The 115,343-nt window shown below is 38.0% G+C and carries 121 protein-coding genes, 5 pseudogenes and 2 riboswitches (1 of these 128 cut by a window edge); of the genes and pseudogenes, 84 read left to right on the top strand and 42 right to left on the bottom strand.

Annotated features, from left to right (window positions below; genetic code table 11):
- The first annotated feature begins 39 nt into the window (after positions 1-39).
- Positions 40-357: a YuzD family protein gene (locus MKX65_RS20080; protein WP_340905265.1), complete on the top strand. Its 318-nt coding sequence runs from the start codon at positions 40-42 to the stop codon at positions 355-357.
- Positions 358-373: 16 nt separating this feature from the next.
- Positions 374-2,146 (top strand): annotated as a pseudogene (recQ, locus tag MKX65_RS20075) (DNA helicase RecQ); the annotation flags it as partial.
- A 49-nt stretch (positions 2,147-2,195) separates the two neighbouring features.
- Here the strand turns inward: recQ and MKX65_RS20070 are convergent.
- Entirely contained in the window at positions 2,196-3,260 is a 1,065-nt protein-coding gene (locus tag MKX65_RS20070; protein ID WP_160546248.1) for an FAD-dependent oxidoreductase, read from the bottom strand.
- Between the two features lie 260 nt (positions 3,261-3,520).
- Here MKX65_RS20070 and MKX65_RS20065 point away from each other — a divergent pair, with 260 nt between their 5' ends.
- Positions 3,521-3,760, top strand: coding sequence for a YuzB family protein (locus tag MKX65_RS20065; RefSeq protein ID WP_160546247.1), 240 nt, complete (start codon positions 3,521-3,523; stop codon positions 3,758-3,760).
- Positions 3,761-3,990: 230 nt separating this feature from the next.
- On the opposite strand, the gene MKX65_RS20060 is transcribed toward MKX65_RS20065, so the two are convergent.
- Positions 3,991-4,683, bottom strand: coding sequence for a DUF2225 domain-containing protein (locus MKX65_RS20060; protein WP_160546246.1), 693 nt, complete (start codon positions 4,681-4,683; stop codon positions 3,991-3,993).
- A 226-nt stretch (positions 4,684-4,909) separates the two neighbouring features.
- Here MKX65_RS20060 and MKX65_RS20055 point away from each other — a divergent pair, with 226 nt between their 5' ends.
- A complete protein-coding gene (locus tag MKX65_RS20055; protein ID WP_160546245.1) occupies positions 4,910-5,272 on the top strand; it encodes an iron-sulfur cluster assembly accessory protein in 363 nt (120 codons plus the stop codon).
- Positions 5,273-5,425: 153 nt separating this feature from the next.
- Here MKX65_RS20055 and MKX65_RS20050 read toward each other — a convergent pair whose 3' ends face one another.
- Entirely contained in the window at positions 5,426-6,424 is a 999-nt protein-coding gene (locus MKX65_RS20050; RefSeq protein WP_160546244.1) for an FAD-dependent oxidoreductase, read from the bottom strand.
- Positions 6,425-6,799: 375 nt separating this feature from the next.
- Here MKX65_RS20050 and MKX65_RS20045 point away from each other — a divergent pair, with 375 nt between their 5' ends.
- The 5 genes from MKX65_RS20045 to MKX65_RS20025 all read left to right on the top strand — a co-directional run bounded on the left by MKX65_RS20045 (position 6,800) and on the right by MKX65_RS20025 (position 10,172).
- Entirely contained in the window at positions 6,800-8,017 is a 1,218-nt protein-coding gene (locus MKX65_RS20045) for an NAD(P)/FAD-dependent oxidoreductase (RefSeq protein WP_160546243.1), read from the top strand.
- Between the two features lie 89 nt (positions 8,018-8,106).
- Positions 8,107-8,598, top strand: coding sequence for an NUDIX hydrolase (locus MKX65_RS20040; protein ID WP_340905264.1), 492 nt, complete (start codon positions 8,107-8,109; stop codon positions 8,596-8,598).
- A 152-nt stretch (positions 8,599-8,750) separates the two neighbouring features.
- Positions 8,751-8,882 carry a YuiA family protein gene (locus MKX65_RS20035; protein ID WP_160546242.1) on the top strand — a complete coding sequence of 44 codons (132 nt, stop codon included), beginning with the start codon at positions 8,751-8,753 and terminating at the stop codon, positions 8,880-8,882.
- A 124-nt stretch (positions 8,883-9,006) separates the two neighbouring features.
- On the top strand, positions 9,007-9,330 hold the full coding sequence (locus MKX65_RS20030; RefSeq protein WP_160546241.1) for a YuiB family protein: 324 nt from the start codon (positions 9,007-9,009) through the stop codon (positions 9,328-9,330).
- 134 nt (positions 9,331-9,464) lie between these two features.
- Positions 9,465-10,172 (top strand): 3D domain-containing protein, encoded by a 708-nt coding sequence (locus MKX65_RS20025; RefSeq protein ID WP_340905263.1) that lies wholly within the window; start codon positions 9,465-9,467, stop codon positions 10,170-10,172.
- Positions 10,173-10,255: 83 nt separating this feature from the next.
- Here MKX65_RS20025 and MKX65_RS20020 read toward each other — a convergent pair whose 3' ends face one another.
- Positions 10,256-10,732 (bottom strand): divergent PAP2 family protein, encoded by a 477-nt coding sequence (locus MKX65_RS20020; RefSeq protein ID WP_160546239.1) that lies wholly within the window; start codon positions 10,730-10,732, stop codon positions 10,256-10,258.
- Positions 10,733-10,856: 124 nt separating this feature from the next.
- Between MKX65_RS20020 and MKX65_RS20015 the strand changes: the two genes are divergently transcribed.
- The 6 genes from MKX65_RS20015 to MKX65_RS19990 all read left to right on the top strand — a co-directional run bounded on the left by MKX65_RS20015 (position 10,857) and on the right by MKX65_RS19990 (position 16,822).
- On the top strand, positions 10,857-11,240 hold the full coding sequence (locus MKX65_RS20015) for a DUF309 domain-containing protein (RefSeq protein ID WP_340905262.1): 384 nt from the start codon (positions 10,857-10,859) through the stop codon (positions 11,238-11,240).
- A 53-nt stretch (positions 11,241-11,293) separates the two neighbouring features.
- A complete protein-coding gene (locus MKX65_RS20010; protein ID WP_340905261.1) occupies positions 11,294-12,799 on the top strand; it encodes a leucyl aminopeptidase in 1,506 nt (501 codons plus the stop codon).
- Between the two features lie 418 nt (positions 12,800-13,217).
- On the top strand, positions 13,218-14,531 hold the full coding sequence (locus tag MKX65_RS20005; protein WP_160546236.1) for a Na+/H+ antiporter NhaC family protein: 1,314 nt from the start codon (positions 13,218-13,220) through the stop codon (positions 14,529-14,531).
- 79 nt (positions 14,532-14,610) lie between these two features.
- Positions 14,611-15,204: a molybdopterin-dependent oxidoreductase gene (locus tag MKX65_RS20000; RefSeq protein ID WP_160546235.1), complete on the top strand. Its 594-nt coding sequence runs from the start codon at positions 14,611-14,613 to the stop codon at positions 15,202-15,204.
- A 123-nt stretch (positions 15,205-15,327) separates the two neighbouring features.
- Positions 15,328-15,939 carry a VTT domain-containing protein gene (locus MKX65_RS19995; RefSeq protein WP_160546234.1) on the top strand — a complete coding sequence of 204 codons (612 nt, stop codon included), beginning with the start codon at positions 15,328-15,330 and terminating at the stop codon, positions 15,937-15,939.
- A gap of 46 nt (positions 15,940-15,985) precedes the next feature.
- Positions 15,986-16,822, top strand: a complete 837-nt coding sequence (locus MKX65_RS19990) for an undecaprenyl-diphosphate phosphatase (RefSeq protein WP_160546322.1) — start codon at positions 15,986-15,988, stop codon at positions 16,820-16,822.
- A 149-nt stretch (positions 16,823-16,971) separates the two neighbouring features.
- Here the strand turns inward: MKX65_RS19990 and MKX65_RS19985 are convergent, their stop codons facing one another.
- Together MKX65_RS19985 and MKX65_RS19980 are read right to left on the bottom strand one after the other, a co-directional pair.
- Positions 16,972-18,033: an alpha/beta fold hydrolase gene (locus MKX65_RS19985; RefSeq protein WP_160546233.1), complete on the bottom strand. Its 1,062-nt coding sequence runs from the start codon at positions 18,031-18,033 to the stop codon at positions 16,972-16,974.
- Between the two features lies 1 nt (position 18,034).
- A complete protein-coding gene (locus tag MKX65_RS19980) occupies positions 18,035-18,508 on the bottom strand; it encodes a hypothetical protein (protein ID WP_160546232.1) in 474 nt (157 codons plus the stop codon).
- Between the two features lie 203 nt (positions 18,509-18,711).
- Between MKX65_RS19980 and MKX65_RS19975 the strand changes: the two genes are divergently transcribed.
- Both MKX65_RS19975 and MKX65_RS19970 read left to right on the top strand, forming a co-directional pair.
- Complete coding sequence (locus MKX65_RS19975; RefSeq protein WP_119709779.1) at positions 18,712-18,903, top strand: hypothetical protein; 192 nt, start codon at positions 18,712-18,714, stop codon at positions 18,901-18,903.
- 165 nt (positions 18,904-19,068) lie between these two features.
- Entirely contained in the window at positions 19,069-19,275 is a 207-nt protein-coding gene (locus MKX65_RS19970) for a hypothetical protein (protein WP_160546231.1), read from the top strand.
- A gap of 87 nt (positions 19,276-19,362) precedes the next feature.
- On the opposite strand, the gene MKX65_RS19965 is transcribed toward MKX65_RS19970, so the two are convergent.
- On the bottom strand, positions 19,363-19,629 hold the full coding sequence (locus MKX65_RS19965; protein WP_160546230.1) for a hypothetical protein: 267 nt from the start codon (positions 19,627-19,629) through the stop codon (positions 19,363-19,365).
- 336 nt (positions 19,630-19,965) lie between these two features.
- On the opposite strand from MKX65_RS19965, the gene MKX65_RS19960 reads away from it, so the two are divergent.
- Both MKX65_RS19960 and MKX65_RS19955 read left to right on the top strand, forming a co-directional pair.
- Positions 19,966-20,580, top strand: coding sequence for a DedA family protein (locus tag MKX65_RS19960; RefSeq protein ID WP_340905260.1), 615 nt, complete (start codon positions 19,966-19,968; stop codon positions 20,578-20,580).
- On the top strand, positions 20,580-20,957 hold the full coding sequence (locus MKX65_RS19955; protein WP_160546321.1) for a hotdog fold thioesterase: 378 nt from the start codon (positions 20,580-20,582) through the stop codon (positions 20,955-20,957). The genes MKX65_RS19960 and MKX65_RS19955 overlap by 1 nt, the downstream gene beginning before the upstream one ends.
- Before the next feature lie 37 nt (positions 20,958-20,994).
- Here MKX65_RS19955 and mnhG read toward each other — a convergent pair whose 3' ends face one another.
- The 7 genes from mnhG to MKX65_RS19920 are packed head-to-tail and all read right to left on the bottom strand — an operon-like array spanning position 20,995 to position 26,740.
- Positions 20,995-21,351, bottom strand: a complete 357-nt coding sequence (mnhG, locus tag MKX65_RS19950) for a monovalent cation/H(+) antiporter subunit G (RefSeq protein WP_340906335.1) — start codon at positions 21,349-21,351, stop codon at positions 20,995-20,997.
- The gene (locus MKX65_RS19945; RefSeq protein ID WP_160546320.1) at positions 21,335-21,571 is read right to left on the bottom strand and encodes a Na(+)/H(+) antiporter subunit F1; all 237 of its coding nucleotides are present in this window, start codon (positions 21,569-21,571) and stop codon (positions 21,335-21,337) included. Before MKX65_RS19945 ends, mnhG begins: the two co-directional genes overlap by 17 nt.
- 47 nt (positions 21,572-21,618) lie before the next feature.
- On the bottom strand, positions 21,619-22,095 hold the full coding sequence (locus MKX65_RS19940; RefSeq protein ID WP_160546227.1) for a Na+/H+ antiporter subunit E: 477 nt from the start codon (positions 22,093-22,095) through the stop codon (positions 21,619-21,621).
- 5 nt (positions 22,096-22,100) lie between these two features.
- A complete protein-coding gene (locus tag MKX65_RS19935; RefSeq protein WP_160546226.1) occupies positions 22,101-23,582 on the bottom strand; it encodes a Na+/H+ antiporter subunit D in 1,482 nt (493 codons plus the stop codon).
- Positions 23,575-23,916, bottom strand: coding sequence for a Na(+)/H(+) antiporter subunit C (locus MKX65_RS19930; protein ID WP_160546225.1), 342 nt, complete (start codon positions 23,914-23,916; stop codon positions 23,575-23,577). Before MKX65_RS19930 ends, MKX65_RS19935 begins: the two co-directional genes overlap by 8 nt.
- Positions 23,916-24,338 carry a Na(+)/H(+) antiporter subunit B gene (locus MKX65_RS19925; RefSeq protein WP_160546224.1) on the bottom strand — a complete coding sequence of 141 codons (423 nt, stop codon included), beginning with the start codon at positions 24,336-24,338 and terminating at the stop codon, positions 23,916-23,918. Before MKX65_RS19925 ends, MKX65_RS19930 begins: the two co-directional genes overlap by 1 nt.
- Positions 24,335-26,740: a Na+/H+ antiporter subunit A gene (locus tag MKX65_RS19920; protein ID WP_160546223.1), complete on the bottom strand. Its 2,406-nt coding sequence runs from the start codon at positions 26,738-26,740 to the stop codon at positions 24,335-24,337. Before MKX65_RS19920 ends, MKX65_RS19925 begins: the two co-directional genes overlap by 4 nt.
- Before the next feature lie 294 nt (positions 26,741-27,034).
- Here MKX65_RS19920 and MKX65_RS19915 point away from each other — a divergent pair, with 294 nt between their 5' ends.
- A complete protein-coding gene (locus MKX65_RS19915) occupies positions 27,035-27,247 on the top strand; it encodes a hypothetical protein (RefSeq protein ID WP_340905259.1) in 213 nt (70 codons plus the stop codon).
- Between the two features lie 65 nt (positions 27,248-27,312).
- On the top strand, positions 27,313-27,870 hold the full coding sequence (locus tag MKX65_RS19910; RefSeq protein ID WP_340905257.1) for a DUF5366 family protein: 558 nt from the start codon (positions 27,313-27,315) through the stop codon (positions 27,868-27,870).
- 301 nt (positions 27,871-28,171) lie between these two features.
- Here MKX65_RS19910 and MKX65_RS19905 read toward each other — a convergent pair whose 3' ends face one another.
- On the bottom strand, positions 28,172-29,989 hold the full coding sequence (locus MKX65_RS19905; RefSeq protein WP_340905256.1) for a transglycosylase domain-containing protein: 1,818 nt from the start codon (positions 29,987-29,989) through the stop codon (positions 28,172-28,174).
- Positions 29,990-30,018: 29 nt separating this feature from the next.
- On the bottom strand, positions 30,019-30,363 hold the full coding sequence (locus tag MKX65_RS19900; protein ID WP_340906334.1) for an MFS transporter: 345 nt from the start codon (positions 30,361-30,363) through the stop codon (positions 30,019-30,021).
- 215 nt (positions 30,364-30,578) lie between these two features.
- Between MKX65_RS19900 and kapD the strand changes: the two genes are divergently transcribed.
- Positions 30,579-31,202 (top strand): 3'-5' exonuclease KapD, encoded by a 624-nt coding sequence (gene kapD, locus MKX65_RS19895; protein ID WP_160546219.1) that lies wholly within the window; start codon positions 30,579-30,581, stop codon positions 31,200-31,202.
- A gap of 84 nt (positions 31,203-31,286) precedes the next feature.
- Here kapD and MKX65_RS19890 read toward each other — a convergent pair whose 3' ends face one another.
- Entirely contained in the window at positions 31,287-31,664 is a 378-nt protein-coding gene (locus tag MKX65_RS19890; protein ID WP_340905255.1) for a kinase-associated lipoprotein B, read from the bottom strand.
- A 95-nt stretch (positions 31,665-31,759) separates the two neighbouring features.
- On the opposite strand from MKX65_RS19890, the gene MKX65_RS19885 reads away from it, so the two are divergent.
- A complete protein-coding gene (locus tag MKX65_RS19885) occupies positions 31,760-32,476 on the top strand; it encodes a peptidylprolyl isomerase (protein WP_160546217.1) in 717 nt (238 codons plus the stop codon).
- A gap of 76 nt (positions 32,477-32,552) precedes the next feature.
- Positions 32,553-32,756 (top strand): hypothetical protein, encoded by a 204-nt coding sequence (locus MKX65_RS19880; RefSeq protein ID WP_160546216.1) that lies wholly within the window; start codon positions 32,553-32,555, stop codon positions 32,754-32,756.
- Between the two features lie 70 nt (positions 32,757-32,826).
- Here the strand turns inward: MKX65_RS19880 and MKX65_RS19875 are convergent, their stop codons facing one another.
- On the bottom strand, positions 32,827-33,993 hold the full coding sequence (locus tag MKX65_RS19875; protein ID WP_340905252.1) for a MalY/PatB family protein: 1,167 nt from the start codon (positions 33,991-33,993) through the stop codon (positions 32,827-32,829).
- A gap of 87 nt (positions 33,994-34,080) precedes the next feature.
- On the opposite strand from MKX65_RS19875, the gene MKX65_RS19870 reads away from it, so the two are divergent.
- Positions 34,081-34,341: a DUF1871 family protein gene (locus MKX65_RS19870; RefSeq protein WP_340905251.1), complete on the top strand. Its 261-nt coding sequence runs from the start codon at positions 34,081-34,083 to the stop codon at positions 34,339-34,341.
- Positions 34,342-34,375: 34 nt separating this feature from the next.
- Here MKX65_RS19870 and MKX65_RS19865 read toward each other — a convergent pair whose 3' ends face one another.
- Positions 34,376-35,200 (bottom strand): alpha/beta fold hydrolase, encoded by an 825-nt coding sequence (locus tag MKX65_RS19865; protein WP_340905250.1) that lies wholly within the window; start codon positions 35,198-35,200, stop codon positions 34,376-34,378.
- A 170-nt stretch (positions 35,201-35,370) separates the two neighbouring features.
- Between MKX65_RS19865 and MKX65_RS19860 the strand changes: the two genes are divergently transcribed.
- Both MKX65_RS19860 and MKX65_RS19855 read left to right on the top strand, forming a co-directional pair.
- Entirely contained in the window at positions 35,371-35,874 is a 504-nt protein-coding gene (locus MKX65_RS19860; protein WP_160546212.1) for an Lrp/AsnC family transcriptional regulator, read from the top strand.
- On the top strand, positions 35,874-37,037 hold the full coding sequence (locus MKX65_RS19855) for an aminotransferase (RefSeq protein ID WP_340905248.1): 1,164 nt from the start codon (positions 35,874-35,876) through the stop codon (positions 37,035-37,037). Before MKX65_RS19860 ends, MKX65_RS19855 begins: the two co-directional genes overlap by 1 nt.
- 396 nt (positions 37,038-37,433) lie before the next feature.
- On the opposite strand, the gene MKX65_RS19850 is transcribed toward MKX65_RS19855, so the two are convergent.
- The 3 genes and pseudogenes from MKX65_RS19850 to MKX65_RS19840 all read right to left on the bottom strand — a co-directional run bounded on the left by MKX65_RS19850 (position 37,434) and on the right by MKX65_RS19840 (position 40,048).
- Complete coding sequence (locus MKX65_RS19850) at positions 37,434-38,291, bottom strand: DegV family protein (RefSeq protein WP_340905246.1); 858 nt, start codon at positions 38,289-38,291, stop codon at positions 37,434-37,436.
- 122 nt (positions 38,292-38,413) lie between these two features.
- A pseudogene (locus MKX65_RS19845) lies at positions 38,414-38,605 on the bottom strand (helix-turn-helix domain-containing protein); the annotation flags it as partial.
- A 96-nt stretch (positions 38,606-38,701) separates the two neighbouring features.
- On the bottom strand, positions 38,702-40,048 hold the full coding sequence (locus MKX65_RS19840) for a sodium-dependent transporter (protein ID WP_340905245.1): 1,347 nt from the start codon (positions 40,046-40,048) through the stop codon (positions 38,702-38,704).
- A 155-nt stretch (positions 40,049-40,203) separates the two neighbouring features.
- On the opposite strand from MKX65_RS19840, the gene yugI reads away from it, so the two are divergent.
- Together yugI and MKX65_RS19830 are read left to right on the top strand one after the other, a co-directional pair.
- Complete coding sequence (yugI, locus tag MKX65_RS19835; protein WP_340905244.1) at positions 40,204-40,602, top strand: S1 domain-containing post-transcriptional regulator GSP13; 399 nt, start codon at positions 40,204-40,206, stop codon at positions 40,600-40,602.
- A 73-nt stretch (positions 40,603-40,675) separates the two neighbouring features.
- A pseudogene (locus MKX65_RS19830) lies at positions 40,676-41,344 on the top strand (aminotransferase class III-fold pyridoxal phosphate-dependent enzyme); the annotation flags it as partial.
- A 40-nt stretch (positions 41,345-41,384) separates the two neighbouring features.
- Here MKX65_RS19830 and MKX65_RS19825 read toward each other — a convergent pair.
- Entirely contained in the window at positions 41,385-41,618 is a 234-nt protein-coding gene (locus MKX65_RS19825) for a DUF378 domain-containing protein (protein WP_160546205.1), read from the bottom strand.
- Between the two features lie 177 nt (positions 41,619-41,795).
- On the opposite strand from MKX65_RS19825, the gene MKX65_RS19820 reads away from it, so the two are divergent.
- The 3 genes from MKX65_RS19820 (at position 41,796) to MKX65_RS19810 (ending at position 45,011) form a co-directional block, all read left to right on the top strand.
- The gene (locus MKX65_RS19820; protein ID WP_340905243.1) at positions 41,796-42,959 is read left to right on the top strand and encodes an iron-containing alcohol dehydrogenase; all 1,164 of its coding nucleotides are present in this window, start codon (positions 41,796-41,798) and stop codon (positions 42,957-42,959) included.
- Between the two features lie 209 nt (positions 42,960-43,168).
- Positions 43,169-44,515, top strand: a complete 1,347-nt coding sequence (locus tag MKX65_RS19815) for a glucose-6-phosphate isomerase (RefSeq protein WP_119709749.1) — start codon at positions 43,169-43,171, stop codon at positions 44,513-44,515.
- A gap of 91 nt (positions 44,516-44,606) precedes the next feature.
- Positions 44,607-45,011: a YugN family protein gene (locus tag MKX65_RS19810; RefSeq protein WP_160546202.1), complete on the top strand. Its 405-nt coding sequence runs from the start codon at positions 44,607-44,609 to the stop codon at positions 45,009-45,011.
- Here the strand turns inward: MKX65_RS19810 and MKX65_RS19805 are convergent.
- Together MKX65_RS19805 and MKX65_RS19800 are read right to left on the bottom strand one after the other, a co-directional pair.
- On the bottom strand, positions 45,001-46,032 hold the full coding sequence (locus MKX65_RS19805) for a potassium channel family protein (protein WP_340906333.1): 1,032 nt from the start codon (positions 46,030-46,032) through the stop codon (positions 45,001-45,003). The two genes, MKX65_RS19810 and MKX65_RS19805, sit on opposite strands and share 11 nt — an antisense overlap.
- 60 nt (positions 46,033-46,092) lie before the next feature.
- On the bottom strand, positions 46,093-47,451 hold the full coding sequence (locus MKX65_RS19800; RefSeq protein WP_340905241.1) for a S8 family peptidase: 1,359 nt from the start codon (positions 47,449-47,451) through the stop codon (positions 46,093-46,095).
- Positions 47,452-47,600: 149 nt separating this feature from the next.
- On the opposite strand from MKX65_RS19800, the gene MKX65_RS19795 reads away from it, so the two are divergent.
- Positions 47,601-47,852, top strand: a complete 252-nt coding sequence (locus tag MKX65_RS19795; RefSeq protein WP_340905240.1) for a sigma-G-dependent sporulation-specific acid-soluble spore protein CsgA — start codon at positions 47,601-47,603, stop codon at positions 47,850-47,852.
- A 23-nt stretch (positions 47,853-47,875) separates the two neighbouring features.
- Here the strand turns inward: MKX65_RS19795 and MKX65_RS19790 are convergent, their stop codons facing one another.
- Positions 47,876-48,649: a TraR/DksA C4-type zinc finger protein gene (locus tag MKX65_RS19790; protein WP_340905239.1), complete on the bottom strand. Its 774-nt coding sequence runs from the start codon at positions 48,647-48,649 to the stop codon at positions 47,876-47,878.
- 161 nt (positions 48,650-48,810) lie between these two features.
- Between MKX65_RS19790 and MKX65_RS19785 the strand changes: the two genes are divergently transcribed.
- The 3 genes from MKX65_RS19785 to MKX65_RS19775 all read left to right on the top strand — a co-directional run bounded on the left by MKX65_RS19785 (position 48,811) and on the right by MKX65_RS19775 (position 54,023).
- Positions 48,811-50,895 (top strand): penicillin-binding transpeptidase domain-containing protein, encoded by a 2,085-nt coding sequence (locus tag MKX65_RS19785; RefSeq protein WP_160546197.1) that lies wholly within the window; start codon positions 48,811-48,813, stop codon positions 50,893-50,895.
- A 156-nt stretch (positions 50,896-51,051) separates the two neighbouring features.
- Complete coding sequence (locus MKX65_RS19780) at positions 51,052-53,229, top strand: malate synthase G (protein WP_340905238.1); 2,178 nt, start codon at positions 51,052-51,054, stop codon at positions 53,227-53,229.
- 29 nt (positions 53,230-53,258) lie between these two features.
- Positions 53,259-54,023, top strand: a complete 765-nt coding sequence (locus MKX65_RS19775) for an IclR family transcriptional regulator (protein ID WP_340905237.1) — start codon at positions 53,259-53,261, stop codon at positions 54,021-54,023.
- 375 nt (positions 54,024-54,398) lie between these two features.
- On the opposite strand, the gene MKX65_RS19770 is transcribed toward MKX65_RS19775, so the two are convergent.
- The 5 genes from MKX65_RS19770 to MKX65_RS19750 form a co-directional block, all read right to left on the bottom strand.
- Complete coding sequence (locus MKX65_RS19770) at positions 54,399-54,932, bottom strand: YceI family protein (protein ID WP_340905236.1); 534 nt, start codon at positions 54,930-54,932, stop codon at positions 54,399-54,401.
- A gap of 134 nt (positions 54,933-55,066) precedes the next feature.
- Positions 55,067-55,906 (bottom strand): metallophosphoesterase, encoded by an 840-nt coding sequence (locus tag MKX65_RS19765; RefSeq protein WP_340905234.1) that lies wholly within the window; start codon positions 55,904-55,906, stop codon positions 55,067-55,069.
- Between the two features lie 196 nt (positions 55,907-56,102).
- On the bottom strand, positions 56,103-57,218 hold the full coding sequence (locus MKX65_RS19760) for an IS4 family transposase (protein WP_340902901.1): 1,116 nt from the start codon (positions 57,216-57,218) through the stop codon (positions 56,103-56,105).
- 354 nt (positions 57,219-57,572) lie between these two features.
- Positions 57,573-57,716: a hypothetical protein gene (locus MKX65_RS19755; RefSeq protein WP_340905233.1), complete on the bottom strand. Its 144-nt coding sequence runs from the start codon at positions 57,714-57,716 to the stop codon at positions 57,573-57,575.
- A 99-nt stretch (positions 57,717-57,815) separates the two neighbouring features.
- Positions 57,816-58,667: a TetR/AcrR family transcriptional regulator gene (locus MKX65_RS19750; protein WP_340905232.1), complete on the bottom strand. Its 852-nt coding sequence runs from the start codon at positions 58,665-58,667 to the stop codon at positions 57,816-57,818.
- A gap of 219 nt (positions 58,668-58,886) precedes the next feature.
- Here MKX65_RS19750 and MKX65_RS19745 point away from each other — a divergent pair, with 219 nt between their 5' ends.
- Positions 58,887-61,973: an efflux RND transporter permease subunit gene (locus MKX65_RS19745; RefSeq protein ID WP_340905231.1), complete on the top strand. Its 3,087-nt coding sequence runs from the start codon at positions 58,887-58,889 to the stop codon at positions 61,971-61,973.
- A 36-nt stretch (positions 61,974-62,009) separates the two neighbouring features.
- On the opposite strand, the gene MKX65_RS19740 is transcribed toward MKX65_RS19745, so the two are convergent.
- The 6 genes and pseudogenes from MKX65_RS19740 to MKX65_RS19715 form a co-directional block, all read right to left on the bottom strand.
- Positions 62,010-62,336, bottom strand: coding sequence for a hypothetical protein (locus MKX65_RS19740; RefSeq protein WP_340905230.1), 327 nt, complete (start codon positions 62,334-62,336; stop codon positions 62,010-62,012).
- 415 nt (positions 62,337-62,751) lie between these two features.
- Positions 62,752-64,089: an ISLre2 family transposase gene (locus MKX65_RS19735; protein WP_169187606.1), complete on the bottom strand. Its 1,338-nt coding sequence runs from the start codon at positions 64,087-64,089 to the stop codon at positions 62,752-62,754.
- A 202-nt stretch (positions 64,090-64,291) separates the two neighbouring features.
- On the bottom strand, positions 64,292-65,599 hold the full coding sequence (locus MKX65_RS19730; RefSeq protein ID WP_340905229.1) for a nucleobase:cation symporter-2 family protein: 1,308 nt from the start codon (positions 65,597-65,599) through the stop codon (positions 64,292-64,294).
- Complete coding sequence (locus MKX65_RS19725; protein WP_340905228.1) at positions 65,599-66,192, bottom strand: xanthine phosphoribosyltransferase; 594 nt, start codon at positions 66,190-66,192, stop codon at positions 65,599-65,601. The genes MKX65_RS19730 and MKX65_RS19725 overlap by 1 nt, the downstream gene beginning before the upstream one ends.
- Positions 66,193-66,313: 121 nt before the next feature.
- A riboswitch (purine riboswitch) is annotated at positions 66,314-66,415 on the bottom strand.
- A 184-nt stretch (positions 66,416-66,599) separates the two neighbouring features.
- Positions 66,600-67,811 carry an MFS transporter gene (locus MKX65_RS19720; RefSeq protein WP_340906330.1) on the bottom strand — a complete coding sequence of 404 codons (1,212 nt, stop codon included), beginning with the start codon at positions 67,809-67,811 and terminating at the stop codon, positions 66,600-66,602.
- A gap of 148 nt (positions 67,812-67,959) precedes the next feature.
- Positions 67,960-68,115: pseudogene (locus tag MKX65_RS19715) on the bottom strand (UTRA domain-containing protein); the annotation flags it as partial.
- A gap of 34 nt (positions 68,116-68,149) precedes the next feature.
- On the opposite strand from MKX65_RS19715, the gene MKX65_RS19710 reads away from it, so the two are divergent.
- From MKX65_RS19710 to MKX65_RS19700, 3 genes are all read left to right on the top strand, one after another.
- Positions 68,150-69,406 (top strand): 6-phospho-beta-glucosidase, encoded by a 1,257-nt coding sequence (locus MKX65_RS19710; RefSeq protein WP_340906327.1) that lies wholly within the window; start codon positions 68,150-68,152, stop codon positions 69,404-69,406.
- Positions 69,407-69,417: 11 nt separating this feature from the next.
- Positions 69,418-70,128, top strand: a complete 711-nt coding sequence (gene chbG, locus MKX65_RS19705) for a chitin disaccharide deacetylase (protein ID WP_340905227.1) — start codon at positions 69,418-69,420, stop codon at positions 70,126-70,128.
- A gap of 121 nt (positions 70,129-70,249) precedes the next feature.
- A riboswitch (yybP-ykoY riboswitch) is annotated at positions 70,250-70,407 on the top strand.
- A 30-nt stretch (positions 70,408-70,437) separates the two neighbouring features.
- A complete protein-coding gene (locus MKX65_RS19700; protein WP_160546184.1) occupies positions 70,438-71,142 on the top strand; it encodes a TerC family protein in 705 nt (234 codons plus the stop codon).
- A 41-nt stretch (positions 71,143-71,183) separates the two neighbouring features.
- Here MKX65_RS19700 and MKX65_RS19695 read toward each other — a convergent pair whose 3' ends face one another.
- Complete coding sequence (locus MKX65_RS19695; RefSeq protein ID WP_340905225.1) at positions 71,184-72,140, bottom strand: cation diffusion facilitator family transporter; 957 nt, start codon at positions 72,138-72,140, stop codon at positions 71,184-71,186.
- Positions 72,141-72,151: 11 nt separating this feature from the next.
- Positions 72,152-72,460: an ArsR/SmtB family transcription factor gene (locus MKX65_RS19690; RefSeq protein WP_119709725.1), complete on the bottom strand. Its 309-nt coding sequence runs from the start codon at positions 72,458-72,460 to the stop codon at positions 72,152-72,154.
- Between the two features lie 195 nt (positions 72,461-72,655).
- Here MKX65_RS19690 and MKX65_RS19685 point away from each other — a divergent pair, with 195 nt between their 5' ends.
- On the top strand, positions 72,656-73,216 hold the full coding sequence (locus MKX65_RS19685; protein WP_340906326.1) for a shikimate kinase: 561 nt from the start codon (positions 72,656-72,658) through the stop codon (positions 73,214-73,216).
- A 34-nt stretch (positions 73,217-73,250) separates the two neighbouring features.
- On the opposite strand, the gene MKX65_RS19680 is transcribed toward MKX65_RS19685, so the two are convergent.
- Entirely contained in the window at positions 73,251-73,535 is a 285-nt protein-coding gene (locus MKX65_RS19680) for a hypothetical protein (protein WP_340905224.1), read from the bottom strand.
- Between the two features lie 534 nt (positions 73,536-74,069).
- Positions 74,070-75,716 (bottom strand): catalase, encoded by a 1,647-nt coding sequence (locus MKX65_RS19675; protein WP_340905223.1) that lies wholly within the window; start codon positions 75,714-75,716, stop codon positions 74,070-74,072.
- Positions 75,717-75,923: 207 nt separating this feature from the next.
- Here MKX65_RS19675 and asnA point away from each other — a divergent pair, with 207 nt between their 5' ends.
- Entirely contained in the window at positions 75,924-76,928 is a 1,005-nt protein-coding gene (gene asnA / locus MKX65_RS19670) for an aspartate--ammonia ligase (RefSeq protein WP_340906325.1), read from the top strand.
- Between the two features lie 171 nt (positions 76,929-77,099).
- Positions 77,100-77,582 (top strand): IS200/IS605 family transposase, encoded by a 483-nt coding sequence (tnpA, locus tag MKX65_RS19665; protein WP_160549971.1) that lies wholly within the window; start codon positions 77,100-77,102, stop codon positions 77,580-77,582.
- Between the two features lie 136 nt (positions 77,583-77,718).
- Here tnpA and MKX65_RS19660 read toward each other — a convergent pair.
- Positions 77,719-79,087, bottom strand: a pseudogene (locus MKX65_RS19660) (amino acid permease).
- Between the two features lie 176 nt (positions 79,088-79,263).
- On the opposite strand from MKX65_RS19660, the gene MKX65_RS19655 reads away from it, so the two are divergent.
- From MKX65_RS19655 to MKX65_RS19455, 41 genes are all read left to right on the top strand, one after another.
- Positions 79,264-79,416: a hypothetical protein gene (locus MKX65_RS19655; protein WP_340905222.1), complete on the top strand. Its 153-nt coding sequence runs from the start codon at positions 79,264-79,266 to the stop codon at positions 79,414-79,416.
- A 10-nt stretch (positions 79,417-79,426) separates the two neighbouring features.
- On the top strand, positions 79,427-79,699 hold the full coding sequence (locus MKX65_RS19650; RefSeq protein ID WP_340905221.1) for a spore coat protein: 273 nt from the start codon (positions 79,427-79,429) through the stop codon (positions 79,697-79,699).
- A 14-nt stretch (positions 79,700-79,713) separates the two neighbouring features.
- A complete protein-coding gene (locus MKX65_RS19645; protein ID WP_340905220.1) occupies positions 79,714-79,902 on the top strand; it encodes a hypothetical protein in 189 nt (62 codons plus the stop codon).
- A gap of 11 nt (positions 79,903-79,913) precedes the next feature.
- Positions 79,914-80,213 (top strand): spore coat protein, encoded by a 300-nt coding sequence (locus tag MKX65_RS19640; RefSeq protein WP_340905219.1) that lies wholly within the window; start codon positions 79,914-79,916, stop codon positions 80,211-80,213.
- A 108-nt stretch (positions 80,214-80,321) separates the two neighbouring features.
- Positions 80,322-80,723 (top strand): hypothetical protein, encoded by a 402-nt coding sequence (locus MKX65_RS19635; protein WP_340905218.1) that lies wholly within the window; start codon positions 80,322-80,324, stop codon positions 80,721-80,723.
- 177 nt (positions 80,724-80,900) lie between these two features.
- Positions 80,901-81,521 carry a GGDEF domain-containing protein gene (locus tag MKX65_RS19630; protein ID WP_340905216.1) on the top strand — a complete coding sequence of 207 codons (621 nt, stop codon included), beginning with the start codon at positions 80,901-80,903 and terminating at the stop codon, positions 81,519-81,521.
- Between the two features lie 187 nt (positions 81,522-81,708).
- The gene (locus tag MKX65_RS19625; protein ID WP_340905215.1) at positions 81,709-82,755 is read left to right on the top strand and encodes a glycosyltransferase family 2 protein; all 1,047 of its coding nucleotides are present in this window, start codon (positions 81,709-81,711) and stop codon (positions 82,753-82,755) included.
- A gap of 216 nt (positions 82,756-82,971) precedes the next feature.
- Positions 82,972-83,832: an EamA family transporter gene (locus MKX65_RS19620; RefSeq protein WP_340905214.1), complete on the top strand. Its 861-nt coding sequence runs from the start codon at positions 82,972-82,974 to the stop codon at positions 83,830-83,832.
- Between the two features lie 226 nt (positions 83,833-84,058).
- Positions 84,059-85,990 (top strand): asparagine synthase-related protein, encoded by a 1,932-nt coding sequence (locus tag MKX65_RS19615; RefSeq protein ID WP_340905213.1) that lies wholly within the window; start codon positions 84,059-84,061, stop codon positions 85,988-85,990.
- 5 nt (positions 85,991-85,995) lie between these two features.
- Positions 85,996-86,151 carry a paeninodin family lasso peptide gene (locus MKX65_RS19610; protein WP_340905212.1) on the top strand — a complete coding sequence of 52 codons (156 nt, stop codon included), beginning with the start codon at positions 85,996-85,998 and terminating at the stop codon, positions 86,149-86,151.
- 92 nt (positions 86,152-86,243) lie between these two features.
- Positions 86,244-87,158, top strand: a complete 915-nt coding sequence (locus MKX65_RS19605) for an aldolase (protein ID WP_340905210.1) — start codon at positions 86,244-86,246, stop codon at positions 87,156-87,158.
- Position 87,159: 1 nt separating this feature from the next.
- Positions 87,160-87,456, top strand: coding sequence for a lasso peptide biosynthesis PqqD family chaperone (locus MKX65_RS19600; protein ID WP_340905207.1), 297 nt, complete (start codon positions 87,160-87,162; stop codon positions 87,454-87,456).
- Between the two features lie 3 nt (positions 87,457-87,459).
- Complete coding sequence (locus MKX65_RS19595; protein ID WP_340905205.1) at positions 87,460-87,933, top strand: lasso peptide biosynthesis B2 protein; 474 nt, start codon at positions 87,460-87,462, stop codon at positions 87,931-87,933.
- On the top strand, positions 87,923-89,098 hold the full coding sequence (locus MKX65_RS19590; protein ID WP_340905203.1) for a nucleotidyltransferase domain-containing protein: 1,176 nt from the start codon (positions 87,923-87,925) through the stop codon (positions 89,096-89,098). The genes MKX65_RS19595 and MKX65_RS19590 overlap by 11 nt, the downstream gene beginning before the upstream one ends.
- Positions 89,099-89,111: 13 nt before the next feature.
- Complete coding sequence (locus MKX65_RS19585) at positions 89,112-90,908, top strand: ABC transporter ATP-binding protein (RefSeq protein ID WP_340905201.1); 1,797 nt, start codon at positions 89,112-89,114, stop codon at positions 90,906-90,908.
- Positions 90,909-91,095: 187 nt separating this feature from the next.
- Positions 91,096-91,815 carry a YveK family protein gene (locus MKX65_RS19580; protein WP_340905199.1) on the top strand — a complete coding sequence of 240 codons (720 nt, stop codon included), beginning with the start codon at positions 91,096-91,098 and terminating at the stop codon, positions 91,813-91,815.
- On the top strand, positions 91,805-92,470 hold the full coding sequence (locus MKX65_RS19575; RefSeq protein WP_340905197.1) for a CpsD/CapB family tyrosine-protein kinase: 666 nt from the start codon (positions 91,805-91,807) through the stop codon (positions 92,468-92,470). The genes MKX65_RS19580 and MKX65_RS19575 overlap by 11 nt, the downstream gene beginning before the upstream one ends.
- A 261-nt stretch (positions 92,471-92,731) precedes the next feature.
- Positions 92,732-92,875 carry a hypothetical protein gene (locus MKX65_RS19570; RefSeq protein ID WP_157077395.1) on the top strand — a complete coding sequence of 48 codons (144 nt, stop codon included), beginning with the start codon at positions 92,732-92,734 and terminating at the stop codon, positions 92,873-92,875.
- Positions 92,876-92,902: 27 nt separating this feature from the next.
- On the top strand, positions 92,903-94,735 hold the full coding sequence (locus MKX65_RS19565) for a polysaccharide biosynthesis protein (protein ID WP_340905195.1): 1,833 nt from the start codon (positions 92,903-92,905) through the stop codon (positions 94,733-94,735).
- A gap of 14 nt (positions 94,736-94,749) precedes the next feature.
- Entirely contained in the window at positions 94,750-95,631 is an 882-nt protein-coding gene (gene galU / locus MKX65_RS19560; RefSeq protein WP_340905193.1) for a UTP--glucose-1-phosphate uridylyltransferase GalU, read from the top strand.
- 7 nt (positions 95,632-95,638) lie between these two features.
- On the top strand, positions 95,639-96,805 hold the full coding sequence (locus tag MKX65_RS19555) for a glycosyltransferase family 4 protein (protein WP_340905191.1): 1,167 nt from the start codon (positions 95,639-95,641) through the stop codon (positions 96,803-96,805).
- The gene (locus tag MKX65_RS19550) at positions 96,768-97,832 is read left to right on the top strand and encodes a glycosyltransferase family 2 protein (RefSeq protein ID WP_340905190.1); all 1,065 of its coding nucleotides are present in this window, start codon (positions 96,768-96,770) and stop codon (positions 97,830-97,832) included. The genes MKX65_RS19555 and MKX65_RS19550 overlap by 38 nt, the downstream gene beginning before the upstream one ends.
- Before the next feature lie 10 nt (positions 97,833-97,842).
- The gene (locus tag MKX65_RS19545) at positions 97,843-98,949 is read left to right on the top strand and encodes a glycosyltransferase family 1 protein (RefSeq protein WP_340905188.1); all 1,107 of its coding nucleotides are present in this window, start codon (positions 97,843-97,845) and stop codon (positions 98,947-98,949) included.
- Between the two features lie 14 nt (positions 98,950-98,963).
- Positions 98,964-99,860, top strand: a complete 897-nt coding sequence (locus MKX65_RS19540; protein WP_340905186.1) for a glycosyltransferase family 2 protein — start codon at positions 98,964-98,966, stop codon at positions 99,858-99,860.
- 35 nt (positions 99,861-99,895) lie between these two features.
- Positions 99,896-100,963, top strand: coding sequence for an EpsG family protein (locus MKX65_RS19535; protein ID WP_340905185.1), 1,068 nt, complete (start codon positions 99,896-99,898; stop codon positions 100,961-100,963).
- A 21-nt stretch (positions 100,964-100,984) separates the two neighbouring features.
- Positions 100,985-102,064, top strand: coding sequence for a UDP-glucose 4-epimerase GalE (galE, locus tag MKX65_RS19530; RefSeq protein ID WP_340905184.1), 1,080 nt, complete (start codon positions 100,985-100,987; stop codon positions 102,062-102,064).
- 10 nt (positions 102,065-102,074) lie between these two features.
- Positions 102,075-102,227, top strand: a complete 153-nt coding sequence (locus MKX65_RS19525) for a hypothetical protein (protein WP_340905182.1) — start codon at positions 102,075-102,077, stop codon at positions 102,225-102,227.
- Between the two features lie 12 nt (positions 102,228-102,239).
- Positions 102,240-102,851 carry a sugar transferase gene (locus tag MKX65_RS19520; RefSeq protein ID WP_340905180.1) on the top strand — a complete coding sequence of 204 codons (612 nt, stop codon included), beginning with the start codon at positions 102,240-102,242 and terminating at the stop codon, positions 102,849-102,851.
- Positions 102,848-103,492, top strand: coding sequence for an acetyltransferase (locus tag MKX65_RS19515; protein ID WP_340905179.1), 645 nt, complete (start codon positions 102,848-102,850; stop codon positions 103,490-103,492). Before MKX65_RS19520 ends, MKX65_RS19515 begins: the two co-directional genes overlap by 4 nt.
- Entirely contained in the window at positions 103,493-104,674 is a 1,182-nt protein-coding gene (locus MKX65_RS19510; RefSeq protein WP_340905178.1) for a DegT/DnrJ/EryC1/StrS family aminotransferase, read from the top strand.
- A gap of 15 nt (positions 104,675-104,689) precedes the next feature.
- Entirely contained in the window at positions 104,690-105,028 is a 339-nt protein-coding gene (locus tag MKX65_RS19505) for a helix-turn-helix domain-containing protein (RefSeq protein ID WP_340905177.1), read from the top strand.
- A 10-nt stretch (positions 105,029-105,038) separates the two neighbouring features.
- Complete coding sequence (locus MKX65_RS19500) at positions 105,039-105,779, top strand: glycosyltransferase family 32 protein (RefSeq protein WP_340905176.1); 741 nt, start codon at positions 105,039-105,041, stop codon at positions 105,777-105,779.
- A gap of 2 nt (positions 105,780-105,781) precedes the next feature.
- Positions 105,782-106,972 carry a glycosyltransferase gene (locus MKX65_RS19495; RefSeq protein ID WP_340905175.1) on the top strand — a complete coding sequence of 397 codons (1,191 nt, stop codon included), beginning with the start codon at positions 105,782-105,784 and terminating at the stop codon, positions 106,970-106,972.
- Entirely contained in the window at positions 106,973-108,037 is a 1,065-nt protein-coding gene (locus tag MKX65_RS19490) for a glycosyltransferase family 2 protein (RefSeq protein ID WP_340905174.1), read from the top strand.
- Positions 108,034-109,194 (top strand): polysaccharide pyruvyl transferase family protein, encoded by a 1,161-nt coding sequence (locus tag MKX65_RS19485; RefSeq protein WP_340905173.1) that lies wholly within the window; start codon positions 108,034-108,036, stop codon positions 109,192-109,194. Before MKX65_RS19490 ends, MKX65_RS19485 begins: the two co-directional genes overlap by 4 nt.
- 9 nt (positions 109,195-109,203) lie before the next feature.
- A complete protein-coding gene (locus tag MKX65_RS19480; protein ID WP_340905172.1) occupies positions 109,204-110,394 on the top strand; it encodes a glycosyltransferase in 1,191 nt (396 codons plus the stop codon).
- A gap of 11 nt (positions 110,395-110,405) precedes the next feature.
- The gene (locus MKX65_RS19475) at positions 110,406-111,590 is read left to right on the top strand and encodes a glycosyltransferase (RefSeq protein ID WP_340905171.1); all 1,185 of its coding nucleotides are present in this window, start codon (positions 110,406-110,408) and stop codon (positions 111,588-111,590) included.
- A gap of 16 nt (positions 111,591-111,606) precedes the next feature.
- Positions 111,607-112,806 carry a glycoside hydrolase family 88 protein gene (locus MKX65_RS19470; protein ID WP_340905170.1) on the top strand — a complete coding sequence of 400 codons (1,200 nt, stop codon included), beginning with the start codon at positions 111,607-111,609 and terminating at the stop codon, positions 112,804-112,806.
- Between the two features lie 226 nt (positions 112,807-113,032).
- On the top strand, positions 113,033-113,554 hold the full coding sequence (locus MKX65_RS19465; RefSeq protein ID WP_285852449.1) for a DUF6431 domain-containing protein: 522 nt from the start codon (positions 113,033-113,035) through the stop codon (positions 113,552-113,554).
- Between the two features lie 40 nt (positions 113,555-113,594).
- On the top strand, positions 113,595-114,950 hold the full coding sequence (locus tag MKX65_RS19460) for a DDE-type integrase/transposase/recombinase (RefSeq protein WP_340905169.1): 1,356 nt from the start codon (positions 113,595-113,597) through the stop codon (positions 114,948-114,950).
- A protein-coding gene (locus MKX65_RS19455) for an ExeA family protein (RefSeq protein WP_251524396.1) crosses the window boundary here: on the top strand, positions 114,943-115,343 show its 5' portion. It continues 400 nt past the right edge of the window; the window shows 401 of its 801 coding nt (coding positions 1-401); the start codon lies at positions 114,943-114,945; its stop codon lies off the right edge, out of view. Before MKX65_RS19460 ends, MKX65_RS19455 begins: the two co-directional genes overlap by 8 nt.

Raw genomic sequence — 115,343 nt, 5'->3', positions numbered from 1 at the left:
CATGTAAAATAGACATAGTGAATAGAAGGGGGAAGGAACATGATTGAGCTTGTAGTGTACGGGGCAGAAGTACTTTGCCCAAGCTGTGTGAATTTACCATCATCAAAAGAAACCTACGAATGGTTAGAAGCGGCAATTGGAAGAAAATATCCGAACCAACCATTTCAAATAACATATGTAGATATTTACCAACCACCAAACGATGAAAAAAAGCAAGCCTTTGCTGAACGTGTCATTGAGGAAGATATGTTTTATCCGGTTGTTGTTCTAGAAGATGAAGTGGTAGGGGAAGGAAACCCGAAGCTTAAAACGATCTATGCAGCAATGGAAAGACATGGGTATAAGACAAGTGAATAGAAAGGAGATTTGAGTTTTGATCGATCAAGCAGTACATTTGCTCCAATCTTATTTTGGATATTCTAGCTTTCGAAAGGGCCAAGAACAAATTATTCAAACCGTGCTAAACGGAAATGATGGAATTTGTATTATGCCAACAGGTGGAGGGAAATCACTTTGTTATCAGATACCGGCGCTACTGTTTGAAGGAACAACCATCGTTATTTCTCCATTGATTTCTTTAATGAAGGATCAAGTAGATACGCTTCTTCAGGCAGGAGTATCAGCGACCTATATTAACAGTTCGTTATCGAACAGAGAGATTCAAGAAAGATTGACCGGAGCAAAGGAAGGGAAATATAAACTTTTGTATCTTGCACCAGAACGACTGGAGTCAAGTGAGTTTCGACAAAGTCTTCAAATGATTACCATTCCGTTTATCGCGATTGACGAGGCACACTGTATCTCGCAATGGGGGCACGATTTCCGTCCGAGTTATTTACAAATTCAAAAGTTTATTCGAAGCTTACAAGAAAAACCAGTCGTATTAGCATTAACAGCGACTGCAACTCCACAAGTAAGAGAAGACATCTGCAAAACCTTACAGATTAACGATGCTAACAGTGTGATTACCGGATTTGAACGTGAGAATCTAACCTTTTCGGTTGTCAAAGGCCAAGATCGGAATGCTTATATAAAGAGTTATGTTAAGAAAAATAATAAAGAAAGTGGCATCATCTATGCGGCCACAAGAAAAATGGTCGATCAGTTGTATGAACGATTAAAGAAAGAAAAAATTGCCGTTACACGATACCATGCGGGCATGAGTGACGAGGAACGGAAGTCAGAACAGGAATTATTTTTAAATGACGAAAGTACGGTTATGATTGCTACCTCTGCTTTTGGAATGGGAATCGATAAATCCAATATTCGATATGTGCTGCACTTTCAGCTTCCGAAAAATATGGAAAGCTATTATCAAGAAGCAGGACGTGCGGGTAGAGATGGTCTTAAAAGTGAATGTGTCGTTTTATATTCGCCTCAAGATGTTCAGATTCAGCGCTTTTTAATTGATCAATCTGCTGATCGCAGCCGCATAAGTCAAGAGCTCGAAAAGCTTCAATCAATGATCGACTATTGCCATACAGAATCATGCCTGCACTCACATATATTAGAGTACTTTGGTGAAGAAGAGGCAACCGATTGTGGACGCTGTGGCAACTGTAAAGATACGAGAACGAGCGTGGATGTTACAAAGGAAGCTCAAATGATTTTATCGTGTATCATTCGTATGGGGCAGAAATATGGAAAAAACCTTGTAGCTCAAGTTCTAACCGGTTCAAAAAATAAAAAGGTTTTTGACTTTCGTTTTAATCAGCTCAGCACGTACGGAATATTAAAGACCAAAAGTGCGAAAGAGGTTAGCGAAGAAATTGAGTTCCTCATTACCCGTGAATTGATTGGTGTCGAGCATGGATCTTATCCAACGATATATGTCACACCTGCTGGAAGAGAAGTATTAGTTGGGAATGAGATAGTACTGAGAAAAGAAGCCGTAAAGACGAGTAGTATTACGGAGGTGGACAACCCTCTTTTCGAAGAGCTTCGTGCCAAAAGAAGAAGCCTGGCCGAGAAAGAAAAAGTTCCACCGTTTGTTGTTTTCTCGGATGCTACCTTAAAGGACATGTGTGCAAAAATGCCGCAAACACCGGATGAATTTCTAAACGTTAACGGTGTTGGTCAAAATAAACTGAACAAGTATGGAGAAGAGTTTATAGAGGTAATTCGTAGCTTTTCTAGTAAAGTACCTGTTCAATAATAGAAAGCTCTCCTACTAAGGTAGGAGAGCTACTTTATTATTAGCCATTATGATATTTATACATCCATAGAATACCTGATTTTAATAGTCTTGCCACTCGTCCTGTGATCGGGCGTTCTGCTACTAGCCCAAAGCCATGCTTTTTACCTAGAGAGCCTAGGACTCCCTTTAATTTAATAACTGGCATAGTTTCAGGCAGCGGTTCATTTGCCCATCTTTTTAAAAGAATTTGAACAATCTGTTCCGCTTGTCCTTCAGCTAATTGAGCGCTAGGTGCGTGCGGTAGACTTGCACAGTCACCCACGACATACACATGTTCATCATCAGGTAAATTGTGATGAACCGTTAGGACCACTCGACCTTGATGGTCCTTTTCGACATCAAGGTTTCGTATAATTTCTACGGGCTGTATCCCTGCAGTCCAAACAATCGCATCCGAGTGTAATGGCTCATCGTGATTGTATAGAGTATTTTCTTCTACCTTTGTGATATGTGAATTGTTAACAATTTCTACTCCGTGATTATCAAACCAATTTTCCACATACGTTCCTAAACGAACAGGGAAGGCAGATAAGATATGATTTCCACGGTCGAATAACTTTACCTTTAAATCCGGTCTGCTTTCATTTAATTCACTTGCTAGTTCTACACCGCTCAAACCAGCCCCAACAATGCTGACAACAGAGCCAGGGGCTAGATTATTCAATGCTTGATACGTTGTTCTGGACTTTTCAATCGATTGAATGCTATACGTATAACGGTCTGCACCTGGGACATTGTGGTATTTGTCTTCACAACCTAGTCCAATAATTAAATCATCGTAAGTGACTACATCATTATTAACGAGAACGGTTTTCTCTTGAAGATTAATATCTTTAACCTCTCCGTATTTGATGGTAAGCCTAGGGTGCTCAGGGAAAGCTACCCTTACATGCTGATCGGAAATGGTACCAGCTGCAAGAGCGTAATATTCTGTTTTTAAACAGTGGTAAGGAATTTTATCAACTAGCGTGATGGTCACATCGTCTGGAAGTTGAGAGGGTAATAAGCGTGCGAGTATTCTCATTCCCCCGTAGCCTCCGCCGAGAATAACGAGATTCTTCATAATCAATTTCCCCTTTTTCTCTACTGTTGAGTTGCTATTCTCTCTTATAAAAACGTTTTCAATATGATGACATATTATAATGATAAATCAATAGATAAACATGATATATGTTTCAAAACACCATAAAAAGTATAACGAAATTGTGACAAAATCACAACACATTCAGTACAATTTCTTGACAATGAAAATTTTTGGAAGGAAACTCCCTACTTGAACTTTTTGGTTGGACAAGGTACATTTACTTAGTAGAGGTGGGAGAAATGATAAAACCAATTATAGAGTTTTGTATAAGCAATTTAGCAAGCGGGGCTCAAAAAGCATTTGAACAGCTAGAAAAGGATTATGACTTAGATATCATTGAATATGGGTGCCTTGGCTATTGTGGCAAATGCGCATCAACACTGTATGCACTAGTAAATGGAGAAGTTGTTACTGGGGATACACCTGATGAACTAGTAGAAAATATTTATCAGTATTTAGAAGAAAATCCGATGTTTTAACAGGGCTCTTTTCTAAAACATTGTTGCTATATACACACTTTATAGGAAATAAAGAATATGTTTCAAAAGCCATCAGCATACATCCTTAGAAAAGAGCTGCTCTTCAAATAGATCAATAAACCCAGCGTTATGCGGGGAAAAATCCGGCATTTGGGATTTTTCAAAACAACAAACTTTACGAAAACAGCCTTTACCATACAAAAAAAGGGTCACCATACAGGTAGACCCTTTTATATTTTAGTTTTTTGCTTTTCACGAATTTCCTGCCAACGATCTCTTGCCATTTCAACGATCTTTGCCTCATTAAAGCTTCCTTGTTTTTCGATGACTTTTGAAAAATATTTTACTGATTGGTCAATCTGACCTGTTCGTTTAGAAAGTTCCGCAATCATATAGAGAAGTCGAAGCTCGGTCATTTGTGTTCCTCGATAATCATCGGTAATATACGCTTCCATATACTCGTCCACAGCAAGCTTCATAAATCGTTGTTCCTGCTCGTGATCTAGCAATACTCTGTAAATCCAAGCCAGTCTCAAATACAAACCCGCAATGGATACATGCTTTTCCTTTTTCAATGTGCCACAGTAGGCGGCAAGTTTAATGGTTTTTGCAGCCTCTAGATACGTCCTTACTTCACCAAAACTGCGGGGCAACCACTGTTGGGCTATTTTAGAATCGATGATTTCCTTGCTGCCTGGTGGAAAATAGGGAGCAAAGTCATCTGTAAAAGAAAACCCACATTTCGGACATACTGCAACAAAATAAAGATTAGGATCATTCTCTATATTTTCATATGTAGGGGCAAAGTCAGTGTCATAGGACTTTACTACCACAAAACGGGAGCGAAGTTTCTTAGTCGTAAACTTAGTTTTACACATCATACACTCACATTTTTTATCATAAAGTGGCTGTAGTTCAATCATACTCTCACACCCCTTTTATTTTTCGTGACGGTTTATATAATACTATTGTACCTTATTGTTTGTGATAAAAGAACTATAAAAACATAATATTTAAAAAGAAGTAGGTTTAGTTTCAAGTGAGATGAGGGAACTAAAACAATTCCATTTTTATAAGTCCGTTCAGTTGAGTATAAAGACATTGCTGTATATACTAAAAGTAAGATGTTCGAGGGAGGAATGAATGATCATGAAAGATATTATTATTGTGACAGAATCAGCTGCACTTCAAATAAAAGATATGATGAAAGAAAACGAAGAGGAAAATGCGTACTTACGCGTATCGATTAAAGGTGGCGGCTGCAGTGGCCTATCATATGGTCTTGGATTTGCTCATGAAGTAGAAGAAGGGGACACGGAGCTTGTTCAACATGGAATTACGTTCTTAGTTGATAAGGAAAGTGCTCCTGCGTTAGTAGGAACCGTTATCGACTATAAGCACTCCCTGATGGGTGGCGGCTTCACCATCGAGAACCCTAATGCCATCGCTTCATGTGGATGTGGATCCTCTTTCCGTACAGCAACGAACCAAGGTACACCAGAAGAATGCTAAAAAGTGCAAGGATCACCCTTGCACTTTTTTCTTTTCTCTGTCCAGCTTCAGCAGCTAGGGGCTCGGGTCATAAGCTAAATCGCTCCAGAAGGCAGGCCTTCCTGCACGATTCATCTTATGCCTGTCGCCCCTGACCAAGCTGCTTCCGCTTTTCTATTTAAACATGGAAGAGCTATGAAGCGGCTGTGCCTTTGCCTTTGGATCAATAAATGTTTTGGCGTTGTTCACGGCTGTTGGTGCTTCACCAAAGCCGCAGGCAATCAGCTTTACTTTTCCTTCATACGTACAGATATCGCCCGCTGCATAAATGCCTGGAATATTGGTTTCCATCTTTGAATTCACAACGATGGAGTTTTTTGAAATCTCAAGTCCCCATTCTTTGATAGGGCCAAGGGAGGATACGAATCCGTAGTTACAAATGACAGCATCTACTTTAACGGTCTCTTCTGTTTTATCATTCACATTCTTTAATACGACTTGAGCAATGTCTCCTTTGCTGTTCGAAAGCAGATCAGCTGGGATGTAGGGAGTTTTTATCTCCACCTTGGAACGTTGAAGGTTTTGTACACTGTGCTCGTGAGCCCTGAACTTATCACGACGATGAACAATTGTTACTTTTTCGGCAATTGGTTCGAGCATTAACGCCCAATCAACCGCTGAATCTCCTCCTCCGAATATAACCACCTTTTGACCAGCAAATTGGCGTAGATCATCAATAAAATAGTATAAATTTTTTCCTTCGTATTGGGAGGAGTTTTTTAACTCTAACCGTCGGGGTTGAAAGGCTCCATTGCCGGCGGTGACGATGATTGTTTTTGAAAAATGGACTTCTTTATTGGTGGTTAGTTTAAAGATACCGTTCGTTTGTTTCTCAATTTTTTCAACGGATTGCTCCAAGCAAATGTTTTGGTTAAAGGTAGCCATTTGGTCCTTTAAATTATTGACTAACTGCTGTGCTCGGACCTTTGGAAATCCAGCAACATCATAAATATATTTTTCAGGGTATAAAGCAGACAACTGTCCACCTAACTGGGGCAAGCTTTCAATTAATTTAACAGTAGCGTGCCTCATTCCCCCATAGAAGGCAGTAAATAGTCCAGTAGGTCCTCCGCCAATAATGGTAATGTCGTAAACTGTCTGGTCCTCTTTCATTCTATGTCCTCCTAACTATATGTAGGATTTATCATGTCATACTACCAAAAGTATTAAAAATGGCTAAGAGTTATGACTAAATAATCAATCTCCCACAGGAATAAGTCTCTAATATTAAGAGGATTGTCAGAAAAAATTACTATTTATATGATCGATTTTTGTTAGATTTTCTGCTTGAAAAAGTGACTGAAAAGGAATATGATGATATGTAGACATATTGTTAACTTTTTGTGTCTTTTTTTCAACATTTTCTTGTCTTCTTTCGTGAAAAACATCACAAACTTTTCGTTGTTATTATAAAATAAATTCCTTTATAGAAGCGGAAGATAAAAAAAACACAAAAAACTATATATAAAAAAGGTGGGTTTGAACGTCTTGAGAAAACCAAAAATCGTAGTATTAGGTGCCGGATACGGTGGATTAATGACAGTAACAAGATTACAAAAGCAAGTCGGAGTAAATGAAGCGGATATCGTTCTTATTAATAAAAATGATTACCACTATGAAACAACATGGTTACATGAAGCATCAGCTGGTACACTGCACCATGACCGTGTACGTTACAATGTGACGGATGTTATTGACACGAACAAAGTGGAGTTTATCTTAGGTACGGTTCTTTCTATTAACTCGGAAGAAAAGAAAGTGGTACTTGAAAAAGGTGAGGTAGAGTACGATTACCTTGTTGTGTCACTAGGTGCAGAGCCAGAAACGTTCGGAATTAAAGGGTTGAAAGAGCATGCATTTGCGATTGCTAATATCAATGCTGCACGTCAACTTCGTGAACATATTGAATACCAATTCGCTACGTACAACATGGAAGAAGAAAAGAAAGATGAAAGATTAACCATCGTTGTTGGTGGTGCAGGATTTACAGGAATTGAGTTCTTGGGTGAATTAACAAACCGTGTTCCTGAACTTTGCCGTGAGTACGATATTGATTTCGGTAAAGTAAAGTTAATTTGTGTTGAGGCAGCTCCAATGGTACTTCCTGGATTTGATCCAGAGCTAGTGAGCTACGCAACTGCTCAATTAGAGCGTAAAGGTGTAACATTCATGATCGGTACGGCTATTAAAGAAGCAACTGAAAATGGAATTGTTGTTGGTAAAGGCGAAGACGAAGTAGAAGAAATTAAGGCTGCAACAGTGGTTTGGGCTGCGGGAGTTCGCGGTAGTTCAATCATTGAAAACTCTGGTTTTGAAGCAATGAGAGGTCGTGTAAAGGTTCAACCTGACCTACGTGTTCCAGGACACGACAACGTATTTATTATCGGTGATTGCTCACTAATCATCGATGAGAAGGTAAATCGTCCATATCCTCCAACTGCTCAAATTGCGATGCAACAAGGGGAACTTTGTGCAAGCAATCTTGTCGCTCTTATTCGTGACAAAGGTGAGTTAGGTCACTTTACTTTCGATAATAAAGGAACAGTGTGCTCACTTGGACATGACGATGCAATCGGAGTAGCCTTTGGTAAAAAGATGACTGGTGGAACAGCTTCATTCATGAAGAAGATGGTTGATAACCGTGCATTATATATGATCGGCGGACCTTCACTAGTCCTGAAAAAAGGTAAATTCAACGTTCTATAATAGACGAGAAAGAACAAGCTGCTTAAAACAGCTTGTTCTTTTTTTGTTGTTATCGGTGATATAATTATTGTATAAGTGGGGTGTGGAATGTGAAGAAAACGGAAAGAGGAAAGGTCTGGCTAGCAGTGGCTGGTTTGGTTATAAATGAACATGGTGAATGGCTTGTGGTAAAAAAGAAGTATGGGGGATTGAAGGGGAAGTGGTCCTTACCCGCAGGATTTGTAGATGAAGGGGAAACAGCAGACGAGGCTGTTATTCGGGAGGTAAAAGAGGAAACAGGCTTAACCTGCCGTGTGGACCAGTTGCTTGGAGTACGAACAGGGGTCATCAAGCATGAAATTAGTGACAATATGATTATGTTTCTTTTGCAGCAAACAGTCCTTGAGGAAAGTATTGTCATTCAAGAAAATGAGCTGTATGAGGCTGCTTTTATCCTTCCAGACCAGTTACTCGATGAGAATACAGCTTCCATCATGCTCGCATATATGGTTGAAGCGATGAGATCTCAAGAGAGGATGAATGTAGATAGCATTGATCCAGGACAACAGTTCGGATACACATCATACAAATTGTTTTTGTAATATTAAAATATTTAGAAATAGCATGAAAAACAGAGAAAAGAACACTTGTATGCGTTTCCACCATTTGTTTTTGGTAGATTTTCTTACTTTCCCTTTTTGTTTTTTTATGATATATTATCTGAAAATTCAGTCGTTTGGAAAGGTTGAGGAAAATGAGTGCAGTGAAGGTTGAAACAAAGGAATGTCTTTATTGCTCAGGTAAGGGCTACTTCCAGCTATTACTTGGTGGTTCAGAAACATGCCCAAGCTGTGGGGGAACTGGAAAACAAAAAGAATCAAAATAACCAAACTTCCTCCGTGTATGATGCGGAGTATTTTTTTGTCCATCTTTCCTCCGGTCATTTTATTGACGAAAAACGTTTGGTTTTAGTACACTAAAAGTTGATGTGTGAAGGGGGAAACAACCAAATGCCAATGACGATATTTGTTCTACCAATATCCATGCTTTTGTTCTTTGTTTTATTTTTTGGAATCGGATTCATCTTAAATATGCTACTAAGAATGTCGTGGATTATGGCCATCATTTATCCAATCGTTTCAATCCTCATTGTGGATGTAGTTAGCTTCAGTGAGTATTTTACAAATAGCGCTGCTGCATTTCAAGACTTGGGAAACCGATTTATGAATCTAGCACTTGCAGACATTCTCATTTTAAGCAGTGGAATGGCAGGAGCCATACTTGCAGGAATAACGATAAAAATGTTAAGAAACAGGGGATATCGCATGTTTTAGCCTTCACATTAGTGGAGGTTTTTTTATTTTATATGCCTACTTGTTAAAATATACCAAACTCTACTAATTCACTAAAATATGAATACTTCTCTCGGAAATGGGAAATGACTATTTTTGGGAGGAGTGAACAAAAGATGAAAATAGTGAAATTGTTTATAAGGCGTGTCATGTTGATGGTGTTATTTTTGGGAGCTATAGGTTCAACATTTCAAAGTATCTCAGGTGTAAAAGCTGAATCTCTACTGGCAAATACAAATTATGGTGACGAAGTGGACGATGAGGATTCTGTCATTGATCACACCGTAAAAAAGATCGGATTGGCATTTAAATTTTTAAATAATATAGCTAGTGAAAAAACATTAATCTCATCAAGTGAAGAAGTAATCGGTGCTCCGCCAAAGCTTGAAGAAGCATTTGATTGGGGACAATACCCGAAAGCGACGGTAACAGCTACTGGCTACACTGCAGGTGTTGAATCAACTGGGAAGAATCCTGGGCATCCAGAGTTTGGAATTACATATTCAGGTGTGAAGGTAACAAGAGACTTATTTTCAACAGTAGCTGCGGATTTAAATGTTTTTCCAATCGGAACCATTCTCTTTATTCCTGGTTACGGATACGGAGTTGTAGCCGATAAAGGTGGAGCGATCAAAGGCAATAAAGTAGACCTTTACTATGAAACAGTTGAAGATGTGTACAACAACTGGGGTAAGAAAACAATAGAAGTGTATGTGATTGAAAAAGGCGATGGTAAGCTGACAGAAGAAGACCTTCGTGCCTTAAATGAGGACAAGGCATTACAAGTGTTTCGTCAGCAATATACGAGTTCAGAAAGTAAGTAAGTAAAAAGGCGAGTTTCTCATAGGAGGAACTTGCCTTTTTAGTTTTCCAATCAATCTTAAAAAGTTAAGTGGAAATATTTTGTTTATGAAGTGATGAACCGAAGGAAGAACGCAACGAGCACACCGGTGATTCCTCCAAAGAATACTTCAATTGGTTTGTGCCCAAGAAGCTCCTTTAACTCTTTTCGTTTCTCTTGTTCAGGTTTATTTGGCCACCCTTTTGCTTCATCTAAAAATTTGTGAAAATCATGTACAAGCTGATTTAGTACAATAGCCTGTTCTCCCGCTTGCCTGCGCACACCTGTCGCATCAAACATGGTTATGATTGCAAACACAGCTGATACAGCGAATATAGGGGAGTCAATTCCAGTTTCGAAAGCGACACCGGTAGACAATGCGGTTACAGCAGCAGAATGGGAGCTGGGCATTCCTCCTGTACTTGTAAGCAGGGACCAATCAATCTTCCGTGTAGCGAGATACTGAATAGGAACCTTCACAAATTGAGCAAAAAAGATGGCAATCAAGGAAGCGATAAATGGGAAGTTAAATAAAAAGTCCATATAGTATATACCTCTTTTCTCCATCATGAATCCATACCACAAAAATTTCTAGTTTATCACATGATTTTCCCACTTTCCTTTGCTAAGATAGTGGTAAATGAAGCACCGTTTAGGGGGGAAGTCATTGTCACACTATCCAGCTGAATATTATGAGTTTTTTATTTCTTTTAATGAAGGTGATTATTATACATGTCACGATTTACTGGAAGAAATGTGGATGACTGATAAAGGAAATTATTTTTTAAAAGGCTTATTACAAATGAGTGTAGCGATTTATCATTATGAATACGGTAATGTTGTTGGTGCAAGATTGATGATGAAGGTGGCTTATGAGTATTTAGACTCGTATCGTCCCAAACACTGGGGTTTAGACGTGGAAAAGCTCCATGCATTTATTTACCAGTGTCTTACTATTATACCACAACATATCGATCGAATTCCGTTTGAAAAAGTAGGGACACTCCCACGCCTACCCCAGTACTATTTATTTTTAGAAGAAGATAATTAGATATTCGAAATATTTTTTTATATAATAGTTTTATAAATGTTGGAGGTGACGGTATGTTTTCCGTACATAATAAAATTGATTTATCCGCGAAGTTGGACGCACTAGTCGTAGGCTTATTTGATAAGCCAGTAAAGTTTGACGGTGAATTAAAAGAGCTAGATAATCAATTCGAATGCTATTTAACTGAATTAGTAAAAAGCGGTGATTTATCCGCGAAAAAGAAGAGCATAACGAAAATACATACATTTGGAAAAATTGGTGCAAGAAATTTATATATCGTTGGTCTTGGAAAAGAGAATCATGCTACTTTTGCTACTATACGTGAAGCATTTGGAGCAGCGTGTAAACAAATTCAATCTGCAAAGCTTGTTGAGATAGCTGTTCACTTAGATTCTTTCATTGGGAAAGAACTAGACGCGTTGGATGTGGCTCATGCAGCCGGAGAAGCACTTGCTTTAGCTACGTATGAGTTTAAAGGCTATAAGCAAAAATCGAATGAGCCGGAAAAAAGGATTGAACATGTCCATGTGTACAGTGAGCAGTTAGAAAAAGAAGACAATCAGGCAGCGTTAACCGTAGGATATGTATACGGAAAAGGAACAAATTCTGCTCGTACACTAGTAAACTTACCTGGAAATATGCTGACGGCTACCGATATGGCTAAATACGCAATGGAGTTAGGTGAAAAATACGAATTTGAAATAGAAATTCTTGAAAAGGAAGATATGCTAAAGCTTGGTATGGGTGCGATGTTAGCCGTTAACCAAGGTTCAATCGAGCCGCCAAAAATGATTGTTCTGAAGTATCAGGGGAAAGAGGAATGGACAGATGTAATCGGTTTAGTTGGAAAGGGGATTACCTTTGATACGGGCGGATACTCGATCAAGCCAAAGGATGGCATTGTTGGGATGAAAACCGATATGGGTGGTGCCGCGGCGGTCCTTGGAGCAATGGAAATCATCGGTGAATTACGTCCTGAGCAAAATGTCGTTGCTGTCATTCCTTCGACAGATAACATGATTAGTGGTACTGCCTTTAAGCCAGACGATGTGATTACGTCTATGAGTGGAAAAACGATTGAAGTATTAAATACGGATGCTGAAGGCAGATTAGTATTGGCAGATGCTGTCACCTATGCCAAGTTCCATGGAGCACAGTATTTGGTTGACGTAGCAACTCTTACTGGTGGAGTGATCATCGCGCTTGGTACAGATACAACTGGTGCAATAACAAATCATGAAGGATTATTTGAGCAAGTACTTGAAGCCTCTTCCGAAGCGGGTGAACCTATGTGGCGACTTCCTCTTTTTGAAAAGGATAAAGAACGAGTAAGAAATAGTAAAATTGCTGATCTGAACAATTCACCTGGCCGAGAAGGTCATGCGATCATGGGCGGAGCCTTTGTCGGTGAGTTTGCCGAAAATACTCCATGGGTACATTTAGATATTGCAGGAACAGCTACCACTTCTAAAGCATCCGACTTAGGCCCAGACGGAGCAACCGGTGTCATGACAAGAACACTCGCCCTTTTTGTCGAGCGATTTGAAGCAATTAAATAGTGGGTAGCAGTCCAATTCACAACTGAATTGGACTGCATTTTTTTGTTGAAAATCAAGGCTTTATAGGCGGAGAAATTCCGGTTAATGTGCATAGTAGGGGCTCAAGAAGCAGATATAAGCGGAAATTTTCCGATTAACTTCTTTATTTATACCTAAATCTAAAGAATTGGTTCATATAAGCGGAAAAACTCCGCTTGTTTTCCGGGAAATGTCGGTATTTCCCGGAATAAACGGAATTTCTCCTTTTATTTTTCAAACTTAGTGAAACAAGGTTAGTTCTAATTCAAGTAAACGTCCATAGAGTTTTTTATTTCCTTGACAGGCTATAAAATTCTATGCTATTTTAATTCTTGTGTTTTATCACTCTACCAATTTACCAAACTAAAGTATTGAATATAGAAAGGAGCACATAAACAACATGAATGCAGTCATCCTTGCCGTGCTTGTTATGCTACTATTAAGCTTATTTCGCGTAAATGTCGTGTTATCCCTCATTATCGGAGCGATTGTCGGTGGACTAACCGGAGGATTATCGATCGAAGAAACAATTGAAATTTTCTCTGGAGGATTAGGAGGAAGTGCGGAGGTTGCCTTAAGTTACGCTTTATTAGGTGGCTTTGCGATTGCCATCTCAAAGACTGGTCTACCGAATGTATTGGTCGATGCCGTCTTAAAAATGGTTCAAAAGAATGGGGATTCCAAAGCTAAGATTTATTCAAAAGCGTTGATCGTATTTGCTATTTTATTAATGGCCTGCTTCTCGCAAAATCTAATTCCCATCCATATTGCGTTTATTCCCATTCTAATTCCACCTCTATTAAACGTGATGAATGAGTTGAAAATAGATAGAAGATTAATAGCGTCTGTATTAACATTTGGGTTAACAGCCCCTTATATCCTTTTACCAGCAGGTTTTGGTAAAATTTTTCACGATATACTAGCTACTAATATGTCTGATAGTGGATTAACCATTGACCCTACTGATATTCCGACAGCCATGCTCATTCCGACAGCGGGTCTTTTAGTAGGATTATTAATTGCTATTTTCTTTTCTTACCGTAAAGGAAGAAACTATGAAACACATGATTTAATTAAAGTTGAAAAGCAGGAACAAAGTAAGTTTGCCATTATTTTTGCCGTTCTAGCTATCATTGGTGCATTGATCGTGCAAATTCTCCTCGATTCTATGATTATTGGTGCTCTTACAGGAATCATCATTATCTACTTGAGCGGTTCCGTGAAATGGCGTGAGGCGGACGAGCTTTTAACAGATGGAATGAAAATGATGGCCTTTATCGGATTTGTGATGTTATCGGCCTTTGGATTTGCCGAAGTATTAAAAGCCACGGGAGCTGTGGATGAACTTGTTCAACAGTCTGCGAATGTGATTGGTGGAAACCAGGGGCTGGCTGCTTTATTGATGCTAGTAGTAGGTTTGCTAGTTACTATGGGAATTGGTTCTTCATTTTCTACCATCCCTATCATTGCTACCATTTTCGTGCCACTTTGTATGGAACTAGGCTTTAGTCCGATGGCTACGATCGCATTAGTAGGGACAGCCGCAGCGCTAGGGGATGCTGGCTCTCCAGCTTCTGATAGTACACTCGGTCCTACAGCAGGATTGAATGCAGATGGTCAGCATAATCATATTTGGGATACATGTGTGCCAACCTTTGTTCATTACAATATCCCACTTGTCATTTTCGGTTGGATTGCCGCTATGGTATTATAATAGATGAAAGTGCAGCTTTCTTTATGAAGGCTGCATTTTTTGATAGGCTCTTACATATTAACAATAGGGGAGTGCTTGTATGTATTTTGGAAAAATAAGCAAGAAGACGAATGATCGTGTTCCTCCTAATCAAAATGTAACCACCACTTTTCCTGTGTTGCATCACGGGAATGTTCCATATTATAAAAACTTAAATGAATGGACTCTCCGTCTTTTTGGTGAAGTAAAAAACGAAGCAATTTTCACTTTTTCTGAACTCATGACCCTGCCACAAACCGAATATCAAAACGATATTCACTGTGTGACAGGGTGGTCGAAGCTTGATACTACTTGGAGTGGAATAAGTACGCGTGCTGTGCTGAATACCGTCGAATTGTTAGAGGGTGTGGAACATGTCATTTTTCATGCGGAAGAAGGCTGGTCAGCTAATATTCCTTTTGAAGACTTTGCAAAAGAGACAAGTCTGCTCGCACACAGCTTTAATGGAGTGCCTCTGACAGCTGAGCATGGATATCCGCTTCGCGCGGTGATCCCACATTTGTATTTTTGGAAAAGTGCCAAATGGCTTCGGGCCATCGAGTTTTCCAAAAATGATAAACCGGGTTTTTGGGAGAAAAATGGCTATCACAACTATGGGAACCCATGGAAGGAAGAACGTTTTACTTGGGATTAGAAGAGGGAAATTCAACCATATTTTAAAAAGAAGGTAGACAGGGCATTGCACAAATGATTACAATTATGAAGTTGAAGACAGAACTGATTGATTTGAAAAGGGCTGTTTGGCAAGGAGGATATTATGGAAGAATGGATTTTTAATATTATTGAGAACTATGGGTATCTTGGTGTATTTTTAATTATTGTCATAGAAAATGTGTTCCCACCCATTCCATCTGAACTTGTTTTACCGTTTAGCGGATTTATGACAACCAAAACTGAATTGTCGGTAGCGATGATGATTGTTGCGTCAACGGCCGGATCAGTGGTTGGTGGAACGATTTTATACTATATTGGTACGATTTTGGATGTTGAACGTTTGGAAAAAATTGTGGATCGTTGGGGTAAATATCTTCAACTAAAAAGAGCAGATGTATACAAAGCGGATGCGTGGTTTGACCGTTACGGAATTTGGACAGTATTCTTCTGCCGAATGGTTCCGTTATTAAGAAGTCTTATTTCTGTTCCTGCCGGGATGTCTAATATGAAAATGCCATTGTTCCTACTGTTCACACTGTTAGGAACAGCGATTTGGAACACACTTCTAATTGTTATTGGTGCAAAGCTCGGAGAAAATTGGACGCAGATTTTAAGTTACACTGAAGTGTACTCCGATATTATATATGCAGTAGGTGCGATTGCGATTTTAGCGGTACTTATCTTTTTCGGAAGAAGAATTTTTTATAAAAAGTAAGAGTTTATACATGGAACACATTAATAGAAACAGAGGTATGTAATTGATGAATGTATGGGATATATTTGTTGCGATTATTTTAGGCCTTGTAGAAGGGTTAACGGAATTTGCTCCAGTTTCCTCAACCGGTCATATGATTATTGTGGATGATATGCTTTTTAAATCAAAAGAATTGTTTGGTAGTGAAGTGGCAAACACGTTCAAGGTTGTTATTCAGCTTGGTTCCATTTTGGCAGTTGTCATTGTGTTCAAAGACCGTTTTATTCAGTTATTGGGGCTTTCATCAAGAAAAGCTAAACAAGAGTATGGTGGGAAAAAGCTAAGACTTTCTCAAGTTATCGTCGGTCTTCTTCCAGCAGGTATTCTAGGTGTGTTATTTGATGACTATATTGATGAGCATCTTTTTACAACCGAAACGGTATTAATCGGACTTGTTGCTGGTGCGGTTCTCATGATTATTGCCGATCTAATGCCAAAGGATAAAAAGCCAAAGGTGGAAACGGTCGATCAGATTACGTACAAGCAAGCCATTATTATTGGTTTATTCCAATGTATCGCACTATGGCCAGGATTTTCTCGCTCAGGCTCGACGATGTCTGGTGGAGTCATTTTAGGATTAAGTCACCGTGCAGCAGCTGATTTTACATTCATTATGGCTGTTCCGATCATGGCTGGTGCAAGTATGATTTCTCTATTAAATAGCTGGGAATACTTCACTATGGATGCACTGCCATTCTTTATTGCAGGCTTTATTAGTGCGTTTGTGTTTGCGCTTATCAGCATTCGTTTTTTCCTGGCGTTAATCAATAAAGTTCAATTAATTCCATTTGCCATTTATCGAATTGTTTTGGCAACGATTATTTTTGTTGTATTTATTCTATAAAAGTGAAAGGCCTCCATTTGGGGGCCTTTTCCTATTAGTCGAAAAAGTCGAAATAAAATACATCGTATCCTCTTTCAAAAAACAATTGGAATACAATATAAGCAAATCCTAAATATTCATAAACTCCTTCATACATTCCAATTTCCAATTTAAATTAACTCCTCGCTTTCTATGTGTACTGGATGAGAACGGCTAGATAGCCAATGAAAAAGATTGGTGGGTAAACCTGCTCCGGATGCTATACCGGTATGTCCATTTGGCAATTGAATGAGCTCCTTATCTTTGCTGCCTGATAATGTGATCATAGGCAAAGCTTGCTCTAGTGGTACAAGTTCATCATTTGTTGATGCAATGACTAAAAGGTTAGCAGATATTTGTTGCAATCGAGCTGGTTCTCCTCCAATTTTAAACTTTCCTGTCATTAACTTATTGTGAATGATTAAGTCATTCACGATTTGCTTAAGAGCGGCACCTGGAAAGGCGATATGCTCCTTTGTCCATTTATTGAATAGTGACCATTTATGTGCATATTCCTGGTTATGACCTTTTTCTAATAACGATAAATACGGAGAAATATAAACAGGGGAAGTGATCAGGCGAACTCCGTAATTGATAAAGGCTGCTGGAATTATTCCTAGCGCATCAGTAAGAGGTGATAGGTCGATTCTTTCATCCTTGATCGCTTGGTGCAGCAGATCAAACTTTGGAAAATACGAAAAGTCGACAGGAGTAACAAAGAGAATAAGATTCTCGATTGGTTCCTTGGCCATAGCTGCGTAAATAGCAGCGAGTGTTCCTCCAAGGCAAAATCCCATGACACTAATGCTATTGCTATTAGAGTGTTTCAATGCGTGTCTTGCACCTGGTTGAATATACTTGAGAACATAATCATCAATGGTCATGTCGCGATCCTCGTATCTTGGAATACCGAAGTCGATTAAATACACCTCATAGCCAGCCTTTGTAAGAGCACCGATTAAACTTGTATTTGGCATTAAATCTAATATCGTGGGCTGATTCACTAAGGAGTAGACTAAATATAGAGGTGTATGATATTTTTTTACTGGGGCAGGGTAGTACCATAATGTGGCTTTGTTTCTTTTCCAGAGTGCTTGTCTATGTGTGGATGCTGTGATGGAAGCTCCGTCGGTAAACGCACGGAACAGTGAACTCCATCGAGTTTTCTCTAGGGAAAATCGTTCTGCTTCCATATTACTCACCAAGCTTTGACTGATTTAATAAAGCATCTGAGAGCCTAGCAAGGTTTTCTTGAACAAGCTTTGCTCGTTCTTTGCGGTCAAGAGGTCTTCTGCTTGCTTTTTGTAAGGGCGCTTTTTTAGAAGATGAAGGGGTTGTGCCTATTGCAGCTTCTAAACGCTGTAGAGTTGTTTCTATTTGTGTTAATCTTTGCTGAATATCCTCGAGCCGATCTTCGTTTTGAATCGTCAGTTTTGCCACACTTGCCACATCTCTTTTGGTAGGAATGTTCAATGGAACCGAGGCCGTTTCCACAGCGTCTTGAATTTCTTTAATCAGTTTCCCATACCATTGAGTTCTTCTGCCTAGTAGTCCGACGATGTCCTCTTTATTTACTCGGTTTTTTATCCATTCGTTTACTAAAGTCTCCGCTTTTGATCCAGTCAATTTAATTTGGCTATATAAATCATCAAGCTGTTCGCTGCGCAATGATCTCAGCTCCCTTTTTTAAAAGTACAAAAAATATCACTATATATTATAGACAGGCATTAAGGGAAGGTGCCAAAAAATAGATATTTGCCTTTGCCTTATTTTTCAACGGTCAAGAAAATGTCAATACTTTGAGGGTTGGAAAAGCATATTCTACTGCAAACGGTAAATAATATCTCCGTACCATATTTAAGGAGGTTTTTTTGCAGAAAAATGCTAGAGGATATGTTCAAGATTCAGTAAGTGCTTTATCAGAAGCAAAGGATTGCTTACAAAATGCATTAAATACAGTGGAAAAAGGATCGAACCGTGACCGCATCGAGCAAACTTTGCAACAAGTAAACTCAGCCCTACAATCATGTGACCAAACAGCTGGAGTATTAGGTCAGGAGTAAAAGGGTACAGGCGTGAATTCTTATGGAATTCACGTTTTTTTTGTATAAAGTAGCTTATGTTTTTAGGATATATTTCCATATGATGGACATTTGCCTATCCCAACTAGGTGTTTGTTGCATATGAAGTAGTGTAGGGAAGTACAGACACGAAAAGGAGGTATACGAATGCAACATCATTACGTTGGACCGTATCATCGTGGAGATAATAGATTCTTCTTTGGCGCACCGTTTGCGGCTAGTTTATTAGGTGGTTTTGCTGGGGGGTTGCTAGGTACCGCGTTTTTTCGGCCAAGGCCATTCTACCCATATCCATGCCCATACTATCCACCAGTATATGGCTATGGATACGGATACGGATACCCATACTACTAAAAATAAATTATGTTAGAAAACTAAAATCACGACGAAAAGGTTGAAATCACAATGAATGATTTCAACCTTTTTATGGTGCAAACACCCTTACATCCACCTGACTGTAAGAGTCAAGTTGCAACAATTCATTGTATCTATATCTCTGCTGAAGACTAGTTTTAACCCATCAGGTGTATAGCTCACAACGGGGATGTTCTGAATTCCCGTATGCTTGATTTGATCCTCGACAAGCTTCTGCTTTGATTCTTGTGCGTTACTCATAAGCTGTTTGGCAAACTCCTTTGAATCGGCCATTCTTTCAAGAAGCATACTTGCATCTTTCATCAGTGATTGCATATATTTAGCTGAAGTCATAAATACCTGTGGATTTACCTCTTGAAAAGGCCTGAGGTAATAAGGTTGGTAATAGAAAGGTGACTGACGTGTACCTACGGAGTAATAGAGCGAATAGTGTGGATAGGCTTGAAAGGGTAAGGCATAGTATGGAAAGCTTCTAGGATCGTAGCAGTACAACCATTTCACATCCTTTATAAGAAAATAGGGTAGATTTCCAACATAATATATGCGTCCGAAAGAATGTCTAATGATAACATTACAAAAATGTTAAAATAACCTAGTTGGTTCTATATTTTGCTATAATGAATTTACTTAGTTACTAATGTTGTTAAAGTGGTTTTGGGAGGTGAAAGAATGGAGTTAGATTTTATTCTTGATTTAATTGAGGAAAATGGATATATAGGGCTGTTCCTTTGGCTTTGGTTTGGAGTTGTAGGCATGCCAGTACCTAATGAAATCATAGCCATGACGGTGGGGTTAGCGGCATCCCTAGGTACCTTAAATCCAGTATGCATCTTTCTTTCTACGTATCTAGGAATAGTCGCTGCACTAACGACAAGCTACCTCGCAGGAAAGTACATAGGTGTTAGACTCCTTCCATTCTTTCAAAAAAGCAAACGGATCGCTCGAACCATTGACCGTTCCTTCCAATCCATTGAGAAGTACCATGCTTTTTCCCTTCTGTTTAGTTACTTTATCCCTGGATTACGAAACTTTGTCCCATTTATTTATGGACTAAGCAAACTGTCCTATAAAGTTTTTGCTCTGTTTGCCTATAGTGGGGCTTTTATTTGGCTGAGTATCGTTTTTTCAATAGGATATTGGTTTGGTGATCAGAAGGAGATTCTCGTCGAGTATGAAACCGAATTACTCTTCATGGGAAGTATCGTTTTTGTATGTGTGTTTCTTTTATTAAAAGTAATCAATCGAAAAAAAATAAAAAAGCTTAGGAGGTCTTCCACTCTATGATGGGAAACTCATTAATTCAAACGCTAGGAATTGAATTTAAACAGATTGAAAAAGGAAGAGTCGTCGCTACGATGCCTGTAGATGACCGCACACGCCAACCGTTCGGCCTTCTCCACGGCGGTGCTTCTGTTGCACTGGCAGAAAGTGTTGCTTCAATCGGTGCGTACGAATTGGTTAATAAGGAAAAGGAAGTTGTTGTTGGCTTAGAGATTAATGCCAATCATATCAAAGGTAAGAGAGAAGGTATCGTTACCGCTACTGGAACGGTACTTCATCAAGGTCGAACAACCATGGTGTGGGATATTAAAATAACAGACGAACAAGACCAGCTTATAAGTGTCTCACGCTGTACAATAGCTGTTATCGAAAAAAGATAAAAAAATCCATGTGTGAAGTTCACACATGGATTTTTTACTATTCCCTAGCACGTTCTTTTTTTACTGTAGCTAAATCGTCCTGAACACTGTTTTCCCAAAGCTTCCCATTTGTATTGTACGCAGCTCTAGCGATCAGATGGCCCGCCACTGGCGAGGTCATAAAAATAAACACAATTCCAAGAATCAGTCGAGAATTCATATGGCCCTCTAATAGATAGAAGTAGAGAAAGGTACCTGCTAAAACAAACATAACTCCTAATGTAGCGGCTTTAGACGCAGCATGTGTGCGTGTATACACATCTGGCAATCGGATAAGACCGACAGCTGTAACAACGGTTAGGAGTGCTCCAAGTGCGATGAATATCCCGATAATAACCTTAACTATTTCGATCACGTTCAAGGATGACCCCCTTTTCTAAATACTTGGAGAAAGCAACTGTCCCAATAAAGGCTAATATTCCGATCAACAAGATAACCTCTAGGAAAGCATTCGATTTTAACATGATGGAAACAAGTGCAATGATGGCAACTAAGCAGATTCCTAGAGCATCAAGTGCAACCACCCGGTCTGGTGTTGTAGGACCTTTAATGACCCGGTACACCATAGCAAGCATGGATAGGGTAATACAAACTAAAGAAATGGTTATGACCCACTGTAACACTACCTGCTCACCTCCATGATGGCTTTTTCAAATGTATTTTTGATACTAGAAATGGCAGCCTCCACATCTGAAGCGTCCATTGCATGGATATAAAGAGTTCGATTATCATCTGAAATATCCACCACTAATGTCCCGGGTGTTAATGTAATCAGATTGGCTAACAAAGTGATTTCCCAATCATTTTTTAATTCCGTAGGAAGAGCGAAAATTCCTGGCTGAATATCAAGCTTGGGTTTAATGATTACCTTTAAAACAGCAATATTTGAAAGAAGAAGCTCTTTTATAAAAATGGCAATCAGATTGACCACCGCTACTACTCTTAATAAGTAAAAGCGGGAAGGGAAAAAACGTCGAAACGTAAAGACGAGCAATAACCCGAAAAAGTAGCCAACAAAGAAATCGATCGGTTCATTTGAGACCTTTAAAAACATCCAGACAAGAGCTAGAAAAACATTTAATAAAATTTGAAATGCCATGGTTATCACTCCTTCATGACGGCATTGATGTAGGTGGAAGGATTAGCCAATGTTTCCGCAGCTTCTAAAATATACGGGTAAACAAGCTCCGCTCCAACTCCATACAACACAGAAATAATCACTAAAATAGCGGGAGAGATAAGCAACCAGCTAACAGGAGCTTTTTCTTCCTTTTCGTAAGTGCGATGAATGCCCCAAAATCCATTAATGAAAATTTTCATAACAGAAAATAGAACAAGGAGACTCGACATTAACACAATTCCAGCACCCCAATAGGCTTCTGCGCCAAAACCACTCTTAATGATCAACAGCTTACCGACAAAGCCACTGAGCGGGGGAATTCCAGCTAAAGCAAGGGCAGATAGTAAGAACATCCATCCTAGTAATGGATAATTTTTAATCAATCCACTGATTTTCTTTAAGTTGCTTGTTCCTGTGATCGCAATAACGACTCCAACAAGCAGGAATAATGCGGCTTTTATCAGCATGTCATGAATTAAATAAAAAATCGCACCTGTCAAAGATTCGGTTGTATTTACCGAAACCCCAAACAAAATTACACCAACGGCAACGATAATGTTATATATAATAATCTTTTTAATATCCCAGTACGCTAAGGCTCCTATAATGCCGACAATTATCGTAATGACGGCAAGTACCCCTAACAGCTCATGAGTATAGCCAGGGTCATGAGGGAAAAAGAGTGTATACGTCCTCATGATAGAGTAGACCCCAACCTTGGTTAAAAGGGCACCGAACAACGCCAAAACAGGTGCAGGAGGAGCGTAATACGAACCAGGTAGCCAGAAATAAAGAGGGAAAATGGCTCCTTTTAAGCCGAAAACGATTAAAAATAACACGGCAATGACTGTTAAAATACCAGGCTGTCCCACTTCTGCAATTCTTGTGGAGATATGTGCCATATTTAGCGTTCCAACCACTGAATATAGGTAAGCAACGGTAATAACAAACAACGAAGAAGAGATAATATTCACTAATATATATTTCACCGATTCGCGAAGCTGCGCCTTTGTTCCCCCCAAGACCAATAGCACATAGGAGCTCATTAGCATCACTTCAAAGAAGACGAAAAGGTTGAAAATATCTCCTGTTGTAAATGCACCATTAATCCCGACAATTAGGAATTGCAAAATAGAATAATAGTAGAACTTTTCTCTTTCCTCTCCAATTGCTCGGAAGGAATAGAGACAACAAGCGAATGCAATCACACTTGTTGTCAAAACAAGAAGGGCAGATAGCATATCAGATACTAACGTAATCCCAAAAGGTGCTTCCCAGTTTCCTAAGTTCAATGTTTGAATTCCATCTGCTCGTACCTTTTGAAAAAGGAGAACCGACACAAATACGGTGGATAATAGTGATAGAGCCGACACCCACCTAGAGGCGATCGTAAAGCGATTCAGAAAGATTAGTATAACCGCTGTTAAAAGCGGAATCAGTATAGGTAATAAAAGCAAATTATTCATTGATCTTCGTCCCTCTCAAGCGATCCATGTTGTCCGTTCCTAGCTCCTGGTACGCACGATAAGCTAATACTAGAAAAAAGGAAGTAACACCAAAGGCAATAACGATAGCCGTTAATATTAATGCCTGAGGCAATGGATCATTGTACTGGGCAGCATGTTCTCCAAGTAAGGGAGCAGCACCATTCTTTAGGCCTCCCATCGTTAAAACCAATAAATGTGTGCCATGACTTAATAGTCCCGTTCCGATAATAATTCGAAGTAAACTTTTAGAAAGCATTAAATAAGTGGCTGCCATAAAAATAATACCAACTACAAACGCCATAACGATTTCCATTATTCGTCCTCCCCTATTGTTTGAATAATGGTCATTGTGACACCGATAACGACAAGATACACACCGATATCAAACAACACTGCTGTATGCAAAGATGTTTTGCCAAGGAGAGGCAAGTAGACATCACTAAATGCATGAGTTAAAAATGGAACATTAAACAGCAATGCACCAGCTCCAGTTCCAATGGAAAAAAGAAGCCCAATTGCTGTCATAATACGGTAGTTGACGGGTAATATATTAGCTACCGTCTTCATATCAAACGCTAGGAGCAAGAGTACTAGAGCCCCTGCGGTCATCAATCCTCCAATGAATCCTCCACCCGGATAATAATGTCCAGCAAAGAAAAGATGAATAGAGAAGAGGAGAATGATGAACAAAATCACTTTTGTTACGGTTTGTAGAATGAGGTCATTCGTTCTCATCCTTCTTTCCCCCTTGTTAGACGTAGTTTAATCATTGCAAAAATACCAAGTGAGGCAATCGCAAGTACACAAATTTCAAATAGTGTATCAAAGCCACGGAAGTCAACGAGAATGACGTTAACCATATTTTTTCCTGCAGCTCGGATATACGTATTGTCTACGTAAAATTGAGAGATAGAGTCAAAAAGCTTTGTACTATTGGCGGAAAGGGCGATGGCTGTGACAATCGCACCCACTCCGATAGAAATAATAGCATTTGTAAGTTTAAAAGGAATTTTTGATTCTTCCTTTTTGAATTTCGGTAAATGATAGAAACAAAGTAGAAACAGTGCGACTGACACCGTTTCAATCACCAGCTGAGTAAGTGCTAAATCAGGCGCACGGAAAACGACAAAGAAAAGGGCAACCGTATACCCAACTGCTCCAAGTAAAATAATAGAGGTGAGTCTTGATTTAGCAAACAAAATGGTAATGGTGGCTACGACGATAAGCAAGGAAAGAACCAGCTCATAAAAGCCAATGCTAGATACATTTGCGGTATCGATCACAAACGCGTCTTTCTTATAAAGTGTGTAGCCTAAAATCAGAATGAAAAAGGCGAAAATATAAACCAAGTACGTCCGGATATAGCCATTCATATAAAATCTGGTCAGCTTAAACGACCCAGACTGAATCGCTTCTAGTCCCTTGTCATACAGCTTGTTTAAGGTTAATTTTTCAGGAAGTAAGTCATAGGTTCTTTCCCATTTCGGTAACGTCAAATACAGAATGATCCCCAGAACCACAACCCCAATGGTCATAAATAATTCGATGGTTGGTCCATGCCAGAAATAGATATGAACGTCAAAAATATCTCCTGGAGAAAGCAGGCTAGGTAAGATAGAAGCCATCGCCGGTGAAATTAAATTATGCGAAAGGATATTCGGAAATAATCCAAAAATGATGACTAAAGAGCCGAGTACAACTGGTGAAATGAGCATCCCAAGTGGTGCCTCATGCGGCTTCTTCTTTAATCCTTCCGGTTTGTATTTGCCAGTAAACGTTCTAAAGACGAGCTTCATGCTATATATGAACGTAAATACACTGGCGATCCAAGCGAGGACAGGAAATAATAATCCCCAAGTGCTTAAAGAGAAAAGGTCCAATTTTAAAATATTCACCATGCCGGTAAAGAACATTTCTTTACTTAAAAATCCGTTAAATGGTGGCAAGCCAGCCATAGAAAACGCACCGATAATTGCCAGCGTAAAGGTAATTGGCATCAAATGCATCAATCCGCCAAGCTTCCGAATATCACGTGTTCCCGTTTCATGATCAACAATTCCTACAACCATGAACAAGCTTCCTTTGAAGGTAGCATGATTAATTAAGTGGAAAACAGCGGCTGTTGTTGCCACGGTAAACACATTATCGTCTATTCCATCATAGTGTAGAGCAGCAGCACCAACACCTAATAAAGACATAATCAAACCTAATTGGCTTACGGTAGAGAAGGCAAGTATGCTCTTTAAATCTGTCTGTTTGACAGCTGAAAAAGAACCCCAGAACAATGTGACAATACCGAACCCTGCAACAAGCCAGAGCCAAACAGGTGATTCAGCAAACACAGGACTCATTCTAGCAACAAGATAAATACCCGCCTTAACCATGGTAGCCGAATGAAGATAGGCACTAACAGGCGTTGGTGCTTCCATTGCATCAGGTAGCCAAATATGGAATGGAAACTGAGCTGATTTAGTAAAAGCACCAAGTAAAAAGCAGAGTATGGCTGGAATAAGCAAGTTGTGATCTAACACAACGTCCGATTGCGCAACAATTTCTGAAATGCTAAAGGTTCCTGTCATGAGGTATAGGAGGATGATGCCTCCTAGCATGGCAAGTCCACCGAAAACGGTGATTAACATAGACTTTTGTGCACCATATCTCGACTTTTCACGGTGATACCAGTAACCGATAAGTAAAAAGGAAGAAATACTAGTGAGCTCCCAAAAACCGTACATAACGATTAAATTATCGGATAAGACCACACCAAGCATAGCTCCCATAAATAAAAGAAGATACACATAGAAGCTGCCGAGCTGTTCCTTATCCTTTGCTAAATAATAGATCGAATAAAGAACAACTAAAGCCCCAATTCCTGAAATAAGCAAGGCAAAGAGCAGTCCAAGTCCATCTACTTTAGCAGCAAAATTAATGCCAAGAGAAGGAATCCACTCGAAGCTTTCATATACCGTACCTTGGTGCGAAGTGGTACCGATAAACGAAAGAAAATAGATAAATAATACAACTGGTAAGGGTAGTACAAACCACCCCGTATGAATCTGTCTAATGCTTTTGGAAAAGGTAGGTATGATGACCGCAAGCAATAGAGGTGAAACAATGGCCAAGTGTAGCAAAGACAAAACAAAACCCCCTCTTTATATGTAAGTAATAACTGTTTTATGAAAGTAATACTGCCTATTACTATTTCCATAATTTTCTCCGAACATGCTTCCTCTTTCTTTTACGGAAACAGCCATATAAAAAAGTATAACGTAAAAAAACAGACCTTGCATGCCTCAAGCGCACAACATCCCTTACTTGAAGCAAAACTAATAAATAGGTAGAAACGCAGATCAAATGGTGAAAATTTTTTTATTTTTTTTGAATAAAATCAGACTTTTATCCTCAAAATAATTTTAAAGTGAGGTGTGAGGATGAAAAAGAAAATACTAGCATCTTTGTCCATTTTTCTCCTCTTAGTGTCCTTAGCATGGGCATTAGATAAAAAAGATAAGCGTGAATTTTATAGTCCTGATGAGGAGGGTGAAGTGGTGCAAATCTATACCACTGACCCAGGACTAGATATTCAGAAAAAGAAGTATCGTATGTTTAAGGCAAGAGAGTATGTAAGAATTGAAAGGCCATAAAGACTTGTAATCTGTTCTCCTATCTTTCATAATAATGGAAGACAAAATCATATGTGGAGAATTCAATGAAAAATACGTATTTAACTAGTTACTTTCCTTTGGTATCAATTTTATTATTTAGCTTGTCCTTTGCGATGCTAGTTGAGGTGCATCTTTTTAAATTTTTAAATGCTACCGGCATTTATGTAGGAATGCTAGAATTCTTTTCTAGAAGTGGAATTAAGCTGGCGTTACTTATCTTATTGATGGTTGTCTTTTTTATGGTTTTTGCGGCATTAAAGTTAATTGCAGATACCATCAATCAGCTTTCTTTGCTTTTCTTCTCGAAGGATTTTAATGGGGAAAGCTTAAAGGATGTCCGTGCGGGGGCGATTATTTATTTTTCTGGCTCAGTACTATCTCTTTTAGGCTCTGCCCATGTAACGATACTGGCTTTCGTTTTTGTTGTAACAACGATAAGCTATTTTGTGTTTTTTGTGTATAAGGTAAGCTCGAAGCTTTCGCTGTCTGGTATTATTGGGCTGATTTTCTTTCAGGTGCTAACCTGGTCAACGCTCGTGTTAGGTGTCGTATTTATTGCGTTAAAAGTTTACAACAGCATTGTTGCTAGTTTACCAGTATAAAGAACCCCGGATGAAGAAAGTCATCCGGGGTTTCTTGTGAGATGCATGCTGCTAAAGCGGGTTTTAAAAAATAAGAGGAGAATTTCCACTTAAATAGAAAATTACACTGAAAATAGTCAAAATAGACGGAAGGATTCCGTCTATTAACTCGAAAAACGTTAAAATGGGCTATTTTGGTTTGCTTAACCGGAAAACCTCCCCTTATTTCCTCTGAATCAGCTCTAATCTGGAGTTTAACCGAAAAATCTCCGCTTATTTTTGTCATGTAAACCCATTTGAAGGAGCTTATCCGGGATTTTTGTTACTGCGACATAATCGCTTTCCATATATAAAGATGTGGAGAGTATTGCTCAATATTTTCAATGCTGGATGGCATGTCTCTTCCGACCCAAACCCCAACCGTTAGCGTATCTGTTAAACCAACAAACCAGTAGTCTTGGTAATTATTTGTTGTTCCTGTTTTTCCGCCTTGGTATGTTGCTCGTGATATGTGGGCTTTACGGGCGGTTCCAGAGGAAATCGTTTCAGATAACAGACTGCGCATGCGGTTGACGGTTTCAGCTGACCAGACTTGTTTTTTCTCTTCCTTCCACTCGTAAAGAACGTTTCCTTGTAAGTCGGTTACCTTACGAATCGCACGAGGCTGTTGGTACCCTCCATCATAAAAGGAAGTGTAAGCTCCTGTTAGCTCTAATGGTGACATTCCGTACGTAAAACCACCAACGGCAGCTGGTAATACATGATCCTCTGCTACTAATTTCTTAAAAGGGAAGGATGTAAGATATCGAAAGCCCGTTTCTACACCAATTTCGTTTAACAGTCTTACAGCAGGTGTATTGTATGAGTTGGCAAACGCACGTTCAAGCGTTACATTTCCATATACTTTTCCACCGTAGTTTTCAGGGCAATAGTTACCAATGCAAAGCTCTCCTGCATTTACTGTTTTAGATAAAGAGGATTGTGTCTCTTGTAAATAAGGAGCGTAAACGAGTAATGGTTTAATTGATGAACCAGGCTGACGATAAGCTTGGAATGATCGATTGAATTCACCCTTTTGATAGTTTTTTCCTCCAACAAGTGCGAGGATCTGTGCATTCGTATGGTCAATGACGGCGACAGATCCTTCCACGTCAATAAATGGTAGGTTATCACTAACCGCTGTTTTTGCTCGATTTTGTAGACTTTGGTCTAATGACGTTTCAATACTAATTCCGGAAGCTAGCACTTCTTTTACCCGATTGTTAATTTGTTCCTCGTCAGTTAATCCTTCGGAAAGGGCAATTAACTGTGATAATTCATTTTGAACATAGTTCATGTAATCTGGTGCTTGATCAACTCGTTCATGCACAGTTAGATTGATAGGTGAATTTTTAATTTCTGTTGCTTCTGAAGCGGTCAGCTTGTCTTTTTTCACTAATAAATCGATGAGACGTTCTTGACGCGCTTTTGTACGATCGAAATGTGTTAATGGATCATAATAAGTCGGATTGTTCGGAACAGCAGCGAGAAAAAGCAACTCTGCTTTTGTGAGTTCTAGTGTTCCACGGCTAAAGTAATGCGTAGCCGCCGCTTCAATTCCGTAGGCCCCATTTTGAAAATAAATAGAATTAATATATAAATCTATGATTTCCTTTTTTGAGTAAGTTTTCTCTAGCTTGTAGGCGTAAAGAATTTCACTAAGCTTTCGATTGTAGGATTGCTCATGAGTTAAATATAAATTTCGAGCGAGTTGCTGTGTAATCGTACTTGCTCCCTGCTCAATCCCGTTTGACTGAATATTGATCGTAAGGGCACGGCCCATGGCTGTTAAGTCAAAGCCAATATGCTCATAAAAATGCTGATCCTCTGATAGAACAAACACCTCACGCAATAGCTCCGGAATGTCCTCAGATGGTAAGATGCTCCGATTTACCGTGCTATACCATTCTAAAACGATTTCCCCATTGCGATCTTTGACCAAGCTTGTTTGTGATAGATTGGTTTTATCTAACTGAATCTGGTTTTCTATCACATGATCGAAAGTATCAAAAGAGCGTACCTCTTTACTAGAAAAATAGGCAAGCAGGAAAAAGACGGGGAGAAGCAGGATAATAAACAAATAACCAGTTGCTGCTTTCATGTTTGGCCGATTCCCTTTCTATGAAAAAATTATGATGAAGATAGCAGTGTTCCTGTTTTTCTTACACTCCACCATAATAAGACAAAAGCTGCAAGGAATAAAGCACTAGTGACAAAAAAGACAGTTGAGATATTATACCACCCCGAAATAAGTCCACCCATTACAGGTCCAATGACGTTTCCTAAAAATCGAAAGCTTACGTTATAGCCTAATACCTCCCCTTGGATGGAGAGGGGAGCGACTTGTCGGATATAAGCAGTCATACAAGGAATGATTCCCCCAACCACCATTCCAAACATAAAACGGAACAACACAAGCTGCCATAACTGGGTAGCAAATTTCTTTTTTGATACAAAGCAAAAACACCTTCTTATGGTTATTATTTCGTTTTACTAAATATTAGCTTATGGAAATTATAGCATATTTTTGGGCTGATATTCCTTTTCGTACTTTATTTGAATGAATTAACAGAAAAATGAAAAAATTATCAAAAAACATGATATAATAAAAAAACATTCATGTTCATTTTTTGGAATGGTTATTTCATATAATGGTAGTGATAGTCAAAGGAGGAAAGAGGGTACGTAAGATGAGGAAGGAGCATCAGTATTTATTTATTGATTTTGAGTTTACGATGCCTGAGAGATCTGAGAGGTTTAAAGGTTTTTACCCAGAAATCATTGAGGCTGGCATTGTGTCGGTTGTAAATGACCAAATCTGCGAGAAATTTTCTTCGTATGTCACTCCTAACCGTTTCCCTATGCTATCGGACCGCTGTAAATCATTTTTGAAAATTTCACAGGAGCAAGTCAATTCTGGCATTAGTTTTACAGATCTTGTGAAAAAGTTTGAGCAGTTAAGTTCCCCATCATTAGACCTTACCATCGTTACGTGGGGGAATATGGACATGAGGGTTCTTCGCAATAACTGTGAACAAGCCGGTCTACCTTTTCCTTTAAAAGGCGAAGAACTCGATTTATCGATGGAGTACAAGCGATTCTTCGGAGACCAAAATCAAACGGGCTTATGGAAAGCGGTGCAAGAGTATGGCAAAGAAGGAACGGGCAAGCACCACAAAGCACTGGATGATGCATTAACCACATACAATATTTTTCGTCTAGTTGAGAAGGATAAAAAGTACCTTCAAGGACATGCACCAACCACGATTGGTGACCGCATTGATTTCTCCCAAGTACTTAATAAGTTCGCATAAAAAGCCAAATCCCTCATATTGGATTTGGCTTTTATGTGTTAAGGCTGTTTTCGTAAAGTTTGTTGTTTTGGAAAAGAGCCTTTGTTAAAAATATTCTTTCTCAAGTGTTGAAATATTTTCAAGGCTCTTTTTAGCCCACAGGGAGTCATCGCCAGATAACTTTTCTCTTAATTTTTGAATCGCCCCTTTTAGTGACTCTTTGTAGTCAGGAATTTCGTCTGAATAGGGCTTGACCATTTTGGCAGGGATATTGGCTTGTTCTCGGTAAGCAAGTGCTCGTCTTTCATGAAAAAGAGGAACATCTGCATCCTTATGGCTATGTAAATCTCCTTGTGTCGGATGAGTTACAACAGCGAGGACCCGGACAAGAATAGTCTCTGGGCGGAGGTTGGTTACTTCACCAATATACTTTCCGGTTTTATAGATAGCTGTGACCTTGTCACCGATTTGAATGTCGGACATTTTATGTTTCTCCTTTCAAATTGGGCTAGAACTGTATATGATAATAATTATGACGTAAGCATTATGAAAAACAAAGTATTTTGGAGGGTGATGACATGAAGAAATTCTTAGCGAGTTTACTATTCGTTGTTTTCCTAGTTGCTGGATGTGGGACAAGCGATGAAGAAGGTACGGAAAATTCGAACGACAATGCAGGCAATAATGAAACCGCTAACCAAGAAAATATTGAGCTTCCACAGGCAACTACAGAGGTTGGCGAAAAGGAAAGACTAGTTGAAATGGAAACATCCATGGGGAATATCAAAATCAAGCTCTTCCCAGAACAAGCTCCAAAGGCTGTAGAAAACTTTATTACACATAGTGAAGAAGGATATTACGAAGGAGTGATTTTCCACCGCGTGATCAATGACTTTATGATTCAAGGTGGAGATCCTGATGGAACAGGGATGGGTGGAGAAAGCATTTATGGAGATCCATTTGAAGATGAGTTCTCTAATCAGCTTTATAATTTTAGAGGCGCCTTATCGATGGCTAACTCAGGTGCGGACACGAATGGAAGTCAGTTTTTTATCGTTCAAAATAAAACCCTCGATCCTGGCTTAGTAGACCAAATGAAGCAGGCTGGTTACAACGATAAAGTGATCAAGCAGTATGAAGATGGTGGTACTCCATGGCTGGATCAAGCACATACTGTGTTTGGTCAGGTGATTGAAGGAATGGATGTGGTGGATAAAATAGCGACCACTCCAGTTGGTGAAGGGGATAAGCCAGAAGAAGAGGTTGTCATCAAGAAGATTACAGTGTTGAAGTAATCGTCCTTGGACGATCGGTAAGAACCTTGATATAATAGGCATGAATGACTGCTTGTTTGCAGAAAGGAAGATCGTTATGATCGATGGGTTTATTTTATCATTGTTTCTATATTTCCCTGAAGATAAGTCTGAATATATTCCAGCGGCTATTTCTTTTACCATCTTCTTAATCCTTTGTATTTTCACGATGCGATTTATCGTGAGAATTTCACGAAAAGAAGAAGCGAAAGCAAAAGAACTAGAGAACCAAATAATGAGTGAGCAGCAAAACAAAGGATGACGTACACTTTTTTCGAAAAGTGTGCGTTTTTTAATAAAAAGACGGAAGAGCTCACTCTTCCGTCACACTTTTAAGATAATGCTGCTTTCAGTCGCTTCAACCCTTCTGTCACATGTTCCTTTGAACACGCAATATTCATGCGGACAAAGCCTTCTCCACCAGTACCGTACTTTGGTCCAGGCTCGAGTCCTATTTTTCCTTTTTCAATTAGCGCTTTCTTTAACTCATCATCGGAAAGTCCAAGCTCCCGACAATCCATCCAGATTAAGTACGTCCCTTCTGGCTGCATCATCTTTATTTGTGGAAGCTCAGCTTCTAGGTACTCCTGAACATAGCGAATATTTTCTGCCATATAGGCAAGTGCTTCGGTTAACCACGTTTCCCCGTGAAGATAAGCGGCCTCCATTCCGACGATGCCAAACGTATTTAAGGTGTGAAACCCTTGCTTTTGCTGTTCGGCTTGGAATAAGTCTCGAAGTTCCTGATTGCTCGTAATAACTGCTGAAGCCTGTAACCCTGCTAAATTAAAGGTTTTACTAGGAGCGATACAAGTGACAACCAAATCAGCAAAGTCCGCTAAGCTTGCAATCGGGACATGTGTATTTCCCTCAAATACAAGATCGGAATGAATTTCATCTGATAAAATTAAGCAATGGTACTTTTTGCAAAGTTCACCGATTTGAAGGAGCTCTTCTTTTTTCCACACTCTTCCGCTTGGATTGTGAGGATTACATAATAAAAACAGTTTTACTCCTTCTTTCAGCTTTGCTTCAAAATCCTCAAAGTCGATTTCGTAACGGTTATTTACATTTTTTAATGGGGAGTTCACGACCACACGCTCATTTTTTTCAACCATGGAAAAGAACGGAGTGTACACAGGAGATTGAAGCATCACCTTGTCTCCAACAGATGTAAACGCTCGAACGGCCGTACTGATCGTTGGGACGACTCCTGAACTGTATGTAATCCATGCCTGACGAATATCCCAATGATGCCTTGTTTTCACCCAAGCCTGAATGGCTTTTCCAACTGATGGGGGAACAAAGGTATAGCCGAAAATTTCATGCTCCAATCGTTTTCGAATGGCAGTTGTTACTTCAGCAGGTGGGGGGAAGTCCATATCTGCCACCCACATCGGATGGAGATCACTGCTTCCGAACACATCGTGGAGGAGCCCCCATTTGACAGATCCAGTATTATTTCGGTCAATCACTTTATCAAAATCATACGTAGTCATAAAGCACCTCGCCTTTTTCCATTTTATTTGATCTATGTAATATGATAAGATATGTGAACGAAAAGATAAAATAAAAGGTGATTTTACATGGAAATGCTCGAAATGAATTTAAGTTTGTTACAGCGTCTAATGAAGTGGGATCCACTCGGATATGGGGAAGACAGCTATGATCCAGAAATTGCAGATACGATTCAAGCGGTACATGTTTTAACATCAGCAAAAGAGCTAGCACGAAAAATCCAAAGCATATATGAGTTTTCTTTTGAAGAAAGCATTCCTTTAACTGAATGTACAATCATGGCAGAAGAATTGTTAGCCATTAAAAACGAGAGCTCTTGCTCGTTGTAAAAAGCTTCAAGCGGAGATTCCCTTGAAGCTTTATTTATACAAGAAACTCTTTAATATACTTGTGAACCATTTCAGGTCGTTCTTCAGGTACAAGATGTCCAGTCTCCTTTAACACAATGAGCTTGGAGTTCTTTAAATCTTGCTTCAAACGTTTCCCAACCCGGAGTGGGACAACTCTGTCGTGCTCGCCCCAAATGAGCAGACACGGAGTCTCAATTTTATTGAGATCAGACTCACCCAGCTCGTCCTCTCGATGCCGTATCATTCGAGTTAAGGCTGGGAAAATATCTCCTTTTAAAAAAGGGACTAAATATCCGTTCAACATATCATCATCAATCATTGAATGGTCATGCACGACATTGACCAGATTTTTCATGACTCCTGACTTAGCTAGATGTCTTTTCACATACAAGTGGAAAAAGGGAAGATAACTAGATAAAACAAGAGGGAGTTTCATTCGCTTTAAGTAACCAGAGCTGCATAATAAAACCGTCCGTGCCACCAAATCAGGACGGAGATGGGCGATTTTTAACGCAATCTGCCCTCCCATAGAGTGTCCAATTATGGATAGATTTTTGATCTGTAAATGCTCAACAAAGGAGATAATGGAACGGGCTATGTTCTCATACGAGTATATGAATTTCTTTGATTTCCCGCTTTTACCGAATGGTGGGAAATCAATGGCGATGACGTTAAATTCCTCACGAAGAAGAGGTATCAGCCTACGGAAACTAAAGGTAGACGAGAGAAACCCATGAATAAGCAAGAGTGTATCTGTTGCTTGAGAATGTTTATAATGTTCATAATACAGGTCGTTTCCGTTAATATTGATTGTACCGGTGATGCTTGCGTCATCCATATTCGTAATCACTCCCTTATTGGCATTTTTGTTTTTTCATAGAATACCCATCTATGACAAAAACAATCATAAAAAAAGAGATGATAAAATTTGAAAATTAAATTATTTTTCACGCATTTTTGTTATAATGTAACTATTTTAAGCGATAAACCAGAAAAGGATGTTAACGCATGAAACTTTCGGAAAAAGAACTCGAAGTTGTAGAAATTCTTGAAAAGGATGCCCGAATTTCCTCTGAGGATGTAGCGAAAATGATCGGTCTAAGCTTGCAAGAAACAGACGAGCTTATTAAGAAGCTTGAAAAAGAGAAAGTTCTTGTTCATTACACAACTGTAGTAGATTGGTCAAAAATTGATGGTCATGAAGGCGTTACGGCTATGATCGATGTGAAGGTCACACCGAAGCGAGGAGTAGGCTTTGATGAAGTAGCTGAGCGCATATACCGATTCAAGGAAGTAAAGTCCGTCTATCTTATGTCAGGAGCTTATGATCTTAGCGTGATTATTGAAGGGAAATCGATGAATGAAGTAGCTAGATTTGTCTCCAATAAGCTATCAACTCTCGATTCTGTCTTATCAACAACTACCCATTTTATTCTGAAGAAATATAAGCATGATGGGACCATATTTGAACCATTAGCAGACGATGATAAGAGAATTGTGGTGTCACCATAATGAAACAGACAAAATCTTATTTGGCAAAAACGGTAGAAGACCTTAAGCCATCTGGTATTCGAAAGTTTTTTGATCTTGCCGCTGGAATGGAAGGGGTTATTTCCTTAGGGGTCGGTGAGCCTGACTTTGTCACCTCTTGGTCAGCAAGAGAAGCAGCCATTCTTTCCCTTGAACAAGGTTATACCTCTTATACAGCCAATGCTGGATTATTAGAGCTTCGTAACGAAGTGTCCTCGTATATGAAAAAACAATTTCATGTGGATTACAATCCGAAAAGCGAGATCATCATTACGGTTGGAGCGAGTCAAGCATTAGACATTGCTTTACGTGCGATTCTCGATCCAGGTGATGAGGTTATTGTCATCGAACCAAGCTTCGTCTCCTATGCACCACTAGTTTCACTTGCAGGTGGAAAGCCGGTAGCGGTTCAGGCAACAGAAGAGTACGATTTTAAAATTCAAACTCATCAGTTAGAAAAAGCGGTTACTGACCGAACGAAGGCAATTATGCTTTGTTCTCCGAATAATCCAACCGGCACGATGTTGGGTGAAAATGAATTAATTGAGCTTGCTACATTCATTGAGAAACATGACCTTCTCGTGTTATCGGATGAAATTTACGCAGAGCTTGCTTATGATGAACCATACGTTAGTTTTGCTGCGATTGAAGGCATGAGGCATAGAACACTTCTGATTAATGGTTTCTCAAAAGGTTTTGCGATGACAGGTTGGAGACTTGGTTTTGTTTGTGCGAACGAAGAACTAACGGCAGCGATGTTAAAAATTCATCAGTATGCCATGATGTGTGCTCCGACGATGGCGCAGTACGCGGCTCTTGAGGCACTAAAAGGCGGCAGAGAAGATGTAGAGGATATGAAAAAAAGCTATCGTAGACGAAGAAACTATTTTGTTCAGTCACTTAACGATATCGGGCTTTCCTGCCATATCCCTGGTGGTGCTTTCTATGCATTCCCATCCATTGTAAGTACAGGTCTATCATCAGAGCAATTTGCTGAACAATTATTGATTGAAGAAAAGGTAGCTGTGGTTCCAGGGAATGTGTTTGGAATTAGCGGGGAAGGGCATATTCGCTGCTCGTACGCTTCATCCATGGAACATTTACAAGAAGCGGTGAAACGAATCAAACGGTTTGTTGAGAAGTAATACCCCATTAGAAAGGACAACGGGCTTATTTTCTGCTTTCGGGTGCTTTCTGATTAAAAGACGTATGTCCATGTGGACATACGTCTTTTCTAGCTTCAAGAGATTCTGCACTTATCGGTTGGTGGATAAGGTTAGGCACCCTAGCTGATAGACGGAGAAATTCCGCTTAATTAGTAATTCTTATTAAAAAAGGCTTAAATAGGCGGAGAGATTCCGCCTATTGGCTCGAAAAATTCGAAAATGAGAGATTTTTCTTTGCTTAAGCGGAAAACCTCCCCTTATATACCCCCAAATGAGGCTTCACTTTGCATCTAACCGGAAAATCTCCGCTTATTTGGCTTTTGCTCGTTACAAAAAAGCGACTTCAAAACGAAACCCTTTACTTATTTAAACTATTTAATCCTTCATAATGTATGACAAAGCAATAGTTCCCACTCCTGTATGAACACCAGCAACAGGAATTAAGGGGAGAACTTCAATCTTTAATGACTCAAATTCGGTCGTAATTTTTGCGAGTACCCCTTCCGCGATCTCCTTTTCACCTGCATGCATAATGCCAATTCGATCGTATATACCTTGATTGTAGGCATCACGCAAGCGGTCAATGAGAGCCTGCTCTGCTTTTCTCATCGTTCGAATTTTTTCAACGATATTTACTTTCCCTTCCTTAAAAGCCAGTAATGGTTTTATTTGTAGAAGATTTCCTAAGATAGAACCAAAATTGGAGACTCGTCCACTTTTTCTTAATTGATCTAAGTTTGCAGGGATTAAGATCAAGCGGCATTTCTCTCTTAACGAAAGAAGTTCTTTCACAATCTCAGAAGGCTTGCGACCCTCATGATACAAGGTGATTCCTTCTTCTATTAAAAATTTTAACGGAAAAGAACCAATCCACGAGTCAACTGGGTGAACAGGGAAACCGACGATCTCTGCTGCTTGTGTGGATGTGGAGTACGTTCCAGAAAGTTCACTAGAAACATGGATGATGATCGCTTCATCGTAATTTTCTTTTAATTGGGTATAAAGGTCAATAAAGTCCCCTAGTGCAGGCTGTGAGCTAGTAGGCGGAATGTCCGAGTTACTCATCATTTCATAAAATTCCTCGGTGGTTATGTCTACTCCCTCTTTAAAGGTTGCGTTTCCAAACGTAAACGAAAGGGGAACCACGTATATATGATTGTCTTGTAACCAAGTTTGATCTTTTTCTGAGAAACTGGCTGTCGAATCGGTTACCCAAGCAATTTTCTTTGCCATAATGACCTCCATAAGATGTTATATAAGTATTATGCTAATAAGGAATAATCTCCAAAATAAAACAAACGAATAGCGAGGAACAACTCCCTCGCTTAACTCACCATTTATATATGACTTTCTTCTTGCATCAATTCTGAGACCGGAATATCAAGTACAGTAGATATTTTTAAAATGGTTTGTGTGTCAGGAGTTTGAATGCCTGACTCATATTTGTCAATCGTAGCAGCGCCAACACGGATCTTCATAGCAAGCTCCTGCTGTGACATTTCTAGTTCTTCCCGAAAGCGTTTCATGTTGTGCCCAATTGCAGTCATGGCTCATCCAACCTTTCGAAAAAGATTATAGCTTATTATTTATTTTATCACGATTAGGATTAGGATTTGATCCCAATCGTGAACGTTTCGTTACAGTTACAACAGTCCAATTGATTTTAAAAATACAAAGATAATGGCAACGGGAACGATAAATCGGATGGTGAAATACCAGATCGTAAACAGCTTATTCATATTCCCGAAGGTTCCTAATGTTAATTCACTTTTCAATAGCTTATACGGAAGCCGGTGCCCAACAAAAATCGAGATTAAAAAGGCTCCTAACGGCATCCCGATATTACTTGCGATAAAATCAGCGAAATCAAAGATGGTTTTCCCAAAAATAAGTACATCAGACCACACCCCGAAAGATAAGGCGCTAGGAATGCCAAAAATAAAGATTACAAAACCTGTTTTCCAAGCCCATTGTTTGCGCTGTTCTGTTTTTTCTTTAACAATAGCCGCTACAACAATTTCTAAAATGGAGAAAGCGGAGGTTAATGTGGCAAACAAAAGCAGCACAAGGAAAATCGTTAAAAAGAATGCCCCAAATGCCATTTCGTTAAACACAGCAGGGAGGACCACAAACACTAAACCAGGTCCTGCCCCAGGTTCAAATCCAAGTGCAAATACCGCTGGAAAAATAACGATCCCAGCAAGTAGAGAGATAAATATATTTAGACCAACAACTGAAAAAGCCGACTTGGTAATGTTTTCCTTTTTGGAAAGATAAGATGCATACGTAACCATGACGGAAATACCAACGCTTAAAGCAAAAAAGGATTGTCCTAGCGCTAGCAAGATGGTGTCAGGAGTTAGACTGCTCCAATTCGGCTTAAGTAGAAACTCTACCCCTTTTGATGCTCCATCAAGAGTTAAGGAACGAATGGCAAGTATGATAAAAAGAATAAATAAAGCTGGCATCATGTACTTACTAGCTTTCTCAATTCCTTGCTGAACCCCACCTTGGATAACAAAAATGGTTAATATCATAAAGACTGCTTGTGCAATAATGGCTTCAATAGGATTACTAATAATCGTACCGAACAATGAACCATACTGGTCTTGAGAAAGTCCAGATAAACTGCCAGTAACACTACGGATGAGATAAGATAAGATCCAACCGCCTACCACACTATAAAAAGACAAGATAAGTCCAGAAATGATGACTCCTAAATATCCGATAACCTTCCAGTTTGAGTTAGGAGCAAGAATTTTATAAGAGGTGATTGCATCCTTTTGTGTATTTCTACCAATAATAAACTCAGCAATAAGGATCGGTGCACCGATGAATATAGTTAACAATAAAAAAAGAAGGAAAAAGAGTCCTCCGCCATTTGTTCCTGCCATATATGGGAATTTCCAAATGGCTCCGAGACCAATTGCAGAACCAGCTGCTGCAAGAATAAAGCCAATCTTTGATGTCCATTGCTCATGTGTTTTCATTACTGTTTTTCCACCTACTATTAAAAGATATTTTCCCATAATACTATATTTTCGGACTATTGTGTAGTAAATTATTTTGAATAAGATGTGACATTGTGATATAATCTTATATTGCGTATAAAAAAGATAAATAAACTATATTTAGGAGTGTTTCTATGTCAGAGAAATTTGAAGTTGGAAGTGTTGTTACAGGTAAAGTTACAGGAATTCAAGCATACGGTGCGTTCGTTGCACTTGATGAAAATACTCAAGGGTTAGTTCATATTTCAGAAGTTACACACGGATTTGTTAAAGATATTAACGAGCATCTTAAAGTAGGAGATGAAGTTCAAGTAAAAGTTCTTTCTATCGATGAGAATGCTGGGAAAATCGGTCTTTCTATCCGTGCGACTGTAGAAGCACCTGAAGCACCAGTAGCTGCACAAAAGGCAGCAGCAAAGAAACCAAGAAAGCGTACAGCTGCAGCTGCTATCAAGCAAGATACAGAAGCACCACAAGGCTTTAACACACTAAAAGATAAGCTACAAGAGTGGATTGAGCAATCACAAAGATAATAAGGGAACTAAACTGTGGGAGAAATTCTCCCTCTTTTTTTATGTTTTTTCTCGAGGAAGGACATAAGTTATCATCGAAGCATTAAAAGCTGCCATCACTCCAAATACGGCTGCCTTCTTGATTGAACCTATCCAAGGTGAAGCGGGTATTGTCATTCCACCTGAAGGGTTTATGCGTGCTGCTTATAATCTTTGTAAAGAAAACAATGTCCTTTTTATTGCCGATGAAATTCAAGCTGGCCTGGCTCGTACGGGGAAAATGTTTGCTTGTGAATGGGAAGGCATCGAACCAGACATGTATATTTTAGGAAAGGCGCTGGGTGGGGGCGTTTTCCCAATTTCTTGTGTCGTCGCAAACAAAGAAGTACTCGGTGTTTTTAATCCAGGGTCACACGGATCCACATTCGGTGGCAACCCAATGGCCTGTGTGGTTTCCATTGCTGCTTTACAAGTACTGACGGAAGAGAAGTTAGCCGAACGTTCTCAGGAGCTTGGGAGCTATTTTCTTTCCAAATTACAAGAAATCAAGAACCCAATCATTAAAGAAGTTCGCGGTCGTGGTCTGTTTATTGGTGTAGAACTAACCGTCCCGGCTAGAAAATACTGTGAGCAGCTAAAAGAAGAAGGACTGTTATGTAAAGAAACACATGACACTGTGATTCGTTTTGCTCCGCCACTAGTAATTAGCAACGAAGACCTTGACTGGGCGATTGAACGAATTAAGAAGGTATTAAGCTCATAAAAAAATCCTTGCACTTTTTGGGTGCAAGGATTTTTTAAAATTAGCGAGTTGGTCTTGGTTCTGGGTCTCTCACTGTTTGTTCATTTGGTTTAAAGAGGAGGCCAAGATTTAATAATCCGGCGATACCAACTAAGCCGTAGATAATTCTAGAAAGAGCAGAACCTTGTCCGCCAAAGATAGCTGCTACTAGGTCAAATTGGAAGAATCCAATTAGTCCCCAGTTGATAGCTCCGATAATGGTAAGTACTAGTGCAATACGTTGAATGGTACTCATGCTGTTTTCCTCCTTAGGATGGTTTGTTTATATAGTTTAACTATATAAAGTTACACAATCTTATCGTTTGATTGTTGCTGCCCTTTTATGCATTTTCATAGTAAGAATTTTGGAGTCTATTTTTTTGCATTACCTCTCTTTTTGGAACATAATAAAGATTGAATAGGAGGATGAAGTATGGATAATTTTACATTTTTTAATCCGACGAAATTGATTTTTGGTAAAGACACTGTCGAACAATTGAAGGCTGAAGTACCTCGATATGGCAAGAAAGTGTTACTTGTGTATGGAGGGGGAAGCATTAAACGAAATGGCCTATATGATCAGGTCTTGTCATTGTTAAAAGAAATAGATATTGAGGTATTTGAGTTACCAGGTGTAGAACCTAACCCTCGTATCTCTACCGTGAAAAAGGGAGTAGAAATCTGCAGAAATGAAGGCATTGATTTTCTATTAGCCGTTGGCGGTGGAAGTGTGATCGACTGTACAAAAGCGATTGCTGCAGGTGCGAAGTATGAAGGTGACACATGGGATCTTATGACTCGAAAAGCCGTTGCCAAGGAAGCGCTTCCGTTTGGTACGGTACTAACTTTAGCTGCTACAGGCTCCGAGATGAATTCAGGATCTGTTATAACCAACTGGGAAACAAAAGAAAAATATGGATGGGGCAGTCCAGTCACTTTCCCGCAATTTTCTATCCTTGATCCTGTCAATACATATACGGTTCCAAGAGATCAAACAGTTTACGGTATTGTGGATATGATGGCACATGTGTTGGAGCATTATTTCCATTTAACTGAAAGCACAGAACTTCAGGATCGTATGTGTGAAGGATTACTACTTACCGTCATGGAGGCAGCACCTAAGCTTCTTGAAGATCTTGAAAGCTATGAACATCGAGCAACTATTCTTTATAGTGGAACGATGGCACTAAACGGAATGCTTTCTATGGGATACCGTGGAGACTGGGCAACTCATAATATCGAGCACGCAGTTTCGGCTGTATACGATATCCCACACGGTGGAGGTCTTGCAATTCTATTCCCTAACTGGATGAAGCATAACTTGAAAGTGAAACCAGAACGCTTCAAGAAGCTTGCTGTTCGCGTATTTGGAGTAAATGCAGAAGGCAAAACAGACGAGGAAGTAGGTTTAGAAGGAATTGATCACCTTCGTAAGTTCTGGAACTCCATCGGTGCACCATCACGCTTGGCGGACTACGAGATTGACGATAGCCAAGTCGAAGTGATGGCTGACAAAGCAATGGTATACGGCGAATTCGGAAACTTTACAAAGTTAAACAAAGAAGATGTCATGGCGATTTACCGCGCTTCTTTATAAAAATAAAACACGTGCAATTTTCGTAATTGCACGTGTTTCATTTTTTATCGGGTGGAAATACTACGGTAAGAAGGTGGTTTTTGAGCATTTCTTAACAATTAACACATTTGTTCAAAATGTTTACGCTTACATAAGTAGACAGTTCTTGATTCCTTAACCAGCTTTCGATAAAGTGATATAGTAAACAACAAATCAATGGAGGATCATTCATGACACACGTTCGTTTTGATTACTCAAAAGCACTTAGTTTTTTTGGGGAACATGAAGTTACTTATTTACGTGATTTTGTAAAAGTTGCTCATCATTCATTACATGAAGCAACAGGAGCTGGAAACGATTACTTAGGTTGGATTGACCTTCCGGTTAACTACGACAAAGAAGAATTTGCACGCATCCAAAAAGCAGCAGAAAAAATCAAGCAAGACTCTGATGTTCTATTAGTTTGTGGAATTGGTGGTTCTTACTTAGGTGCACGCGCTGCCATTGAAATGCTGCAACACAGCTTTTACAATGCATTGCCAAAGGAAAAGCGTAGCACTCCGCAAATTATCTTCATCGGAAACAACATTAGTTCTACATACATGAGAGACGTTATGGATCTTTTAGACGGAAAGGACTTCTCCCTTAACGTCATTTCTAAGTCTGGTACAACCACAGAACCAGCTATCGCTTTCCGTATTTTCCGCAAGCTTTTAGAAGAAAAGTATGGAGTAGAAGAAGCGAAGAAGCGTATTTATGCAACAACTGACAAAGCTAGAGGTGCATTGAAAACGCTAGCTACTGAAGAAGGATACGAATCATTCATCATTCCTGATGATGTTGGTGGTCGTTATTCTGTTCTAACGGCTGTAGGATTACTTCCGATTGCTGCAAGTGGCGCAGATATCGAAGCCATGATGAAAGGTGCAGCGGCTGCACGCGATGATTTCGGAAGCTCTGAGCTAGAAGAAAACTTAGCATACCAATATGCAGCAGTTCGTAACGTTCTTTACAACAAAGGAAAAACGATCGAAATGCTGATTAACTATGAGCCAGGATTGCAGTATTTTGCTGAATGGTGGAAGCAACTGTTTGGAGAAAGTGAAGGAAAAGACCAAAAAGGAATTTACCCTTCTTCTGCAAACTTCTCAACTGATCTACACTCTTTAGGTCAATACGTTCAAGAAGGTCGTCGTGACCTATTTGAAACCGTTGTCCTTGTTGAGAATCCTCGTCATGAGTTAACCATTGAAGAAGCTGACAGTGATTTAGATGGATTAAACTATCTTGCTGGACAAACAGTTGACTTTGTTAACAACAAAGCGTTTGAAGGTACATTGCTTGCACATACAGACGGCGGAGTTCCTAACTTAGTGGTGACGATTCCACAAATGGATGCTTATACATTCGGTTACCTTGCATACTTCTTTGAAAAAGCATGTGCAATGAGCGGCTACCTACTTGGTGTAAATCCATTTGACCAACCTGGTGTAGAAGCATACAAAGTGAACATGTTCGCATTATTAGGCAAACCTGGATTCGAAGAGAAGAAAGCGGAGCTTGAAAAGCGTTTATAATTTTTAAAAAAGTGTTAGTCATTAGAGATTTTCTCTCTTTTGACTAACACTCTTTTTTTTGTGAGAAACTAAAAGAAAAAGGGGGATGGCTATGATTCAAATTCCTTCACAGATTGAAGGTAAGCACTTTGATTTGTATAAGCTAGAGCAATTATTGAAGCCGCTTGGTTATACGATTGGCGGTAATTGGGACTATGATCACGGATACTTGGATTATAAAATTGACGATGAAAAAGGGTATCAATTTTTAAGGGTTCCGTTTCGAGTCGTTGATGGACAACTTGACGCAAGAAATTGTACGGTAGCGATTGAAAGACCATTCTTGCTATCGCATCTGTTTCAAGATGACCTAGACGACCATGCATATATTGGGAATGCATCTGCATCCTTTGACCAGTTTCAGGAACCGGTGGATAAAGACGCAAGCGTTCCTGAAAAATTTGTAGATATCGGTAAGGCACTCGTTCAAGAACTCGAACAAATTCTTATTGACTAAGACTGTCAATAATTAGTAACTCATCCTGTTTTTCAATAACCGTTTCTTGAGGAGGATTCACCATTGTGTTTTCTCCTCTTTTAATGCCGATTAAAAGCTTTCCATCTTTAAGTAAATTCCCATTCGCGGTATAAAATGATTGAGAAACATAGTCATTACTTGGATGGAAGTGAACTCTACTACCGTGAAGTTCATCGAGTACCTCAACAAAACTCGATACAACTCTATCGGTGGAAATGCAATTGGTCATAATATAACTCATCATCCGGTTGGATTGAATGATCTCGTCAGCTCCAGCTCTTTTCGCATTTTCCATCTGTTCACGGGTAAGAACTTCTACAATGGCAGTAATGTTGGGATTTAGACCTTTGATGGTAAGTAACGCAAGAATCGTATTCATGTCCGCATCAAGCTCATCCTTGTGTTGGTCGGCTGTAATAAGGACCTTTTCGGCTGTAGCAATATTTGCTTTTATTAAGACATGATCTTGAGAAGCTCTTCCTCTAATAAAGTGCACCTTTGCATCCATAACTGGATTGGATTCTAAGGTTTCATCGATTAAAATAATATCTGTAAATTGGTCGAGTGTACGTATCGTTTGAATAATTTCTTTTGACCGTTCATTCCATCCAATGATAATCAAATGTTTATCTCCTCTAAAATGAACTTTTCCTTCTAAATAATTGTTTTGCCTAGATACGGCCGTTGTTGCAAGGGTAATGAAATAGGTGGATAAAAAACCAGCGCCTATAAATATAAGGAAGATTCCTACGATTCTTCCCAAAAAGGTTTCTGGAGAATAGTCTCCATATCCAACGGTAGATGTAGTAATGATGGCCCACCAGATTCCCTCGAAGACAGTAGGAAAACTGTCTGGCTCAATGATATGGATCATTATTCCAAAAAATAGAACGAGTAATATGGCCATGGTTAATATTCGGACAAGCGTTGGCAATCGTAAAAAACTAGTATAAATTCGGTGGTGCATACCCTCACCCCTTGGAAGTCTCTCTAAAAGTATAGACCATATCGATTTGTATTAAACTCGAAGAAAGACCCTCAGGGATTGAGGGTCTTAATCTTATTTTTGTTTAGCCGCAGCCAATGCCCTATTCACATCAATTAATCCTTCTCCAAAGTATTCATCTTTCCCAACTTCTCCAATGTCATAGCTGGAAGAACGAATAATGTCCATAACTTCCTTATTGGATAAAGTCGGATTGGTTGATAAAATTAACCCAGCTAATCCTGTCACATGAGGAGACGCCATGGATGTCCCGGAAAGGGCAGCATATTGGTTTTGGAAATAGGTGCTTGGAATATCAACACCTGGTGCGGCTACATCGATATAATTTCCATAGTTTGAGAAAGAGGCGCGTTCTCCTGAATAACCAATCGCAGATACGCTTAGTACTTGATCAAAGGCTGCAGGGTAACTTGGTTGGTTCGTATTGTCATTACCTGAGGCTGCAATAAGAACGACCCCTTTATCGTATGCATATTGAATGGCTTCTTTTAATACGGTAGCCGGTTGATAATTGCCTAAGCTTAAATTAATTACATCGGCTCCATGGTCTGTGGCCCAGACAATGCCTTTTGCAATATCGAACGTATAACCATAACCGTCCTTCGCTAATGTTTTTACGGGCATAATTTGATTGTACCATGTGATTCCAGCCACTCCTTCGTGATTATTTGTCTCAGAAGCGATGATGCCTGCAACATGTGTCCCATGACCATTATCGTCATCTGGGGTAGCCTTTTCATCGATCGCGTTGTAGCCTTCTACCAACTTATGTTTTAAATCCGGATGATCCAAATCGACCCCCGTATCCACAACTGCAATGACGACATTTTTATCTCCCTTTGAAATATCCCACCCTTTTTCTGTTTCGATAACGGGAAGATTCCATTGGTACTGCTCTTGATAATAAGTGTCATTTGGGGCAACGGTTTCATTTTGTAAAAGAATGAAGTTAGGTTCGGCATACTCCACTTCCTCTAACCCACGGAAGTATAGGAGCATTTGGTGTGTCGTTTTTGAATTAGAACGGAACATGTAAAGGTTGGCTAATTTTTCACTTCTATTTGCGTCAATCTCTTTGTTAATTTGCGCAAGCCGTTCATCGCTAATTTCAGTTTTAAATTTAACGGTTGCTTCGTGCTCGTAGTAGTGACTTTGATCGTCTTCATTATGGTTAATAATTTGAACTTCTGAATGATGATTAAGTTTTGAAACTAAGCGGTTGTTGGATGGATCGTTATTTAGATGCAAGAGTCTAGAAGTTGGTTCTTGAGAAGGTTCAACATTCACTTTTCGCATATCTATCGTATTTCGATCGAGCGTTCTTATTTCTCGATCGGGCATCATTCGAGCAACCCCTATAATCAACAACAAGGCTAATCCAATAAGCATAAGCGGTCTTGTTCTTCGAAACATCCTTCTCACCTCATCGTTTATTTCCTACTATTAGGATGTTCAGTCACCCGCCTAGTATTGATGGTAATTTTAAGGAAACAAGAATCATACATAAATCTCGAGGAAAACAGCAAAAATGTACGTATGTGCCAGATAAAGGAGGGAAACGAATGAACAAACCATTAGCGTATTTAAGAGAAATTTTATCGAATTATACGGATCGATCTGACACAGCTGAATTCATATTCAACAAGATAGAGCAAGGGCATTTTTCAAGTGAAGAAAGCTTTGCTCGAAGCTTATCTGATGAAGAAAATAATTTTTTAAACAGTATTTTACCGGAAGAAATTCAGCATGCGAACAATGAAGATGATGATACTCGTGCTAAGCAATTAAACGAAGTGTTTGAACAACTCTTTTAACAAGGGGAAAAAGGACAATGAAATCATTGTCCTTTTTTATCTCTCTCTAGAGCTTCTTCCGTATAAGGGTCATGCTCAACGGCCGGAAGATCACCAAAGGTTGTCATAATGCCTTCTTCGTCGAGTTCCTCTTCATACTTTTCATGTTGCTTATTTGGGTAGACAGTTACATGCTTTCCGGTAATATCAACACCGACAAAGTTTTCGTAATCTTCCACATAGCCAACATTTTCTTTAGGTTCAATATACATGTCATTATAATGATCCACTTGCTCCACGATATCGGAAGGGCTCTCAGACGTCCCGTAGCTTGCCACGTCCTGCCAAGAATCTTCCGCATCATACGAGACATTTTCATCGGTCTCATCCATATCAAATTTTCCGAAAGGAGGCATTAATACACCCTCTTCAATCGGTCTTTCGTGAGAAGTCACTTTATCTGGAGTATGCTCTATACAATAAAGTGTATTGGGAAGAGCTTCTAAACGTTCCACTGGGATCTCTTTATGACATACCACACATGTACCATATGTTCCGTTTTTGATGGCTTCTATAGCTTCAAGAGTATTACGATATTCCAATCGAAAATGTTCGTTAAGGGCGAGATCTTTTTCTCGTTCATATAATTCGGTTCCAGCATCACCAGGGTGGTTGTCGTAAACAGAAAGTTCACTTACCGAATCGGAAAGACTTCGCTGCAAATTGAAATGATCATTGTTTTCAAATTCCTCTTCTATCTGTGCTTTACGGTCTTCTAACGTTTGCTTAAATTGCTGTAGTTGTTGACTTGATAGCATCTCAACCAATCCTTTCGCTGGTCTGGTACAAGTTTTAGTATTTACTGATACATGTAGGAACATAAAAGGTAAAATGTGCTTAGAAAAAAATGTCGAATCGTCTCCTAGTTCTCCCGAAAAGTTTGATATAATTAGTTGGGTATGGAAGGGAGAATTGAAAATTGGGAAATAGGGAATTACTAAAAAAGAATTTAAAAAGTAGATCATTTCGGTTAAACCTACTGTTCTTTGTTATATTTTGTCTATTTACACTTCTCATTATCCGTTTAGGATTAGTACAAATCGTATTCGGGGAATCATATAGTAAAGAAGTTTCAAGACTTGATGCAACGGTTGTGAGTTTGCCAGCACCACGGGGCAAAATGTATGATCGACATGGACAAGTAATTGTCGATAATGAAGGAATGGATGCTGTCGCCTTTTCAGAAGAACCAGGCATGACAACTGAAGATAAAATCGAAGTAACACGAAAACTTGCAAAACTATTAAGCTTAGAAAAAGAGAGTTATAAAGAAAGAGATTTAAAAGATTACTGGTTAGCGGCTTATCCAGATGATGCGGAAAAGCTTTTAAAAGAAAAAGAACTTTCGCTTACAGGGAAAGAACAATATGCCCTGCAAATTGAACGTGTTCCTGAAAAAGCTGTGAAAGAAATAGAAGAAAAAGAGCTTGAGGAAGCCATTATTTACAAGCGCATGACAAGTGGCTATATGTATGAAATCCAAACGATTAAATCTGAGGGTCTCACTCTTGAAGAGATGGCAACCGTCTCAGAAAATCTCAGCTATCTTCCGGGTGTAGAAATTATTACAGATTGGAATCGTATTTACCCATATGGTGAAATGTTAAAGCCGGTTTTAGGCAGCGTAACAACAGCCAAACAGGGAATATTAGAAGAAAGAAGCAATTATTACTTGTCTAGAGGCTACTCGCGTAATGATCGGGTGGGGAAAAGCTATCTAGAGTACCAATACGAAGAATTGCTACATCCGAATAAAGGTCAAAAGAAATACGTAACCGACCGAAGTGGAAATGTGGTTGATGAAGTAATCGTTTCTGAAGGATCAAGAGGAATGGATTTACGCTTAAGCATTAATGCAGACTTACAAAAGGAAGTCGAAAAGATTCTAGAAGAAGAAATTCGAGATGCAAAAGCAGGAAAAGGGAATCACCTCCTTGACCGAGCGTTCGTCGTTATGATGCACCCGTATACTGGTGAAGTGTATAGCATTGCTGGAAAAATGGTGAATCAGGAAAATAAGAGTGAGCTACTCGATTACTCTGTTGGAGCTTTTGCGAGTCAGTATGAAATGGGATCGACAGTCAAAGGAGCAACCGTTCTCGCTGGATATCAAACAGGAGCCATTAAGCATGGTTCATACTTCTACGATTCACCGATCCTTCTAAAAGGGGCAAAACCAAAGTCGTCATGGAAAAACTTTGGAAGCTTGAATGACTTAAAAGCGCTAGAAGTATCCAGTAACGTGTACATGTTCCACACCGTTATGAAAATGGCAGGCGTAAATTATGTGGCGAATTCTCCTATATCCGTTCAACAAGAGGATTACACAAGATTAAGAAACATTTATAAGCAATTCGGTCTCGGTGTGTCAACAGGAGTGGACCTTCCAAACGAAGCAACAGGATTCCAAGGAGTTCCGGATAACCCAGGATTGCTACTCGACATGGCCATCGGTCAGTACGATACGTATACACCGCTTCAAATGGCGCAATACGTCTCAGCGATTGCAAATGGCGGTATGCGTGTGAAGCCTCATCTTGTGGCGAGTGTCCATGAACCTATTAGTGAACAAGGATTAGGGCCAGTCGTTCAGAACATCAAGACGGAAGTATTAAATCGTGTATTAAACACGGATGAAGATTTGGCTCGTGTTCGTGAAGGGTTTTACCGTGTGGTTAATGGGTCGAATGGTACGGCGAAAGGCTCATTCACGATGGACGTATCAGGGAAAACAGGAACGGCACAAACCTATTATTATGGACCGGACCGTTCGAAGTGGGGACAAGCAACCTATAACCTGACATTTGTTGGTTACTATCCATCTGAGAATCCTAAAGTAGCGTTCTCCGTCGTTGTTCCATGGGCGTCGAATGACAAACACCCAGTAAACAAACACATTGCTAACCGTGTGGTTGAAGCGTTCATTAAATATGAAGAACAACGAGCGATAGAAATTCCTACAGATGTTGAGGGTGAAGAAGCCTTGTTAACGGAAGCGCAATAAAATGGTGAGAAACCTAGATTCGGTTGGATCTAGGTTTTTTGTCTTTGAAAAAAATGTTTGAATAATCTTGCAATGGTGTGTTAGGATAAAATTATACAAAATAACAAACAGCGTTGCGTAATAAGAAACAGTCTATTTTCAAAGGGAGGAAAGAGAATGTCTATTTATGTAACAAAGGGGAAGTTAAAGATTGCAGCAGGGCTTTATCATTTCATCCAAAAGGAAGCGTTGCCACAAACACAGGTCGATGAAGAATCCTTTTGGGAGGGGCTTTCAGAACTGGTCCATGATTTAACACCGAAGAATGAAGCGCTTTTAAGAAAAAGAGATGAACTTCAACAGCAAATCAATACATTCCATAAACAACAAGCATCCTTCACACCTGAGTCCTACAAAAACTTCTTAACGGAGATCGGTTATTTAGAACAAGAAGTACCTGATTTTGAAGTAACAACAGAAAATGTGGATGAAGAAATTAGCCTTCAAGCAGGTCCTCAGCTTGTTGTTCCAGTTGATAATGCCCGATATGCACTAAATGCGGCCAATGCAAGATGGGGAAGTTTGTATGACGCCCTTTATGGAACGGATGTTATTAGTGAGGAAGGTGGAGCATCAAAAGCAGGAGCTTATAATTCTATCCGTGGAGAAAAAGTAATCTCTTTTGCAAAGCAATTTTTAGATCAAACGGCTCCTCTTCAGGAAGGTTCCCATTCAGTCGTAACCAATTATCATATTCAAGAAGGCCAGTTAATCATGACCTTAACAAATGGAACCAAGACACAGCTAAAGAACCAACAGCAATTCGTCGGATACCAAGGTGGAACCGAAAATCCATCAGCAATCTTGTTGAAAAATAACGACCTCCACTTTGAAATCCAGATGGATCGACAGTCACACATAGGAGCGTCAGATGTGGCTGGTGTAAAAGATATTGTCATGGAATCGGCCTTAACCACCATTATGGACTGCGAAGATTCCGTTGCCGCAGTAGATGCAGAGGATAAAGTACGTGTGTACCGAAATTGGCTAGGATTAATGAGAGGGGACTTAACCGCCACCTTCCAAAAAGGATCGACTACAATCACGCGGAGCCTACAATCTGACCGAGAGTACATGAATCCAACAGGAAATTCATTCACATTAAAAGGTCGTTCCCTTATGTTTGTTAGAAATGTCGGTCATTTAATGACGACCAACGCCCTATTAGATCAAGCAGGAAATGAAGTGCCAGAAGGGATCATGGATGCCGTGATCACCAGCTTAATTGCGAAGCACTCTCTTTTAGGAAATGGCTCCTACCAAAATTCCTCTAAGGGCTCTATCTATATTGTAAAACCAAAAATGCATGGGTCTGAGGAAGTCGCTTTTGCCAATGAATTATTCAATCGAGTGGAGGACTTAATCGATGTTCCGAGGAACACGATAAAGATTGGGGTAATGGATGAAGAAAGACGTACGAGTCTCAATTTGAAGAATTGCATACATGAAGTAAAGGAACGAATTGTGTTTATCAATACCGGCTTCCTTGACCGTACGGGAGATGAAATTCATACCTCCATGGAAGCTGGACCGATGATACGAAAAAATGAGATGAAAACATCCACCTGGCTTCAAGCCTATGAAAAGTCCAATGTGGCAACAGGACTATCTGCGGGTCTTCAAGGAAAAGCGCAAATTGGAAAAGGAATGTGGGCAATGCCGGACTTGATGGCTGAGATGATGAAACAAAAAATCGGGCATTTGAATGCAGGTGCAAACACAGCATGGGTGCCGTCACCGACGGCCGCCACTCTGCATGCTCTTCATTATCATCAAGTCCATGTAGGTTCAGTTCAAGATGAGCTGAAGCAAAAACTAGAAAGCTATAAAGATGATATTTTAAGCATTCCAGTGGCAACAGATAGAAGCTGGAGTAAAGAAGAGATTCAAGCAGAGCTAGACAATAATGCACAAGGGATACTAGGATATGTAGTGCGTTGGGTCGAGCAAGGGGTCGGCTGTTCTAAAGTGCCAGATATCCATCATATTGGTCTAATGGAAGACCGAGCAACCTTGCGCATTTCAAGTCAACATATGGCCAACTGGCTACATCATGGAATTTGTACAGAGGAACAGGTAGTAGAAACCATGAAGCGGATGGCAAAAGTAGTGGACGAACAAAATGGCGGAGATGGAAATTACCGGCCAATGTCTGAAAGATACGAAGACTCCGTTGCCTTCCAAGCAGCATGTGAGTTAGTGTTTAAAGGATACGACCAGCCGAGCGGGTACACTGAACCCATTTTACATCGTCGAAGAATCGAAGCAAAAAGAAAATTTGCCCATCAAAAATAATCAACCGATCAGGGCGTGAGGTGAAGAAAATGGAAAGAGAAAATATGGTCAAATCGGTGAGTCGCGCCCTTGATATTATTACGCTTGTTTCTATGAAAAAAGAAGGTCTTGGCGTAACAGAAATCGCCAATCAGATGGATATTAATAAAAGTTCCGTCTACCGTATTCTAACGACGTTGGCGCAATACGGGTATATTGAGCAAGATGCTGATAGTGGTCGTTACCGGCTGGGTTATACCTTTTTGGATATTAGCTCCAAGCTTTTAGATTCCATCGATATCCGAACAGAAGCAAAGCCATACTTACAAGAGCTAGGAAAGGTGACTCATGAGGTGATCCACTTAGTGGTTTATGATCATGATGAAGTCGTTTATATTGAAAAATTTGAAGGTACAGAAACACTTCGTATGCACTCAAAGGTGGGAAGACGAGCACCTATGCACTGTACAGGAGTAGGGAAAGCCATTTTAGCCTACTTACCGACTAGCACCACTGAGGAGATTATTGAACGAAAAGGCTTACCTGTTCATACAAAATATACGATTACCGATCGTGCCAATTTTCTATCTGAATTAGAAGCAGTTAACCAAAGAGGGTATGCTTTAGATTTACAGGAAAATGAAGTGGGCATCACGTGCATTGCCGTTCCCATCTTTGACCATGTGGGGAATGCAGTGGCAGCGTTAAGTGTATCGGGTCCAACGATTCGAATGACGGACGAACGTATGGAAGAATTGAAACCACATGTTCTTGAAACAGGATTAAACATTTCAAGACGGTTAGGATATCGATAAAGTTGAGCTCCAGGAAACGTTACAATCGAGTAACTAGCAAAAGCCAAATAAGCGGAGATTTTCCGGTTAGATGCAAAGTGAAGCCTCATTTGGGGGTATATAAGGGGAGGTTTTCCGCTTAAGCAAAGAAAAATCTCTCATTTTCGAATTTTTCGAGCCAATAGGCGGAATCTCTCCGCCTATTTCAGCTTTTTTACATAATAATTTCTAATTAAGCGGAATTTCTCCGTCTATTTCTCAGCTAAGCTAGGGTGCTTAACCTTATCCACCAACCGAGGATTTCGTGGAAACTCTAATAAATAAAGAAAAGACGTATGCCAATTCATACGTCTTTTCCTATGTCTTTTAATAAGAAAGTGAAAGTAACAGTAAGTATTACTCAGCTTTTGCTGCCTCTAGAGAAATAGAAAACTTCACTTTATCTCCAACAAGAACTCCACCTGTTTCAAGAGCAGCGTTCCAAGTTAGACCGTAATCACTGCGGTTTACTGTACCTTCTGCACTGAAACCAACCTTTTCATTACCCCAAGGATCTTTGCCTTGACCTTCGAAAGTGACAACAAAAGTTTCAGATTTTGTTACGCCGTGAAGAGTAAGGTCTCCAGTTACGTTGTACTCATCTTTGTCTTTTCTTTCGATTGAAGTAGATTTGAAAGTCATAGTTGGATAGTTTTCCACATCAAAGAAATCAGCAGAACGAAGGTGGTTGTCACGATCTTCGTTACGAGTATCAATGCTTGCTACATCTACGTTAAACACGATGTTAGCAGTTGTTAAGTCAGTTGGATCTGCTTCAATTTCTGCGTCGAACTTATGGAATGCACCATTTGTTTTAGCGATCATCATATGTTTGATTGAAAAATCTACGTTGCTGTGTGCTGTGTCAACTGCCCATTTTGCTTTTGTCATTTTAATATACCTCCAATAGTTTTCTTTCAGTTCATATATCTTGAATTAAATATATTTTATTTCGAAGTAATTATATGATAGGGATCAAACCTTTGTCAATAAATAAATTTTCAAAAAAATAAAAACAGTTTGCGCTACGAACGCAAACTGTTTTTAGTAAAAGTAATATCAATCAAAAGGATCTCTGAACGGCTCCCAATCCGGAGCGGAGGACCCCAAAAGCCAAAGCCTGAGGAGACAAATGTATGAAGTTGACTTTTCTTCAAATAGCCCCAATCAAGCTCGAAAATTCTTTTAGTAATCAAGTGGTTCGGTGCCATCTGTCTACGATGAGTATGTCCAGACAACATTAAATAATCGGCTCCGTTCTCTGCTGCTTGAACGAGTTCTAGTGGCTGGTGATCCATAATAAAGATGGGTTTTGTATCATCTAAATTATCAAGCAGGTTTTCAATGTGTTTACGGTTACGATCGGTCTTATCTTTTCTCCCCACAAGCTGTATGCCGCCTTCAAGAACAACTGTTTCGTCCATTAAGATAGGAATTCCAATCCGCTGCATTTCTTCTACATACAGGGGAATTCCGCCACCATAATATTCATGATTTCCTAACACCCCGTATACACCATATGTAGCTGAAAGGTTTTCCATAATGGAACCTGGTAAAAGAATCAGATCGGGCTGTAGTGAATTTACTTCTTGAACCAATCGATTCGCGTGAGTTTTACCGGATAAATGGCCAAAGTGCATATCGGAGGCCATGACGACACGAATAGAAGAAAATGACGCTTCTTTATCTATTTCAATAGAATGCTTCCGTATCACAGGATTATAGGCGTTAAATGTACCAAGGCCCAAAATACCGGTCATCACCAAAAGGACAACGGTACCAATCCAAAAAATAACTTTGTCAGGTGAAAAACCAGCAAAAATAAAGAGCCAACCGATAAAATCAGCAATCGGAAGAAGCAACAAAGTGTATTGAATAATTCCGAACCAATAAGAACCTATATATTTGAGAACACTAGTGTTGCATAAATAGTGTCATAATTTTCAGTTTACTCACCTTCCCTGTTTAGAGGCAAAAAAGTAAATACCCAATCAAAGGTGGCCCTATCCATTTGGAAATTTATTTACAATTAGACTTTTGCAACGACGACAATTTGCATATTTAAGGGATGGCTTTTCCTTCAATCTTTCGAAGCCAAACATTCGCTGGTTTCCACAATGCAGCCCTTAGATAACGGCTAATCTGTAAGGTTTTTCGCTTGCTTCTGGTCTCGATTTGTACGAGAACATGTAGGCAAAAAACAATTAGTGCGATAAATACTTGATTTTGAATCGCCCATTCGCTTTGACCGTAGAACTTTTTGATGCTGAGATGTTGTTTGATCCATTTAAAAAACAGCTCAATGGCCCACCGTGATTTATACATTTCTGAAATTTCTTCGGCGCTTAAATCAAAACGATTTGTAATTAAATGAAGTTCATTTCCTTTTGAGTCAATCACTTTTAGAAGCCGAAAGTAATTTTCAGCACGGTTTTGAGTCGTACCTATCAACACCATTTGGTCTGATAAAACAGCTGTATCCTTGGGTAGCTTAAAATCGTATACGTTCCGTATGACTGCATTTTTGCGTAGCCGTGAAAGAAAGAAGTAGCTATCATCAGTCATGCGATCAAAGCGCTCGTAGTCTAGATAACCACGGTCAAACACATACATGCATTCCTTGTCATCCACCATGATTTCAAGCTGACCACGGTCATGTTCTTTTGCCGTTGTCATAACGGCCTTTTCAGGATAGGATATACCCTTTTCCATAAACACAAGGCGCAAATGTAACTTTACACCTGCTTTTGTTTTGCGGAATTTAGCCCATTTATGATTGGTCAAATTAAGTGGCAATGTGCTTGAATCAATGATTTTTAACGGCATCACGAGTTTCGTGTAATGCGTTTTGGCATGAATTTGTGACACTAAATCAAGGAAAAGCCTTTGAAATAGATCAGGGTTTATGCCGTTTAACCGCCGTGACAACTGAGAAATACTAATAGAATCAAGGTCTATCCCTTTTTGAAGCTGGTCATCGAAAAGACAATCACCCAGCGCATGCAGACTTTCAATTTCTTGTAGCTGCGCAAAAAGTAGTAATTTTAGAAATGACTCTGTCGTTAATTTTTTCGTATAGTAATCTAATTTCATCGTTTTCACGTTTTCTTCAAATAATTGAAGATTTATAGGTGAAAACCATTGTCCAAATGAAGTTTTTCGTGTAATCTGGTCCATGTGATGGTCCTTTTTTAGTGGATTTGGACGGGTTACCACCTGACTAATCCATTATAAAGGACTTTTTCTTTGCACAAAATAATAATATTGAACATTTTGAGTATTTTTAATAGTGAATTTAAATTAATGCAACACTAGTGATTTGAGAACTAATAATTTTTTAAAAAATCTCGCTAGAACATAGCTGTAGGATAATAGAAAAATAACAGCAACAACGATTCCGAAAATTTCTATAGAAAAAGTGGACTGTAACCACAGATGTACATTCCAACTGATATAAAAGGTGAAGACGCTATATAAAATAATCGTTAGGACAAGCCTACTGTACATGGCTGTTTTCAAAGTATTCTACTCCTATTCAAGTGTGACAAGGCGCTTACAAAGTGAAGCCTGGATTCCTTGTTTTTGCAGCTTTTCAACAATTTGCGCACTCGTTAATCGTTTACTTATTATCATCGTTTCACGAACTGCCTGTTTTACTACCTCATTTAGCTTCATCTTTACCCCTCATTTCATATGACTATATGGTCAGTATAAGTATATCTTTTAAATGACTAACTGGTCAAACTGGGTAAAAAATGTTCAATCTCTGAACGTTTATTTTCTTGAATAATATTCTGAAATGAGATTTTTATAGTGATCTAGGCTAGGATAACCACTGAAGTTTGATAGCATTCCTTGAATGACAGGAGCTCGTGGCTTTTCTTTTTCAAGTTCCTCTTTTAATACTTGAAAAGTGACTAGCAGTTCGTCTTCTCCTATTTTATCTATCTCTTCTTCTAAGTTTTTTAATACATTTGATAACGATGGCTGATCAGACGAAAGGAAGAAATGGATGATTTCTTCGACTTTGTCGTTTGTTAAGAAGGGACTGTCCTCATAAATATCCTTCACTATACTATCTGTTCTTTTAAGAATAAACTCAGTAACCTGTTTGATATTAAAATCAGGGGAAGAAAATAATAAAACCCCCATATACGATTTAATCATGCCTTCAAGGATGATCGTTATGTCCCATGAGTACGGTTCAATGTCCGGACCGTAAATATCAATAATGCTTTGGCGATAGTGTTGATGAGAGTCCATTTGCTTCCCTAGTAACAAATGTTTAATGGTTTCATTTCTCGGAATCGCTTGCTCTTTTGTGAGCATAATAAGAAAGTCTCTATGCGTAAGAAAATGTGAATATAATGCCATCTGTTGAGAAATAAACTTTTCTCTAGGACTTTGTGAGCTTGTTATTACTTCTGAGAAAGCTTGCTCTATCATCTCAAAATGGTATTGTAAAATAGCTAATAGTAAGTCATCTTTTGATTTAAAGTGTAAATAAAAGGCTCCTTTTGATATTCCACTTTCTGTTGCGATTTCTTGGATAGATGTGGTTGAAAATCCTTTACTAGCAAAAAGCCTCATGCTCACTTCGATAATTTGCCTGTCTTTTTCGTTCATAGTAAACCCCCGTTAAAACAAGTTCCGATATTAATTGTCATTTTTTATTAGAAAATTTGAATCTTTATTTATAGTAGTCCGTATTAACACATTGTGAGTACAAACAAGTTGACGACTGACCGATCAGTCAGTTATATTGTTATAGTGATGACTATCTGGTCATTCATTAGTTTAATTATAACAAATACCTTGAAATTAATCAAAAGGGGAGAAAAATGTTTGAAAAGTTTAGTTAATTTCGTCCTGAAAAATAAACTTGCTGTGTGGTTATTAACCATTATTGTTACAGCTGCTGGCATATACTCTGGCACAAAGATGAAGATGGAAAGTATTCCAGATGTGTCGATTCCATATTTGATTGTCATGGATGTGTATCCAGGTGCAACAGCTGAACAAGTAATGGATGAAGTATCCATACCGATGGAGCAAACGATTGAGGGGCTTGAAGATGTGAAGGCGGTCTTTTCAAACTCATCTGCAAACGTAGCTCAATTGCAAATTGAGTACGACTATGGCGTTGATATGGATGAGAAAAAACGTGAACTTGAATCAGCACTAGATAATATCACGTTACCGGAAGCTGCTGAAGAGCCAACAATTATGGCGCTTAGTATGAATATGATGCCTGTGTTGGCTTTATCCATATCCAGCACAGAGGAAGATATTGTTGAATTATCAACAACGGTTGAAGAAACCATCTTACCGGAAATAAACAATATTGATGGTGTTGGATCCACAACCATTACAGGTCAACATATCGAAGAAGTGCAATTCACGTATGACCAAGAGAAGATGGAAGCGCTTGGTTTAACGGAAGATACCGTGAAACAAATGGTTCAAGCCAGCGATATGGCGCTATCACTAGGTCTCCAACAGTATGAAGAAGGAGAAGAAGCGGTAGCCATTGATGGAGATATAAAAACGGTTGATGAACTAAAAGAGATGCTCATTCCTGTAACTCCTACGGCAGAAAATCCAACTCCGTTTGTTACATTAGGAGATATCGCTACGATAGAAACAGTTGGAAAAGTACAATCCATTTCCCGTACAAATGGAGAAGAGGCTATTTCTATTCAAATCACAAAAGGCCAACAGGCAAATACAGTTGAAGTAGTTAATCAAATTAAAGACTTAATTGAGGATGAAAAAGAGGCCATTGATGGATTAGTCATTGATGTAACGTTAGACCAAGGAAAACCAATCGAAGACTCTGTTTTCACAATGGTCGAAAAAGCACTATTTGGTGGCTTGTTTGCGGTCATCATCATTCTTTTATTCCTGCGTGATGTAAAATCAACACTTATATCCATCGTATCGATTCCAGTGTCAATCTTTATGGCATTCTTGCTATTAAACTGGCTTGATATTACCTTAAACATTATGACTTTAGGTGCTATTACGGTAGCGATTGGTCGTGTGATTGATGACTCAATCGTTGTTGTAGAAAACATCTATAGACGAATGAATTTGGAAAATGAAAAGCTTAGAGGTCGTGCATTAATTCGTGAAGCAACGATTGAAATGTTTAAACCAATCCTGTCATCTACTCTCGTAACAGTGGCGGTATTCGCTCCACTTATGTTCGTAGGTGGGATGGTTGGCGAACTCTTTAGACCGTTTGCGTTAACGATGGCATTTGCCTTAGGTGCGTCACTAATTGTTGCGATTACGATTGTTCCAGCATTATCACATTTCTTATTCCGAAAAAATTTATACGGAGAAAAGAAAGTTAAACAGCACAACGAGGTTGGAAGATTAGCAACATGGTACAAAGGTGTGCTAGCTAAAGCGTTAAATCATAAGATCATTACCTCTCTAATTGCAGTAGTATTACTTGGAGGATCTCTTGCATTAACTCCAATCATTGGTTTTAGTTTTATGGGTTCTGAAGAAGAGAAAACCATTTACCTAACGTACACACCAGCTGCTGGTGAACTTGAGGCAGAATCGCTAGAAAATATTGAAGAAGTTGAACAAGAACTGATGAAACGTGACGATATAGACATTGTTCAAATTTCTTACAACAATAGTGCGTCTACAGACATGTCGGCTATCATGACGGGTGGGGCAAAAGGTGCGTTAATGTACCTGATTTTTGATCCTGACATGAAGGATTTTCCTGAAGTGAAAAAAGAAGTAGAAGATTATGTATTTAATATTGATCATTCTGGTGAATGGAAATCGCAAAATATGGCGATGGGTAGCATGAGTTCAAATGAAGTCAGCTACACATTGTACAGTGAAGATTTAGAAGACTTAAATAAAGCAGTGAACCAAGTGGAAGAGGCACTAAACGATGTTAAAAACTTGGAAGACGTTACATCTGATATGGAAAATCCATATGTGGAGCATGTGTTAAATGTGGATCAACAGGATGTGTTACAATACGGTCTAACCACCGCACAAATTGTTGGAGCACTAGCAAATACAGGTTCTGAAGACGTCTTAACAACCGTAGAAAATGACGGTGAAAAAATTGATGTCATCGTTCAACGTGAAGCAAAAACAGACGCAAAATCAATCGATGAATTGTTGGAAACTCAAATACCAACTGCATTGGGTACGACCATGCCGTTGTCTGAACTTGTAACCGTAGAAGAGGGAACAACCTATAACACATTAGCTCGTAGTGAAGGGGAATACTACTCTACCGTTTCTGGAACAGTAACAACAGATGATGTTTCTGCGGCAACCTCTGCAGCAGACAAAAAGATCGATGAACTTGATTTGCCTAAAGGAGTAACACTTGGAGTTTCTGGGGTAGCGGCGGATATGCAAGAAACGTTCACGCAACTTGGGGTAGCGATGTTGGCAGCTGTACTGATTGTGTACTTCATCTTAGTGGTCACATTCGGTGAAGGGTTAGCGCCATTTGCGATCCTATTCTCTCTACCATTTGCGGTGATTGGTTCCTTCGTAGGATTATGGATAGCTGGTGAGACAATCTCAGTATCCGTAATGATGGGACTATTGATGTTGATTGGTATCGTTGTTACGAACGCAATTGTACTCGTCGACCGTATTATTCATATGGAACGTGAAGGAATGTCGATCCGTGATGCAATCATTGAAGCGGGAGCAACAAGATTACGTCCAATTCTAATGACCGCCATCGCAACAATTGGTGCAATGGTACCGATGGTATTTGGCGCTGGTGGATCTGGCTTAATCTCAAAAGGATTAGCCATCACGGTCATTGGTGGTTTAACATCATCCACACTTCTCACACTAGTGATTGTACCGATTGTATATGAAGTACTTTCAAAGATGTTGAAGAAAAATCGTAAAGAAATTGAAGAGAACTAATGAAATAGACCGTTGGATATGAATCCAACGGTCTTTCTATTTACTCATAATTAGCGTGAATTCATCTTTCACCTTTTCTTCACCATTCACGAGGATACAAATTCCATGCAAACCTTCATAATGCTTACGTGTACTCAAATTCTTAAATACATGTTCTCGGGTCAAGTGGGTCGTTCCACTTGGATAGGTCTTCTGTGATAAATGAAAAATCTTTCGGGCTTGTTTTCCATTCGCTTTCATAAAATCAATCCCGTATTCAATCCGAAGATTTTGTGATTCAATGGATTCGTTAATAACGTCAAATGAAAACGTTAATGTCTCACAAAGTGGGAGCCCAAGGGAGACGCGGACGGCAGCCCTCACTCGCTAATCTTCGTATATGCTCATCCTCGTCTAATGCCCACTACTGCATTTGAATCATCATTTTTGATTGATCTTTCAAAATAAACGGTCGTCATTATAAATAAAGGTTAAAAACTGGTTTTCATCAAAATCCGGATAAGCTGACTTCAATATTTTGATAAATTGGTTAAAAAATGAAGGGCTATATCTATCTTTTATTAACTCTGCCATATAAATCCTCATTTCCATTTTCGTTTCTTACATAATAACAAAAAAACCACCCCACATCAGTGGGATGGCCGAATGGATTGAGTCAAGTTTTTGTGGGAGTTTTTTTTGGATAGAAAAACTCCCCTCTTATTTAGTTATATTTCCCACCTAAATGAAAGCGTTATCTAAACAATTTAGTTTTGTTTTTGTTCATTTCCTTCATTTTTTAAAAACCTCGTAAGGCTTGTAAAGCATGGTATATCGGCTTTCCTTTTTGCCGATTTAAATATGATAAATTATTTCTTGTTAGCTCTCCGACTGAACTCTTTAACTTTTCCACATAATATTTTGGCTGAGAAACAGAAGCGGTTTGATCGTTAGGGTTAATTCGTCCTAAAATCGTCTTGATTTCTAATTCATCCTTCATACCAACCATAAAGTCAATAAATGCTTGTATTCCTTTATCGCACCAGCTGCGGCCGTTTTTAAGCCGTTTAGCGAATACACTCATCGTTCCTTCCGCACTTCCCATTGGACGATAGTGGCTGGTGTCTATGTCTTTTTCCTTCAACCATTCGCGATAATCTCCAAGGGCCTGAGGATATTTTGACAGCTGTTGTATGAACTCTTCTAACCGTTCTTCTTTCTTTTCGTTTTCAAGAGTACCAACTGCACTATTAAGTTCCACTAGGAATCCTTTCGCATCATATTGAGCCAGTTTCTTACGAATGACTCTATATCTCTTATGGCCTTTGAAAAGCGTTTTAACCTCACGAGCTACATGGAATCGGTCGATGACAAAGAATGCATTCTTATAGTGATCCTGACAAGCCGTAATCCACTGGGCTCCATCCCCATTAATTACGAGGTGATGTTCACTCGGATTGTAGTTGTAATTATCTATTAAGAACTGCTCAAATCCTTCCCAGAACGCTTCTTTACCTTTGTGGACATAGTGACGTTTTGCGATTAAGGATGTTCGTTTCCCGTTGACTATCCAGCCCTCATGTACGGAAGCAATCTTTTCTTCCCGCCCACGTCGTTTTCCACGTTGCCTTTTCACATATAGTCCGTCTACTTCTACAAAGAGCACTTTCCTCAATTGGTCGGTCGGCTTGACGAAAGTAACTTCTGTTTGTAGAAGGTGTTGACGAATAGTCTCATGGCTGATTACTTTGTAACCTAGTAGTTTCTCAATCATGGAGGAAGCATGACGATAGGATGTACCTTGAACTGCCATTTCCATTGCCATCGTTTCAACTAGGGGACTGAAACCTTTTGACCCCTCAAACTCTAAATAGTGATCAAGGAGATAAACGTATCCACCCTTTTCCCTGTCCCTATAGTAATTCCGATTGATGATAATAGAACCGAATGAAGTATCCATCTCTACGGCTCGCTTATCCTGAAGGTAAAATCTCTTTTTATCTCTATTTTCTGCAATCTGTTGATCCATTTCTTCGAGTTGCTTCGTGAGAACTTCACCAAATGTCTTTTGAAGCATAACAAATAAATCTTTTTCCAGTTCTTTTAATGTGGGTAATTGTATGGTATCTTTTTTCATAGGACTCCTCTTCCTTGTATTTGTGGTTTTCGCAGACTTTACTATACAAGAAGAGAGTCCTTTTTTCATTTGATTTTATTTTCCATCTACCGCACTTCCGTTTGGTGACCTGTTTCTCAATGGATGGGTCTACGCCCCATCCATTGAGAAACAGGGTACAACATCTCCCACAAACATTTTACTCATACGCCGAATGTCTAAATTAAGATGCTTTCTGCTCATTCAAAACCGGTTGAACGCGTTCTGCTTTCGGAGCAACATTAAATACAATATTTAATAAAATGGCTGTAATACTACCAGCCACAATTCCATTGTCAGTCAAAATACGAATGCTTGATGGCATTTGAGCAAAAAGGTCAGGAACAGCTGTGACACCAAGACCAATTCCAACCGAACAAGCAATAATTAATAAGTTTTCTTGTGACGCAAAGTTCACTTTGCTTAACATTTTAATACCATACGCGATAACCATTCCGAACATCGCAATCATGGCTCCGCCTAGAACAGATGTAGGAATGATCGTTGTTAAGGCGCCGATTTTAGGAATAAATCCTAATAGAATTAACATAGCTCCCGTTGTATAAATCACATTTTTGCTTTTTACTCCCGTAATTTGTAAAAGACCAACGTTTTGAGAATAAGTAGTGTAAGGGAAAGCGTTAAATAATCCACCAAGAAGAATCGCTAAACCTTCCGCACGATAGCCATTGGCTAGATCCTTTTCCGTAACTTCCTCTTCACAAATATCACTTAAAGCAAAATATACTCCAGTTGACTCAACCAAACTTACCATTGCAACAAGAATCATCGTTAAAATCGCGGTGATTTCAAATGTTGGCATTCCGAAATAGAAAGGAGTGACCATATGGAACCAGCTAGCTTCAGCTACAGCCGAAAAATTAACCATTCCCATAAAGGCAGCAACTACTGTACCTGCTAATAAACCTAAAAGAATCGAAACCGAACGAACAAAACCTGTGAAAAAGCGGTATAAAACAATAATAAAAAGAAGAGTTCCAAAAGCTAAAGAAATGTTCGTCATCGAACCAAAATCAGGGCTTCCTTGACCACCAGCCATGTTGTTAATAGCAACAGGAATTAAGGTAATACCGATAATCGTTACAACTGAACCTGTTACAACAGGTGGGAAAAATCGAACGAGCTTTCCAAAAAACTTTGCAATCAAAACTACGAATAAACCAGAAACTAAGATGGATCCATAGATAGCTGAAATCCCGTATTCTCCACCAATGGCAATCATCGGACCAACAGCTGTAAATGTACAACCAAGAACAACAGGTAACCCGATTCCAAAGAATTTATTTTTCCAGACTTGTAAAAGTGTTGCCACACCGCACATTAAAATATCGATTGAAACTAAGTATGTTAATTGCTCGCCAGTTAATCCAAGTGCTCCCCCAACAATTAGTGGAACAATAACTGCCCCTGCATACATGGCAAGCACATGTTGAATTCCTAAAGAAGTAAGTTTGAACGGATTTGTTTTCATTATACCGATTCCTCCACCTTGTCTTTTACAAATTTGACCTCTCCATTTGAAAGGGACTCTACTCTTGCTAGTGGCTCAACCTTCCAGCCTTGTTCTCTTAATTTATTTCCACCAGCTTGGAACGATTTTTCAATGACGATTCCAATTCCAGCAATCGTTGCTCCTGCCTGTGTAACAAGTTCGATAAGACCTAAGGCGGCTTCCCCATTTGCTAAAAAGTCATCAATGATAAGAACGTGATCTCCTTTTTCAATAAACTTGTTAGAAATAGAGATTTCGTTCGACTCTTGTTTCGTGTATGAATAAACAGTGGCCGTTAGTAGATCATCTGTTAATGTAAGAGACTTACGCTTTCTAGCAAAAATAACAGGGATGCCAAGCTTAAGTCCTGTCATCACCGAAGGAGCAATTCCTGAAGACTCGAGTGTGAGAATCTTTGTAATACCTTCATTTGCAAAAAGCCTTGCGAATTCCTCACCAATTTCTAGCATGAGCTGAGGGTCTATTTGGTGGTTTAAAAACGAATCAACCTTTAAAACAGACTCCGAGAGTACTTTTCCCTCTTGTAAAATCTTATCCTGTAATAACTTCATATGTCCTCCCTAAGAAAGAAAAATAAAAAAGCCTAACATCATTGCATTCACATCAAATTGAGTGAAGCAATGACCTTAGGCTTTAAAGGCGTGGTTTGCATAGATAAAACAACTATCGTAGCAATTCCCATTGCTCACTCATAGTCGAATCATTTACGGTGATTCGGTAGAAACTTGCGAGCCATATTCTCGCTATTATATGAGTGAATCCTATGAAGTTAGTTATTATTATATCACCATTATATTGTAGTTCAATAGAAAAATCACGATTAATTCCGAAAATTTATGGTAAAAAGATGCATTAATATTCGTGTTAAGGGTTTCAATAGTCAGATAAATACGAAAAAATAACAAACTGTCCATAAAAAACGAACAAAGAGGTGCCCATTTCGGACACCTCAAGTCTATTATTTGGTAACGGTAACAGCTTCTACCTCTAACTCAACCGGCTGCTGTTTATGTTTACTATAGAAAATTCCTGTGGTGAGCAACGAAATGGCTCCGAAAATAAGCACCATGATTTGTAGTCCGACCACATCTAATAAAAAACCGGTACCCAGGAGTACGACCTGAAACATAATTCGATCAAGCATATTTCTGAACGAGAAGAAGCGCCCATGAAAGCTCTTTGGAACCTTTGTTTGAAAAAGCGTAGAAACCGTTGGGTAAAAGCAGCCAACCGCAAAACCAACTATGGCAAAAGAAAGAATGGCAAGTGCCTTGTTCTCAACAAAATATAGTGATATTTGACCCAAACCGATTACGGTTGAAAAAACAAAAATAATGGTAAAAGGAGACCATTTATCATTGAGCCTTTTAATCACAAACGTTCCTAACATAAAGGCGATTCCTTCTGCTGTATATATCAAGCCTTTAATCGAAGAATCATCATGAATTTCACTAATATTAATCACCATCAAATTAAACCCACTTAGAAACAACAAGGGAACAAGTGCCATAATAAGGGTCATAAAGACGACGGGCATTCCTTTGATAACAGGGAGAACGTCTTTAAATCCACTAGATCCGTTCTTGTTCAGTGCGGAGTTGGACAACTCTGGCTCTTCCATTTTTAAAAAGAAGGTGAAGACGAGTAAAATGCCGTAAGCAACAAAGGATGCAACATACAACATAGATAAAGGCATAACGACAAGCATGGCACCCGCCAAAGCCGTACCTAGTACACGTGAAATGGTCGACACATTCATATGTACTCCATTCAGTTGGAGAAGTTGATTTTCTTGAACGATTAGAGGGATAGCTGACTGTAGTGCTGGAAAATAAAAAGCAGCGGAAAGCTGAATGCCAATCATAAATACGACCATCCACCAGACGGAGCCGGTATAAAGCGCAAGAAACATAAAGATGACACTGAACATACGGGCAATACCCGAATAAATCATGATTGTTTTTTTACTATACTGATCGGTCATACGCCCAGCAAGTGGACCAACAAGAATTCCTGCTAATAAGCCAGTAGCGAGGATAAGAGACTTAAGAAAATCAGAAGGTACCTTCGCTTGCATAAATTCTAAGTTTCCGATAATTCCGGTCCATAATCCAACCCCAGCAATAAACTCGCCAATTAAAATAATCCATACATTCCGATTTTTCCACATCATTTTATAGCCTCTTTTTCATTTAATATATTCTTCGTTTAATGAAAAATTTCGTATCTCGAAGATTATTATAGAGGTTTTTCTAAAATCTGTCATGGGTAAAAATGATGGAAACTTATGTTGTCACTACAAATAAAACAACAGAGCTCTACACTCTGTTGTAATTTCTTTCAATGATAAAATGGGTTAAATCTCCCCGAAATATCGTTTTTGAGTACTCAATAATGGATCCATCCTCTAAGTACGCATGTGTGTCTAAGGAAAAGCAAGGGCTACCCACAGGAATTTGCAGCTTTTTCGCTACTTCCTCATCCGGCTGATACTAGACGCCTGAATTAATTGAAGGATTTATTAAGTATTATGACGAACTACCAATAAGAGAAATATGGCTTGTTGATATTGAGGCAGGAAAAGAAAAGCTTGATATTGTTGGAAACTTAGCCAAACGAATGGTAGAAAAATCAGGGCTTCCGATCAAGGTTCACTTAACACTCGATCGAAGAGAAGCATTAGAAGGAGCAGACTTTGTCACCACTCAGTTGCGAGTAGGATTGCTAGAGGCTCGTAAACTGGACGAAAGCATCCCGTTAAAGCATGGAGTGTTGGGACAAGAAACGAACGGACCAGGAGGCCTGTTTAAAGCATTCCGTACCATCCCGGTAATTCTTGATATCTGCCGTGAGATGGAGGAACTTTGTCCGAACGCGTGGCTCATCAATTTTACCAACCCAGCTGGTATGGTAACAGAGGCCGTACTGAAACATACGAAAATAAAAGTGGTAGGGCTTTGTAATGTTCCGATTGGAATGGAAATGGGAGTTGCTAAATTATTGGACGTTGACCACAGTCGCGTAAGAATCGATTTTGCTGGATTAAATCATCTGGTGTATGGATTGGATGTTTTTGTTGATGGAAAATCGGTGAAAAAAGAAGTTATTTCTCTTTTAACAGACCCAAACAAGGCCATTACGATGCAAAATATCCATGCGATGGGATGGGAACCAGAATTTTTACAAGCATTAAATGTTCTCCCATGTCCATACCATAATTATTATTACAAGTCTGGTAACATGCTAGAAGAGGAGCTCAACAAATTCCGTGAAGGAAATATTCGAGCGGAGGTTGTCAAAAGATTAGAGGATGATTTATTTGAGCTGTACAAGGACCCTACTCTAGACATTAAGCCACCACAGCTAGAAAAAAGAGGTGGAGCTTATTACAGTGATGCAGCCGTTCGATTGATTCACTCGATGTATACAGATAAGCGAGATATCCAAGCAGTGAATACAAGAAATAACGGGACGATCTCCAATCTGCCGGCGCAAGCCGCTGTAGAAGTAAGTTGTGTCATTACAAAGGACGGTCCGAAGCCAATTAGCGTAGGAGAGCTACCTGTAGCGGTAAGAGGACTGGTTGGGTATATGAAATCTTTTGAAGAGGTTGCCATAGAAGCAGCGGTAACAGGAAACTACAACACAGCGCTTCTAGCGATGACGATGAACCCGTTTATTCCAAGTGATCAAACAGCGAAGACGATTCTCAATGAAATGTTAGAAGCGCATAAAGAGCATTTGCCGCAATTTACTTTAAAATAAGGAGAATGTACATGATTCAATTAATTGTTAACGCAGACGATTTTGGTTTTAGTTCTGGAGTGAATTATGGAATTATTGACACACATCTGAATGGAATTGTGAACTCCGCCACAATGATGATGAATATGGAAGGAACGAAGCATGCCATTCAGCTTGCAAAAGAGCATCCAAGCCTTCAAGTCGGGATTCATCTTGTTCTTACATGTGGAAAGCCTCTTTTACAAGATGTTTCTTCACTTACGAATGAAGAGGGATTCTTTCATTCCCTGTCAGAGCTCCACTCGAAAAAAGAGACTGTACGTCTTGAAGAGGTGGAAAGAGAATGGACCGCTCAAATTGAAAAGTTTTTGAGCTCAGGTGTTCCCCTTACACATATGGATAGTCATCACCATGTTCATACGATTGGGGAGTTATTACCGGTTGTTCAACGTTTATCTAAAAAATACAACTTACCGGTTAGAACAAATGGATTAGAGCAAATTCAAGGAGTGGAGCCATTCTCAGATGTGGCGCTATTTGATTTTTATGGAGATGGATTGGAAGCAGATTATTTCAACAAGCTTGGGGAACGATTCAGCCAACCAACAAAAGTTGAAGTGATGACACACCCAGCTTATTTAGATACAGCCATTTTAAATGGTTCTTCCTATACGTACAAACGCATAGAAGAGGTGGATCTTTTAAAAGCGGTGGTCCTCCCAGAAGGCATCCAATTATTATAAAAGGGAAAATGTTACAAGTTTTATAGTTGCATATAGTAATAAATTTATGTAATATAGTCATATAATCATTTTGTTTTGACTATAGTTGTAGTATAGTACAAAAGAATATTATCGGTTTTCCTTTCTCAGTAAAGGGGAGTAGCGTCAGGATTTTTCCTGAAACAAAGTCGTCATTACATGGAGTCAAATCCATCGGCTTTGTTGGCATTTTACTTGTGCTTAGCGAGACCTTTGCCTACAATGGCAAGGTCTCTTTATTTTGTGGGCAAAAAAATCGATAAGAACTTAATTTTTAGGAGGGAATCATGTATGGAACTAGAATTTTTAACCGCACTACTTACCATTATTGCTATTGACTTAGTTCTTGCCGGTGATAATGCCATCCTTATTGGATTAGCAGCTAGAAATCTTCCAAAAGAACAGCAGAAAAAAGTAATTTTTTGGGGCTCAATCGGAGCGATTGTCATTCGTGTAGTCGCAACACTTGCTGTTGTTTGGTTACTGAAGGTCCCTGGTTTACACCTAGTAGGTGGACTATTACTTGTTTGGATCGCTTATAAGTTATTGACAGATGATGATAGCCATGGGGACGTAAAAGCTGGAGATAATTTTTGGGCAGCGATTCGTACAGTTATTATTGCGGATGCATTAATGGGATTAGATAACGTTCTTGCGATTGCTGGTGCATCTCACGGTAATATGACTCTTGTTATTATCGGATTATTGATTTCCGTACCAGTAGTAATGTGGGGTAGCACGATGATTATTAAATGGATCGAGCGTTACCCAGTTATTGTTACAATCGGTTCTGCGATCTTAGCTTGGACCGCTGCAAAAATGATCGTTGGGGAAGGATTCTTAAATGGAATTTTTGCTAACGGATTTATCAAGTATGGTTTTGAGATCCTAGTCATTGCTGCTGTTTTATTAGCAGGTCGTATGACCGTGAAAAAGAAACAGCTTGCAGCTCAGAACGAAGAAACATTTGAACTAAAAAAAGCTGGTTCTCACTAAGATATGCAAGGTGCTCCCTATTTAGAAAGGGAGCACTTTTTTTATATTTTTAGTGCTTGATGTAAATCGGTTGATGTTTCAATTTGTATCGTAGAATGGTCAATATGGAATCGACTGCTTAGTGTCCTAACCGCCTCTTGTAAAATCGTTTGTGAATGGTGTTCCTCTTTCACCAGTAAATGACAAGTAAGAGAGTGAAGTCCAGATGTGATCGTCCAAATATGGAGATCATGTACATCGATCACACCATGTATGGATTCAAGAGCTTTTTTTACATCCTCTTGATTCACAGATGATGGTGTTCCCTCCATTAGTATATGAAGAGAATGAGAAATGACACCCCATGCACTACGTAAAATTAATAAAGCGACAATGACAGAAATAATAGGATCCGCGATATACCATCCGAACAGCAGCATGACGATTCCAGCAATAATTGCTCCAACCGAGCCTAACGCATCTCCTAATACGTGTAAATAGGCACTTCTCACGTTCACATTATCTTTCACATCACCATTTCGTAATAAAGACCAAGCGCTAATTAAATTGGCTCCAAGACCAATACAAGCAATCAGGATCATCGTTCCGCTGGCAACGGTCGGAGGTTCCATAAACCGTTCAAATGCTTCCCAGACGATAAAACCAGCAATCACAAATAGAGTGACACCATTAAACAGAGCGGCTAATACTTCAAACCGGTAAAATCCAAAGGTTTTCTTTGGAGTAGCTGGACGAGAAGCAATCCAAAGAGCTACCAAACTAAGCAATAAAGAGCTCGCATCACTAAGCATATGCCCCGCATCTGATAATAGTGCAAGACTATTGGTCATTAATCCTCCAAAAAACTCAGCGAACATAATTCCCGTTGTAACTAATAAAGCAATTAGTAACCCCTTTTTGTTTCCTTCCCGCTGCGAATCAAAATGATCATGGCAATGGTCATGAGCATGATGGTGATGATGATGACCATGACCGTGATGATGATGGTGATGACCCATGTGAATTCCTCCTAATTACAATTAATATGGGAAAGGACTTGCTGAAGAATCGTGATAACATGTTCGTCATCGTATGAATAGTACAAGGTACTTCCTTCCCGGCGATATTTGACTAAACGAAGCTTTCTCAGCGTGCTTAGTTGATGGGAAACGGCCGATTGAGTCATCTCCAGTACTTCCGTAATATGACTCACAGAACATTCCTCTTGGGAGAGTAAGTATAAAATTTTTATTCTTGTTGGATCAGCTAGTGCTTTAAATATCCTTGCTGCTTCATCCGCTGTAGTTTGGTTAAGAAAAGAATGATCCGTACGTTCCATCATCTAGCTCCTTTAATCAGTAATTTAACATATGAGCATATGTTCATGTATGTATAGTATCATAAAGTTGGTCAAATGGTGATAAAAAAACATGAATTCTCAGAAATTTATTTTGGAACAAATGCGAAAAAGTGATAACATGGTAGAATATAATATACTTTCGACCGGTTAAGTATTGGAGTGAACGTTGGAGTGATGAAAGTGACTTTAAGAGAAGTTCCATTAAGAGAAAAAAGTATCGTATTTATCGGCTTTATGGGTGTGGGGAAAACAACCATTGGAAAATTAGTAGCTAAAAAGCTTTATCGTGATTTTATAGATATCGATCAAGTGATCGAAGAAGAATACGGTGCACCAACTTCAGAAATTTTTAAGCAAATTGGGGAAAAAGCCTTCCGTGAAAAAGAAAAAGAAGTGATTACTGAATTAAGCAAGAAGAAGCTTTCAGTACTTTCTTTAGGCGGCGGTGCATTTCTTCAAGAAGATATAAGGGAAGCGTGCACGAAAAATTGTATCGTGTTTTTCCTAGACCTATCGTGGGAATATTGGAAGGATCGTATTAGTTTAATTATTGATTCAAGACCCGTTCTTCAAGGTCGAAATATTGATGAAATTTTGGAGCTTTTTAATAGTAGACAAGAGATCTATCAATACCACCATTCAAGGGTAAAAACCGATACACAGGATGCAGAGGAAATTGCGGAATATATCGTCGATTCTTTAAAGGTTGCCTGGGATATTTATGAGCCAAGATAAGAAAAGAAACCATTCAAATTGAATGGTTTCTTTATTATTTTGCCTGGAATTTTCTTTGGAATAGATCAAATAGCATCATTTTGTCTCGCAACAATGCCGAACATGGCTGCTGTCCCATTGGATAGGCCCATGTATACTTATCGCAAACTGGACATTTACCATCTTCTTTAAAATGATGAATAATGTTCATAGGAAAGCCGAATTGATCTCCCCCTACTAGCATTTGATAAGTCTGTCCTTTCACTTCAAAAAGCACTTGATACCCTTTAAAAATAGATAGGTTACTAATCTTTATATTCGTAGCAGAATAATGGCTCATTTCTTTTACACATCCTAAGGTAAATTCAATAGAAGACAAGCATATAGTTTTATTATAGCTGAATATGGATGGGATTTCATGGCATTTTGTAACAAAATGGGGGAGAGAGGGGTGTGGTGAGTGGGGGATCTGCGAGATTGGGTGTTGTATCCGTGAGTTTCGGTGTTCTATCCGCGAGTTTCAGTGTTGTATCCGCGAGTTTCAGTGTTGTATCCGCGAGTTTCGGTGTTGTATCCGCGAGTTTCAGTGTTATATCGGTGAACTCCCTGGATCCATTCAGCTTTCTCTCTCATTTTTTGGCGCCATATCAAATATATGGCGACTTCCGCGATATATCGGCGCCATATCAAATATATCAGCAACTTCCGCAATATATCGGCGCCATATCAAATATATCAGCGACTTTCCACGATATATCAGCGACCTCCGAAAAACAGCGGTCCCCGATCAACAAAAAACGAGCCACACCTCGTGCAGCTCGCCTCTCTATAACTAATAAAGATCACCTTATCAACACTCATTACTCCATAATCATTAATAAGGATCAGCTTCGTGGCTTTTCTTTACCGCTTCTTCTGTTGCTTCATTCGCAGCTAATGTACCTTGTCCATATTTTGATTGACCGGATTCACGACCTGGAACATCCCCTGTTTTCATACCTTCCATTTCTTTCATTTTCATTTGAAGACCTTCTCTCACACGGCGACCATACTCTTCATCGGCTTGTGTGAAGTGTTCAATCATGGCATCTTGAATTTTTGGGTCGCATACGGCAAGTGCGTCGGATAGGTTTTTAATTAATTCATCGCGCTCCCAATCTTCCAAGCTTCGGTAGGTGTGACCTGCCTGCCCATAGTTGTTAGGTCGATCAATTGGCGCACTCATGGCTGCTGCATTGTACGTTGGATGGTGTGGTGCACGACCTTCCCTACTTGCTTCTTTAAAACCGCCGAGCATCGATGGCTCATAGTTAATATGTGGATTTTCCCCTGATTCTTTTGGATCACGTACATCCATTTGCCCGCGTTGCTGATTGGTGTGGACAGGTGCTTTGGGCGCATTAACAGGCAACTTTAAATAGTTTGCTCCAACACGGTAACGTTGCGTATCGGAGTATGAAAAGGTACGACCTTGCAACATTTTATCATCCGAAAAGTCCATTCCATCAACAAGAACTCCTGTACCGAAAGCAGCTTGCTCAATCTCCGCATGAAAATCCACTGGATTGCGATCAAGAACCATCCGACCTACCGGTAACCATGGGAACTGATCTTCTGGCCATAGTTTTGTATCATCGAGCGGATCAAAATCGAGTTCTGGATGGTAATCATCTTCCATGATCTGAACAAAAAGCTCCCATTCTGGAAACTCCCCGCGCTCAATGGCTTCATATAAATCTTGTGTCGCATGACCGACGTTCTTAGCTTGGATTTCGTTAGCCTCATCCTGTGTTAAATTTCGGATTCCTTGCTTCGGCTCCCAGTGATATTTTACCAACACAGCCTCACCCTCGGCATTCACCCATTTATAAGTGTTCACACCAGAACCCTGCATATGACGATAGGTAGCAGGAATTCCCCATGGAGAGAAGAGGAAGGTAATCATATGTGTCGCCTCAGGTGTACGGGAAACAAAATCAAACATCCGCTGTGGATTCGGAACATTGGAAGCAGGATCTGCTTTAAAAGCGTGAATCATATCAGGGAACTTCATCGCATCACGAATAAAGAAAATTTTCAGGTTGTTCCCAACAAGATCCCAGTTACCGTCTTCTGTATACATTTTCACAGCGAAGCCACGCGGGTCACGTGCAGTTTCCGGTGAATCCTTCGCTCCTGCCACTGTAGAGAAACGAACCATTAATGGTGTTTTCTTCCCAGCCCCAGAAAATACTTTGGCGCGCGTATACTTTTCTACGGGTTCATCTCCCACTTTTCCATACGTTTCAAAATACCCAAATGCTCCAGAACCACGTGCGTGAACCACACGCTCCGGTATCTCTTCGCGATCAAAGTGCGATATTTTTTCAATAAAGTGATAATTCTCAAGTGTAGCGGGTCCACGGTTTCCAATTGTACGGATATTTTGATTATCTGGCACAGGATGGCCCTGACGTGTGGTTAACGTCTCACGGTTCTCATCTTGTCCGTTTGAAGCATTTTTATCTTTGTTCTCTGCCAAAAAGATAACCTCCTAATAATTATTACTGTCATAGAATGTCCATTTTAAGGTGGGGTATGCAAAGTTTTCCATATGGTCCAAAAAGAAACAATAAACGGGACATTCACCACCCTTTATCCGGTTCATACACTGTACGTGAGTGTGTGTTCTTCAACCGTTTAAAGTGAAAGAGGCGGATATTATGGTAGAAATAGGTGATGTGAAGTGATAAGGAAAATCCCTGTAGGGTATAAATCAAAGCTTGATTTATTACAAACAGAACAAGCGATTAAGAAAGTGAAGGATTATTTTGAGAGCAATTTGGCAGAAGAGCTGAATCTAATACGCGTTTCAGCGCCAATCCTTGTAAAAGAAGGCAATGGGATTAATGACAACCTAAATGGTGTGGAACGTATTGTTTCCTTTGATGCTTTAGATATAAAAGACACCCAAATCCAAGTCGTACAATCTTTAGCCAAGTGGAAACGACTCGCTCTAGCGAAGTACGGAATTGGTTTAGGAAAGGGATTGTATACGGATATGAATGCCATACGCCGCGACGAAATCCTAAGCAATCTTCATTCCCTATATGTGGACCAATGGGACTGGGAAAAGGTCATTACAAAAGAACAACGCAATGTCCAAACATTAAAGGCAGAAGTTCGAAAAATTTATAATGTGCTTCGTTCGACTGAGATTTACCTTAATGACTTTTTCCCAGAACTAAAACCCTCACTTCCGATGAATATTCATTTTGTCACTACACAGGAACTCGAAGATCAATATCCAGAGTTAACACCGAAGCAAAGAGAAGATAAGGTTGCTAAGGAATATGGCGCTGTCTTTATCTCTCAAATTGGGGGTGAGTTGAAGTCAGGTAACAAGCATGACGGTCGTTCACCTGATTATGATGATTGGACTTTGAATGGAGATATAGTCCTTTGGAATCCTACCCTTGAAATGGCTTTTGAAGTTTCTTCTATGGGGATACGAGTAGATGAAGAAACCCTTCAAAAACAGTTAAAACTAGCGGTTGCTGAAGACCGCGTACAATTAGAATTTCACCAAGCTATTTTAAATAAAGAAGTTCCTTACACCATTGGGGGAGGAATTGGCCAATCAAGATTATGCATGTTTTTCCTGCAAAAAGCACATATTGGCGAGGTTCAAGTGTCCATATGGAATGAGGAGATTTTACAAACTTGCAGAGAGGCGAATATTCAACTACTGTAGCAGACGAAGTCCCAATAAGTTTGCCCTTATTGGGACTTTTTTTATGGAAACGAAAACCCCGGGCTAGGCCCGGGGTTCCAAAAAGCTTTCAGCGTGGTATTAAAAAAACTTCCCCATGGTGCTAAAATATTTTTGGTTCGCCAACCAAAATACCAGCACGGAGGAAGTCCCATGTCTAAAGACAATAATAGTTTAGCACACACTACCTGGAATTGTAAGTATCACATCGTCTTTGCACCAAAGTATAGAAGACAGATTATCTATGGGAAAATCAAAAAGGATATTGGAGAAATACTACGCACATTATGTGAAAGAAAAGGTGTAGAGATTATTGAAGCTACAGCATGTAAGGATCATGTACATATGTTAGTGAGCATCCCACCAAAACTAAGTGTATCTGCATTTGTAGGTTATTTAAAGGGAAAGAGTAGTTTAATGATATTTGACCGACATGCAAACCTGAAATACAAGTACGGTAATCGTAAATTTTGGTGCACAGGATATTATGTAGATACAGTTGGAAGAAATAAAAAGGTAATAGAAGAATATATACGTAATCAAATACAAGATGATATAGTCGCAGAACAATTAACAATGATGGAATACATTGATCCATTCACGGGTGAAGAAGTAAGGAAAAAGAAACGAGGTTAAAAGGGAAGAAGGCCTTTGAGGTCTGGCCAGTAGAAGTAGTACACTTGGCGAACCCTTCAGTAGCCCTTTAGGGTTTGGTCAGTAACAAAGGCTTTCAGCCGCAGAGAAAACCACCCGTTATCACGGGTGGTTTTTATTAAGCTGTTTTTGCCTTTTTCCATACTCGAGTCATAATAAACGTGACAAGAGCTATCAGAGCAACAAAGATCAAACTGATGAAGAATCCAAGTCGAATACTTTTTTCAAATATGGTTCCTGAGACTGCAGCAGCTAGTAAAATCAATCCGAGGATACATAGTGTTTTATCCCAAGCCTTGAGCTTTAGGATTTTTAAGGCAGAGAGGATAATGAAGGCCCAATTATACATTTGTAAAATTCCAGCTGCTGTCGTGATATACGCATAAATTTTTCCTGGTAAAAGCAAGGCCGCAACCACTGAGGCCGATAACCCTAGCGTAGCCAATCCTAATGAAGGAAGCGGAACTTCTTTTCCGAAAAAAAGCTTCTTTTCTTTTTCAAATATAGCTGGAGCATCTTTATCTTTGGCTAATGTTTTTAACAAGTTGGTTACCGTAAATAACGAGGCCGTCATCGTGGAAAAACCGGCCGTTATAATGGCTGCATTAAATACATGCGGAAAAAATGGCAGCTTGTAATGAGATAAGGCAGTGACAAACGGACTTTCTTTTTCATCAATGGCCTCATAAGACACCATGGTGACAACAAGGCCCATAGAAATCGCGTAGATAATCGTTAGTACGATCAGCATGATTTGTCCTGCTTTGGGAGCATCCTCTTTATTCTCGAGCTGCATCGATAATAATCCAATCGCTTCAATTCCGCCAAACGCATAAAATGCATAAAGAAGGGAAGACCAAAACGCCAGTCCACCTTTTGGAAATAGGTCATGAAGGGAGTTTGGCATTCCTGGTTGATGGGTATCTCCTCCGTGAACCCAACCAACTAAAGCAGCAATGGCAAGAACAATAAACATAAGAATAGCTGCCGTTTTTGTAACAGCTAACACATTTTCTACCTTATCGAACCCTTTTGTTCCTAAAAAAACAACAATAATAGAAAGGACGGCATAGCCTGCTGCAAATACCCAAAGTGGAACCTTAGGGAACCAAAATCGAGAAAGAATGGCTAGTGCCGTTAACTGACTTCCGATAATTAATATTTTCGAAATCCAGTAATTCCATCAAACAGCTAAATCCACCCCAGCGTCCAAAAGCTTTTCCAGCATAATAACAGAACGATCCTTCTTGTGGATCTTCCGTCGTCATCATCGCTAAAAAATGATATACCACATACGTTCCAATTGCAGCTAACAAAAAGGAAAACACGATCGCAGGGCCGGTAATTTTTACACCGATACCTGAACCGAGAAAGTAACCAGTCCCGATTGTACATCCGATTCCAATGAGGCTTAGCTGCCACCATTTTAAATCCCCTTTTGGTGCATTTTCTTTTGTTTTTCCGCTTACACAGCTTACTTTTTTCATGGAAATCCTCCTTTAGAGCGTTCTTATTTTGTTACATCATCGCTCGCTTCAAACATTGTTATTTCTGGATATGATTCTGCGTCCAAACAAAAGCTAGAAATGGAGGTGAGGTAAATGGAGAGTCATGAATTGGGAATTCATGAAATTATTGACTTGAGAGAATTAAATGCTTTAAGGTGGCGTGTTTAGCAGAGGCAAAAGTTCGACTCGAACGAGTGGAAAATCCGGATTTAAGAGAATTAGTAGAAGAGAACATTCGGCTAGGAACATCCACGGTGAGCCAATTGAGAGCTATCTTAGCAAAAGCACAAACCAAAATGGACCAGTAGGAGGGATCGTATGGAGGTTAAACCTTTAAGCTTTTCAGACCATGTGATTGCCACAGACATGCTGTTTGAAACAACAGCATCGATAAAAGACCTCTCCATAGCGATTACAGAAGCTACATCTGATGAGGTACATACATTTATACGACAAGAATTACGAAGCGCCATCGCCTATCATGAAAGAATATATGGATTCCTTCAAGACAGAGGCATTTATGATGCGTACAACATTCCAGAGCAGTTAAAAAAGGACATTGCTTACGCAACAGAAGCTCTTGAACAATAAGAGGAGGTAAGGGCATGATAGACAATATCGGAATTCACGAAAGTCTTGAATTACACGAACTGTTAACATTTAAAAGCTTGTGTTTAACCAAATCAACGGTCATGCAAGCATTGGTGACTGACCCAGCTTTAAAGGAATTAATGCAAGAGGATGTAACAGCTTCATCCAGGCATATTGAAGATTTAAAAAGACATCTTACATAACGGAGGAAACGATGAACGGATTTATTGAAAAACTTACTGGCATGGCTCCATTAACGGATCAGGTCATTGCCACCGATTTATTAATGGCATCAAAAACAGCGGTAAGAAATTATTCACTTGCCATTACAGAAACCGCAACTCCAGAAATCAGGCAAACCTTAATCAACCAACTCGAGGATGCCATTGATGCTCATCGGAAAATTTCTAAATATATGATGGAAAAAGGATATTATCATCCGCAAGATACTCAAAGACAGCTTGAGCTGGACTTAAGAACGGCGGAAATTGCGATGTCTTTATCCAACGATTAAAAGGGAAGCTTGTGGGTATGTTCCACAAGCTTTTTTAAAAAGAAAACAATATATTTCATCACCCTTATTTTGTATACTAGGTAAATAGTACCGAAATGAGGTTGTGAAATGAAAACAAAAAATCCTCTCCTTACACCAGTCATCCCTGCTGAGAAGAAAGAATTATTAGAGAAACACCTTTTTAAAGAAAATATCCAGCGCTGTAAGCTATTCGCAAAAATTGTGATCTTATTTGAAGCGATCTTACTTGTAATGAATATGGCTGAGACTTTCGCAGTGAAGCAAGTATTAATAGATGGGAATACATATTTTGTTCTATACACCACTTTAGTCATAATGGCTAGTACGATGCTTTTGTTAATACGCTGCTTTGAGAGGCAAACTTCAAACTCAGTCAGTAAATGGGCAAAACCTGTGTTATTAAGTCTTGTTAGTCTGTTTTTAGTTTGGGGGGCAATTGTACACTGGTGGATCAAAGAGAGTACGGTCATGTCATGGCATTTGTCGTGAATTTTATGTGTGTATCGATTTTGTTTCATGCGTCAAATAAAATCATGCTTACCATATATACACCAGCGATTCTCGTTATAGGAGTGGGGTTGCCAATCGTACAACCTTCGAGTACCGTTGTCATGGGTCATTTTATTAATTTAACTGTGTTCTTTCTTCTGTTGGCTTGCTTCTCGAATGCTATATAGAAGTTATGCAACCAATTATATTAGTGAGCTACTATTAAAAGAATCCAACACTTCACTTGCTGAAAAAATAAAAGAAAATGAAAAGATGAATACCAAGCTAAAAGAGCTTTCAATGTTGGACGAGCTAACGGGCATATCGAATCGAAGAGGATTTCACCAGTACATTGAAAGTACATTGGCCCAATCACGTCAGGAAAGACGACTATCTATTTTCATGATGGATATCGATGCGTTCAAACCATATTACGATCATTACGGACATTTGCAAGGCGACAAAGTCATTCAAGCCGTTGGAAAAGTCTTAACAACGGTCGTTAATGCCCCATCAAGCATAGCTGCTAGGTTCGGAGGAGAAGAGTTTATTGTGGCTGTCTTTGATTTAGACGAGAAAGCAGTTCACAGGTTGGCTGAGGAGATTCGAAATTCTGTGGAAGAACTAAGGCTTGAACACGATTTCTCGCCTGTTGCCCAGGTTGTCACCGTGAGTATTGGGTATGTAACAAACACAATAATGGAAGAAAAGACTTTAAATCAACTGATTGAACAGGCAGATTTGTCTCTTTATCGAGCGAAAGAAATGGGGCGAAATCAAGTGGAAGGAGTTAAATGAAGAAATAGTAGGATATTCTTCCAAATTACTGATTAATATTAATTAGGCAAGTTGGATGGAAAACTAGCTATACATGATATAAGCTCACAATCATTAATAAGTATTTAATTGCCCTTTTAAAGTAGTTCTATTTATTTTATAATTAATTTGTTCTTATTAAAGAACTATAACTATTAAGGGGGAGCTTATGACGTATATAAGCGTGGTTGTTCCTGTTTATAATGCTGGAATTAAACTTCACAAATGTATCAAGTCTATTTTAAATCAAACTCACAGGGATTTTGAACTAATTTTGGTAAATGATGGTTCTACAGATACAAGTTTAGACATTTGCAAAATTTATGAGGAAAAGGATTCTAGAGTTAGAGTAATAAATAAAAAAAATGAAGGAAGTATTCTTACAAGAAAGACAGGTATAGATGCAGCTTTATACGATTACATTATGTTTGTAGATGCTGATGATTGGGTATCACAAAATATTATTGAGAGGATGATTAAGGAATTAATTGAAAGTAATGCAGATATTTGTGTTTGTAATATGTATAGTGTACTGGCAGGAGTAAAGAAAAAAGTTGAGAATACTTATTTGAACTCTAGTAAGTTGTATAAAGGTGAAGAAATATTTACACACCTAATTAGGGCTTATTTATGGGGACACCCATTCCCATCTTCTTTATGTGCAAAACTATATAAAAAAGAATTACTTTATACTAATGGCAAGTATCTAGAAAAAATAAAATTTTTAGGTGATGACCTATTTTACAATCTAGAAATACTTTTACAAACGAAAAGTGTAAAAGTTATTGACAGTCCACTATATTATTATCGAAGAGGTGGATTTACAAGTAAATACATGCCTTACTTGTTTCACGATACCATCAATTGTTATCAAATCCAAAAAGATGTTATAGAAAATTATTTTCAGAGTTCTAAACATCAAGAAATGAATGGAATTAGTGTGATGTTATTAAATACATTTAAAACATGCTTATATAATCTTTTCAATGGTAAATTGACTGAAAAGGATATCAGAACAACAATAATGTATTATTTAAATAGTATAGAACTATTAGAGAGTATTAATAACGAAAATTCTATAAGATATTTTGATCCGGATTATTTAAAGGCAATTGAAAATAAAGATATAGATTATCTTTATAAAATCGGAAAGCAAATATATCGTAAAAGGATACCAAGAAATATGGTACTGAAAGCTGCGTCCATCTTAGCATAAAGTGCCTATTAGCAAATTCTCTTTTCTTAATTCATGAATTGAACTAAGAACTAGTCAAAATGATACACTTTTCTCAATGCAAATGTGTAATGGATTTGTACGGAAAACAGTTTTAAATTGTAATCCTAAAACTGAGAAAATTACTTTAGTTCAACAAAATATAAAAATGGATTTCACTTCTAACAGAGGTGAAATAAACAAAAATGAGCTGATGAAATGAGTATTATTTTAGCCTTACTAGCTGCCTTATTTGCGGCATTAACCGCTATCTTAGCCAAAATCGGTATCGAAAACGTAAACTCCAACCTGGCCACAGCTGTACGAACAGTAGTCGTACTAATTATGGCATTTGTTATGGTTGTCATCACCAAGCAAACAGACGCTTTGTTTGAGGTGTCCGGAGTAGCACTGTTTTACCTTGTTCTGTCCGGGCTAACAACAGGACTATCCTGGCTTTGCTTTTTCAAAGCGATTCAAATTGGTGATGTATCCAAGGTTGTTCCCATTGATAAAGCAAGTGTCGTGTTAACGATTATTCTTTCGTTCATTGTTCTCCAAGAGCCAGCGACTACTTTTGTCGTGGCAGGAGGAGTGATTATCTCTGTTGGGACCTTTGTGTTAATTGGCAGAAATAAAGAAAAGAAAAAAGTTCGAGTAGGTCAATCGTATATTTGGTTGGCGGTGCTTTCAGCCATCTTTGCATCTTTGACAAATATTTTAGCAAAGATCGGAATCGAGGATGTGGACTCCAACGTAGCGACCTTTATCCGAACCGTAGTTATCATTTTGTTTGCATGGGGAATTGTCTCCTTTCAAAAGACGGGTGGTCAGTTAAAAGAGATTTCAAAACGATCGTACCTATTCTTGATTTTATCTGGAGCAGCAACAGGTTTCTCCTGGCTTTGTTATTTTGCAGCACTTGCCTTCGGGAAGGTCAGTGTGGTTACTCCGATTGATAAGTTCAGTGTGGTAATCACGATGGTGCTAAGCTTTTTTATTTTAAAAGAAAAGCCTACGAAAAATACGATTGTAGGGGCGGTATTGATTACAATTGGTACGGCGTTGTTGATTATTTAGGCATTCATTTGTGAATGTCTATTTATTTTTTGTAAATATAAAAAAAGTAGATTGACTAAAGGAGTGGAAGGTGTTATTTTTAGTTTATAAAACTGGTTCTTAATAAAGAACTAATCGGAACTTACTCAAAGAAAAATCAACTAATAAATTTTTTTTGGATTAAATGTTCTCTACTGAGAACATAGTGGTATACATAAATACAGATTGGTTGGAATCAGGAGGAAATATGAGCGCGATTGCTGGAATCTTAAACCTTAACGGGGAACCCGTCTCAATTGAACAAAGCACTGGCATGATGAAAGCTCTAGAAAAATTTCCTGCCAATGACATACAAACCTGGCATAAAGATAACCTATTCCTCGGCTGCCATGCTCAATGGATCACACCAGAATCCATTGGCGAACAACTACCATTCTATGACTATGAAAGACGTCTGGCTATTACAGCAGATGCAATCATCGACAATCGAGAAGAGCTATTTCAGCTTTTGCAGATTGATAGAGAAGATCAGAAAAAGATCACTGATAGTCAGCTAATTCTACTTGCTTATCATAAGTGGGGTGAGGAGTCTCCTAAGTTTTTAGTTGGAGATTTTGCTTATGTGATATGGGATGAGAAAGAGCAGAAATTATTTGGAGCTCGAGATTTTTCTGGTAGTCGAACGCTTTATTACTTTAAAGATGGGCAGAGGTTTTTGTTTTGTACGGTTATGAAGCCGATTCTGGGATTGCAAAATGTAAAAATGGAACTTAACGAACAATGGTTAGCTGAATATCTAGCAATTATAGGGATGGTCGATGTGGCCAGCGCTTCACAAACAGTTTATCAGAACATTTATCAAATTCCTCCATCACACAGTATTACTATTAAGAATAACGCGACAAAACAAAGAAGATACACAAAATTTGACTTTAATACTATCAAACTCAAATCAACTGATGATTATATTGAGGCCTTCCGTGATGTTTTTCAGGAAGCTATTCGTTCAAGATTAAGAACCCACTTAAATGTAGGAGCTCAGCTTAGTGGTGGGCTTGACTCAGGATCGATTGTAGCCTTTGGAAGGAAGCTCCTGAGTAAGGATAAACCTTTATATGCATTTAGTTATATACCTCCAAGTGATTTTGAGGACTTTACTCCAAGGCACCTACTACCTGATGAAAGGCCGCTAATAAAAAAGACTGTTAATTATGTTGGAGGAATAAAGGAACATTATCTTGATTTTAGTGGTAGGGACTCGTATTCAGAAATTAGTAGTTTCCTAGATGTAATGGAGATGCCCTACAAGTTTTTTGAGAATTCATTTTGGCTCAAAGGGATGTATGAAAAAGCCAGTGAGGAGAATGTAGGCATTCTTTTAAATGGTGGAAGAGGAAATATATCCATTTCATGGGGGACTGCTTTAGATTATTACGCATTATTATTAAAGAAATTTAGGCTAATTAAACTTTTTCAGGAACTGAATCAATTCAGTCAAAAAGTCGGTGGAAGTAGATATCGTCGCATCCCATCTATAGCTAAAATGGCATTTCCTGCTCTCGATAAATCAAATGAGGAAGATATTATTTCTATTATTAATCCGGAATTTGCAAAGAAAACAAAGGTGTATGAAAGATTATGGGACTATGGAATTGATAAATCAGGCTGGTTGTCTTCTCAAGATATTTTTCATAATAGAAGACGTCATTTTGAGGATGTCTTTCATTGGAATGCAAGTAATACGTTAGCATGCAAACTCTCGCTACCCTACTCGGTTTGGAAGAGGGACCCAACCAATGATTCACGTGTTATTCAGTTTTGCCTTTCGGTACCGGAGGATGAATATGTGCAAAACGGGATAGATCGGGCACTAATACGTAATGCAACAGAAGGGTATTTACCAGATAGTATTCGATTAAATCAAAGTGTTCGTGGTGTTCAAGGGGCAGACTGGGTCCACCGAATGATACCCTTTTGGGATTCTCTAATAAGGGAAGTACAGGAATTTTCTAAAGATGGTACATTATTATCATTTGTAAATTCAGATGTCATTCAAAGAGGATTCAACAAAATAAAGGATAATGTAAAACCCGAAGATGCAATAGATATGGATTACAAGATTATCATGAGAATCCTAGTTGTTTACCGTTTTATGAAAAATTTTACTGAAGGGAGGTGACAAGTATGAAAAAAGCATGGAATGCTCCAGTTTTAGAAGTTTTAGATGTAAAGATGACAATGGCTTCAACTGTTTATGGGCCTTATACAGATGAGGCTTATGTTCCAGGGAAAGAAGTAGATAAGGACGATCCAGGTACATGGAAACGTTTTACTAGCTAAAAAAGATTAGTAGATTTAAGTGCCCTTATACATGTAACTATACATACGTATAAGGGCTTAAATTAAGTTCTAGTTAGTATGGAGTGAATAGTATGTTAATTACTAAACAAGAATTCTATTATTGGGCATTCGGGCTTTATATTAAGAGTAATATTCAGATGGAAGAGCTACCTCGCTTACAAGAATTAACAAATCTTGACCTCGAAATTAACATAAAAAAAGTACAAAGTTTAACGATTAGTTCATCCGAATATGAGTTTATTAACGATGGTGATACTGTGATATTCCATGTCCCAGAAGTAGTTACTTTCTATATGGATTATGGGAAAACAATAAATGCCGAGTGTCTTCAATCATCAGATATGCAACTTATTAAATTATATATCCTAGGTACTTGTATGGGAATTATTCTATTACAAAGAGAGATACTTCCACTACATGGAAGTTTAATAGAGATTAATGGTAAAGCCTATGCATTTGTAGGTCATTCAGGAGCAGGAAAATCCACTTTGGCTTCATCATTTATTAATCAGGGATATAAATTAGTTAGCGACGACCTAATAGCTGTAACATTAAAAGATGGGCAGCCTTGGGTGGTACCCTCTTATCCTCAACAAAAATTATGGCAGGAAAGCTTGAATATATTTGGAATGGAACGAAGTGGCTATGATTCAATATACGGACGTGAGGAAAAGTATTGTATACCGATAAATTCACACTTTTATTCTGAACCTCTACCTCTAGGTGGAATATTTGAATTAGTAAAAGCTGACCAAACCGCTGTAGAGATTCGATCTATTCCGAGTCTAAACAGGTTCCATTTACTTTTTACCCATACTTATAGAAATTTCCTCCTTCATAAGCTTAATATAATGGATTGGCATTTTTCTCTTTCTACTGAAATTATTCCAAATATTATTACATATCAAATACAGCGTCCAATAGTAGGAGTTACAGTGGGGGAAATAACAGAGCTTATTTTAAAAACAATTAAAAGTGGGGAATAATATGAAAATACTTAATAATATCACAATTGACAGTACTATTTCACAAGTTCCAGGAAATGTTGTAAGTAATATGAATGGTGAAGTTGTTATGCTGAATATTGACAATGGTAAATACTATAATCTGGGTGAAATTGGTGGGATTATTTGGAAGAAAATAGGAAGTTCCATTACTTTACATAAATTGGTTTCGGATCTTCTAGAAGAGTTTGACATATCAAAAAATGAATGTGAACAACATGTTCTAGAGTTTATTGGTTCACTCCAAGCAGAGAACTTAGTTACTGTAAAGCAAGGGTAAAATATGATTTCAAACAAAATTAAAATATTTTCTTCACTAAGTTTATCAAAACAACTGCTTTTGTTAGAGGCTCTTATTATGTTGGGCTGGGCAAGATGTATGAAATTAATAAGGTTTAGAAAGTTAACCAGTATATTAAATCTAGAGGTTGCTGAAACAGGTTTTCAATCAAATGATTATAATAAATTAACCATATCCAAAGTATCTGAAGCTATCGAAATTATGAGTCGGCATACTTTATGGGAAAGTATGTGTTTAGTACGTGCCTTAGCAGCGATGAAAATGCTTGAGAGAAGAAAGATTTATTCTACTTTGTATTTAGGAACAGGAAAGAGTGAGTACGGGGAACTCATTGCTCATGCATGGTTAAGAAGCGGTAGTGACATAGTAACTGGTGGGGAAGAAATGAACGATTTTACTGTAGTTGGGGCATTCTCTAAAATAAATCATGCAGTAGGGGATATTGATGGAAGTTAAAAAACTCAACCTTTCGGGGATTTCAAAGGAACTTATTTTTTTACTTAATATAATAAGTGATAACAAGAAAAAAGAAATTAATGATTATGGTGTTCCCTCAGAAATGGATTGGGAGCTCTTTTTAGAACTAGCTATCCACCACCGATTATATCCCAATCTTGCTGTTAGACTTCGTTCATTATGTATCCCAAGTATTCCTAAAAACATTGTTAACAAAGTAAATCAATATTTCGAGTATAATACGTTTCTTATGCTCCAATATAGCTCAGAAATGTCACATATAAGTTCATTATTTAGCGAGAATGGGATCAGGTCCTTATTCTTAAAAGGGCCTATATTAGCAAAAGAGTTGTATGGTGATATTTCATTAAGAACATCAAGTGATTTAGATTTATTAGTTGAATTAAAGGACTTAAGTAAAGTAGATAAGTTATTAACAGAGAAGGGCTATGTAAAAGATGAGTATATTCAGAGTATACTAAGTGATTGGAAATGGAGACATCATCACTTTACCTATATAAATCCTATAAACAATATAAAGATAGAGATTCACTGGAGGCTAAACCCAGGTCCAGGAAGAGAACCATCTTTTAATTATCTTTGGTCTAGAAAGGAAACTAGCCTATACACCGGTAAGCCTATTCACTACCTGGGACATGTCGATTTATTCTATTTTTTAGTAACACATGGAGCGCGACATGGATGGTCAAGACTAAGATGGCTAGTTGATATCCATCAGTTAATACAAAAAAATGTTAGTTGTTCATTAATATGGGATACCTTAAAAAAATACCATGTAGAATCAATCGGAAAGCAAGCGATACTATTGTCAAGAGAAATACTAGGTACTAAGCTTTCGAAAGAGTGGGTACATTATTTAGATGAACAATCTACCAAACTAGCACAAGAGGCAGTGTTTTATTTAGAAAGAATGGTAAATCTTCATAATGAACCTTTACCAGAAGAAATTGCATGTTATCATAAACGGCACCTGGTAGCATTAATGTCAAATTATCATAAGATACTCTTTGGTTTAAGTACGCTATATCCTTACCCAGAAGATGCTACAACACTACCTTTGCCTAGATACTTTCATTTTTTATATTTCCCTCTAAGACCTTTTATTTGGTTATGGAGGAAGACAACTAAACATGCTTTTTCCTAAACGGAGGATTTAAATGAAGTTCTTAATCTATTATTTAAAGAAATTACATCAATACTCGGGGTTGATCCTTTATTTAAATTTAGTTGCAATGATTTTTCTTTCTTTAATTGAAGGTGTGGGATTACTATTATTAATTCCTCTGATTAATTTTAGTGGTATTCTTAACATTAATATGACAGGAGATACAAAACTTAGCTTTATATATTCGTTTTTTAATACATTCTCAGTTGAAGCTGGACTATTAATTATTTTGACGATTTACTTAGTTTTAATGCTAAGTCAGGGAGTATTCCAAAGAAATCAGCAAATTCTAAACACTAAAATACAACAAGGATTCAGCAGACATGTCAGAGAAGAAACATATCAGTTGTTACTTCAAGCAAAATGGAGTTTTTTTATAAAGAAAAGAAGATCCGATATTATTAATATAATGACAACTGAGATTGGTAGGGTTACTGGTGGAGTTCAATTGTTCTTGCAGTTTGTTACTTCTCTAGTTTTCACTTGTATACAAATTGGTTTATCTTTATACCTATCTTTTAGTATGACTCTATTTGTCCTGTTTTTTGGTTTTTTATTAGTGTTAAGTTCTAGAGGATTAGTAAAAAAGTCAAATGACTTAGGAAAAAATACTGTTCAACTCTCAAAAAAGTTTTTAGGTGGGATGACAGATCATTTTAGTGGGATAAAGGATATAAAAAGCAATACATTGGAAGGAATTCACATAAAGTGGTTTAAAGACTTAAATCACGAAATGGAAGAAAATATGATAGGACTTGTGAAGGTTCGATCAACTTCACAATTAATATATAAGATTGTATCAGCAATTCTTTTATCTATTTTTGTATATTTTTCTATCCGTTTCTTTCATTCTCAACCAACTGAATTAATGGTTATTTTGCTAATATTTTCAAGGTTATGGCCTAGGTTATCTGCCATTCAAGCTAGCCTTGAACAAATTTGGACACTGCTTCCATCTTTCTATGCTTTGGGAGATTTACAATCCGAATGCAAGAATGCTAAAGAATTAGACAATGAGATTTATAAGAAAATTAATCCGATAAGTGTAGATGGATGTATTTCTTTAAAAAATGTTTCTTTTAGCTATGATAATGGAAAAAGTTTTGCTTTATCGGACATAAATGTTGAATTTACAGTGAACCAAACGACAGCTATAGTAGGACCTTCTGGAGCTGGAAAGAGTACTCTTATAGACTTACTTATGGGACTTAATCAACCAGATAATGGAGAGGTACATATCAATGGTAAAAAAATTGATAAAGGTGATCTTTTACCATTAAGAAAAGCAATAAGCTATGTCCCTCAAGATCCCTATTTATTTAATGGAAGTATTAAGGATAATTTATTACTAGTCAAATCAGATGCCTCAGATGATGAAATCTGGGAAGCTTTACAGTTTGCTTCAGCTGATGAATTTGTAAAAAGACTTCCTAACGGTTTCGACACCATTATTGGTGATCGAGGAATACGACTCTCAGGTGGGGAAAGGCAAAGAATTGTTTTAGCTAGAGCAATAATTAGAAAACCAGCACTTCTTGTGCTTGATGAAGCAACTAGTGCTCTAGATACAAAAAATGAGAGAATCATTCAAGATTCACTTGATAAACTTAAAGGGAAAATGACAATTATAATCGTAGCCCATCGATTGTCTACAATCCGCAGTGCTAATCAAGTACTGGTATTGGATAAAGGAAGAATTATTCAAGCAGGAGGATTTCAACAATTAGCCAACGATAGACGAGGTCTATTTAGTACGCTATTGGGAAAACAACTGGAGGCAACTCCATAACAATAATTTACTTAAACTTAAGAAATAATAAACAAAATTTCATTGACTTGTTCTCTTTAAAGAACTAATATATTTATTATAAAGAATATTAGTTCAAAAAAGCAGATTCCAAAAAGGAAATCTATTTTTTTGAAGCAATTGTTCTTTATTTAGAACTATACAATACAAAGAGAACAAGGTGGTATGTATGGGGCGTTTTCAAAATGACCGACGCATGGCAAAGGAAATAAATTTAAAAGAAATACTCGGAATTTTAAAGAAACGTGCTTGGATCGGAATAACCATCACTATACTAGCAGCCCTTTTTGGATATTTTTACAGTTCTATCAACCAAACAACGCTGTTATATAGTTCATCTACTAATATTATTATTAATGCGGATGGAGGGCAACGAAAGACTCTTGAAGTGATCATTAAGGACAAAACGGTATTAGAGAAGGTAATTACACAACTTGGTATTGAAAGAACACCAGAATCTTTAGCTCAAAGTATACAAGTTGGAAGTATTGATGAGACGCAAGTAGTAAAAATCAGTGTCATTGATGTAAACCCTGAACTAGCTGCAGAAATTGCCAATACTACTGCGAGTGTCTTTATTCAAGAGATTCCAAATATTATGGATTTTGATGATGTTAGAGTACTATCTGATGCACAGGTAAATCCAATTCCTATTAATGAAAGTAATGAAAACAAGATATTGGGGGCCGCCATTATTGGAGGCATTGTCATAGGGATTGGCTTAATATTTTTAGTTGACTCGCTTGATGAATCGATTCGCTCAGAGCAGGAAGTGGAAGATCTTCTAGAAGTCCCTATTCTGGGGAGTGTGTCCGCAATGTCCAAAAAGAATATTAACAAAACCAAAAAGATAAACGTGAATAATCGAGGTGATTCTATTGGTATTTAGAAGTAGACGTAAGGAACTAACTAAGATTAAGAAAAGGAACTTAATTACCTACTCAAATCCTGAATCAATCATTTCTGAACAGTTTCGAACGATAAGAACGAATATTCACTTCCTAAATGAACATGAGAAAAACAATTTGCTAGTGGTTAGCTCTCCAGGGCGATCTGAAGGAAAATCAACCATTATTGCTAATACAGCTATTTCCATTGCTCAACAAAAAGAAAAGGTCCTTCTGATTGATGGAAACCTTAGAAATCCAAGCATTCATCAACTTTTTAAAGTGAGTAATGAGGTTGGATTGACAGATGTTTTAAGTGATAAAACACCTTTTTGTGAAGCAATTACAAAATGTAATATTGATAATCTAGATTTATTAACAAGTGGACCGATCCCTCTGGATCCCGCAGAGCTACTTGAATCTGAAAAAATGAAAGAATTGTTATCACATATTAAACCACTCTATGACCTTATTCTGGTTGATTCACCATCAGTACTTGAGGTTACAGACACCAAGGTACTAGCAAACTTGTGTGACGGAGTGATTCTAGTTGTACAAAAAGCAAAAACCAAATTGGAGGCAGCTTTAGAATCTAAGAAGGTTTTAGAATTTGCGAAGTCCCCTTTAGTTGGTGTAATTGTAAACCAAGTAAGCTAGTCTCTTTTTTTAACCTGTTTGTTCTTAATCAAGAATCATCTTGTTCACAATAGATCAATGTAAAAGGTGATGTCTCCTAACCTATATCAATGGAGGCACTCGGTTATGCTGTGGGTGGAAAACCTTAGACGCGAGTCGTCGATAGTGTGATGTGAGGTAGGGTTAGATGCCCTGTTTTATTAATAAAAAACTTAACTATACGCTTTTACACAGAAAAACGTATAGTTAAGTTTTTTATTTTATTCCTAAGGAGTTCGATCAGTGATGGGTAATATTGATAAGTTTCCGAAGTCACTAAAAAAGACGGTGAGGTACATAAAACAAGAGGCAACACGTGAGCAGCTAGAAGAAATTAGAAAAATCATTGACTATGCCATTCAACGAAGAAATGTGACATTAGACTAAATAGTAAGACGAATAGGGGGGATAAAATTGTCTTATAAGAAACGATTGTCATTATTTATATTAATTGATTCCTTCATTGTATTAACAGCCATCTTCTTTGGGTTCTTCCTTACGAATGCAAGTACTGGTGTCATCACATCTCCAATTGTATTAAGCTCATTAGCTATCGTACTTAGTCATCATGTCTATTCATTGCTTTTGCATGTTTATAAAAAAGCATGGGAATATGCAAGTGTAGGTGAAATGATCATCATATGTAAAGTGGTGACGTTGTCTATACTGACAGCAGCACTTACTCAACAAATTATGCTTGGTGAAATCTTCTTCCGACTTTTGGCTGTTACATGGCTTCTTCATATGTCCATGATTGGTGGCTCAAGATTTTGTTGGAGAATGTATCGAGATAACTATTTGCATTCCTCTAAAGAAAGAAAGAGAGCATTAATTATTGGTGCAGGTTCTGCAGGAACTATGGTGGCAAGACAGTTACTAAGAAGTAGTGATTCCGTATTACAACCAGTTGCATTTATAGATGATGATCTTAACAAACATCAATTAGATATCCTTGGGCTACCTGTAGTGGGAAGTATCGACCAAATTACTCATACAGTCGATTCACTAGGAATAGATAACATCATAATTGCCATTCCTTCTTTAGGAAGAAAAGAATTGAACATCATTTTTCAAGAATGTGCGAAAACAAAGGCGAAAACACAAATTCTTCCGATGTTAGAGGATATTGTAACCGGAAGAGTTTCAGTTAATGGTATTCGGGATGTTGAGGTAGAGGACTTACTAGGTCGTAGTCCTGTTGTTCTAGATATGGATCGTATCTCGGAATATGTTACTGATCGGGTCGTATTAGTAACTGGAGCAGGAGGTTCCATTGGATCAGAGTTGTGTAGACAGATATCATTGTTCTCACCAAAGAAACTTGTATTGCTTGGTCACGGTGAAAATAGTATTTACTCCATTGAACAAGAGCTAAAAGAAAAGTTTGGACACCTACCAATTGAGTATGTTACGGAAATTGCGGACTTACAGGACCCTAAGAAAATGATGAATGTGATGGGAACTCATCACCCCGCAGTGGTCTATCATGCAGCAGCTCATAAGCATGTTCCGTTAATGGAGCGAAATCCAGAAGAAGCAGTCAAAAATAATATTATAGGTACAAGAAATGTGGCGGAAGCAGCCAGTTGGCATGGGGTTGAAACCTTTGTCATGGTTTCAACAGATAAGGCTGTGAATCCAACCAGTGTTATGGGAGCAACGAAAAGACTTGCAGAAATGATCGTTCAAAACATGGATCAAAAAAGTAAGACGAAATTTGTTGCTGTTCGTTTTGGAAATGTACTTGGTAGTCGAGGCAGTGTTATTCCATTATTTAAAAAGCAGATAGCCAAAGGTGGACCAGTTACGGTCACTCATCCAGATATGATTCGATATTTCATGACTATTCCAGAAGCCTCTCGATTAGTCATTCAAGCAGGTGCACTAGCACGTGGAGGCGAAATCTTCGTATTAGATATGGGAGAACCCGTAAAAATTGTAGACTTGGCCAAGAATTTAATCAAGCTGTCAGGCTATACAATAGAAGAAATAGGAATTGAATTTACAGGAATCCGTCCTGGTGAGAAGTTGTTTGAGGAGCTATTAAAGGACGAAGAAGTACAGGAAAAACAAGTGTTTCCGAATATATATATAGGAAAACCGGCTACGCTTTTTCTCGAGGATATTGATAAGATTGTTCAAACCTTCCACACGATGGAGAAAGAAATGTTAAAAGAAGTGTTAATTAATCTAGCGAACAATAAGGTAAAGAGAAAGAAAGCAACTGTTGTATCTATTTCAGGGTAAGAAAGGGGAAACAAATGAAAAAAGTAAAAAAGGCGATCATTCCAGCAGCAGGATTAGGAACCAGATTCCTTCCAGCGACAAAAGCGATGCCAAAAGAAATGCTACCAATCGTAGATAAACCAACGATTCAATATATTATAGAAGAAGCGGTTGCTTCTGGAATCGAAGACATCATCATTGTAACGGGAAAAGGAAAACGTGCGATTGAGGACCATTTTGATAATTCGTTTGAATTAGAACAAAATCTAATTGAAAAGGGTAAATTTGAGTTACTAAGTGAGGTGCAAAAATCCTCACAAATGGCAGATATCCATTATATCCGCCAAAAGGAGCCAAAGGGATTAGGTCATGCCATTTGGTGTGCAAGAAAATTTATTGGGAATGAACCATTCGCTGTTCTACTTGGAGATGATATCGTTCAAGCAGAAAAGCCATGTTTAAAACAATTAATCGATCAATACGAAAGATATCAGGCTTCCGTTCTTGGAGTACAAAAGGTTCCAATGGAAGAAGTATCACGCTATGGTATTGTTAACGGCAATGAAATTGGTGAGAGATTCATTAGCGTGAATAGCCTAGTAGAAAAGCCTAAGATGGAGGAGGCTCCTTCCAATCTAGCTATTATGGGGAGATACATCTTAAATCCTAGAATTTTTGATATTTTAGGAGAGCAAGGACCTGGAGCAGGTGGAGAAATTCAGTTAACAGATGCCATCGCAGGGCTAAATCAATATGAGGCAGTCTATGCTTATGATTTTGAAGGAACTCGCCATGATGTAGGGGAAAAGATGGGCTTTATTCAAACAACGATTGAATTTGCCCTTCAAAAAGAAGAGCTACGTTCTGACCTATTAAACTATCTATCAGCGGTGCTCGATAGACAACCAATAAAGTAGGTGTCCTATGAAAAGAAAAGTGTTGTTCTGTGCAACAGTTGACTATCATTTCAGTGCCTTCCATCTACCTTATTTAAAGTGGTTTAAGGAACAAGGGTGGGATGTTCATGTAGCTGCTTCGGGAACAATCGAACTACCATTTGTAGATGAAAAGTTCAATCTCCCGATACAACGGTCACCTTTTCATAGAAAAAACATAGCTGCGTATAACCAACTAAAAGAGGTTATCGATCGAAATGGGTATCAGCTCATACACTGTCATACACCAATGGGAGGAGTGCTCGCGAGACTAGCAGCTCGTTCCGCAAGACAGAAAGGGACAAAAGTGATTTATACCGCACATGGGTTTCATTTTTGTAAAGGAGCACCCATTCCTAACTGGATGGTCTACTACCCTATTGAGAGAGTATTATCTTACTTAACGGACTCTTTAATTACGATTAATGAAGAAGATTATAAATTAGCCACCTCCCATCAGTTTAAAGCTAAGCAAATTGAACATGTACACGGAGTGGGCGTGGATACAGAACGTTTTACACCAGTATCCAACTTTCATAAAGAAGTGTTAAGGGCAGAGCATCGTTACGATAACGATGCCTTTTTAATGTTTTACGCGGCGGAGTTTAATGCAAATAAGAATCAGCAGCTTCTAATTCATGCACTTGCACATGTTAAGGAGCACATTCCTAAAGCGAGACTACTGTTAGCAGGAGAAGGACCTCTTCTCGAGCAAAGCAAACAGCTATCAGAACAGTTAGATGTTATAAGTATGATCGATTTTTTAGGATACCGTAGGGATATCGAATCTCTATTAAAAATGAGTGATATAGTCGTTGCGTCTAGTAAAAGAGAGGGACTTCCTGTGAATATCATGGAAGCAATGGCATGTGGATTACCAATTATATCTAGTGTTAATAGGGGACATATAGAGTTAGTTAGTGATGGTGTAAATGGATTTACAGTTGTAAATGATAACTTTCAAGATTTTGGATTGAAAATTTTGAAGCTATATAATTCGGTGGATATGCGAGAAAAAATGGGAGCTGCTAGCGTTAAATTAGTAAAAAAGTTCTCATTAGACCAAGTTAGTACAGAAATAAAAGAAGTGTATTCAAACTATATTGCGGAGGAAAGTCGTGAAGCCGAAAGTAAGTATAATCGTGCCTATATATAACGTGGATAAATATCTAAATAGATGTCTAGACAGTATCTTAAATCAATCATTAAAGGAAATTGAAATCATTGCTGTCAATGATGGCTCAACCGATAGGTCCTACGAAATCTTACTAGATTACCAAAAATCGGATCCACGACTCAAAGTCATAAATAAAAAAAATGGCGGAGTATCCTCTGCTAGAAACACTGGATTGGAACAAGTTACTGGAGAATATATAGGTTTTGTTGATCCGGATGATTGGATTGATAAACATATGTATGAAGAACTATATAAAACTGCTCAAGTTGAAGAAGCTGATGTAGTTATGTGTAGTTATATTAGAGAATTTGGTAGTCATTCAAAGAAAAAGCAGTTTCATATGCCTGAACAAGTGAAGTTCACCGGTGAAGAAGTTCATAAAAAAATATTAAGAAGATTAATAGGGCCATTGGGTGATGAAGTTAGGAATCCAGAATTATTAGATGCATGGGGCACCGTCTGGTCAAAGCTATATAAGACTAACTTAATTCTTGATAATAAAATAGTATTTACTGACTTACATGAGATAGGAACCAATGAAGATTCTTTATTTAATATAGAGGTCATGTACTTTACACAAAATTTTGTTTTCATCAATAAGTATCTTTATCACTACTGGAGAGAGAACAGTACCTCTTTAACCTCTAATTATAAACCTAATCTATTGAGTCAATGGGAATGTCTTTTTAAAAAACTATCAACATTTATTGAAGAAAAAGAACTAGGTAATGACTATAGTCAAGCGCTAAGTAACCGTATTTGTCTTAATACTCTTGGTCTTGGGTTAAATGAATTATTTGAACAGAACCAACAAGCATCAGTAAAGGTGAAAAAAATAAAAAAGATCTTACACCATCAACAAATAAAAAGTTCTTTTACTAATTTAGACTTAAGTCAATTTCCTTTAGTGTGGAGAGTTTTTTATTTTTTTGCTAAATCAAGATTTGTAGCCGGATACTACTGTTTATTAGTAACCATAAATATATTAAGAAAGTCGTTAAGATAGGAGGATCGATGTGGAACCAATAAGAATACTTCAAGTAGTAACCATCATGAACCGTGGTGGATTAGAAACCATGCTGATGAATTACTACCGCCAAATCGATCGAACTAAGGTTCAGTTTGATTTTATGGTTCATCGGGAAGAAAAGGGTCACTACGATGACGAAATCCTTAATTTAGGAGGGAGAATCTATAACATGCCTCCTATTCGTCCAGGAAACTATCAGAGATACTTCAGCCTATTAGATGATTTTTTTCAATTGAACAAATATAAAATAGTCCACTCTCATATCAATGAAAATAGTAGCTTTGTTTTAAGAGCAGCTAAAAAAGCTGGAGTGAAAGTAAGAATTGCTCATAGTCACTTGAGTGATTTAGGAATCGATTTAAAGCTTCCATTCAGACTTTATGCTCGATATTATATGAAGCAAAATCCTACGACTTATTTTGCATGTTCTAAAAAGGCAGGGGAATGGCTTTTTGGAAGAAGGGTTTCTAATGATAATAAAGTGAAAGTCCTTAATAACGCTGTAAATGTAAAAGAATTCAAGTTTAACTCAGAAGTGAGAAAATCACTAAGAAAAGAACTAGGTATTGGTGAAGATGAGTTAGTCATTGGTCACATCGGTAGATTTAATAAGCAAAAAAATCATGATTATCTAATTGATATTTTTCAATCAGTCTATAAGAAAACACCAAATTCCATTTTATTACTTGTGGGGGATGGAGATTTAAGAAATACAGTTGAAGAGAAAGTGAAAAATTTGGGTTTATCTAAGAATATTAAATTTTTAGGGGTCCGTGGAGATATTTCTAACTTAATGAATGCAATGGATCTTTTTTTATTCCCATCATTATTCGAAGGTTTGCCTGTCGTGTTAATAGAAGCACAAGCAGCCGGACTAAACTGTATTGTGTCAGATTCGATTACTAAGGAAAGTGATGTCACTGGAAGGGTAGAGTTTATAAGCTTACAAGCTTCTCCGGATTATTGGGCAAATAAAATACTATCAAAAACTCATGAGCATTATGATACATCCATGCATTTAAGAGAAAGTGGATATGACACGAATAGTATGGCTAGTTGGCTTGAAAATTATTATTTAATGGAAGCAAAGTGATAGGAGGATTAGTCTTGAAGCCCCTTTTAACTATTTTCACCCCTACCTACAATCGTGCATATACTCTTCACTTATGTTATGAAAGTCTTCAAAGGCAAACTTGTAAGGAGTTCATTTGGTTAATCATAGATGATGGATCAACTGATAATACAAGGGATTTAGTGAAACAGTGGATCACTGAGGGTAGAGTACCTATTAAGTACCACTATCAAGAAAATCAAGGTATGCACGGGGCACATAATACAGCCTATGAATTGATAGAAACCGAGTTAAATGTTTGTATTGATTCAGATGACTATATGCCCGATGACGCTGTTGAGAAAATAGTACAATATTGGAATAGGTATGGTAGTAATAAATATGCTGGATTAATAGGACTTGATGCCACCCCTGAAGGGCAAATAATCGGTACAAGAATTCCAGAACAATTAAAAGAAACAACATTAACTGATTTATATGCAAAGTCCAAAGTTAAGGGAGATAAAAAACTTGTTTATCGATCAGAGTTAACTAAAAAAACCCCACCATACCCCCTTTTTAATGGTGAAAAATATTGTCCATTAAGTTATAAGTATATTTTAATTGATCAAGAATGTCCGTTACTAGTTATGAACGAAGTTCTCTGCCATGTGGAGTATCTTGAAGATGGGTCGAGTATGAATATGATCCATCAATACAGGAAAAATCCATATGGATTTGCCTTTTTTAGGAAAGAAGCAATGAAATACTCACCTACAATGAAAGATAAATTTAGAGAGTGTATTCATTATGTCTCTAGTAGCCTAATGATAAAAAATAATAGATTTTTAATCGAATCACCAAATAAAGTATTTACAGCATTAGCCATACCATTTGGTGTTTCATTATATCTGTTCATTAATAGAACACAAAGAGCAACAGTAAAGCAGTAAATTACTTCCTATACAATGCTGAAAGGTAGTTACACATGACCTTTTTATGGTGGAATCTTGCTATCGTTTTTATATTTTCGTTTTTTGCTAGATATTTCTCAAATCCAGTACTTGTAAATGGTGTACCAATAAATATTAGACTTAATCGATTATTAGTAGCAGGAGTTATGGTATCACTAGTAGTCATTTCAGGACTTAGAAAAAACATTGGTGACACCTTCTTTTATATGCACTCATTTAAAGTTAGTAATTTTACATGGGATTCAATAGTAAAAGATAAAGACTTTGGTTTCGGAATCCTTCAAATGCTATTAAAAAATTATTCAACTGATCCTCAAACGCTAATATTTGTTACCGCGTTAATAACTAATATACTTATCGTTTTGACATTATCCAAATACTCAGGGCTCTTTGAATTAAGTACCTATGCATATATCACAGGTGGCTTATTTCTTGTGTCAATGAATGGGATACGACAGGTGTTAGCGGCGGCAATCATATTTACTGCTACGCGTTTTATCATTAGTGGAAACTGGATAATGTATTTCCTTGTTGTTTTAATAGCTGCTACTTTTCATCAAAGTGCACTTATACTTTTACCTATATACTTTTTAGTTAGATACAAAGCTTGGTCTAGGGCGACAATTATTCTATTATTCTTCTCCGTTATTATTGTCGTTGGGTTTGATTTATTTTCTTCTCTATTGTTTTCAGCAATTGAAGATACACAGTATGGACATTACTCAAACTTTGATGAAGGAGGAGCAAATGTTATCCGTGTAGCTGTATATGCTGCTCCTCTTGTAATTGCTTTTTTAGGAAGAGAAAAGCTTAGAGAGATATTTCCCAGTAGTGACTATATAGTAAATATGGCTCTCATAGGGTTAATATTTATGATTATCTCCACGCAAAATTGGATATTTGCCCGTTTTTCTATTTATTTCAATCTCTATCAATTGATTCTGGTTTCTTGGGTAGTCCAGGTTTTCAGAGGAAGAGAACAAAGGTTTATATATTATCTGATAGTAATTTTTTATTTCCTATATTATTTCTATGAATCTGTAATAAGTCTCAATATTTATTATGAAAGTAATTACCTGTAGAAGATAAAAAGGGGTGAATATATGGCAATCCTTGTCACGGGTGGAGCAGGCTACATTGGAAGTCATACATGCGTTGAGTTATTAAATGAAGGACACAATATCGTTGTTGTTGACAACTTCATTAATAGCAAACCAGAATCTTTGAATAGAATAAAAAACATTACAGGGAAAGACTTCAAGGTTTATTTTATCGATCTTTTAGATGAGAAAGCACTTACTAAAGTATTTGAAGAAAACGAAATTAATGCAGTGATTCACTTTGCTGGTCTAAAAGCAGTAGGAGAATCAGTGAATGCTCCACTTTGGTATTACCACAACAATATCACTAGCACAGTGATTCTTTGTAAAGTGATGAGCAAATATGGAGTGAAAAATCTTGTTTTTAGTTCATCTGCAACGGTATACGGTGTACCAGAAAGTGTGCCAATCAAAGAAGACGCCAGCTTATGGGCAATGAACCCTTATGGAAGAACAAAGCTGATGATTGAAGAGATACTCAGAGACGTATATGAATCTGATAAAAGCTGGAGTATCGCTTTATTAAGATACTTTAATCCGGTTGGAGCACATGAAAGTGGACTAATTGGAGAGGACCCTAACGGTATTCCTAACAACCTAATGCCTTATATCACGCAAGTGGCTGTTGGAAAACTTAAAGAGTTAAGTGTCTTCGGAAACGACTACCCAACTCCAGATGGAACGGGTGTAAGGGACTATATTCACGTAGTTGATTTAGCAAAAGGTCATTTAAAAGCAGTAGAAAAGGTGAAGGAAACAAAAGGAATTGGTGCATATAATCTTGGAACGGGAAAAGGATACAGTGTTCTTGATGTCGTTCAAGCCTTTGAGCATGCTTCACAGGCTAAGGTTCCTTACAAAATAGTAAAGCCTAGACCAGGAGATGTAGCATCTTGTTTTGCAGATCCCACCAAGGCAAAAATGGGTCTGAACTGGGAAGCGGAAAAAGGAATAGAAGAAATGTGTGCCGATGCTTGGCGATGGCAACGAAAAAATCCAAATGGATATGAAGAAGACCCTCACTTTACAGGAAAAAGTGGGGATTTTTTATTTGGGGAAAAAGTTGAAGAAACAGTAAAGTGAGGAAAAAACAGTGGGATTACAAACGCAACAAAAATTTAAAGAATTGCTTGTGGAGCTTTATTCAAAAGGGCAGGAGTCAGATATACAAGTGAATGACATGATTGTAGAAATTCAGCAAAGATTGAATGAACTTTTAGAACCTAAAAAGCAAATTCTACCCTAGGGAGTAGGAAAAGTGAAGAGATGTCTTGATTTTATATGTGGCTTGATACTATTTATCTTGTTTTTGCCAGTCATGTTAACTTTAGCTCTTTTAATAAGAATCAAACTAGGAGCACCAATATTATTTAAGCAGCAACGGCCGGGATTACATGGAAAACCATTTTATCTTTATAAGTTTCGGACAATGACCGATGCCAGAGATAGTATGGGGAATTTGTTTTCTGACCGGATTCGACTCACCCCGTTTGGAGCTACATTAAGAAGGTTCAGTCTTGATGAACTCCCACAATTAATAAATGTCATTATAGGGGATATAAGCTTAGTAGGCCCTAGACCCTTATTAATGGAATATTTACCATTATATTCCGAAGAACAAGCAAAACGTCATATGGTCCGACCAGGAATTACTGGGTGGGCCCAAGTAAATGGACGTAACGCAATCAGCTGGGAAGATAAGTTTAAATTGGATGTTTGGTATGTGAACAATCGTTCCTTATGGTTAGACTTGAAAATCTTATTTATAACGATAAAAAAAGTAGTTAAAACTGAAGGGATTACCCAAAGAGGGGTAGCTACAGTAGAACCATTCAAGGGTACAAAATCAGTAGAAGGAGGTCATGGATGAAACTAGCGGTTGTTGGAACGGGAGGACATAGCAAGGTTATTCAAGATTTGGTTCGGTTAAGTGAAAAAAATCAAATTATCGCCTTTTTAGATGATAAATACACGAGTCTAAATTTTGAACATTCTGTTTACAATGGTCCAATCGATTCGGCTAAACAACTATTACACATTCATCCAGATCTAAAGTTCATTATAGCAATTGGAAGAAATGAGACTAGGAAAAGAATAGTCGAAAGATTAGGGTTTGAAGATGCTTTCTATGCAACATTGATTCATCCGACAGCATGGATTAGTCCGAGTGTAACAATTGGTGTGGGGACAGTTGTCATGCCACAGGCCGTAATAAATGCAGATTCGTACATTGGTAATCATACGATCATTAATACAGGAGCAATTATTGAACATGATAACCAAATCTCTGATTTTGTTCATGTTTCTCCAAAAGCTACATTGACGGGTGGAGTGAAAGTGGGAGAAGGAGTACATATAGGGGCAGGAGCCTCAGTTATTCCTAGCTTAGAAATTGGGGAATGGTCAATCATCGGTGCTGGTGCCACTGTGATAAAGACCATCCCTCCATCAAGTACAGCTGTTGGTGTCCCTGCTAAAGTAATAAAACTACAATTGATAGAGGGTGTCTAAATGATTTCTTCAGTTAAGAAAAGTCGAATTTTCCTATCGCCTCCTCATCTGTCAGGTAATGAAGCCAAGTATATGCAGGAGGCAATTGAAACGAATTGGATTGCCCCTTTAGGACCTAATGTGGATGCCTTTGAAAAAGAATTGGCCGATTACGTAGGAGTCAATGGAGCAGTTGCTGTTAGTTCAGGTACAGCTGCCATCCACTTGGCTCTTTCTTTATTAGAAGTAGGTAAAGGAGATACTGTATTTTGCTCCTCACTTACCTTTGTTGCAAGTGCAAACCCAATTCTATACCAAGGAGCAGAGCCAGTTTTTATTGACTCAGAGCCGGATACGTGGAACATGTCTCCGAAGGCACTTGAGAGAGCATTAAGGGATGCGAAACTTCATGGAAGGTTACCTAAGGCAGTTATTGTTGTCAATCTTTATGGTCAAAGTGCCAAAATGGATGAGATAGTAACTCATTGTAATGAATATGAGGTACCCATTATTGAGGATGCAGCAGAATCGTTAGGAGCTTCATACAAAGATATACCAAGTGGAACGCTTGGCAAGTTCGGAGTTTACTCCTTTAATGGGAACAAAATTATCACAACATCTGGCGGAGGTATGCTGGTTTCCGATGATTTAGAAGCCTTAAACCGAGCACGATTCTTAGCAACGCAAGCCCGAGACTTTGCCCCACATTATCAGCACAGCACGATGGGCTATAACTACCGAATGAGTAATGTTTTAGCGGGTATAGGTAGAGGACAATTAGAGGTTTTAAAAGAAAGAGTGCAAGCGAGGAGAAGTGTATTTTCTAAATATCAAGAAGAATTAGGACATTTACCTGGTATTTATTTTATGCCTGAATTGAAGGGTACCAAGTCCAACCGTTGGCTGACTGCTTTAACAATAAATGAAATAGAAGCAGGAGTTTCTGTAAAGGACATCTTGGACTTAATGGCTAATGAGAATATAGAAGCTCGACCTGTATGGAAACCACTCCATTTACAGCCTTTATTTAGAGGGATGAAATATTATTCACATCATGAAACCTATAGTGTGTCAGACCAATTATTTGAATCGGGGATTTGCCTCCCTTCAGGTTCAAATCTAACAGAAGAAGAACTGATTAGAATAGTAGATTGTATTAAATCCTTAAACCTAGGATGTGAAAAAGTACAACAATACGGATAAAACGGGGTAAAAATAATGATTGGAAAAAACATTTATGATATTCGAAAAAGAAGAGGCCTTACCTTAACAGAGCTTGCAGAACGAGCTGGAATAGCCAAATCATACCTGAGCAACATTGAAAGAAATCTAAATCAAAACCCATCCATTAATGTGATTGAAAAAATTGCTTCAGTGTTAGAAGTCGATTTAAAAGAATTATTAGGTTCAGGAGATCATAAAAAAGAGACTCAAATGGACAGTGAGTGGGTAGAGTTTGTTAAAGAATTAAGAGACTCCGGAGTAGAGAAAGATCAAATTCAAGAATATAAGATGCTCTTAGATTTTATTAAGTGGCAGAATACTAAACAAGGATAAGGGTGTGTGGATGAAAACAGATACAACAAATATCCCAAAGGTTATCCACTATTGCTGGTTTGGCGGGAAAGAAAAGCCTGAAATCGTTAAAAAGTGCATTCTAAGCTGGAGGAAAACCCTAAAAGATTATGAAATTATTGAATGGAATGAAACCAACTTTGACATTCATTCAAATACCTTCATTCGAGAAGCTTATGAAGCTGGGAAATTTGCCTTTGTAAGTGACTATGTAAGAGTATATGTCCTCTATAACCAGGGGGGAATATATTTAGATACGGATGTTGAAGTGTTTCAACCTTTTGATAAATTTCTTCACCATGAATCGTTTTGGGGATTTGAACAAGAAAATTATATAGCGACAAGTACGATTGGAGCAAAAAAAGAAAATAAGCTAATTTCTCAGTTCCTAGATTCATACAGAAGCAAAGGTTTCCTAAAGGAAGACGGAAGCTTTCATGAACTAACTAATGTTGCGATTGTTACAAAAATCTTAGAAGACACTGGATTAAAAAGAGATGGACGTTATCAAGAGATTGAAGGCATTGGCGCCTTTTATCCACAAACATACTTTTCCCCGTATGACTATATAAACATTAGAAAATTAAATACTAATGATACTGTTGCTATTCATCATTTTTATAAGAGTTGGTTACCGCCCAGCGCTAGGTTGAAAAGTAGTTTGAAACAAATAGCTGCTAGAGTGATTGGTGGAGAGAATATAGCAAGAATTAGAAAGATAATAGGAGACTAAAAATGAAGAATGTATTAATCGCTTCATTTGATTTGGAAGTTGGCGGAGTAGAAAGAAGTTTAATAAGTATGTTGGAAAACTTCAACTATACAACTCATAATGTTGATTTAATGCTTTATAGACAACAAGGGGATTTCTTAAGCTTTATACCTTATCAAGTGAACTTATTAGAGGAAATTAAAGAATACTCAACTTATAGAAAATCTATAAAAGAAATCTTCAAAGAAGGTCAAATGCTTATTGGCATTTCAAGAATTCTTGCAAAATTCAACTCTGATTTAAAGGGAAAGATGGCAAGGATTGAAGAACCTGGTTACATTCAGATGCAATTAATGTGGAAATATGCTCTCCCATTTCTACCAGAATTAAAGAAAGAATATGATGTGGCAATAAGTTACCTTTGGCCACATTACTTTGTTGCTAATAAGGTAAAAGCAAGAAAGAAGATTGCTTGGATTCATACTGATTACTCAATAATTGAAACAAACATTAAATTGGATTTAGAGATGTGGAGCAATTTTGATCATATTATAGCAGTGTCAGAGGGATGTAAGGATTCATTTTTACATAAATACCCGGAACTAAGTAAAAAGGTTATGGTGATGGAGAATATTGCTTCCCAAGAATATATCATGAAGATGGCAGAAATAAAAATAGATCATCCCATGTTCGATGATAATCATTTTAGAATTGTAACTGTTGCCAGATTATCACATGCAAAAGGAATTGATAATGCTGTAAGAGCTATGAAAAAACTAAGAGATAAGGGTTTTAAGGATATTTGTTGGTATGTTGTTGGTTACGGGGGAGAGGAAGAGATGTTAAGGGAATTAATTATTAAACTAAACCTTGAGAAGCATTTTTTTCTATTAGGTAAACAAATTAACCCTTATCCGTTTATTAAACATGCTGACTTATATGTCCAGCCATCTAGATACGAAGGTAAGGCAGTTACAGTGGTTGAAGCACAAATACTCAAGAAGCCGGTGGTTATTACCAACTATTCAACTGCAAAAAGCCAGGTTACAAATGGATTTGATGGTTTAATAGTTGAATTGTCTGAAGAGGGGATAACTAATGGAATAATAAACTTGTATAAAGATAAAAAACGAAGAGAAGAGCTTTCATATAATTGTACATCTTACATGACTAAAAGTGCTGAGGAAATTCAAAAACTATACAGTATTATGTGAATGTCCATAAAGGAGGGGATTTCACTGAGTACTAAGGTAAGCATCATCATTCCAGTTTATAATGCCCAGACTTATCTTAGAGAGTGTATACAATCACTTATTAACCAAACGATGAAAGAATGTGAATTTATCTTTGTTGATGATGGTTCAGATGATAATAGCAGTAACATTATTCAAGAATATAATAAAGTCGATGACAGAATCAAGTTTATAACTCAAAAGAATAAAGGAGTTAGTTCTGCAAGAAATAAGGGTTTGGTGTCTGCAGTTGGAGAATACATTGGATTTGTAGATGCTGATGATTATATTGAAGAAAACATGATTTACTTACTTTACATGGAATCATTAAATAAAAACCTTGATGTAATAATTTCAAACTTTGAAATGGAACTAGCTGGTAAAAAGAGCTTAGTCAAGTATAACTTCCCTAAAGGAATCGAGTTAGAACGGAATGATATAAGAGAAATCATTTTGCCATATTTTTTAGAGAAAGATGACTTAAATTCTGTTTGCAATAAGTTGTACAAAAGTAAGTTAATTAAGGAGCATAAAATAAGGTTCCCTAAAAATATAGCATTAGGTGAAGATAGGGCCTTCAATATTCAAGTGTTTTCTAATGCAAAAAAGGCCTTATATTTTGATTACTCTGGCTATTTTTACCGTGAAGTTAAAGGTAGTGCAACTAGAAATATTTTAGAAAAGGATTATTTTAAAAGAGCTTTGGAAGCCCACTTTGAAGATGTTCCTACTATTTATAAAGATTTACTGAATGAAGATAAGATCAACAATTTGAGGAAGAAAAAATTAGTTAAATTAGTATTTTCTTATATTCATCTATATTTTGAACCCTCAGATGTTAGTTTTCATCAAAGATATAAATATGTAAAATCAATGATACATAATGAAAGCTTTAGAGAGGCACTATTAGTTTATTCACCGATTTTCAAAAGTAGATATGAAAGATTAATGGTCAATTTTGTTGAAAAAAGATCAACACTCGGAGTGTTGTTATTAACTCGATATAGTTCGTTTAGAAATAAAAATAGCGGGGGGAATCCGGCTTGAAAATTTTAATGTTTGCACATGATGGAAGTCAAAATAGGGGATGTGAAGCAATTGTTCGATCTACTACGAATATAATAAAGGATTCTAAAAAAGATGCTTTAATATACCTAGCTTCCGGAAAACCAGATACAGATAAAATAATAAGTAAACTCGATGCAATTTATGATGCTTCCGCGGTAAGTATAAAAAAATACTCACTGGCCTGGTTTATTTCATCACTGAAGGTAAAATTATTTAACGATGAGTCATACGCATTAAAAAAAATTAATTATAATATTATTCGCCATATAGAGGATATGGATGTCTATCTGTCAATAGGTGGAGATAACTATTGTTACGGAGAGCAACCTGACTTATATGAAGTTGATAAACAAGTAAAAGCAAGTGGTAAAAAGTTGGTATTATGGGGGTGTTCAATTGGAGAAGAGGATTTGAGCCAAAGGAAACTAGAAGACTTAAAAATATTTGATTTAATTTTAGCAAGAGAGTCAATCACTTATGAAACTTTATTGGCAAAAGGACTTAAAAATGTAAAACTTTGTGCTGATCCTGCTTTCACTATGGAGAAAGAAGAACTTTCTTTACCGGAGGGGTGGATTGAAGGGAATACTATAGGATTAAATTTTAGTCCACTAGTGTGGAAAAAAAATACGGGTTCATACGAATCTGTAAGACAACTAATTCAATATTTAATCGATGAAACAGATATGGTTATTGCTTTAACACCACATGTTATCAAAGATGGTAACAATGATTACGAAGTGCTAAAGAAATATTATGATTACTTTAAAGGTACGGATCGAGTAATCTTGTTACCAGATAATTTAAATGCTATTGAATATAAAGGTTATATTTCGAGAATGCGATTTTTTATTGGTGCTAGAACACACGCAACTATAGCCGCATATTCAAGTTTTGTACCTACCTTGGTTCTTGGATATAGTGTAAAGTCCAGGGGAATTGCTAAAGACTTATTTGGTGAAGAAAAATTAGTTCTGAGTATTAATGATCTTTCTAAACCAAAAAAATTGATAAACAGTGTGAAGAATCTAATAATAAATGAGAAAGAGACTAGAAGTCAATTAAAACAGGTAATACCTGCAATTAAAAAGAAGTCATACCTAGCTGCAGAATATTTAAACCAAGTCGTCAAGTAGGGTGGATCTATGAAAAGGAAAAAATTATTATTTGTTATGCCTAGCTTGGCACCAGGTGGAGGAGAAAAAAGCCTTATAAACCTACTTCATGAGATTAATTATGAAGAATATAGTGTTGACCTTCTATTATTAAGTCGGAAGGGAATATTCTTAAAGCAAATCCCCGTAGAAGTGAATATATTTGAATTACAGGGGAATTATACTATTTTTACAAAAGGGTTAATAAAATCTGTAATAACATTCGTACGTCAAGGGAAGCTTGAGTTGGCATTTAATAGGCTTGTATTCAGTCTGATAAACCGATTATATAGTAACAAATCTATTGCTGAACAGATGTCATGGAAATATATAAGCAATTCAATCGAAAAACTTGAAGGAACATATGATGCTGCAATAGGATATTTGGAAAAAACTTCAATTTACTATGTAATTGATAAAGTCAATGCTAGTAAAAAAATAGGTTGGATTCATACAAATTATAGTAATTCTGGATTAAATCCAAAACTCGATGTTCATTACTTTAAACAGTTGGATTACACGGCAACTGTCTCAGAAGAATGTGCTAATTCATTGGAAAAGAACTTTCCAGAGCTAAGAGCAAAAATTAAAGTAATTTATAACATTGTTTCACCTTCGAATATAAACTTTTTGGCTAATAAAGACCTAAAGGCAGAAATACGAGAAGAAAATACTACTTCCCTATTAACCGTAGCTAGGATCAGTTATGAGAAAGGAATTGATATAGCTATAGAGGCATGTAGGCTTTTGGTTAATAATGGATATAAGATTAAGTGGTTTATAATTGGTGATGGTGAGGAAAGAGATAACATATTGTCATTAATACGTGAGAAAGGTATAGAGGAAAATTTTATTTTATTAGGAGTGAAAGATAATCCATATAAGTACATGAAAAATGTTGATATATATGTTCAGCCTTCTAGGTATGAAGGGAAATCTATAGCTATAGATGAGGCAAAGATACTTTGCAAGCCTATTGTTGTAACAAACTTTGAAACTGTAAAAGATCAAATAATACACGGTACTAATGGAAGTATTGCAGGAACCACCCCTGAAAGTATTTCACAAGCGATTGAAGAATTAATTAATAATAATAATTATAAATATTCTCTGCAAAGAAACCTCGAAAGGGAGAAAGTAGGAACAGTCGAGGAGATAGAAAAACTATATCAACTTATTTAAGGGGCGAAGAAGTGAAAAGAAACATCTTATTCGTTATAAATAATTTAAATTGTGGTGGAGCTGAAAAAGCACTTATTTCCGTTCTCCAAACAATTAATTATGAACAGTTTAATGTTGACCTATATTTATTTCAAAAAGAGGGTCTTTTCTATTCGAATGTACCCAAAGAAGTAAAAATATTACAAGAACCTAAGGATTTTAAATATTTTGATATGCCTATTAAAAAGGCCTTATTATATACCATTAGAAAAGGAAAAATGAAAACTACAATTTCACGTATTCAAGCTGGAATAATTTTTAAAGTGGAAAAGAATCCGGCAAGATGTGAACAAAGAGTTTGGAGGTATCTTTCAAATTCCATCCCGTCTTTAGAAAAAACATATGATGTTGCTATTGGGTATCTTGAAAAGAATCCAATTTACTTTTGTGTTGATAAAGTAAAAGCAATGAAGAAAATAGGTTTTATACACACTGACTATGATAGGATGAAGATGGATCCAAAAATAGATAGAGGTTACTTCGAAAAACTTGATCATATTGTTACTGTCTCTGAAGAGTGTGCAAGAATTTTAAAAAAGAAGTTTGCACGATACTCTTCGAAGGTACAGGTAATGCATAATATTATCTCTGAAAAGACAATAAATAAAATGGCAGAGGAGAGAATAGAGCTAAGTAGTACTCCTAATACTTTTGTTTCTGTTGGCAGACTGAATCAACTTAAGGGATTTGATATAGCAATTGAAGCTTGCAAGTTATTAGTGGAAGAAGGATATTCTTTTAAGTGGTATGTAATAGGAGAGGGCGAGGAACGTACGAATCTTGAGAGATTAATAAAAGAACTTGGTGTAGAAAATTATTTTATATTACTTGGCTTGAAAGAAAATCCTTACCCGTATATAAGGGCTGCTGATATATATATTCATCCATCTAGATTTGAAGGAAAATCAATTGCGCTAGATGAAGCTAAGATATTAAAAAAACCAATAGTTACAACTGATTTTAGTACAGTAAAGGATCAAATTACTAACAAAACTAATGGACTGATTGTAGATATGAATGCATTAGCAATGTTTGAAGGGATAAAATTTTTACTAAATAATTATGAAATGAAGTTGAGATTTCAAGATAATCTCTCTAACGAGGAATTAGGTTCTGAGACTGAAATTGAAAAACTATACTCAATGTTCGAAGCTTAATAGAAAGGGAAACCATATGAATACAGTCTTCTTAATATCAATAATTTTACTTATAATAATGTCACTAGTCTTATTCATAGACTTTATTCCTTATGCAAGAGACTGGCTGGGTAGAATCCATATTGGAAGATACAGTAATAAAGACCATTGGAATAATAGTATTACAAAACAAGGGACTAAATGGCTAAACAAAACACCTAAAATAAGGGTGACTGATAATAATCGATTACTATTAATCGACATGATAAAAGGTAACTACTCAAATAATGATTTACAATATTGGCAAGAAGCATCCTTACTTTTGGGCTTGGTTGAAAAACTAAGTTATAAAAATGAAGATTATATAAAAGATGAGATTAACAAATTTTTGTTAAGAAAGTTTGACTCAAATGGAAATTGGAAAGTAAAACCTAAAAATATAGATGTTGGGATACTTGCTTACGCATTAATGCAGGTTAAATTTATTGAAATTCAAAAATATAAACCTGCTCTTGATTACACTTGGGAATTAATTAAAGAGCATATTGGCGAAGATGGAACGGTAGGATATAGGAAATCTATGATGGACTACAGATATGTAGATACAATAGGCTTCATATGTCCTTTTCTAATTTCCTATGGGAAGTATTTTGACAATAATAATTGTATAGAGTTATCTATTAAGCAGATAGAATCTTACAAAAAATATGGAATGTTATCTGGAACATCTATACCCTATCATGCTTATAAAATACACTCCTACAATCCATTGGGTTTGTGTGGATGGGGCAGAGGTTTAGGATGGTTTGGGATAGGATTAATTGATGCTTGGAAAGAGTTAGAGCCTGGAACTGACAAAAAATTTCTTGAAGGAATTATTAAGGAATTTGTATGTGATATGCAGAAATGTCAGAGGGAGAATGGTAGTTGGAATTGGACTGTTTTTAGAGAAGAAAGTAGACCTGATTCTTCAGCTACAGCAACTCTTGGATGGGTAATGTTAAACGCATCAGTTCTAGACGATATTAAAAAGCTAAGCCTTTTCAGTGCTAATCGTGCAGCAGAGTATCTAATGAGCGTTACTAGAAGAGATGGTTCGATAGATTTTTCTCAAGGTGATACGAAAGATATAGGAGTTTATTCACTATTATATAATTTATTGCCTTTTACTCAGGGTTTCAGTATAAGATTGATAAATAAATATTATCAAATAAAAGCTGACAAATTTTATAGCTAACTGTTATTGCCATCCCAAAATGACCGATAGTTGACGGTGTTGCCTGTCCAGAATTTGACGGTTATAATGTCCATGTGTGCATAATTCGAAACATTTTGACATTTATAATTCTGGAGAAAGGAAAAGACGCCTCCCATAATGTATATCTGCGCCAACAGATATACGGGAGACGTCCCCTAAAAAAACCATATGATTATTGTATCAGATTATAAACTAATTGAAAACAATGGAGTTTTTGGTTAGAGGTGCGGGGAGGATTCCTTCGCCCTGTTGCGGGAAAGACATGAGCGTAACTGGTACTAGGGAAAGAAAATCAAAAGAAAGTTCTGGAGAGACAAAAATATATAATATCCGGCGTTTAGGTTGTGATCAATGCGGCCGGATTCATCATGAATTACCAGATTTCTTAGTTCCATATAAGAGATATAAGGCAGAGTGTATAGAGTCGGTTCTTTCGAACCCTTCTACACATGATGTTCCAGCTGATGAATCTACTTTATTTCGTTGGTTTAAATGGTTTAATAATTTCGTAGATTACTGGGCAAATTGCCTCTTATCCATTGTGCTTCGAACCAAACAGGATAAGGTCCCTTTGAATTTGACGTCCGCAAATTCAGAGACTGCACTTCATAGAATAGGACGACTGGTTGGAAATGCCACCAGATGGCTGGAGAGAATTGTCCGTCCGATAGTGAATTTAAATTTATGGGTACATACCCGTTCTGCATTCTTGTCCGAAGATAGCTGATTTACACTCATGATAATCACATTTGTAAAGGAGTGTTATCATGAGAGATCAAAAAAAGGCAGAAGAAATCGCAGTACAAAGGTTCCAGCTTATTGCCCCTCTTTTGGCGGAAGGGCTAGATGCTGGAAAAGCAAAGGAATTGAAAAACCATATATGTAAGACCAGCGGTCTTTCTGAAAGGACAATTAGACGTTACCTTGAGCAGTATCGCAATGAAAGTTTTAAAGGGCTAAAGCCAAAAGGAATCCAGGGAAAAATGAAAAAAGAGGCCATTCCTCCGCATTTATTGGAACAAGCGATTCTCCTTCGAAAAGAAGCTCCTACTAGAAGTGTTGCACAAATTATTCAAATACTAGAGTGGGAGGGCTTAGCACAACCAGGGCAGCTAAAACGATCTACTCTTCAAGAAAAGTTAACTGAAAGAGGATACAGTTCTCGGCAAATGAGGCTCTACTCTCAATCAGGGGTAGCAGCCAGACGATTTCAAAAGCGTCACCGTAACCAGCTGTGGCAATCAGATATAAAATTTGGACCTTATTTACCCATTGGGCCAAATGGGATCAAGAAGCAGGTCTACTTAGTCGCTATAATAGACGACGCAACTCGATTTATTCTGCATGGAGCCTTCTATCCTACCCTTGATTCTAGGATTATAGAGGATGCTTTTCGAAATGCAATTCAAAAATATGGTGTCCCTGAAGCCGTTTACTTTGATAATGGAAAACAGTATCGAACCAAGTGGATGTCTCGTACTTGTTCTAAATTAGGGACAAGACTGATCTATGCAAAACCGTATGCGGCTGAGTCAAAAGGCAAAGTTGAACGCTTTAATAGAGTTGTAGATTCTTTTTTGGGTGAAGCTGCCCTTGATAAGCCTAATTCCTTAGATCGATTGAATGAGCTTTTTCAAGTATGGCTTTCAGAATGTTATCAAAATAAACCCCATTCTGGTCTTGATGAGAACATTAGCCCTGAAACTGCTTTTCGAAGCGATAAAAAAGCACTTCGATTTATTGATCCTGATAAACTAGCGAATGCTTTCTTGCATTGTGAGACGAGGAAAGTAGATAAGTCAGGGTGTATTAGTTTTATGGATCAGAAATATGAGGTTGGTCTTTCTTTTATTGGTCGTCAAGTAGATGTTGTCTATGATCCAGCGGATTTGGAGGAGCTAACAATTGAATATGAGGGTTATTCCCCTTGGAGAGCAAAAAAGCTTGTGATTGGAGAAAGATCTGGAAAGCGACCACCATTGCCTTCACACCTCCAGTCACCTGAAGCTGATTCTTCCAGATTACTTAAAGCTGCCGAACAGAAACACAAAGAAAGAAAAATCGAACAAGCTCCAGCCGTTTCTTTCCGTGCTGTTTGGAAGGAGGATGGCGAAGATGTTTGAGGGTTTTTATGGAATGAAACATACCCCTTTTACAAGAGATGTACCTACTACTCAACTTTATGATTCCATTACGATGCAAGAAGTTTTGGGCCGATTAAAGTATACGGCAGAGAGGCAGCTATTTGCCGTTTTAACTGGGGATTGCGGGACTGGGAAAACAACCACACTTAGGAAATTTGTAGATGGCCTTGATCAAGGGAAATATCAAGTGCTTTATTTATCCGATTCAAAACTAACACCAAGGCATTTTTATAAAGGTTTGTTAGAACAGCTAGGAGCGGAATCGAAGTTCTATAGAGGCGATGCCAAACGACAGCTTCATCGAGAAATTGAATTAATGAGAGGTATTCATGGAATTCAGCCTGTAGTTGTGGTTGATGAGTCACACCTATT

This window comes from Robertmurraya sp. FSL R5-0851 (assembly GCF_038002965.1).
Taxonomy (GTDB): Bacteria; Bacillota; Bacilli; order Bacillales; family Cytobacillaceae; genus Robertmurraya_A; species Robertmurraya_A beringensis.
The sequence above is the reverse complement of the archived record's forward strand: the minus strand, read 5'-3'. Positions and strand labels throughout refer to the sequence as shown.

What these genes read in the sequence shown, in the direction of transcription:
- MKX65_RS20065 (WP_160546247.1), top strand. Translation starts at nt 3,521, where the DNA reads ATGATAAAACCAATTATAGAGTTTTGTATAAGCAATTTAGCAAGCGGG.
- MKX65_RS20055 (WP_160546245.1), top strand. Translation starts at nt 4,910, where the DNA reads ATGAAAGATATTATTATTGTGACAGAATCAGCTGCACTTCAAATAAAA.
- MKX65_RS19700 (WP_160546184.1), top strand. Translation starts at nt 70,438, where the DNA reads ATGGAACTAGAATTTTTAACCGCACTACTTACCATTATTGCTATTGAC.
- MKX65_RS19750 (WP_340905232.1), bottom strand. Translation starts at nt 58,667, where the DNA reads ATGAACGAAAAAGACAGGCAAATTATCGAAGTGAGCATGAGGCTTTTT.
- MKX65_RS20050 (WP_160546244.1), bottom strand. Translation starts at nt 6,424, where the DNA reads ATGAAAGAGGACCAGACAGTTTACGACATTACCATTATTGGCGGAGGA.
- MKX65_RS19650 (WP_340905221.1), top strand. Translation starts at nt 79,427, where the DNA reads ATGGAGGTTAAACCTTTAAGCTTTTCAGACCATGTGATTGCCACAGAC.
- MKX65_RS19905 (WP_340905256.1), bottom strand. Translation starts at nt 29,989, where the DNA reads ATGAAAGCAGCAACTGGTTATTTGTTTATTATCCTGCTTCTCCCCGTC.
- MKX65_RS19760 (WP_340902901.1), bottom strand. Translation starts at nt 57,218, where the DNA reads ATGGACCAGATTACACGAAAAACTTCATTTGGACAATGGTTTTCACCT.
- MKX65_RS19800 (WP_340905241.1), bottom strand. Translation starts at nt 47,451, where the DNA reads ATGTTTCGAAGAACAAGACCGCTTATGCTTATTGGATTAGCCTTGTTG.
- MKX65_RS19635 (WP_340905218.1), top strand. Translation starts at nt 80,322, where the DNA reads ATGAAAACAAAAAATCCTCTCCTTACACCAGTCATCCCTGCTGAGAAG.
- MKX65_RS20035 (WP_160546242.1), top strand. Translation starts at nt 8,751, where the DNA reads ATGAGTGCAGTGAAGGTTGAAACAAAGGAATGTCTTTATTGCTCAGGT.
- MKX65_RS19625 (WP_340905215.1), top strand. Translation starts at nt 81,709, where the DNA reads ATGACGTATATAAGCGTGGTTGTTCCTGTTTATAATGCTGGAATTAAA.
- MKX65_RS19815 (WP_119709749.1), top strand. Translation starts at nt 43,169, where the DNA reads ATGACACACGTTCGTTTTGATTACTCAAAAGCACTTAGTTTTTTTGGG.
- MKX65_RS20025 (WP_340905263.1), top strand. Translation starts at nt 9,465, where the DNA reads ATGAAAATAGTGAAATTGTTTATAAGGCGTGTCATGTTGATGGTGTTA.
- MKX65_RS19620 (WP_340905214.1), top strand. Translation starts at nt 82,972, where the DNA reads ATGAGTATTATTTTAGCCTTACTAGCTGCCTTATTTGCGGCATTAACC.
- MKX65_RS19995 (WP_160546234.1), top strand. Translation starts at nt 15,328, where the DNA reads ATGGAAGAATGGATTTTTAATATTATTGAGAACTATGGGTATCTTGGT.
- MKX65_RS19860 (WP_160546212.1), top strand. Translation starts at nt 35,371, where the DNA reads ATGAAACTTTCGGAAAAAGAACTCGAAGTTGTAGAAATTCTTGAAAAG.
- kapD (WP_160546219.1), top strand. Translation starts at nt 30,579, where the DNA reads ATGAGGAAGGAGCATCAGTATTTATTTATTGATTTTGAGTTTACGATG.
- MKX65_RS19795 (WP_340905240.1), top strand. Translation starts at nt 47,601, where the DNA reads ATGAACAAACCATTAGCGTATTTAAGAGAAATTTTATCGAATTATACG.
- MKX65_RS19720 (WP_340906330.1), bottom strand. Translation starts at nt 67,811, where the DNA reads ATGTGGAAAAATCGGAATGTATGGATTATTTTAATTGGCGAGTTTATT.
- MKX65_RS20010 (WP_340905261.1), top strand. Translation starts at nt 11,294, where the DNA reads ATGTTTTCCGTACATAATAAAATTGATTTATCCGCGAAGTTGGACGCA.
- MKX65_RS20080 (WP_340905265.1), top strand. Translation starts at nt 40, where the DNA reads ATGATTGAGCTTGTAGTGTACGGGGCAGAAGTACTTTGCCCAAGCTGT.
- MKX65_RS19935 (WP_160546226.1), bottom strand. Translation starts at nt 23,582, where the DNA reads ATGAATAATTTGCTTTTATTACCTATACTGATTCCGCTTTTAACAGCG.
- MKX65_RS19495 (WP_340905175.1), top strand. Translation starts at nt 105,782, where the DNA reads ATGAAGAATGTATTAATCGCTTCATTTGATTTGGAAGTTGGCGGAGTA.
- MKX65_RS19535 (WP_340905185.1), top strand. Translation starts at nt 99,896, where the DNA reads ATGACCTTTTTATGGTGGAATCTTGCTATCGTTTTTATATTTTCGTTT.
- MKX65_RS19790 (WP_340905239.1), bottom strand. Translation starts at nt 48,649, where the DNA reads ATGCTATCAAGTCAACAACTACAGCAATTTAAGCAAACGTTAGAAGAC.
- MKX65_RS20005 (WP_160546236.1), top strand. Translation starts at nt 13,218, where the DNA reads ATGAATGCAGTCATCCTTGCCGTGCTTGTTATGCTACTATTAAGCTTA.
- MKX65_RS19930 (WP_160546225.1), bottom strand. Translation starts at nt 23,916, where the DNA reads ATGGAAATCGTTATGGCGTTTGTAGTTGGTATTATTTTTATGGCAGCC.
- MKX65_RS19600 (WP_340905207.1), top strand. Translation starts at nt 87,160, where the DNA reads ATGAAAATACTTAATAATATCACAATTGACAGTACTATTTCACAAGTT.
- MKX65_RS19965 (WP_160546230.1), bottom strand. Translation starts at nt 19,629, where the DNA reads ATGACTTCAGCTAAATATATGCAATCACTGATGAAAGATGCAAGTATG.
- MKX65_RS19580 (WP_340905199.1), top strand. Translation starts at nt 91,096, where the DNA reads ATGGGGCGTTTTCAAAATGACCGACGCATGGCAAAGGAAATAAATTTA.
- MKX65_RS19850 (WP_340905246.1), bottom strand. Translation starts at nt 38,291, where the DNA reads ATGGCAAAGAAAATTGCTTGGGTAACCGATTCGACAGCCAGTTTCTCA.
- galE (WP_340905184.1), top strand. Translation starts at nt 100,985, where the DNA reads ATGGCAATCCTTGTCACGGGTGGAGCAGGCTACATTGGAAGTCATACA.
- MKX65_RS19645 (WP_340905220.1), top strand. Translation starts at nt 79,714, where the DNA reads ATGATAGACAATATCGGAATTCACGAAAGTCTTGAATTACACGAACTG.
- MKX65_RS19825 (WP_160546205.1), bottom strand. Translation starts at nt 41,618, where the DNA reads ATGAGTACCATTCAACGTATTGCACTAGTACTTACCATTATCGGAGCT.
- MKX65_RS19680 (WP_340905224.1), bottom strand. Translation starts at nt 73,535, where the DNA reads ATGAGCCATTATTCTGCTACGAATATAAAGATTAGTAACCTATCTATT.
- MKX65_RS19695 (WP_340905225.1), bottom strand. Translation starts at nt 72,140, where the DNA reads ATGGGTCATCACCATCATCATCACGGTCATGGTCATCATCATCACCAT.
- MKX65_RS19870 (WP_340905251.1), top strand. Translation starts at nt 34,081, where the DNA reads ATGGAAATGCTCGAAATGAATTTAAGTTTGTTACAGCGTCTAATGAAG.
- MKX65_RS19505 (WP_340905177.1), top strand. Translation starts at nt 104,690, where the DNA reads ATGATTGGAAAAAACATTTATGATATTCGAAAAAGAAGAGGCCTTACC.
- MKX65_RS19875 (WP_340905252.1), bottom strand. Translation starts at nt 33,993, where the DNA reads ATGACTACGTATGATTTTGATAAAGTGATTGACCGAAATAATACTGGA.
- MKX65_RS19465 (WP_285852449.1), top strand. Translation starts at nt 113,033, where the DNA reads ATGGAGTTTTTGGTTAGAGGTGCGGGGAGGATTCCTTCGCCCTGTTGC.
- MKX65_RS19630 (WP_340905216.1), top strand. Translation starts at nt 80,901, where the DNA reads ATGCTATATAGAAGTTATGCAACCAATTATATTAGTGAGCTACTATTA.
- yugI (WP_340905244.1), top strand. Translation starts at nt 40,204, where the DNA reads ATGTCAGAGAAATTTGAAGTTGGAAGTGTTGTTACAGGTAAAGTTACA.
- MKX65_RS19725 (WP_340905228.1), bottom strand. Translation starts at nt 66,192, where the DNA reads ATGAAGTTATTACAGGATAAGATTTTACAAGAGGGAAAAGTACTCTCG.
- MKX65_RS20030 (WP_160546241.1), top strand. Translation starts at nt 9,007, where the DNA reads ATGCCAATGACGATATTTGTTCTACCAATATCCATGCTTTTGTTCTTT.
- MKX65_RS19605 (WP_340905210.1), top strand. Translation starts at nt 86,244, where the DNA reads ATGTTAATTACTAAACAAGAATTCTATTATTGGGCATTCGGGCTTTAT.
- MKX65_RS19915 (WP_340905259.1), top strand. Translation starts at nt 27,035, where the DNA reads ATGAAAAAGAAAATACTAGCATCTTTGTCCATTTTTCTCCTCTTAGTG.
- MKX65_RS19615 (WP_340905213.1), top strand. Translation starts at nt 84,059, where the DNA reads ATGAGCGCGATTGCTGGAATCTTAAACCTTAACGGGGAACCCGTCTCA.
- MKX65_RS20000 (WP_160546235.1), top strand. Translation starts at nt 14,611, where the DNA reads ATGTATTTTGGAAAAATAAGCAAGAAGACGAATGATCGTGTTCCTCCT.
- MKX65_RS19960 (WP_340905260.1), top strand. Translation starts at nt 19,966, where the DNA reads ATGGAGTTAGATTTTATTCTTGATTTAATTGAGGAAAATGGATATATA.
- MKX65_RS19735 (WP_169187606.1), bottom strand. Translation starts at nt 64,089, where the DNA reads ATGAAAAAAGATACCATACAATTACCCACATTAAAAGAACTGGAAAAA.
- MKX65_RS19885 (WP_160546217.1), top strand. Translation starts at nt 31,760, where the DNA reads ATGAAGAAATTCTTAGCGAGTTTACTATTCGTTGTTTTCCTAGTTGCT.
- MKX65_RS19925 (WP_160546224.1), bottom strand. Translation starts at nt 24,338, where the DNA reads ATGAGAACGAATGACCTCATTCTACAAACCGTAACAAAAGTGATTTTG.
- MKX65_RS19840 (WP_340905245.1), bottom strand. Translation starts at nt 40,048, where the DNA reads ATGAAAACACATGAGCAATGGACATCAAAGATTGGCTTTATTCTTGCA.
- MKX65_RS19515 (WP_340905179.1), top strand. Translation starts at nt 102,848, where the DNA reads ATGAAACTAGCGGTTGTTGGAACGGGAGGACATAGCAAGGTTATTCAA.
- MKX65_RS19945 (WP_160546320.1), bottom strand. Translation starts at nt 21,571, where the DNA reads ATGCTTGCTATGGTGTACCGGGTCATTAAAGGTCCTACAACACCAGAC.
- galU (WP_340905193.1), top strand. Translation starts at nt 94,750, where the DNA reads ATGAAAAAAGTAAAAAAGGCGATCATTCCAGCAGCAGGATTAGGAACC.
- MKX65_RS19590 (WP_340905203.1), top strand. Translation starts at nt 87,923, where the DNA reads ATGGAAGTTAAAAAACTCAACCTTTCGGGGATTTCAAAGGAACTTATT.
- MKX65_RS19690 (WP_119709725.1), bottom strand. Translation starts at nt 72,460, where the DNA reads ATGGAACGTACGGATCATTCTTTTCTTAACCAAACTACAGCGGATGAA.
- MKX65_RS19500 (WP_340905176.1), top strand. Translation starts at nt 105,039, where the DNA reads ATGAAAACAGATACAACAAATATCCCAAAGGTTATCCACTATTGCTGG.
- MKX65_RS19985 (WP_160546233.1), bottom strand. Translation starts at nt 18,033, where the DNA reads ATGGAAGCAGAACGATTTTCCCTAGAGAAAACTCGATGGAGTTCACTG.
- MKX65_RS19730 (WP_340905229.1), bottom strand. Translation starts at nt 65,599, where the DNA reads ATGAAAACAAATCCGTTCAAACTTACTTCTTTAGGAATTCAACATGTG.
- tnpA (WP_160549971.1), top strand. Translation starts at nt 77,100, where the DNA reads ATGTCTAAAGACAATAATAGTTTAGCACACACTACCTGGAATTGTAAG.
- MKX65_RS19910 (WP_340905257.1), top strand. Translation starts at nt 27,313, where the DNA reads ATGAAAAATACGTATTTAACTAGTTACTTTCCTTTGGTATCAATTTTA.
- MKX65_RS20020 (WP_160546239.1), bottom strand. Translation starts at nt 10,732, where the DNA reads ATGGACTTTTTATTTAACTTCCCATTTATCGCTTCCTTGATTGCCATC.
- MKX65_RS19610 (WP_340905212.1), top strand. Translation starts at nt 85,996, where the DNA reads ATGAAAAAAGCATGGAATGCTCCAGTTTTAGAAGTTTTAGATGTAAAG.
- MKX65_RS20060 (WP_160546246.1), bottom strand. Translation starts at nt 4,683, where the DNA reads ATGATTGAACTACAGCCACTTTATGATAAAAAATGTGAGTGTATGATG.
- MKX65_RS19775 (WP_340905237.1), top strand. Translation starts at nt 53,259, where the DNA reads ATGGAAAGAGAAAATATGGTCAAATCGGTGAGTCGCGCCCTTGATATT.
- MKX65_RS19990 (WP_160546322.1), top strand. Translation starts at nt 15,986, where the DNA reads ATGAATGTATGGGATATATTTGTTGCGATTATTTTAGGCCTTGTAGAA.
- MKX65_RS19890 (WP_340905255.1), bottom strand. Translation starts at nt 31,664, where the DNA reads ATGTCCGACATTCAAATCGGTGACAAGGTCACAGCTATCTATAAAACC.
- MKX65_RS19470 (WP_340905170.1), top strand. Translation starts at nt 111,607, where the DNA reads ATGAATACAGTCTTCTTAATATCAATAATTTTACTTATAATAATGTCA.
- MKX65_RS19855 (WP_340905248.1), top strand. Translation starts at nt 35,874, where the DNA reads ATGAAACAGACAAAATCTTATTTGGCAAAAACGGTAGAAGACCTTAAG.
- MKX65_RS19510 (WP_340905178.1), top strand. Translation starts at nt 103,493, where the DNA reads ATGATTTCTTCAGTTAAGAAAAGTCGAATTTTCCTATCGCCTCCTCAT.
- MKX65_RS19770 (WP_340905236.1), bottom strand. Translation starts at nt 54,932, where the DNA reads ATGACAAAAGCAAAATGGGCAGTTGACACAGCACACAGCAACGTAGAT.
- MKX65_RS19640 (WP_340905219.1), top strand. Translation starts at nt 79,914, where the DNA reads ATGAACGGATTTATTGAAAAACTTACTGGCATGGCTCCATTAACGGAT.
- MKX65_RS19585 (WP_340905201.1), top strand. Translation starts at nt 89,112, where the DNA reads ATGAAGTTCTTAATCTATTATTTAAAGAAATTACATCAATACTCGGGG.
- MKX65_RS19480 (WP_340905172.1), top strand. Translation starts at nt 109,204, where the DNA reads ATGAAAAGGAAAAAATTATTATTTGTTATGCCTAGCTTGGCACCAGGT.
- MKX65_RS19955 (WP_160546321.1), top strand. Translation starts at nt 20,580, where the DNA reads ATGGGAAACTCATTAATTCAAACGCTAGGAATTGAATTTAAACAGATT.
- MKX65_RS20070 (WP_160546248.1), bottom strand. Translation starts at nt 3,260, where the DNA reads ATGAAGAATCTCGTTATTCTCGGCGGAGGCTACGGGGGAATGAGAATA.
- MKX65_RS19595 (WP_340905205.1), top strand. Translation starts at nt 87,460, where the DNA reads ATGATTTCAAACAAAATTAAAATATTTTCTTCACTAAGTTTATCAAAA.
- MKX65_RS19865 (WP_340905250.1), bottom strand. Translation starts at nt 35,200, where the DNA reads ATGGATGACGCAAGCATCACCGGTACAATCAATATTAACGGAAACGAC.
- MKX65_RS19820 (WP_340905243.1), top strand. Translation starts at nt 41,796, where the DNA reads ATGGATAATTTTACATTTTTTAATCCGACGAAATTGATTTTTGGTAAA.
- MKX65_RS19970 (WP_160546231.1), top strand. Translation starts at nt 19,069, where the DNA reads ATGCAACATCATTACGTTGGACCGTATCATCGTGGAGATAATAGATTC.
- MKX65_RS19685 (WP_340906326.1), top strand. Translation starts at nt 72,656, where the DNA reads ATGAAAGTGACTTTAAGAGAAGTTCCATTAAGAGAAAAAAGTATCGTA.
- MKX65_RS19460 (WP_340905169.1), top strand. Translation starts at nt 113,595, where the DNA reads ATGAGAGATCAAAAAAAGGCAGAAGAAATCGCAGTACAAAGGTTCCAG.
- MKX65_RS19880 (WP_160546216.1), top strand. Translation starts at nt 32,553, where the DNA reads ATGATCGATGGGTTTATTTTATCATTGTTTCTATATTTCCCTGAAGAT.
- chbG (WP_340905227.1), top strand. Translation starts at nt 69,418, where the DNA reads ATGATTCAATTAATTGTTAACGCAGACGATTTTGGTTTTAGTTCTGGA.
- MKX65_RS19490 (WP_340905174.1), top strand. Translation starts at nt 106,973, where the DNA reads ATGTCCATAAAGGAGGGGATTTCACTGAGTACTAAGGTAAGCATCATC.
- MKX65_RS19940 (WP_160546227.1), bottom strand. Translation starts at nt 22,095, where the DNA reads ATGGCATTTCAAATTTTATTAAATGTTTTTCTAGCTCTTGTCTGGATG.
- MKX65_RS19755 (WP_340905233.1), bottom strand. Translation starts at nt 57,716, where the DNA reads ATGAAGCTAAATGAGGTAGTAAAACAGGCAGTTCGTGAAACGATGATA.
- MKX65_RS19810 (WP_160546202.1), top strand. Translation starts at nt 44,607, where the DNA reads ATGATTCAAATTCCTTCACAGATTGAAGGTAAGCACTTTGATTTGTAT.
- MKX65_RS19780 (WP_340905238.1), top strand. Translation starts at nt 51,052, where the DNA reads ATGTCTATTTATGTAACAAAGGGGAAGTTAAAGATTGCAGCAGGGCTT.
- MKX65_RS19555 (WP_340905191.1), top strand. Translation starts at nt 95,639, where the DNA reads ATGAAAAGAAAAGTGTTGTTCTGTGCAACAGTTGACTATCATTTCAGT.